We start from the raw sequence: 89,505 nt of genomic DNA on the forward strand, positions 1-89,505 counted from the left end.
TCCACCAGGTTCAGGTTCACCCAGCTGTCCAGCGCGGTGAAGAACGGCGTGCCGCTGCCCACCAGGACCGGATGGGCGGCGATCGCGTACTCGTCGATCAGCCCGGCGCGCATGGCCGCCCCGGCGAGCGTTGCGCCGCCGATGTTCATTGGGCCGCCGTCCTCGGCCTTGAGCCGGGTGATCTCGGCGATCGCGTCGCCGGTGACCAGGCGGGTGTTCCAGTCGACCTTGTCGATCGTCGAGGAGAACACCACCTTCGGCGTGTCCCGCCAGTTCCGCGCGAACTCGATCTCCGCCGGGGTGGCGTTGGGCTGCTGGTCGCCGGTTGGCCAGTAGGAGCTCATCGTCTCCCACAGCTTGCGCCCATACAGCGACAGGCCACTCGCCTGCTCGTGGCCGAGCCACCACTGGAACAGCTCGTCGCTCGGCGGTCCGCTCCAGCCGATGTCGTCGCCGGCCGCGGCGATGTAGCCGTCCAGGGTCAGGTTCATGCCGTAGATCAGTTTCCGCATGGCGCAGCCTTCCGTCCGTGGGTGTCCGGCGTATAGACCAGCGCGGCGCGGGAAACTCATCGGTGCGCGATCTGGGCTCGCCGGTAGTCCTCGTGCTCGGGGCTCAGCGTGGTGTACTCGGCCGACTCGGGCAAGCCGCCTGATCTCGACCTCGCCCTCGCGAGGAAATGCCACGGATTTGAGACTGATCATGGGTGACAAGGCCGTGAGACAGCCAAGAACGCCCAGGTCACGCAAGATCGACATGTTACGAGCGGCGAGACCCTATACCTGTGTAGACCGTATGAAGTGGCCGTCTTGAGCTGGGTGATGAGGGCGGCTGCCGCACCGAAGACCGATGCTTCGCAGGGAAGTTGACGCGGGTTGCCTACCGGGGGGCACGGTGGCGGGTAGTGCCGCAATTGTGGCGGGGGACGGGTCCGGTTACCGGGAGGCACCGGATCTTTTCCGAGCGTACTTCGGTCGGCCTGGATGTCCACGCCCGCACCACGACGGCCTGGGCCCTGGACGGCGAGACGGGCGAGGTTTTCAGCGAGCGTCTCGACGCCGAGACGCACAACGTGCTGGCGTGGGTGGCCACGCTGCCGCAGCCGGCCGCGGTCGCCTATGAGGCCGCGCCGACCGCGTTCGTGCCGGCCCGGGCCCTGGACGGGATCGGCATTCGGTGCGAGTGGCAGCGCCGTCGTTCGGCCTGGCCGTCGAGGTCGGAGACTGGCAGCGGTTTACCGGCGCGACCATCGGCGCCTACCTCGGCCTGGTGCCCAGCGAGCACTCCTCCGGCACCAACCGGACCCTGGGCCCGATCACCAAGACCGGCAACAGCCATGCCCGGCGCCTGCTGGTGGAGGCGTCTTGGCAGCACTACAAGCCCTAGCGCGGCCCCGGGGTGACCCTGCGTCGCCGCATGGAACTGGCTCCGCCGGCCGTGCGCCAGCGGGCCGAGCAGGCAACCGGCGCCTGCACCAACGCTGGGAAAGGCTTCCCGGCGAGGAAGAAGAACACGAACGTCGCCGCCGTCGTGGTGGCCCGCGAACTGGCGGGCTGGTGCTGGAGTTTGTCGGTCATGTGCAACTGACCCTCCGGGGTCCACAGAACGGCCGACGGGAGGCCGGGACGTGTTCAGCGCGAGGGACGATGCCCGCGGACCCTATGAGCACCCGCTCTGGCGGGCCACGCTCGGCTGTAGACCGGAGGCTCCGTCCCCGACGAACATCCGGTCATGCGGTACTCAACCCGCGGATTTCAGGCTGACCGCGCGTCGACGCACGACACGCCACCGGCCTCCGGTGGTCTCGTCTCACTGAATCTGGCAGCACCGCGGCCCAGCGGCGACGCCCTGCACCAGGTCGGATGCGAGAGGACACCCACCCTCGCCGAAGCAGCCCGAGACCTCGGCATCCAACAGTCGACCCTGGCGATCCAGATCAACCGCCTCGAAGCGGACCTCGGACAGCCCTCTTCGAGCGAGCCGAACGCGGCACGGCCATGAAACTGACCCGATTCGGGAAACGCGTCGCCTCAGCCGCCCAGAAGATCCCGGGCTGAGGAAATGACACGACGGTGAGACGAAACACCCCGGCAAAGCCGTGAGATAACTGGAAAACCCCTGGTCACGGCGTCGGGATATGCCACGGGCCGCGAGGTCCTACACCCGATCCGGGGCACGGCCTGCAGGTGCCTCGGGAAATGGCTCGACGTGCCGTGGCCGGGCGGGGTGGACTGGGGGCCATGACACCACTCCATGGAGAACTTCTGCCGGCCACGCGTCGCGCGCTGCTGCACCGTATCGCCACGGCTCAGGCGGAGGGGAGGACGCCCTCGCTGGTGGCAGCGGTCGTCCGCGGCGACGAGCTGGTGTGGAGCGGAGCCCGCTCCTGCGTGGACGGGCACGCCCCGGACGACAACGTCCAGTACCGCATCGGTTCGATCACCAAGACGTTCACCGCTGTGCTGGTCATGCGGTTGCGTGACGAGGGCGTGCTCGATCTCGGAGACCCGCTGGAGAAACATCTGCCGGGCACGGGCGCAGGGGAGGTCACGATCCGCGAACTGCTCGCGCACACGGGCGGGTTGGCGGCCGAGACCCCCGGGCCCTGGTGGGAGCGTACGCCCGGCTCCCTGCGGCCGGAGCTCGCCGATGTACTCGGCGATCAGCCCTTCAGACACCCGTCCGGACGTCGGCACCACTACTCCAACCCCGGGTATACGCTGCTCGGTTCGCTGGTCGAGGAGGTCCGCGGAGCGCCGTGGGAGGAGGTGCTGCGCCGGGAGGTCCTCCAGCCGCTCGGTCTGCACCGCACGAGCGGTCAGCCGGCGGCTCCCCACGCGGGTGGCTGGGCGGTGCACCCGTGGGCCGATGTGATGATGCCCGAGCCTGCGGAGGATCTGGGGCGCATGGCACCGGCCGGGCAACTCTGGTCGACAACCGGGGATCTGGCGCGTTTCGCTGTCTTTCTGGCCAAGGGCGATGAGCGGGTACTGAGCGCGGACTCCGTGCTGGAGATGCGTACGCCCGCGGCTCCGCCCGATACTGCCGAGGTTGCGGAGGGCCGTGCCTATGGCCTCGGTATGCAGATTCAGTACAGGGATGGACGGACGCTGGTGGGGCACTCCGGCTCCCTGCCCGGCTTTCTTGCGGGCCTCACCATCAGTGTGGACGACGACCTGGCGGCGATCGTGCTCGCCAACGCCACATCGGGGCCGCTCGTGACGATGGTCGCCGGCGATCTCGTACGGATAGTCGCCGAGGCTGAGCCGCGCATTCCCGAGCCCTGGCGGCCACTGGCCGAAGTTGACACCGCCCTCCTGGAGTTGGCGGGTCCCTGGTACTGGGGCACGCAGTCCGGGGTGCTGCGGCTGGCATCCGGCGGGGACCTTGAGCTCGGGCCCTTGTCTGGGCCGGGCCGACGCTCGCGGTTCCGGGCAAACGATGATGGGACCTGGACGGGGCTGGACGGCTATTACGCGGGAGAGGTCCTGCGGGCCGTGCGGCGGCCGGACGGCTCGGTGAGCCACTTGGACCTGGGGTCGTTCGTCTTTACGCGCGAGCCGTACGAGGAGGGCGCTTCAGTGCCGGGCGGAGTGGACCCGGAGGGTTGGCGCGCGTTGCCCCAGTAACCGACTCGCGACGAGAAGGAAGCCCGAAAGTCGAGAAGAGAGAAGAGCTGCCTGTTTCACGTGAAACAGGCAGCTCTCCTGCGTCTGAGCTGCCCGTGTGTGTTCAGAGCGGACGCTTGAAGCCCACGTGTGAGGCCGTGAAGCCGAGCCGCTCGTAGAAGCGGTGGGCGTCCGTGCGGGTTGCATCGGAGGTCAGTTGCACCAACTGGCAGTCTTGCCGCCTGGATTCGTCGACGGCCCACTCGATGAGCCGGCTGCCGAGACCGCTGCCGCGTTCGTCGGCATGGATTCGTACGCCTTCGATGATCGAGCGGGTGGAGCCCCGCCGGGACAGTCCGGGAATGATCGTGAGCTGCAGCGTGCCTACTACCCGGCCATCGCGCACGGCGACGACCAGGTGCTGATGCGGGTCTCCGGCCAGTCGCGCATACGCGGTCGTGTACGGCTGGAGATCGTCCGGCGACTCCCGCTGGGCGCCCAGGGGGTCGTCGGCCAGCATGCCCACGATGGCCGGGATGTCCTCGGCGGTGGCGGCCCGTATCTCGAGATCTGCCATGAATGGCAGCCTAGACCTGCAACTAGGCGGGCACGATCACTTGCTCGGCTCCTGCGTCCGACGATTCGTCCGGCCCGTGCGAGGGTTCGCCGGACGTGCCGGCCGACTCCACGGCCCTGACCAGCGGGGCCAGTTCCGGGTTCTTTGCCGCTTCGTCGAGGGCTTCACGGAGCGCGGTGTCGTTGGTGGGACGGGCCTCGGCGAGGAGCCGGGCTCCGGCTTCGCTGACGTCTGTGTAGATGCCGCGTCGATCCGTGGGGCACAGGTAGCGCTTGAGCAGACCGCGGTCCTCGAGCCGGGTGACCAGGCGGGTGGTCGCGCTCTGGCTGAGCACAACGGCATCGGCGACCTGCTTCATCTGCAGATGGCCGCCCTCACCGTCGTGCTGACGGCTGAGGGTGTTGAGCAGTGAGTACTCCCTGACGCTGAGGCCGTGCTTGGTCTGAAGGGCGCGCTCGATATGCGCCTCGATCCTTCCGTGGAGCAGCGAGAGCGCACACCAGCCCTGTGCGAGGGCGGTGAGTGCGGGGTCGGTAGCGGTCATGGCTCTTGGTCCTTCGTCCCGGAGCGGCTGCACCCAGGATAAGGCAGCCACGCAATAGTCCGCGTTTGCAGATATAGTGCGTCTGCAACTATTGTGGGCGCACGTTAAGTGCACCTGCAATCATCTGGAAGGTACATCCCATGCCTCTCGCGCTTCTGGCCCTCGCCATCGGGGCCTTCGGCATCGGAACCACGGAATTCGTGATCATGGGATTGCTCCCTGAGGTTGCGGGCGATTTCGGCGCCTCCATCCCCACGGCCGGTCTTCTTGTGACCGGCTATGCGCTCGGCGTCGTGATCGGGGCCCCGCTCATGACTGTGCTGGGCACCAAGATCACCCGTAAGCGCATGTTGATGCTGCTCATGGGGCTGTTCATCGCCGGGAACCTGCTGTCCGCCCTGGCTCCCGCCTTCGGTGTGATGCTCGCCGGACGCATCGTCGCTTCCCTGGCCCACGGCGCCTTCTTCGGCATCGGCTCCGTGGTGGCCGCGGACCTTGTAGCACCGGAGAAAAAGGCCGGAGCCATCGCCATGATGTTCACCGGACTGACCGTCGCCAATGTCGTCGGTGTCCCGCTCGGCACCCTCATAGGCCAGAACCTCGGCTGGCGGATCACCTTCGTCCTCGTCGCCGCCCTCGGCGTCATCGGTCTGACCGGCATCGCCAGGCTCGTCCCGGACATGCCGAAGCCGGAAGGGGTCCACCTGCGCCACGAACTGGCTGCCTTCCGCAACGTCCAGGTGCTCCTCGCCATGGCGATGACCGTTCTCGGCTTCGGTGGTGTCTTCGCCGCGATCACGTACATCGCGCCGATGATGACCCATGTCGCCGGTTTCGCCGACGGCTCCGTCACCTGGCTGCTGGTCCTGTTCGGCATCGGGATGGTCGTGGGCAACCTCGTCGGCGGCAAGTATGCCGACCGTGCCCTGATGCCGATGCTGTACGCGGCCCTGGGAGCGCTTGCGATCGTCCTCGTCCTCTTCACCGTCACGGCCCACGCCAAGGTACTTGCGGCCGTCACCATCGCACTTGTCGGTGCCCTGGGCTTCGCCACCGTGCCGCCGCTGCAGAAGCGCGTCCTGGACCAGGCGCATGGGGCGCCCACGCTGGCCTCGGCAGTGAACATCGGCGCCTTCAACCTGGGCAATGCGCTGGCTGCCTGGCTCGGCGGTCTCGTCATCGACGCCGGCCTTGGCTACACCGCACCGAACTGGGTTGGCGCCTTCCTGGCGACCGCAGCGCTCGTCCTAGCATTCCTGTCCGCTGCGCTGGAACGCCGGACGGACCAGCCCAGCCGTGTTGTCGCGGGTGCGACGCCCGCCGAACAGGCCAGTCCCGTCCACCACTGACCAACGGCTCTGCTCCGGCCAGACGCACAGTGAGGCCCGCGCCCCAAGGGGAGCGGGCCTCACGGCCTCTCCAAGGGGACCGCGCCTCAAGGCCTCTGTCAGCCTGCGGCGACCGTCAGGGGTGCAAAGCGCCGCGTCCAGTCGCCCGGCAGATCCGGGATGCCGTACGTCATCACGGAGTTGAGCCCCTGCTGCTCCACCCCTCGCTCCTTGATCCAGGCGAGCAGCTCTTCGTGGCGTACGTCGATGTCTGTGCGCAGGGGGCGGTCCGTGCTGGCGGCGAGTGAGGTGACGAGTGCCTTGGCCGTCTCCGTGTCGCGGGCGATCAGCGGGCCGACGACATGGGTGGCCATGTTGGGCCAGGCGGCCGCGTAGCCGACGATCTCGCCCCCCTCCTCCGCAACCCTCAACTGGTCGGCGAACGCGGGCAGTCGCGTGATCATGTGGGTGCGGTCCGGGCCGAACACCTCGCCGTCCAGCCGGAGTATGGCGGGCAGATCCTCGGCGGTGGCGCGGCGGGTGCGAACAGCGGGCGGGGAACCGCCGGGACGGAAGTGACCCCGAACCATCTCCGCCTGTCCCACGGCCTTGAATCCCAGCTCCTCGTAGAGAGGCCGACCGGCAGACGTTGCGTGCAGCGTGAGCGGGGTCGCACCGACTTCGGCGATGACGTGCCGCATCAGTCGGCGGCCGACCCCCTTGCGGGCGTGCCGCTCGGCGACCAGAACCATGCCGACCGCCGCCAGATCAGGGCAGTCCCGTGGCCCGTACTCGGTCACGACACAGGCGCTGACGAGGCCCCCGTCGGGGTCATCGATGCCATAGCCGGTACCGGCGGTCAGGAGAAGACTCCACTTGTGTTCTTCGCGTGGCCAGCCGCGGTCCTCGGACAGACCGGCGCAGGACTCGAGATCTCGCGGGGTGAGCCGACGGATCGGCAGGGCGGTGAGGGAAGGTGTCGACACGCAGGTCAGGCTGTCTGACGCAGAGCCATGGCGTCCACCGGTTTGTGAGCCGCTGCACACACCTTTCGGTCATATCGTGTGGCCCCCGCTGTGCCACGTTGAGTGCTCCCGCCTTGCCGCGTCGCATGGCACGGCCGCGTCGCATGGTCCAGCCCTGCGGGTGTTCACAGTTTCACGTGAAACACGAGGCCGGGCCAGGGGCGGTGACGCCGTCCGACTAGGGCGGGCAGTCGCGCGTACCGGCCTCAAGTACTCGGCATGACCGAGGAATTGGCGTGGGCGCCCGGCGAATTGGTGCCATTTCCCGGTGTAGTCCGCTGAATTCCTGGTGAAGGAAGGTGGGACTTGTGTGTGGGGGATCTGCCGGTATGGTCGACTCCGGTTCGGGCCCCGGTGCTCCTCAGGTATCCCGCGGGGCCGAGCGCAGTTCTTCGCAGCCTAATGGGACGGAGAGATCGAAGACCCGCACTTTCCGCTACACGGCCGGCGTCATGGCGCAGGGTGGGATGCTGCCGTCAGAAGGCTGCGGCCATTGTCACAATCCCGCCCTACTTGTCCCTGGGAGGCGGGAGTCCAAGGTTCAATGTGGATCGCATTGCATCCGGGCAGTGCAACAAAACGATCAAGCGGCAGCGGGAGAATCAAGCACCTTCCGACAGGGGAAGTGCGCAGACGACCGAAAGATGTTCGAGGCGAGGCACAGCATGGACGCTCCGACCACCAAGTCGGCCGACGACGGCACTTCCGGCGACAACAGCGGCGGCGGGGGCGGCTGGTTCACGCCGCGCAACCAGCCCGCGCGGCCCGCCGGCGAGGAGCCGGAGGCGGCTGAGGGCCGTCGCATATCGGCCATACGCCCCGTCGGCAGGCCCGGATCAGGCCCCGTGCCCACATCGGAACCATCCCCCGCGCCGACACCATCACATCGACCGACGCCTACCCCGGAAACCGCGACGCCGGCATCGGCCACCCCGACGCCGACATCGGCTGCGGCCGCGACATCGGCTCCGACGCCATCGTTCGGGCGCGGGGCCGAAACGGCAACCACCGAGACGGCCGTCACGTCGAAGCCGAGCCCAGGAACGGACGCGCGGACGGCCGCCGCACGCGCCGGAACGCTTCTCACCCGACCTGAGGCGGCAGCTGATCCAGCGGCCCCTGCCCCTCTCACGAGGCACCCCGAGCCGCCTGCTCCTGAAGCGACTGCACCAGGCCCCGCCTACGGCCATGAGCCTCTAGAAGCGCCCGCCCCCGACCGCGCCCCCGCGAGCCACCCCGCGTCGGACGGAGCATCGCCGGACGCCGTTCTCGTCCGGCGCACCATGGCCGAGGTCGGCCCTGTCGCCGACAAGGTGACGTCCTATTTCTATGCGCTGCTCTTCGTCCGCCACCCCGACCTGAGGCCCCTGTTTCCCGCGGCCATGGACACCCAGCGCGACCGTCTCCTCAAGGCGTTGCTGACCGCCGCGGAGCACATCGACAACACCGACGTCCTCGTCGCCTATCTGCAGAATCTCGGCCGCGGGCACCGTAAGTACGGCACCCGGCCCGAGCACTATCCGGCCGTCGGCGAGTGCCTGATCGCGGCGCTGACCAGGTACGCCACGAACACATGGGACGACGAGACCGAGGCTGCCTGGGTCCGTACTTACACGACGATCTCCCAGGTCATGATCGATGCCGCGGCGGAGGACGAGCTGCGCGCCCCCGCGTGGTGGTACGCCGAGGTCGTCTCGCACGATCTCAGGACGTCCGACATCGCTGTCATCACAGTGCGCCCGGACCAGCCGTATCCGTTTCTGGCCGGTCAGTACGCCAGTCTGGAGACGCCGTGGTGGCCGCGGATATGGCGGCACTACTCGTTCGCTTCCGCGCCACGGTCCGACGGGCTGCTGTCCTTTCACGTCAAAGCGGTGCCGGCCGGCTGGGTCTCCAACGCTCTCGTGCACCGCGCGCGCCCCGGCGATGTGATCCGGCTCGGTCCGCCCGCGGGCTCGATGACCGTCGACCACGGCAGCGACAGCGGTCTGCTCTGCCTCGGCGGGGGCACCGGCATCGCGCCCATCAAGGCGCTCATAGAGGATGTCGCCGAGCACGGTGAGCGACGCCCGGTCGAGGTCTTCTACGGCGCGCGTACCGATCACGACCTGTACGACATCGACACGATGCTGCGGCTGCAGCAGTCCCATCCCTGGCTGGAGGTGCGCCCGGTCGTCGATCAGCAGGCCCATCTCCAGTTGCCCGACGCCATACGCGCCTACGGCCCGTGGAACGAGTACGACGCGTATCTGTCGGGCCCTCCCGGCATGATCCGCCGTGGCGTGGATGCCCTGAGGGATATCGGTATTCCCTGGGACCGGATACGCCACGACGCGGTGGAGGAGCTCGTCGCGGTCGGGGACTGACCAGCTCGGTTCCGGGGATCAGCCCAGGTCAGGGGCATGCATCGCGCGTACGCCCTCGATGTTGCCGTCCAGGTAGTGCCGCAGCGACAGCGGGACGAGATGCACGGATGCGATGCCCACACGTGTGAAGGGCACGCGCACGATCTCGTACTCGCCGCACGGGTCCTCCACCTCCGGGCCATGCCGATGGGCCTCGTCCATGGATTCCAGTCGGCAGACGAAGAAGTGCTGCACTTTGACGCCCGTCGCGCCACCGTCCTCGCCGATGTGCTCCACGGTGTCCACAAAGCAGGGCACCACATCGATGATCTTGGCGCCGAGTTCCTCATGTACTTCGCGATGCAGGGCGTCGACGACGGTCGCGTCCTCGGGCTCGACCCCGCCACCGGGGGTGACCCAGTAGGGGTCGACCCCGGGCTTGGTCCGCTTGATCAGGATCAGGTCATCCCCGTCCAGAAGGACGGCACGTGCGGTGCGCTTGACCACGGGTCGGACGGTCATGGGAGAAATGTGGCCCGGTCTGTTCCACGTGAAACCTCGCTCATGCCCCGGAGCCGCCCGCACGGCTCCTCGAAGACTTCCTTAAGCCCAGTCGGCGGCAGCACGCAGCAGCCACTCGTGCGCCCGCGCGATATGGGGCATGGCGAGCGTGCCGGTGCGCACTGCGAGGAAATACGTACGCAGCGGGGGCACCGGGGGCTCGAGCAGCGCGACGATCTCTCCCCGTTCCAGGGCGGGGGCGCACAGATAGCGCGGCAGCACGGCCAGCCCCGCGCCCGCGGATGCGCAGGCCAAGACCGCGCGTAGATCGGGAACGATGACAGTGCCGGAGATCGCCGGACGGCAGTCGAAGACAGCGGCCCAATAGCGGGCCACGAACGGCAGCGACTCATGTACCTCGACGACCGGGAGGTTCTCCAGGGCCGGAGGATCCTTGTGGCGCAGATTGTCCGTACTGACATGTTCGGCCCAGCGGGGAGACGCCACGAGGACGTGCTCTTCGTCGCAGAGCGGAGTCGCGGTGAGCAGAGCGCCCCGCGGACGGGCCGTCGTAATGGCCAGATCGTGATGTCCGGCGGCAAGGCCTTCGAGCGTCTCCTCTGCGTTTCCGAACGAGGCACGGAGTGAGAAGGACTGGCCGTCCTGGCGGGTCAGTGCGGTGAGGGCCGGCAGAGCACGCTCGGCGGTGAACTCAGGCGGACCGGCGAGATGCAGGGTGCGTAAGGAGGAGCCCTCGTCGAGACCGGCCTCGGTGATCTCCACCAGGGCGTCGAGATGTGGGGCGGCCTTGTGGGCCAGCTCGTCGCCGATCGTGGTGGGAGTCACGCCACGCGCCTGACGCAGAAAGAGCGGGCGGCCCAGCTGCCGCTCCAGAGTGCGGATCTGAGACGTCACGGCGGGCTGCGAGAGACCGAGCAGTGCGGCGGCCCTCGTGAACGAACCGGCCCGGTGCACGGTCACAAAAGTGCGCAGCAGGGCCAGATCCATCGGTGGTTCCTCCCCTCTCAGAGCCCTCAGCCGCGCCCAACTATAAATAAGTCGATAGGTCTCTGTCGCTACTGTGATTGGACACTGACAGAGAGTCAACTAGCCTTGTTCCTGCGGTTCTTCGCGCGCAGAACCGGGACGGTCCGAGCCGCGAGGGGGGAGGCTCGGACCGTCCGCTGTACCCGGCGGAAGCCGTCAGTCCGCCGACTCGTCGAGGGCGCGCAGCACATCCGACACCAGATCGTCGGTGTCCTCGGCCCCGGCCGAGAAGCGAATGAAGCCCTCCGGAACCGCGTCCCCGCCCCACCGGCCGCGCCGCTCGGCCGTGGAACGCACACCGCCGAAGCTCGTCGCATCGTCCACGAGCCGCAGCGCTTCCAGAAAACGATCGGCACGCGCGCGCGTGGGCAGTGTGAACGAGACCACACACCCGAAGCGGCGCATCTGCTGGGAAGCGATCTTGTGCGAAGGGTCGTCGGGCAGCCCCGGATAGCGCAGCCCCGTCACCTCCTCCCGGCCGCGCAGTGCCTCGGCGACCGCCAGCGCGTTGGCGCTCTGCCGGTCGGCCCGCAGCTGGAGCGTGGCGATCGAGCGGTGGGCGAGCCAGGCCTCCATCGGACCGAGGATGGCGCCGACGATCTTGCGCCAGCGCCGTACGGAGGCCGTCAGTTCGGCGTCGCGGCAGGCGACGTACCCCAGCAGGAGATCGCCGTGTCCGGTGAGCTGCTTGGTGCCGCTGGCCACGGCGAAGTCGGCGCCGAGTTCGAGCGGCCGCTGGCCAAGCGGGGTGGCGAGGGTGTTGTCGACGGCGACCAGAGCGCCACGTGCGTGTGCGGCCTCGACGAGCCGCCGCACGTCGCACACGTCGAGCCCAGGGTTCGACGGCGTCTCGATCCACAGCAGCCGGGCCCCGTCCAGAACATCGAGCTGGGCGTCGCCGCCGGTCGGCGCGGTGCGCACCTCGATGCCGTACGCGGTCAGCTGCTCGCGCACCAACGGCAGGACCTGGTAGCCGTCGCTCGGCAGGACCACCGCGTCGCCGGCGCGCAGCTGCGAGAAGAGGACGGCCGAGATCGCGGCCATGCCGGACGCGAAGACGAGCGTCTCCACGTCCTGCCCCGGCGCCTCGAGCTCGCCGATGGCCCGCTCAAGGTGCGTCCAGGTCGGGTTCTCGTCACGGGCGTAGGTGTACGGCCCCGTGGGATCGCCGGGCAGATGGAAGTGCGCCGCGAAGACCGGCCCAGGCAGGCTCGGCTCGTACTTCACGGGCTCCGGCAGACCCGCCCGTACCGCGCGTGTGCCGTCGCCGGCTTCCACCGGGCGCGTGCCGTCCGCGGCCGGTGGCTTTGCCGCGCTGTGCGCCTGAGCCGAGGTGACCGCCTTCTCGGGGGCGTCCGCCTTGTTCGGTATACCCGCCGTCTCCGGGATGTCCGTCATGCCGCCTGTCCTTCCACTGCCTCACGCACGGCGGCGAGCAGGCCTTCGCTCGCCGCCTCCACCATGGCCAGGCATTCTTCGAACCCGTCCAAGCCCCCGTAGTAAGGATCAGGCACGTCCAGATCCACGTACGCGGAGGGGTCGAAAGAGCGCAGCAGCCGGACCTTCTCCGCATCCTCCGGAGTCGGCGCCAACCGGCGCAGAGCCCGCAGATGGCCGGAGTCCAACGCGATCACCAGATCGAGCCGGGAGAACCAGGAAGCCCGGAACTCCCGCGCCACGTGTTCGCCCGCGTATCCGTTGGCCTCGAGCACGGACACGGTACGGGGGTCCGCACAGTCGCCCTCGTGCCAGCCGCCGGTGCCCGCGCTGTCGATCTCGATGAGCCCGTCGAGACCCGCCTCACGGACGCGCGCCCTGAACACGGACTGGGCCATGGGCGACCGGCAGATGTTGCCGGTGCAGACGAAGCACACGCGATACGGCACAGAGGGCGCCGACGACCGGGGAGGGAGAGAAGTCATCGGATGCGTTCAGTCCTTGTCCGGCAGTACGACATTCAGGGCCCAGGACACGACCGAGATGATCAGGCCACCCAGCACGGCGGTCCAGAAGCCCTCGACGTGGAAGCTCACGTCGAGCTTGCCCGCGAGCCACGAGGTGAGCAGCAGCATCAGGGCGTTGACGACGAGCGTTATCAGGCCGAGGGTCAGGATGAACAGCGGAAAGGTGAGCACCTTCACCACCGGCTTGACCAGGAAGTTCACCAGGCCGAAGAGCAGGGCCACGATGATCAGCGTCAGCACCTTGCTGCCGGTGCTGTCACCGGTCAGGGTGATCTTGTCGAGCAGCCATACGGCCACGGCCAGAGCCCCGGCGTTGGCGAGTGTCTTGACTACGAAATTCATCATGTGTCTGATCGTGGCAGACCTGATCGGATCATGAGTACGGCCAAGGGGCGGAAGAAGCGATGAAGGCATTCCGGCTGGATGAACTGGAGGCGGAGCGCGCCGCCAATGATGGTGCGTATCTGCAGTTTCTGCGTGAGCGGAACATGTCGGTCGGCCTCTATGCGCTCAACGCGGGTGAGCACGACCCGCAGCAGCCGCACAACCAGGACGAGGTGTACTTCGTCGTCAGCGGGCGCGCCGCGATCACCGTCGGCATGGAGACCACCCAGGTGGCGCGGGGCAGCGTCGTCTATGTGCCGGCCGGCGTCGCGCACAAGTTCCACCACATCTCCGAGGACCTGCGCGTACTCGTGGTCTTCTCACCGCCGGAGCGCTGAGCCGCCGGGACCGCGCCGCAAGCCTTTTCGGGGTGAGCCGTCCGGGGAAGCCGTCTCGGGGTTCCCTAGGGGGACGATCAGGGAAGGACAGGGGGCCCGACGCCCCCACGGCCCCCCGCCTCGCCCCTAGCATCGAGGACACGGACTCAGGTAAGCGCGGAAAGAGGTAAGGACGATGACAGTGCGAGAGATCTTCGCGGGTATGCCCTGGTGGGTGAAGTGGATCGCGGTGCCGGTCATCGCCCTGGTGGTGTTCGGAGGGATGATTGCGAGCGTTGTCGGCTTTGTGATCGGTCTGCTGTTCAAGGTGCTGCTGTTCGTTGCGCTCGTCGGTGGACTCATCTACGTCGTACGCAAGTTCATGACGACCTCGTCCTCGCGCGACGGCGACTGGTAGACCGACTGGTGGACCGCGCAGCCGGTGGCCGGCAGATCTCGCAACAGCGGATGGTGGCCCCGTGACAACGACCGACACAGCGACCGACGGATCGTGCAGTAACGATCGACGCGTCGCAGAGTGACCGGAAATCAGCGTCGCAGGGCGCGGATTCCGGCGCGGTTCCCTCGGCAGGGGGAAGTTTCCCGGCGCGGCCGCCGGCAGCCGGCGGCCAAGGGCTAGAGTCCGGTAATCCGACGCGGGGCGGCCCCCGCGAGCGGGCTCTCAGCTCCTTCCCCGTGTCCCTCGGCACGGGCCGAACCCACGCGCTTCGGGAGCGACCCTTGGCCAAGGTTGACACCACACCCGCCGACAAGCCCCCCCACTGCCTTCCGGCCCCGCCCGGCCTTGCCCCAGGGGGTGCCCGTGCTCAGGCGCCGACTCTCATCGGCTCGGTCCAGCGGGCCATACGCCTGCTGGAGGCCGTCGCCGCACACGACCACGGCGCGCCTGCCAAGCAGTTGGCCCGCGAGACCGGGCTCGCGCTCCCCACCGCGTACCACCTGCTGCGCACCCTGGCGCATGAGGGTTATCTCCACCGGGAGGACGGTCTGTTCGTCCTCGGCGAGGCCACCGAACGGCTCGGCAGCAAGGGCGCTCAGCAGAAACGTCGCGGCATCATGGGCGATGCACTGGCGCACTGGCGTGACTCCCTCGGCGTACCTGTGTACTACGCGGTGTACCAGGAGGGTGAGATCGACGTCCTGGCCGTCGTGGACAGCCCGGCCGCCCCCGCCGTGCCGGAATGGGCGGACTTCCGCGAGACCGCGCACACCCATGCGATCGGCCAGTGCCTGCTCTCCCAGCTGGACGACGAAGCGCGCCGGGACCATCTGGACCGCTATCCGGTGCAGTCGATCACCGCGTACTCGGTCCGCGATGAAAGAACCTTCCTGCGGCGGCTCCAGGCCATACGCCGCATGCAGCCGGTCTTCGAACGGCAGGAGTACGCCCTGGGCACGGTGTGCGCCGCGATTCCCCTCACGTTCGGCACCACGGCCGCCGCGATTGCCGTGTCCCTCCCGGCCCATCAGGAGGAACGGCTGCTGCCGGTGGCGCGGCGCTTGCAGAGCGAGATAGGCAGGCTGTCAGGGACGCTCGGTCTCTATCAGCATCTGAAAAATCACTCCTTGTGATCTGTTGTGTACGTTGAGCAAGATTCCATATGCGTGTCAGGGGCTCATCCCTGGCCAGACGACGGCGAATTTGACGGGGCGGCGATGCGCGAGTCCGTACAGGCTGAGGTCATGATGAGCTTTCTCGTTTCCGAGGAGCTTTCTTTTCGTATCCCGGTGGAGCTGAGTTATGAGACCCGTGATCCCTATGCCGTGCGTTTGACCTTCCATCTTCCGGGCGATGCTCCCGTGACCTGGGCCTTCGGACGGGAACTCCTGGTCGATGGGGTGGTCGCGCCGTGCGGCGACGGGGACGTGCGCATCGCTCCCACCGGAGACAAGATGTTCGACGAGGTGCTCATCACGCTTCAAGTCAGCACGGACCAGGCGATGTTCAAGGCGGGGATCGCACCCCTGGTGGCCTTCCTCGACCGTACGGACAAGCTTGTGCCGCTTGGGCAGGAACGTGCCCTCGCCGACTTCGACGCCAACCTCGACGAGACCCTGGACCGGATCCTCGCCGAGGAGCAGAGCGCAGGCTGACAGAAAGCGAAGACGCTTGCACCAGCAGTAGCCGTAACGCTTCACCAGTCGCGTGCGAGGTCCGAGGCACCTAGGCGCCTACGAGGCCCCTGGCGCGTCTGGCGCCTGATTCTCCGGGGTCAGTGCTTGCGGCGCCGCCCTCGTCCGCCGCGTGGCGCCGGCGGCCGGGTGCCCGTTGCCGACCGGGCATCCGCCGCCCCCGCCGCGTCCGGAGCCTGCCCCGCACCCGTGGCCGGGCGGTCGGCCGAGACAACCAGCGCGGCGAGAGCGGTCGTCACCGGCACCGAGGCGACAAGGCCGATAGAGCCCACCAGGGTGCGCAGGATCTCCTCCGCCACCAGTTCGCTGTTGGCCACCGCCCCCACACTGCTCTGGGCGATCGAGAACAGCAGCAGCAACGGCAGGGCAGCGCCCGCGTACGCCAGGACCAGGGTGTTCACGACCGATGCGATGTGGTCGCGGCCGATCCTGATCCCCGCGCGGTACAGCCCCCGCCAGCCCACCGTGGGGTCGGCCTGGTGCAGCTCCCAGACCGCCGAGGTCTGCGTCACCGTGACGTCGTCGAGCACACCGAGCGAACCGATGATCACACCCGCAAGCAGCAGCCCGCTCATGTCGATTTCCGGGTAAAGGCCGTGAATCAGGCCGGTGTTGTCGTCCGTGTTGCCGGTCAGTGCGGCCCAGTCGATGAACAGCGAGCCCAACAGGCCGATGAGCAGCAGCGAGATGAGTGTGCCCAGCACCGCGACCGACGTACGGGCTGTGAGCCCGTGGCAGAGATAGAGCGCGATCAGCATGATGGCGCTTGCCCCGACGACGGCGACGACCAGCGGATTCGAGCCCTGAAGAATCGCGGGCAGGATGAACACCGTCAGCACCATGAAACTGATCGCCAGTGCGATCAGCGCCATGAGACCGCGCATCCGCCCCACCACGACCACGGCGAGCGCGAAGATCCCGGCGAGCAGCGCCATGGGCAGCCTGCGGTTCACATCGGTGACCGAGTACTGCAGTTCTCTGGGCGCATCGGGTGCGTACGCGACCACCACCTCCTGGCCCTCGTGCAGCTGCCGCGGTGCGTCCGGCTGCACGATCTCCGTGAACGTACGGCCCTTGTTCTCGCCGGTCGTGACCTCGACGGTCGCCTTGCCGCAGATCCCGTTCGCCTGCTGCTGGGCGGACTGACCCTCGGCGGTCGACGTGTCGCCCGTCGGGGTGTCCCCCGAGGCGTTCACGTCCTTGCAGTCCACCTTCTCGACCCTGACGACCCTGGCCTGCTCGGTCTGCCGGTCGAAGCCGACTCCGGTGCGCTCGTGCGGCGGCGCGCCGCCGGGCCAGAGCACGGCGAGACCCACGACGACCGCGGCTGCGAAGGGGATCAGCACCGCGGCGATCACCTTGCGCAGATGCTTCGAGACGGGCGCAGCGGGTCCGTGGGCGTGCGAGTGGCCATGCCCGGGGCCCTGACTGGGTTCGGGGCCAAAGCCAGGGGCGTTGCCGTTGCCGTTGCCGTTGCCGTTGCCGTGTCCGGAGCCGTGCCCCTGCCGGTGGCCGGCACCCTGCCCCTGCCCCTGCCCCTGCCCCTGCCCGTGGCCGGCACCCTGCCCCTGCCCATGTCCGGGCCCGTGTCCGCTCTCCGAGCCGGTGGGGCGGTCTCCGGGCGCGCCGGACGGGCCTTGGCCGTACGGAGGTCCGGGCGGGCCACCCCCGTACGGAGGCCCTGACGGAGGGCCCCCGTACGGAGGCCCTGGCCGGCCTCGTCCCTGCGGCGGTTCAGAGGGCGGCTGCGGGGGCTGCTGCATGGGGCTCACGTTCAGATCATCGCAAGAACGACGGAGGTCCTCTGTTCAGCTCGCCCGACATGACGCTAGCGTGGAGGCACTTTTGCAATCGCGGGAGCTCGGAGCACCGGGCTGAGAGGGCGCTGACCTCCGTCATCGCGATGTTTCACATGAACATCGGCAGACGGAAGCCGCTGCGTCGACCGCTGAACCTGTTACCGGGTAATGCCGGCGTAGGGAGTAGGTCTCATGACCATGAAGGACGCACGCACGCCTGCCTCCGGCCAGAGCGGCCAGCAGGACGAGTCCGGGAAGTCCATCGGCTGGCACAAGGCGCACGTCGAGGGTTCACGCCCCGACCTGCGCGTGCCGGTCCGTCAGGTGCACCTCACCAACGGGCAGTCCGTCACGCTGTACGACACATCCGGGCCGTACACCGATCCGTCCGCCACCACCGACGTCCGCAGGGGCCTTCCGCCCCTCCGCGAGAACTGGATCACCGCCCGCGGAGACACCGAAGAGTACGCGGGCCGCCCGGTCCGCCCCGAAGACGACGGAATCAAGCACACCTCGCCCCGCGGCGGACTGCGCAACCTGGACGCCGTCTTCCCCGGACGGCCGCGCCAGCCGCGCAGGAGCCGCACCGGCCAGGCCGTGACGCAACTCGCGTACGCACGCCGCGGTGAGATCACGCCCGAGATGGAGTTCGTGGCGATCCGCGAGAACGTCGACCCGGAGGTCGTACGCGAGGAGATCGCCGCCGGACGCGCGGTTCTGCCCGCCAACGTCAACCACCCGGAGATCGAGCCGATGATCATCGGCAAGCGGTTCCTGGTGAAGGTCAACGCCAACATCGGCAACTCCGCCGTGACCTCCTCGATCGAGGAGGAGGTGGAGAAGATGACCTGGGCGACCCGCTGGGGTGCGGACACGGTCATGGACCTCTCCACCGGCCGCAACATCCACACCACGCGCGAGTGGGTGCTCCGCAACTCCCCCGTCCCGATCGGCACGGTCCCCCTCTACCAGGCCCTCGAGAAGGTCGACGGCAAGGCCGAGGAGCTGACCTGGGAGATCTACAAGGACACGGTCATCGAGCAGGCCGAGCAGGGCGTGGACTACATGACCGTCCACGCGGGCGTGCGCCTGCCCTACGTACCGCTGACCGCCAACCGCAAGACCGGCATCGTCTCCCGCGGGGGCTCGATCATGGCCGCCTGGTGCCTCGCGCACCACAAGGAGAGCTTCCTCTATGAGAATTTCGAGGAGCTCTGCGAGATCCTCGCGGCCTACGACGTGACGTACTCGCTGGGCGACGGTCTGCGGCCCGGGTCGATCGCGGACGCCAACGACGAGGCGCAGTTCGCCGAGCTCAGGACCCTCGGGGAACTGAACCGGATCGCGAAGCGTTTCAACGTCCAGACCATGATCGAGGGCCCGGGACATGTCCCGATGCACAAGATCAAGGAGAACATCGACCTCCAGCAGGAGATCTGCGATGAAGCTCCGTTCTATACGCTCGGCCCGCTGACGACGGACGTCGCGCCGGCGTACGACCACATCACCTCCGGCATCGGTGCCGCGATGATCGCCTGGTGGGGTACGGCGATGCTCTGCTACGTCACACCTAAGGAGCACTTGGGCCTGCCCAACCGTGACGACGTCAAGACCGGTGTCATCACCTACAAGATCGCCGCACACGCAGCCGACCTCGCCAAGGGGCACCCGGGTGCCCAGGAGTGGGACGACGCCCTGTCGGACGCTCGCTTCGAGTTCCGCTGGGAGGACCAGTTCAACCTGGCCCTCGACCCGGACACGGCCCGGGAGTTCCACGACGAGACGCTCCCGGCCGAGCCGGCGAAGACCGCGCACTTCTGCTCGATGTGCGGCCCGAAGTTCTGCTCGATGAAGATCTCGCAGGACATCCGCCGCGAACACGGCAGTACGAAGAGCGAGATCGAGGCGGGCATGGAGCAGAAGTCCAAGGAGTTCGCGGCGGCCGGCAGTCGGGTTTATCTGCCGATTGCCGACTGAGCGGTGGCCGCTTGGGCCTCTCATTCGTACTTCGAGAGGCCCACGTGGCTCTGCCGTCATCGGTCCTGACGGGCGTCGGCGGACATGGCCGGCGCCCGGCCCCGCCGGCTCGGCTCGCTCCGGCCGGGCTCACTCCGGCTTGTGCTCCGGTCCTCCGAAGTCCGGGCTTGTGAAGTCCGGGCTGGAGTAGCTGGGGCGCGGGCCGGCTGCGGGGCCGCCCTCCGGGCTGCTGAAGCCAGGCCGGTTGTAGCCGAGTTGAGGGATCCGGCTGGTCGGCGTGGGGCGGCTCGGCGGTGTCGGGCCGGGGCCGGACAGGGCGTCCCTGAGGAACGGCAGTATGCCGCGCTCCAGAAGCGCCTCGTGCCAGGCTTCCCTGGCCTCGTCGACCGCCTCGCTGTGCTCGTTGTACTCGTCGGCCTGGAGTGACGTGGAGCCGTTGCGCAGGGCGGTGAGCAGCAGACCCACCGCGGCGACCAGGATGGCGGCCGCCGTGATCGCGGTGAACACCCATCCGGTCGTCAGAAGGGTGCCTGCGAACGCCTCCCGGGGGTCGAGCGCCTTCAGGACGTAGCCGACGAGCAGGAAGATCGCCGCTGCGGTTCCGGCGAGGACCGGGCTGAGCACGGCGACGACGGCGATCACACCGGCGCCGACGGGCTCGGTGACCTCGCCCGTGGTGGTGGCGAGCCCCACGGCGCCCGAGCCGGACTCCGTGCGGCTTGTCCCGTCGCGTACGGGCGTGCTGGGCCGCGCGGGCTCGCGGAGCTCGTCACGGACCTTCACATAGTGCTGGTACTCGGTTGCGGCGGCCGCCGTGATCAGCGCCGTGGCATTGAGCGCCATGGTGCGCAGCTGCTCGGCGTTGAGCTGACGGCCCATGGCGGCCAGATCAGGGCGGTGTGGTGCGGAGCGCAGCGCCTCATCGAGGATCCGCTCGTACTCCTGGCGGTCCTCATTCAGCAGGTGCGGAGCGCTGTTCATGTGCATCCCCCGATGCTCCGTAGGGCTTGGGAGCTCGCATGGGTGCGAGCCGTGGCAGAAACGGAGGGGAGCCTGCTACGGATAAACTGATGGTAGAGCGGCCACGGCTGGTGGTGACAGGGGGTTTCCGGAAATTGGGTCCGTGGCCAGAGCTGCCGTCGTTGCCGGACGCCTGCCCGGCAAACGGTCATTCATCCAGGGGAAGTTGGCAGACCAGCAGTTTTCCGGCCATGGTCACGCCGCCGTCCATGGCGATGGCCAGCCCGCCGGCGTAGACGTGCGGTCCCTCGACCAGGGGCCCCGTGCCGGTTTCGCCATCCTCCGAGCCCACCTCACCGAGGAGGTACGGAATGGGGCTGTGGCCGTGCACGATCCGGGTGCCGCCGTAGGTGCCGAGAAGTTCACGCACGGCGCCGGTGCCTGTTTCGTCGTCGCGGAAGGCGAAGCGCTTGGTGAACTTGCGGAAGAGGTCCCAGCATTCGTCGGCGTCGTTGCGGGTGAGGGTTTCGCGGACCGTGTCGTTGACCGCTTCGATGGAGTCTCCGTACTCGAGGTAGGCGGTGGTGTCGGAGTGCACCAGGAGATGGCCGTCCGCCTCTTCCATCGCGTCGAGGCGGGCCATCCACTGCAGATGGTGGTCCTGGAGGCGTTCCATGTCGGTCTTCTGGCCGCCGTTGAGCAGCCAGGCGGCCTGGAAAGTGGCGGTGCCCGCGCCGGAGTTGACCGGGGTGTCGCCGAAGCGTTTGGCACCGAGCAGCAGCAGTTCGTGGTTGCCCATGAGGGCCTTGCAGTAGCCGCCGGCGGCCGCGGCCTCGGCGGACAGCCGCATCACGAGGTCGATGACGCCGACACCGTCGGGCCCACGGTCGGTGAAGTCGCCGAGGAACCACAGCCGTGTGTTGCCGGCGGACCAGTTGCCCTCGGCGTCGATGAGGCCCTTGTCCTGGAGCGCCGCGACCAGCTGGTCGAGGTAGCCGTGGACGTCGCCCACGACGTAGAGAGGGCCGAGACCTTCGGGGGTGCTCGGGTCGGCCGCCTGCTCCGGTGCGAGCGGAACCTGGAGGGTGTCTCCCCGGTTGATCACCGGGAGGTCGCGCTGGGTCGGTGTGTAGCCCTCGGGCTCAGCGGTGCCTGTGGCCACGCCGGTGTGCTGCCCGGTCGGGGCGGCATTGTGCGCATACGGACCGGTCTCGTGGACGTACGCCGGAACGCGGAAGTCGCGCAGCGTCGCCGTCCGCACCTCGGGTCCCTGACCGGCCCCCTGAGTCATCGACCCCTCCACCACCATTGCGCCGCATCTGCACCGGTTCGGACTGCCTGGTCGCAGCGGCCCGCGGTGTCGTCCGCCCATCATAGGAATGCGGCTCGTTCTGTGTGATGACCCAGGGGTGGTGAATCGGCTTAGTACCCCGGTTCACCGAAGTTTTCTCCCGAATTGGGCAGGGGTTTCCCTGCAGGTCATGACAGACGAACGTTTCCCGTTCGCCTGCCCGTACCGTGCTCCGCCCTGATCTATCCCTGGCCGGGGGAGCGGGGTGGGCTGACGATGGGGCGTGCCTGCCGCCGCTGGGAGGAGGTCCGCACGATGAGTTCTGTCGGTATCACCTGTTCGACCGGTTGGTCCGACTCGACGCCTTCGATGGCGTCGATGAGGAGTTGCACCACTGCGGTGCCGATGCGGCGCGGCTTGAGGGAGAGCGTGGTGATGGGCGGTTCCGTGTTGGCGTAGACGGACGACTCGCTGCAGCACACCAGCAGCAGATCGTCGGGTACGCGCAGGCCGTACCGGCGCGCCGCCGCCAGCAGATCGGTTCCGTTGGGGTCGAAGAGCCCGTAGACGGCGTCCGGCCGGTCCGGGCGAGCGAGCAGCCGGTCGGCGGCGACCGCTCCGGCGCACGGGTCATGGGCGGGGTAGGCCTCGTACACGGGGTCCTGACCGACGCGCTCGCACCAGTTCAGGTATGCGGTCGTGGACAGGTTCGTGTACGTGTCGGTGCTGGTGCCGGTGAGCAGCCCGATGCGGCGGGCTCCGGCGGCGGCGAGATGGTCGAGGATGCCGAGGACCGCGGCCTCGTGGTCGTTGTCCACCCAGGCGGTCACCGGCAGGGAGCCGGCCGGGCGTCCGTCGGAGACGACGGGCAGACCCTGGCGCACCAGTTCGCTGACGACCGGGTCGTGGTCGGAGGGGTCGATGACGACGGTCCCGTCGAGCGCGACGTTCGACCAGACGTCGTGCCGGGAGGTGGCGGGGAGGATGACCAGCGCATAGCCACGGGCGAGCGCGGCTGAGGTCGCGGCTCTCGCCATCTCCGCGAAGTACGCGAACTCCGTGAAGGTGAACGGTTCGTCTCCGTACGTCGTCACCGTCAGGCCGATGAGGCCCGACTTTCCGGTACGGAGCGTGCGGGCCGCGGCGGAGGGGCGATAGCCCAGCCGGTCTGCGACCTCGCGGACATGGCGGCGTGTGGCGTCCGGTAGTCGGCCCTTGCCGTTCAGCGCGTCGGAGACGGTCGTGATGGAGACACCGGCGGCGGCGGCGACGTCCCTGATGCCCGCTCTGCTCGTCCGGCTGCCTCGACGGGGGGTCTCCGCGCGGCTCACCTGGTGCTTCCCTGCTGCTGTCATGGCGAGCCGATAGTAGGGCTCATTCGGTGGGGTAGCGCGGGAGCATATGCGCCGACCAACAGGCACGTTTCTGCATGGCGACGATGGGTCAGTTTCCTTAGAACAAAAGGAGGATGAACGATTCGACAGAAGTACATCATCTGCCAGGGCCATTAGACCTGCCAAATGATAGATGTTGCGATGCGGTCTCAACTCACCTTGACGGGGGATGCGCGCCACGGCGCGTACAGGGGGCGCGCGCTGTGTTGCGAGCGCTCCCGTCCCTCTCGCGAGCCCGATGACGCCCTGTCCGTACGCCCTTGACCGGGGGTTTGATCCGTACGGAAGGTCCACGACCGCGGGCTGTCGCCCACCATTCGCAAGGGCGCCGAATCCTCATAGGGTGAGGAGTATTCGAACCTGGGTGTGACGAGGAGGACTGCGGTGAGCGAGACGAGCCCGAGGCTGCGCGCCGAGCTGGAGGGTATCCCCACGTACAAGCCGGGCAAGCCCGCCGCGGTCGGCGGACCCGTGGCGTACAAGCTGTCCTCCAACGAGAACCCCTATCCGCCGCTGCCTGGCGTGATGGAGACGGCGATCGCCGCGGCCGGGTCCTTCAACCGCTACCCGGACATGGGGTGCACGGGCCTGATGAACGAACTGGCCGACCGGTTCGGCGTGCCCCTGTCGCATCTGGCCACCGGCACGGGTTCGGTCGGTGTCGCGCAGCAGCTGCTGCAGGCCACCTCCGGCCCCGGCGACGAGGTGATCTACGCCTGGCGGTCCTTCGAGGCGTACCCGATCATCACGCGGATCAGCGGTGCGACGCCGGTGCAGGTACCGCTGACGGAGGGCGAGGTGCACGACCTCGACGCGATGGCGGACGCCGTCACCGAGCGGACGCGGCTGATCTTCGTCTGCAACCCGAACAACCCGACCGGGACGGTGGTGCGCCGGGCCGAGCTCGAGCGCTTCCTCGACCGGGTGCCGAGCAACGTGCTGGTGGTGCTGGACGAGGCGTACCGCGAGTTCATCCGTGATCCCGAGGTGCCGGACGGCGTCGAGATCTACCGGCAGCGGCCGAACGTGTGCGTGCTGCGCACGTTCTCCAAGGCGTACGGTCTGGCCGGGCTGCGGGTCGGTTTCGCCATCGCGCACGAGCCTGTGGCGGACGCCCTGCGCAAGACGGCGGTCCCGTTCGGCGTGAGCCAGCTCGCACAGGAGGCGGCCGTGGCGAGTCTGCGCGCCGAGGACGAGCTGCTGGGCCGGGTGGGCTGCATCGTCTGCGAGCGCAATCGCGTGGTCGAGGCACTGCGGGCGCAGGACTGGGTGGTGCCCGAGACGCAGGCGAATTTCGTATGGCTGCGGCTGGGGGAGCGTACGGCCGACTTCGCGGCGGCGTGCGAGCAGGCCGGCGTGGTCGTGCGGCCGTTCCCCGGCGAGGGTGTGCGGGTCACGATCGGCGAGACCGAGGCGAACGACATCTTCGTGCACACGGCGGGGGCGTTCCGCAAGGATCACTGAGCGGCGTCCGCGTCCAGGTCAGCTGCGGGCCCTACCGGGCCGCGGCCGCGCCCCGATGCACGAGCGTCTTCTCTCTTGAGCCCCCTGCCTGCGTCCGCTGCTGGGGGCTCAAGGCCCCTTTCCCCGGTTTTCCCAGCTCGGAGGCAGTTCCCCGCAGTAAGGGCACCCCCCTGCCAGTGCCGTATGACAGTAGGCAATAATGCTTGTGAATGTGAACGCTTTCACAAGCCTGCCTGGTTGCTCCCGTTATGGGCGTGATCAAAGGGTCAGACTGCCGCTGTCACCACGGCACGTAAGGAGAAGTCGAGGTGGATCTCGCTCTGGCGCCGGAGACCCTGGCGCGATGGCAGTTCGGCATCACCACCGTCTACCACTTTCTCTTCGTCCCGCTGACGATCTCGCTCGCGGCGCTCACAGCGGGTCTGCAGACCGCTTGGGTGCGGACGGAGAAGGAGAAGTACCTCAGGGCCACCAAGTTCTGGGGCAAGCTCTTCCTGATCAATATCGCCATGGGTGTCGTGACCGGCATCGTGCAGGAGTTCCAGTTCGGCATGAACTGGTCCGACTACTCCCGCTTCGTCGGTGACGTCTTCGGCGCCCCGCTCGCCTTCGAGGCGCTCATCGCGTTCTTCTTCGAGTCGACCTTCATCGGGTTGTGGATCTTCGGCTGGGACAAGCTGCCGAAGAAGATCCATCTCGCCTGCATCTGGATGGTGTCGATCGGCACGATCCTGTCGGCGTACTTCATCCTCGCGGCCAACTCCTGGATGCAGCACCCGGTCGGATACAAGATCAACGAGTCCACCGGCCGTGCCGAGCTGACGGACTTCTGGGTCGTGCTCACCCAGAACACCGCCCTCACGCAGGTGTTCCACTCGCTGTCGGCGGCCTTCCTCACGGGCGGCGCCTTCATGGTCGGCATCGCGGCCTTCCATCTGCTGCGCAAGAAGCACATATCCGAGATGAAGACCTCGCTGCGCCTCGGCCTGGTCACCGTCGTCATCGGCGGAATGCTCACCGCCGTCAGCGGCGACTTCCTCGGCAAGGTCATGTACGAACAGCAGCCGATGAAGATGGCCGCGGCAGAGGCGCTCTGGGACGGCGAGGGCCCGGCGCCCTTCTCCGTGTTCGCGTACGGCGACGTGGACGAGGGCCACAACAAGGTCGCCATCGAGATCCCGGGACTGCTGTCCTTCCTGGCCAAGAGCGACTTCACCTCGTACGTCCCCGGCATCAACGACGTCAACAAGGCCGAACAGGAGAAGTACGGGCCCGGCGACTACCGGCCCAACATCCCCGTCGCCTACTGGGGCTTCCGGTGGATGATCGGCTTCGGTATGGCGTCGTTCGCCATCGGTCTGGCCGGGCTCTGGCTGAGCCGCAAGAAGTTCATGCTGCCGGGGCATCTGCGGGTGGGCGATGACGAAGTGCCGCATCTGGTGCCGTTCGCCAAGCCGCTCGGCCCGAAGCTCACCACCTGGTACTGGCGCATCGCGGTCTGGACGCTGGCCTTCCCGCTGATCGCCAACGCCTGGGGCTGGATCTTCACCGAGATGGGACGCCAGCCGTGGGTCGTGTACGGCCTGTTCCAGACACGGGACGCGGTCTCCCCTGGTGTGTCGCAGGGCGAGATTCTCACCTCGATGATCGTCTTCACGCTGCTCTACGCGGTGCTCGCCGTCGTCGAGGTCAAGCTGCTCGTGAAGTACGTCAAGGCCGGGCCGCCCGAGCTCACGGAGGCCGACCTCAACCCGCCCACAAGGATCGGCGGCGACAGCCGTGACGCCGACAAGCCGATGGCCTTTTCCTACTGAGGCCGAGGGAGCGCTCAAGGCATGGAACTCCACGACGTCTGGTTCGTACTGATCGCCGTCCTCTGGATCGGCTACTTCTTCCTCGAGGGCTTCGACTTCGGGGTGGGGATTCTGACGAAGCTGCTGGCCCGGAACCGGGTCGAGAAGCGGGTGCTGATCAACACCATCGGACCCGTCTGGGACGGCAACGAGGTATGGCTGATCTCGGCGGTCGGCGCGACCTTCGCCGCCTTCCCCGAGTGGTACGCGACGCTCCTCTCCGGCTTCTATCTGCCGGTGCTCGTCATCCTGGTCTGCCTGATCGTGCGCGGGGTCGCCTTCGAGTACCGGCACAAGCGGGACGAGGAGCAGTGGCAGCGCAACTGGGAGAACGCGATCTTCTGGACCTCTCTCGTACTGGCGGTGCTCTGGGGCGTGATCTTCGGCAACATCGTGCGCGGCCTGAAGATCGATGCGGACCTGGAGTACGCGGGCAGCCTCTGGGACCTCTTCAACCCGTACGCGGTTCTGGGGGGCCTGGTGACGCTGGCGCTGTTCACTTTCCACGGTGCGGTGTTCACGGGGCTGAAGACCGTCGGGGACATCCGGGAGCGGGCAGGGCAGCTTGCGCAGCGGCTCGGCCTTGTGACCGTCGCCCTCGTGACCGTCTTCCTGCTCTGGACCCAGGTCCACCGGGGCAACAGCGAAAGCCTCGTGGCGATGGTGGTGGCCGTGGCAGCGCTGGTCGGGGCGATCGGCGCGGTACGTGCCGGGCGCGAGGGCTGGTCGTTCGCGCTGTCGGGCGTCGCGATCGTCGCGGCCGTCGCGATGCTGTTCCTGGCGCTGTTCCCCAACGTCATGCCGTCCTCGCTCAACGCGGACTGGAGCCTCACGGTCACCAACGCCTCGTCGGCTCCGTACACCCTGAAGATCATCACCTGGTGTGCGGCGATCGCGACGCCACTGGTGCTGCTCTACCAAGGCTGGACCTACTGGGTGTTCCGCAAGCGGATCGGTACGCAGCACATCGCGGACGCGCACTGACCCCATGAAGGGTCGTCACACCAGGAGGGTGTGTTTCACGTGAAACCGATCGACCCGCGCCTGCTCAGGTACGCCCGGGCCACTCGCCTCTTCCTCGTCGCCGTGGTGCTCCTCGGGGTCATCGGCGCCGGGCTGGTCGTCGCCCAGGCGATGCTCATCGCCGAGGTGGTGGTCGGGGCCTTCCAACAGGGCCTGGGCGCCGCGGATCTGCGGATGCCGCTGCTGTTGCTGGCGGCGGTGGCGGTGGGGCGCGGGATCGTCGGCTGGCTCACCGAGCTGGCCGCGCACCGGGCGAGTGCGGCGGTCAAGTCGGAGCTGCGCGGCCGGTTGCTGGAGCGGGCGGGTGAGCTGGGACCGGGGTGGCTCAGCGGTCAGCGGACCGGATCCTTGGTCGCGCTCGCCACGCGGGGCGTGGATGCGCTCGACGACTACTTCTCGCGTTATCTGCCGCAGTTGGGGCTCGCTGTGGTGGTGCCGACCGCCGTGCTCGCGCGCATCGTGACCGAGGACTGGGTGTCGGCGGCGATCATCGTCGGCACGCTGCCGCTGATCCCGGTCTTCATGGTGCTCATCGGCTGGGCCACGCAGTCCCATATGGACCGTCAGTGGAGGCTGCTGTCCCGGCTGTCCGGTCACTTCCTTGATGTGGTCGCCGGGCTGCCCACGCTGAAGGTGTTCGGGCGGGCCAAGGCACAGGCCGAGTCGATCCGGCGCATCACGGACGAGTACCGGCGGGCGACGATGCGGACGCTGCGTATCGCCTTCCTGTCGTCCTTCGCCCTGGAGCTGCTTGCGACGATCTCCGTAGCGCTGGTGGCGGTGACCATCGGCATGCGGCTCGTGCACGGCGAGATGGATCTGTACATCGGTCTGGTGATCCTGGTGCTCGCTCCCGAGGCGTATCTCCCGGTACGGCAGGTGGGTGCGCAGTACCACGCGGCGGCAGAAGGGCTGTCCGCCGCCGAGGAGATCTTCGAGGTACTCGAGACGCCGGTGCCGGCCGCCGGATCGGGTGCCGTGCCGGAGGGGCCGATCAGCTTCGAGCGGGTGACGGTCCGGTACACGGGCCGGTCGTCTGCGGCGGTCGCCGATGCCTCGTTCTCGGTCGCGGGGGGCGAGACCGTGGCGCTCGTCGGGCCGAGCGGCGTGGGCAAGTCGACGCTGCTGAACGTGCTGCTGGGGTTCGTGAAGCCCACCGAGGGCCGGGTGCACGTCGGCGGCACGGACCTCTCGGAGATATCCCGGGAGGCATGGCACGAGCGGATCGCCTGGGTGCCGCAGCGTCCGCACCTGTACGCCGCATCGATCGCCGAGAACGTACGGCTGGCGCGGCCCGACGCCGACGACGAGGCGGTTGTGCGTGCCTTGCGCGATGCCGGGGCGTACGACTTCGTGGCCGCGCTGCCGGACGGGGTGGACACGGTGCTCGGCGAGGACGGTGCCGGGCTGTCGGCCGGACAGCGGCAGCGTCTCGCGCTGGCCCGCGCCTTCCTGGCCGACCGGCCGGTCCTGCTCCTTGACGAGCCGACCGCCTCGCTGGACGGGGCTACTGAGGCCGAAGTGGTGGACGCGGTACGGCGGTTGGCGGTCGGGCGGACGGTGCTGCTGGTGGTCCACCGGCCCGCGCTGCTCGCGGTCGCCGATCGGATCGTGCGACTGGAGGCCGCGGGAGGCGAGGACGGGATCCATGCTGCGGCGGCAGCCTCCGGTGCTCGTGGGATCCGCCCCGCGGGGGCGGCCTCCGGCGCTCTCCTGGTCTCCCCCGCCCGGACGGCCCGTACGGATGCCGACCTGCCCTCCGGGAGCGGCCCTGACGGCTCACGCGGCCCCACCGCGGTGGACGCTCACACGGGAGGAGCCGAGCCGTTGGGGGAGGCCGCGGCAGAAGGGCGCGTCGCCCGGTCCGGCCGGGCGCTTGCCCGCGTACGCGGCCTCGCCGGTGCCCGGCGCGGGCGGCTCGGACTCGCCCTGCTGCTCGGCAGTCTGGCGCTCGGGAGTGCCGTAGGGCTCATGGCCACCTCCGGGTGGCTGATCTCGCGAGCGTCGCAGCACCCACCCGTGCTGTACCTGATGGTCGCGGTGACGGCCACGCGCGCGTTCGGCATCGGGCGGGCTGTCTTCCGGTACGCCGAGCGGCTCGTGTCGCACGACGCCGTGCTGCGGATGCTGGCCGACACCCGGGTCGCGGTCTACCGCCGTCTGGAGCGGCTCGCGCCCGCGGGCCTGCGGAACGCGCGCCGCGGGGACCTGCTGTCACGGCTGGTCGCCGACGTGGACGCGCTGCAGGACTACTGGCTGCGGTGGCTGTTGCCGGCCGGTGCGGCGCTCGTCGTCGGCGCCCTCTCCGTCGGCTTCACCGCGTGGCTGCTGCCCGAGGCCGGCGGCGCCCTCGCGATCGGCCTGCTGGTGGCCGGGGTCGGCGTTCCCTTGGTGAGCGGGGCCGTCGCGCGGCGGGCGGAGCGCAGGCTCGCCCCCGCTCGCGGAGTGCTCGCGACACGGGTCACCGATCTGCTCGCCGGGACGGCCGAACTGACCGTCGCCGGTGCGCTGCCCGCCCGTACCGCCGAGGCGAAGCGGGCCGACACTGTGCTGACGCGGATCGCCTCCCGTGCGGCCACCGCCACTGCCCTCGGCAACGGCCTGTCCGCGCTGGCCTCCGGGCTGACCGTCACAGCCACCGCCCTCGCCGGCGTCCAGGCCGTCCACGAGGGGCGGCTCAGCGGAGTGGCGCTGGCGGTCGTCGTACTCACCCCGCTGGCGGCCTTCGAGGCCGTGCTGGGGCTTCCGCTGGCCGTGCAGTACCGGCAGCGGGTGCAGAAGAGCGCCGAGCGGGTGCACGAGGTGCTGGACGCCCCCGTGCCCGTACAGGAGCCGCAGCGGCCGCTGGAGGCGCCGGCGACGCCGTTCCCGTTGCGGGTCACCGGGTTGCGCGCCCGCTACCCCGGTCAGCACCGCGACGCGCTCGCGGGCCTCGACCTGACCCTGGAGCAGGGGCGCAGGATCGCCGTCGTCGGGCCGTCCGGATCCGGTAAGACGACGCTGGCGCAGGTGCTGCTGCGGTTCCTGGACGCGAGCGAGGGGACGTACACGCTCGGCGGTACGGACGCCTGCGCAATGGACGGTGACGCCGTGCGGCGCTTCGTCGGGCTGTGTGCGCAGGACGCGCATCTCTTCGACAGCTCGGTACGGGAGAACCTGCTGCTGGCCCGCAAGGACGCGACCGAGGCCGAGCTGCGCGAGGCCCTCGCGCGGGTCCGGCTGCTCGACTGGGCCGACGCGCTGCCCGACGGGCTGGACACCTTCGTCGGCGAGCACGGCGCCCGACTGTCCGGAGGGCAGCGGCAGCGGCTGGCGCTGGCCCGAGCGCTCCTCGCCGACTTCCCCGTCCTCGTACTCGACGAGCCCGCCGAACACCTCGACCTTCCGACGGCCGACGCGCTGACCGCCGATCTCCTCGCCGCGACGGAGGGCAGGACGACGCTGCTGATCACCCACCGGCTGGCCGGTCTGGAGGCGGTGGACGAAGTGATCGTGCTGGACCAGGGGCGTCCGGTGCAGCGCGGCGCGTCCGCGGCGCTGGCCGCGGTGGACGGCCCGCTGCGCCGGATGCGCGAGCGGGAGGCCGCGACGGACGGTCTGGTGACGGCGGGCCGCTGACGGCGGTCTGGTGACGGCGGTCTGGTGACCGCGGGCCGCTGACGGCGGGCTGGTGACGGCGTGCTGACTGACAGGCCGGCCGCTGCGGGCGCTGCCGACTTTCCGCCGCGAAAGGTACAAATTAGGCTCATGGCATGGCAGCAGCAGCCACGCCCGGCCCAGCGCCGGATCCTCACGGCGGGCCGACGCCGGGCGGGGGCGCCGCACCGTCGGCCCGGAGTCTGCAAGGGCTGTCACCGGAGCTGACCGCACGGTTGCCTCAGCTGCTGGAGGCGATGCGGTCCGTCGGCACAGGACTGGAGCTGCACAACACGCTGGACCGCATCTGCGAGACCGCCGCCCAACTGGCGGACGCCCGCTACGCCGCTCTCGGCGTCGTCGACGAGGACGGCAAGGGGCTGTCGGACTTCGTCTACTACGGCGTCGACGAGGCCACGGCCTCGCTGATCGGCCGGTTGCCCGACGGGCAGAGAGGGCTGCTCGGCGCGCTCATCCACCAGCCGGAGCCGGTGCTGCTGGCGGATCTCACGGCCGATCCGCGCTCCTACGGCTTTCCGCCCCACCATCCGCCGATGAGGTCCTTCCTCGGCGTTCCCGTCCGCGTCCAGGAGGAGATCTTCGGCAACCTCTATCTGGCCGAGAAGCGCGGCGGGCGCGAGTTCAGCGTCCACGACCGCGACATGGTCCGTGTGCTCGCCACCGAGGCGGGCATCGCCATCGGCAACGCCCGGCTCTACGACGCCGCCAAGCAGCGCGAGCGCTGGATCGACGGCTCTGTCGCCGTGACCACCGCGCTGCTGTCGGGCGGCGATGCCGAGGACGCGCTGCAGGTCGTCGCCGAACAGGCCCGCCGGCTGTCCGGCTCGGCGGCCGGGATCGTGTCGCTGCCCGCGGACGAGGGCGGACTGGAGATCGTCGCTGTCTCCTCGGAGCACGCATCGGGCCTCCTGGGGGCGGTCGTCCCGCCGGAGAGCAGAGCCGTCGCCGAACTCCTGGACGGCAAGGCCGTGTTCGTGGACGACGCGGCCACCGACCCGCGCTTGATCACCGATCTGTCCCGCGACTACGGGCCCATGATGATGCTGCCGCTGCAGAGTGGCGGCCGAGTCCTGGGCGGTCTCGTCACGCCACGCGCGCGTGGCGCCCGGCCGTTCACCGAGTCGGAGCGGACTCTGGCCACCCAGTTCGCCTCGCAGGCCGCCCTCGCGCTGATGATGGCGGAGGCGCAGCGCGACCGGGAGCGGCTCGCGGTGTACGAGGACCGGGACAGGATCGCCCGGGATCTGCACGACCTCGTGATCCAGCGGCTGTTCGCCACCGGGATGATGCTGGAGAGCGCCCAGCGCAAGTCCGTCGTGCCCGAGGTGCAGGACGGAGTCAGCAAGGCGGTCGACGAACTGGACGTCACGATCCAGGAGATCCGCACCGCGATCTTCGCCCTGCAGCAGGGCCCGGCCGAAGCTCCGTCGAGCCTGCGCACGCGCATGCTGCGCGAGATCAACATGGCGGCCGTGCCGCTCGGCTTCACACCCTCATACCGCTTCACCGGTCCCGTCGACGCGGTGGTCGGCGAGATGACCGGCAAGAATCTCATCGCGGCGCTGCGCGAGGCGCTCTCCAACGCGTTCCGGCACGCCGGGGCGTCGCGTATCGAGGTCGTCGTCGATGCCGGTGTGACGCTGCCGGACGGGCGGCAGGGCGTACGCCTGACCGTCTCGGACGACGGCGTCGGCATCCCGGAAGGCGGCCGCCGCAGCGGCCTGAAGAACCTCAAACGGCGGGCGCAGTCGCTGGGCGGGGACAGCTGGCACGGGCCGGGCATCGGCGAGGACGGGCGCGGTACGACGCTGGTGTGGCAGGCCGCCTGCTGAGCTGCCTTTCCGGGGCTTTGGGCCGAGTGGGTGGCCGGAGGCCTGTTCGGCGGAACAGGCCTGGTCCGTACGGGTCATCGGTCCCTCCTCGCGTACGCGTTGCACCAGTATGTCCTCGTATGTGCGGACAACGATCCGACGCATGCGCTCATCTTTCTGTCGCCCGCAACTCGTGCCCGTACTGCTGTGCGCCTCGCTCGCTCTCGCAGCCGTGCCCGCCACGGCATCGCCGGACCCCGGCGGCACGGGTGCCTTGGGAGGCCTGAGCACCGGGGCCGAGGTGGCACAGCTGTACGAGGACGCGTCCGTGGCCGCCCAGCAGTACGAGACGACCCGGCGCGCGGCGAAGGCGCAGGAGGCCAGGGTCCGCAAGCTCGAGAGGCTGCTCGCCCGGGAACGGCGGGACATCGCGGTCCTGCACGGAGACCTCGGCCGCATCGCACGCACCCAGTACCGCGAGGGTGGAGGGCTTCCGCGCACCGCGCAGCTGCTGCTCGCGGACAGCCCCGAGGATCTGATCCGTGGCCAGCAGGCCGTCTGGCAGGCGGATCTGGCTGTCAACAACGCGGTCTCGAAGAGCCAAAGAGCGGAGGCGCGGCTGTCGGCCGACGAGAAGAAGGCGGCCGAGGCCTGGCGCGTCCTCGCCGAACGGAACAGCAAGATGGGCGAGTTGAAGCGGAGCATCGCGCAGAAGCTCGAACGCGCGCTGTGGAAGCTTCAGGGTGAGGCCGACCGGTCGGCTGCGGCGGGCAAGTGCCCCAGAGCCGCACGGCTGAAGCAGCAGAAAACGAGCACCACGCGCGCGTGGGTCGCGCCGGTGACGTCGTACAGACTCTCCGCCGGCTTCGACAGCGTCGGTGCGCACTGGGCGCACCGGCACACCGGGCAGGACTTCGCCGTGCCCATCGGCACTCCGGTACGCGCGGCCGGGGCGGGCCGGGTGGTGAACGTGTCGTGCGGCGGCGCCTTCGGCATCGAGGTCGTCGTACAGCACTCCGGCGGCTACTTCACGCAGTACGCGCACCTTGCCGGCGTCACCGTCGCCGAGGGGCAGCGGGTGCGGGCGGGGCAGTGGGTCGGGCAGTCGGGCACGACCGGCAACTCGACCGGGCCGCACCTGCACTTCGAGGTGCGGCTCACCCCGGACTACGGCTCCGCGGTGGATCCGAGGCGGTGGCTGAAGGAGCGGGGAGTGCGCATCCGGCCGTAAGAGGTGCTCACAAAATGGGCGCCCGGCTCTACAGCCCGGCCAGGATCCCCTCGATGACGATCGCCACGCCGTCCTCGTTGTTGGCCACCGTGTGGCCGGATGCGACGGCGACCACGTCCGGATGAGCGTTCCCCATGGCGTACGAGGTGCCCGCCCAGGTGAGCATCTCCACGTCGTTCGGCATGTCGCCGAAGGCCACGACCTCCTGCGGTGTGATGCCGCGCTCCGCGCAGCACAGGGCCAGCGTGCTGGCCTTGGAGACCCCGGGGCCGCTGATCTCCAGCAGGGCGCTCGGGCTGGAGCGCGTGATCGCCGCCTTGTCGGCCGCGTGCGCACGGGCCAGCGTCAGGAACTCGTCCGGGACCATCGTCGGGTGGTACGCGAGCAGCTTCAGCACAGGCTGGTCCGCCACGTCGGAGTCCTCGGCCAGCAGCTTCTCGGCGGGGGCCACGCTCTCGCCGGGGTCCAGCTGCAGGGGCGGATACGTCGGTTCGTGGTGCAGACCGCCGGTCCGCTCGACGGCGAACGAGGTCCCGGGGGCGGCGGCGCGCAGCGTGTGCACCACGTCGAGGGCGCTCGCCGGCTCGAGAGCGCGGATCTTGACGAAGCGGTGGCTGCCGGGGCCACCGTGCAGATCGACCACCGCCGCGCCGTTGCCGCAGATGGCGAGGCCGTGACCGTGGACGTGGTCGCTGACGACGTCCATCCAGCGTGCGGGGCGGCCGGTGACGAAGAAGACCTCGATCCCGGCGGCCTCGGCGGCGGCGAGAGCGGCGATGGTGCGCTCGGATACGGATTTGTCGTCCCGCAGCAGGGTGCCGTCGAGGTCTGTGGCGATCAGCCGAGGCGGTACGGAGGAGGCCGGGGTCCGGGGCCGTGCGGTCGCTGAGGTCACGACCCCAGTGTCCCGCATATGCCAGCACGGCCGTGCGGTGGGGCGCACATCTGAGTACTTCTGGCCCCCGGCTGTCTCGTCTCCCTCAGCCGCGCCCGTCGAGCTGCTGGACGGCCTCGGTCGCGATCCGTTCGAAGACCTTCTGGTCGGCTGCGAAATCCGAGTCCGGAATGGGCCAGTGGATCACGATCTCGGTGAAGCCCAGTGCCGCATGGTTGCCCGCGAAGTCCACGAAGGCGTCGAAGGAGTCCAGCGGACGGTCCGGAGTGAACCCGGTGAGCAGGATCTTGTCGAGTTCCGCGACATCGCGGCCCAGCGTCTCGCAGGCCGCGCCGAGCTTCTCGACCTGGCCGCGAATGGCTTGAATCGACTGCTCGGGGGTGCCCGTTTCGAACAGCTTCGGGTCACCTGTCGTCACCCATGCCTGGCCGTGGCGCGCGGCGAGCTTCAGTCCGCGCGGGCCGGTGGCGGCCACCGCGAAGGGCAGCCGGGGCCGCTGGACGCAGCCCGGTATGTTGCGGGCCTCGGACGCGGAGTAGAAGTCCCCGTCGTACGACACGCCGTCCGTACCGTCCTCGGTGAGCAGCGTGTCCAGGAGCTGAACGAATTCGGCGAAACGGTCCGCCCGCTCGCGCGGCGACCACGGCTCCTGGCCCAGCGCGGTGGCGTCGAAGCCCGTGCCGCCCGCGCCGACCCCGAGCGTGATCCGGCCGTTCGACACGTCGTCGAGCGAGATCAGGTCCTTGGCGAGCGTCACCGGGTGCCGGAAGTTCGGGGATGTGACGAGCGTGCCCAGGCGCAGCCGCTCGGTGACGGCCGCGGCGGCGGTCAGCGTCGGCACCGCGCCGAACCACGGCCCGTCCCGGAAGGTGCGCCAGGAGAGGTGGTCGTAGGTGTACGCGGTGTGGAAGCCCAGCTCCTCCGCAAGCTGCCAGGTGGCGCGGGCGCCCTGGTGCCATCGGCGGTACGGAAGGATCACTGTGCTCAGACGCAGACTCATGCCTCAGAGCGTAAGCGGCCGCGGAGCGTGGGCGCTGCCCGCGTCGTGTGCGGGAGCAGGACGGCAGTCGAGGAGGCGGCCGGAGCCGGCAGGCAGCGATGCCGGTCGTCGGTCGTCGGTCGCCGGTCGGTTCGGCCGTCGGTTGTCGATGGTCGGTTCTCCGTCGTCAGTGCGGCGCCGGAAACCGCAGGTATTCCGGGGGTACCGCCGCGGTCAGCCACACGCCGTTGGCGCTCACGCGGAACACGTGTCCGTCGCGGTGCATGGCCCCCGCGTCGACGGAAAGCACGACGGGGTGGCCGCGGCGCGCACCGACCCGTGTCGCGGTCTCGCGGTCGGCGGAGAGGTGCACGTCGTGGCGGTTCATAGGCCGCAGGCCCTCGGCGCGGATCGCGGGCAGATGACGGGCGACGGTGCCGTGGAAGAGATACGCGGGCGGGGTCGCCTGGGGCAGCCCCAGGTCGACGTCCACGGAGTGCCCCTGGCTGGCGCGGATCCGGGTGCCCTCGATCGCGAAGCGTCGTTTGTCGTTGACGGCGACCACATGGTCGAGCTCGTCCCGAGTGAAGCGAAAGCCGTGCGCGGCGGCAGCGGTGATCAGGATGTCGATCTCGACCCAGCCGCCCTCGTCGAGAGTGAGCCCGATCCTCTCCGGCTGATGCCGCAGGTGCTTCGCCAGGTACTTCGACACCTTCACTGTGCGTCTTTCGTCCATCCGGCCAGCGTGCCCGTCGGGCGCGCCGGCGCGCACTCGGTTTTGGCCCGCCCTCTTCGGGTCGGATGTTTGATCCACAGACAACTGCGTTATCCACAGGGCAAATTGGAGACCCTGTGGACAACTGGACTGAGGAATCAGGTGATTTGATCAACTTGACGGCTGTTTGGGTATTTTGCCCACATGGGAGCACAAGATCCCGGAGGCATATGCTTTTTCGCATAGTCGGGGGTGTTGATGTCGGTCGACGCCAAGCCAATCAAGCACGGATCCAAGAGCGTTGGGCAACAAAACGGCTGGAGCGGCAAGTTCGGTTCGGCCGTCGTCGTAGAGGTTCAGCCGGTATAGTGACCGGTATAGTCTGAATTGTAAACTATGCATAGAATGAAAACGATATGCACAACTAATTCCTCAACCCACCTCGGTGAGACCTGAGGGGGACCCCTACGGGCCCGTAATACCGAAGTCGGACCACGGGACAACCCCCTGGTCTGACGCCCGATGTTGTGTGCGCCACTACCTTCGAGGCGTGACTGTGATCGTGACCGAAAGCCTGAGCAAGCGGTTCCCCAGGGTGACCGCGCTTGACCGGCTCTCCATGGATATCGGGCCTGGTGTGACCGGACTCGTCGGAGCCAATGGAGCCGGCAAGTCCACACTGATTAAGATCCTTTTGGGTCTTTCCCCCGCTACCGAGGGCCGCGCCGAGGTGCTCGGCCTCGACGTGGCGACCAAGGGAGCCGCCATCCGCGAGCGCGTCGGCTATATGCCGGAGCACGACTGCCTGCCGCCCGACGTCTCTGCCACCGAGTTCGTCGTCCACATGGCGCGCATGTCGGGGTTGCCGCCGACCGCAGCCCGCGAGCGAACGGCGGACACGCTGCGCCACGTCGGCCTGTACGAGGAGCGCTACCGCCCCATCGGGGGCTACTCGACCGGTATGAAACAGCGGGTCAAGCTCGCCCAAGCGCTCGTCCATGACCCGCAGTTGGTCTTCCTCGACGAGCCGACCAACGGTCTCGACCCGGTCGGCCGTGACGACATGCTCGGCCTGATCCGGCGTGTCCACACCGACTTCGGCATCTCGGTCCTTGTCACCTCGCATCTGCTGGGCGAGTTGGAACGCACCTGCGACCACGTCGTCGTCGTCGACGGCGGCAAGTTGCTGCGCTCCAGCTCCACCACGGACTTCACGCAGAACACGACGACACTCGCGATCGAGGTCACCGACACCGACGAACACCCGGACGGCACGCGCGCGTTGCGTGACGCGCTGCACGCGCGCGGGGTGACCACCGACGCCGGAGGCGGTCTGCCGGGCGCCGGGCACACGCTGCTGCTCACGGCCGAGGGCGAGGACACGTACGACCTCGTGCGCGACCTCGTCGCCGAGCTGGGCCTCGGCCTCGTCCGCATGGAACAGCGCAGGCACCACATCGCAGAGGTCTTCCGGCCGGACCAGGCCAGGCACCAGGACACGGACACTGACGGGCAGAGGAAGGAGGCGGTCCACCATGGCGGTTGAGCAGACCCTCACGGGCGCCGGTGAGCAGACCCGGATCCACAACATCGGCTACCGCAACTACGACGGCCCCCGCCTGGGCCGTGCCTACGCCCGCCGTTCGCTCTTCTCGCAGTCCCTGCGCGGCGCGTACGGACTCGGCCGCTCGGCCAAGTCCAAGGTGCTGCCCATGCTGCTCTTCGGGGTGATGTGCGCACCGGCGGCGATCATGGTCGCGGTCACGGTCACGACCAAGCTCAAGGACCTGCCGCTCGACTACACGCGCTACGCGATCGTGATGCAGGCCGTCATCGGCCTCTACATCGCCTCCCAGGGGCCGCAGTCCGTCTCGCGCGACCTGCGCTTCAAGACGGTGCCCCTCTACTTCTCGCGCCCCATCGAACGCGGCGACTACGTCCTCGCGAAGTACGGGGCGATGGCCTCCGCCATGTTCATCCTCACGGCGGCGCCGCTGTTCGTGCTCTACATCGGAGCGCTGCTCGCCAAACTTGACTTCTCGGACCAGACAGAGGGCTTCCTGCAGGGGTTGATCTCGGTGGCGCTGCTGTCGCTGCTCTTCGCCGGAATCGGTCTCGTCATCTCGGCGGTCACACCCCGCCGGGGCTTCGGCATCGCGGCCGTGATCGCCGTCCTGACCATCTCGTACGGCGCGGTCTCCACACTCCAGGCCATCGCGCACGCACAGGGCAGCGACGGTGCGGTGGTGAGCTGGCTCGGGCTCTTCTCGCCGGTCACGCTCATCGACGGCGTGCAGACGGCCTTCCTGGGCGCCACCTCCGCCTTCCCCGGAGGGGAAGGCCCCTCGACCGGCGCGGGCGTCGTCTACCTGCTCGTCGTCCTGGGACTCATCGCCGGCTGCTACGGGATCCTGATGCGCCGCTACCGAAAGGTCGGGCTGTAGTGACCACGATCGACATCGACCACGCCTCGCGCTGGTTCAGCAACGTGGTGGCCGTCAACGACATCACGATGACCGTCGGCCCCGGCGTCACCGGACTCCTCGGCCCCAACGGCGCCGGCAAGTCCACACTCATCAACATGATGGGCGGCTTCCTGGCCCCTTCCACCGGCTCCGTCACCCTCGACGGCCGGCCGATCTGGCGCAATGAGCAGATCTACCGGAAGATCGGCATCGTCCCCGAGCGGGAAGCCATGTACGACTTCCTCACGGGCCGCGAATTCGTCGTCGCCAACGCCGAGTTGCACGGCCTGGACGCACGGGCCGCCCAACGGGCGCTCGCCACAGTCGAGATGGAGTACGCGCAGGACCGCAAGATCTCCACGTACAGCAAGGGCATGCGGCAGCGCGTCAAGATGGCGTCCGCGCTCGTCCACGAGCCGTCCGTGCTGCTGCTGGACGAGCCCTTCAACGGCATGGACCCGCGCCAGCGCATGCAGCTGATGGACCTGCTGCGGCGCATGGGCGACGAGGGACGCACCGTCCTCTTCTCGTCCCACATCCTCGAGGAGGTCGAGCAACTCGCCTCCCACATCGAGGTGATCGTCGCCGGACGGCATGCGGCGAGCGGCGACTTCCGCAAGATCCGCCGCCTGATGACCGACCGCCCGCACCGCTATCTGGTGCGTTCCAGCGACGACCGCGCACTCGCGGCCGCGCTGATCGCCGATCCGTCGACCGCGGGCATCGAAGTGGACGTGACCGAGGGCGCGTTGCGTATCCAGGCCGTCGACTTCGGCCGGTTCACGGCACTGCTTCCGCGGGTGGCCAGGGACAACGGCATCCGGCTGCTCACGGTCTCGCCGTCCGACGAGTCCCTCGAGTCCGTCTTCTCGTATCTTGTCGCGGCGTAGGAGGCCGAAGATGTACGACCCCACTGTCGCCCGGCTCACCTACCGGGCCCTGCTCGGCCGCCGCCGCGCTCTCATCCTGTTCGCGCTGCCCGCCCTGCTGATCGTGATCGCCGGGGCGGTACGCGTCCTCACCGGCGCCGACGACCAGGTCGCCTCGGACGTACTCGGCGGGTTCGCGCTCGCCACGATGGTGCCGATCATCGGCGTCATCGCCGGCACCGGAGCGATCGGTCCCGAGATCGACGACGGCTCGGTGGTCTATCTTCTCGCCAAGCCCGTCAAGCGGCCCACGATCATCTTCACCAAGCTGATCGTCGCCATCGCCGTGACGATGGTCTTCTCCGCGATCCCCACGTTCGTCGCCGGGCTGATCCTCAACGGCAACGGTCAGCAGATCGCCGTCGCCTACACGGTCGCGGCGCTGGTCGCCTCCATCGCGTACGCCGCACTCTTCCTGCTGCTCGGCACGGTCACCCGCCACGCGGTGGTCTTCGGACTCGTCTACGCCCTCGTCTGGGAGGCCCTTTTCGGATCCCTGGTGGCCGGAGCACGCACGCTCAGCGTTCAGCAGTGGTCGCTCGCGGTGGCCCAGAAGGTCGCCGGCGGAGACCTGGTCACCTCGGACGTCGGGCTGCCGCTCGCGACGGTTCTGCTGGCGGGCGTCACCGTGGCGGCCACCTGGTACGCGGGGCAGAAGCTGCGGACGCTGACGCTGGCCGGGGAGGAGTGACGCGGCACGCGATGCCGGTTCCGCGATCTTGATGGCGCTTTCACCCTCCTGCCCGGACACTGGGCGGGAGGCGAGCGCTTCCGCCGTGGAGGAAGGAGTCACGATGGCATCGGAACCGAAGCCCGAGGCTGGTACGCCGGGCGAGGGGTGGGACGACATCGTCCTCGACGAGGAGTTCATACGGTCCGCCGAGACGGCCGAACCCTCCGCGCGTGCCCGGATGCTCGCCGCCCGCTGGCGCAAGCGGCCCCCTGAGCCGGAGCCCTGGCGCAGCGACGAGCCTCCGGCGGGCTGGTTCTGGAGCCGGGCGCGGCGTCGTAGGTGGCGCAAGGGGTAGGCGTCCCTCCGGAAATAATCGGTGGCGCCCAACTTCTCGTACCGGCAGAGTAGTTGTGTCCACGACGCCGCCAGCGGCGCCATCTTCTGGGAGAGGAGCGCGACGATGTCCATCAGTAGTCCGTCGAGCTCCCGACAGGGCAGCCCGCGGCGGGCTCCGGAGTAGTCACTGGACTCCGTGGAGCCGCCGCGTGGGAGCTGTCCGGGGCGGCCGCTTCGAGCGCGCGAACTCGTTCGCGCGGGCCGCCCACCCGGAGGATTGGCCGAGAGGTAAGGCACCGGCTTGCGCTGTGTTCGATCAGAAGCGAGTCGTGGTCGGGGTTGCCCCGCGCGCGTTCGATCCGCGCATCCTCCGCGAGACGCTTCGCTGTGATGGGGCGGGGTTCTCTGTTGTCCTGGTGGACCTTGTACGTCGGGTTGGCGTACGTCGTGGGCTGTGCCCACCCTCCCCCATTGCCTTAAGGGCATGGGAGGTACCCCCATCGCCCTGCGGAACGCCTGCCCACAGCGGGAGCCCCGCGCCCACAGCGGGAGCGGCTGCTGCTCGCCGACTACGCCAGCAAGCGCTCCAGGACTACGGCGATGCCGTCCGTCTCGTTCGACGTCGTTTCCTCGTCCGCTACTGCCTTCAGTTCCTCGTGGGCGTTCGCCATGGCTACGCCGTGGGAGGCCCAGGCGAACATCGGGATGTCGTTGGGCATGTCGCCGAAGGCGATGGTGTCCGCGGCCCTGGCACCGAGTCGGCGGGCTGCCAGGGAGAGGCCGGTTGCCTTCGTCAGGCCCAGGGGGAGCAGTTCGACGATGCCCTCGCCGGCCATCGTCACGCCCACCAGGTCGCCCGCGGTCCGCAGAGCCACCGAGGCGAGCTCGTCGTCGGTGAGCCCCGGGTGCTGGATGTACACCTTGTTCAGCGGCGCCGACCACACGTCGGCGACATCGGTGAACGGCACGTACGGCAGTGGTCCGTCGTGCACCTGGTAGCCGGGCCCGACGAGCACCTGCCCCTCGATGCCGTCGCGGCTCGCGGCCAGCGCCAGCGGGCCGACCTCTGCCTCGATCTTCGCCAGCGCCAGTCCTGCCAGCTGGCGGTCCAGGGTCACCGAGGTGAGCAGACGGTGCTCGCCCGCGTGGTAGACCTGCGCACCCTGGCCGCACACCGCGAGGCCCTCGTAGCCGAGGTCGTCGAGGATGTGCCGGGTCCAGGGCACGGCCCGGCCCGTGACGACGATGTGGGCGGCGCCCGCCGCGGTGACCGAGGTGAGCGCCTCACGCGTGCGCGCCGACACCGTCTCGTCGGAGCGCAGCAACGTTCCGTCGAGATCGGTGGCGACCAGCTTGTAGGGGAAGGGGGCGGCGGAAGGAGCAGTGGAATCGCTCACTTGGCGACCGGTTCCAGAATCTCTCGTCCTCCCAGATACGGGCGGAGCACCTCCGGGACCCGCACGGAGCCGTCGGCCTGCTGGTGGTTCTCCAGGATCGCGACGATCGTGCGCGGTACGGCGCACAGCGTGCCGTTGAGCGTGGCCAGCGGACGGATCTGCTTGCCGTCGCGTACGCGGATCGACAGGCGGCGGGACTGGAACTCCGTGCAGTCCGAGGTCGACGTCAACTCGCGGTACTTGCCCTGCGTCGGGATCCAGGCCTCGCAGTCGAACTTGCGGGCGGCCGAGGAGCCCAGGTCACCCGTGGCCACGTCGATCACGCGGAACGGCAGCTCCAGCGAGGTCAGCCACTGCTTCTCCCACTCGAGGAGACGCTGGTGCTCGGCCTCCGAGTCCTCCGGCGCGACGTACGAGAACATCTCGACCTTGTCGAACTGGTGGACGCGGAAGATGCCGCGGGTGTCCTTGCCGTGCGAGCCGGCCTCGCGGCGGAAGCAGGGCGAGAAGCCCGCGTAGCGCAGGGGCAGCCGGTCGGCGTCGATGATCTCGTCCATGTGGTACGCGGCGAGTGGCACCTCGGACGTGCCGACCAGGTAGAGGTCGTCGTCGTCCAGGTGGTAGACGTCCTGCGCGGCCTGGCCGAGGAAGCCGGTGCCGGCCATCGACTGCGGGCGGACCAGCGCCGGGGTGAGCATCGGCGTGAAGCCGGCCGCGGTGGCCTGGGCGATCGCCGCGTTCACCAGGGCGAGCTCGAGCAGCGCGCCGACACCGGTGAGGAAGTAGAAGCGCGAGCCGGAGACCTTGGCGCCGCGCTCCACGTCGATCGCGCCGAGCGTGGTGCCGAGCTCCAGGTGGTCCTTCGGCTCGAAGCCCTCGGCCGTGAAGTCGCGGATGGTGCCGAGCTCCTCCAGGACCCTGAAGTCCTCCTCGCCGCCGACGGGGACGTCGGGGTGCACGAGGTTGCCGAGCTTGAGCAGCAGCTCCTGGGTCTCGGCGGCGGCCTGGTCCCGCTCGGCGTCGGCCGCCTTGACGGCGGCGGCGAGCTCGCCCGCCTTCTTCAGCAGCTCCTGCTTCTCGTCGCCGGAGGCCTTGGGGATGAGCTTGCCGAGCGACTTCTGCTCGGAGCGCAGCTCGTCGAAGCGGACGCCGGACGACCTGCGCCGCTCGTCGGCGGAGAGCAGGGCGTCGACGAGCTCGACGTCCTCTCCACGGGCGCGCTGGGAGGCGCGAACACGGTCGGGGTCCTCACGAAGCAGGCGAAGGTCAATCACACCGCAAGGCTACCGGTGTGCGGTTCCCGCTCACGAACCGATATCTAAGTATGCGCGTTATGAGCGATATGCCGGAATGGGAATTCCGGCAGGGCCGGGCGGATGGGCGCCGCGGACGCGACATCGCAGCGTACCGTCAATAAAAGGGGCGCGATTCCCCGAATCGAGGCACAGGTGATGTGCCGTCTTGACTCGACTCCCTTGCCGTGAGCGGCAATTGGGGCTCGTTTTCCACAGGAGTCCGCGCGTGGAAAAGTTATCCACAGCCTGTGTGCAAGATCTGTGGATGGCGGAAGAGATCATTCCGAAAGCCGCAACTGAGGCGATGGATTCCCGTCTCAAACCGCCTCTGACCCCACTTTCGGGTGGAAATGGTTCGCCCCAAAGAGTTGATCAAGTGAAACGGGTGACCGAGGGGTGATGTGTCTGATGCTGGAGGGGCTTGGCGGCCAGGGGCCGATATGTCGACTGTGTCGTATGTATCGCGCTTCGTTGTCGACTTGTCCCCAGGTCGAGAAGCCAGCCTGTGGATAACTCCTGTGGATGAGGAAAATCTGCAGGTAGGACCGTAGGTGGTACCGGTGGATAACTCATCGGTAGCGGCCGTGGCGCAGAGCGCGAGGAGCCGCCACGGATGGGACGGCCGGATGCCACGGCCGGATGGGACGGCGGACGTGGCCGGACGCGACGGCGGATGCGAGCTCATGTGATGGCGGATGCGAGCTCACGTGATGGCGGATGCCACCGATGCAACCAACCCGTCAGAACCGCCCGTCGCGGCAGCGCGTCAGCCAGTCCGAGGCCTCCGCGAAGTCGCCGTCGGACGTCCCGGGCCGAAGCGCCCGCACGTCCTGGGGCGAGACGTCGGCCTGGGGATAAGAGCCGAGGAACCGCACCTTCAGGCAGATGCGCTTGAGCCCCATGAGGGCCTCGCCGACCCGTGGGTCCGAGACGTGCCCCTCGGCGTCGATCGCGAAGCAGTAACTTCCGATGCCCTCGCCGGTCGGACGGGACTGGAGCAGCACCAGGTTGACCCCGCGTACCGCGAACTCCTGGAGCAGTTCCAGCAGTGCACCGGGGTGGTCGTCGCGCTGCCAGATGACCACCGAGGTCTTGTCCGCGCCGGTCGGGGCAGCGGGCCGGGCGGGTCGGCCGACCAGCACGAAGCGGGTCTGCGCGTTGGCCGCGTCGTGGATCTCGGTGACCAGCGGCTCCAGGCCGTAGGTCGCCGCCGTGAACTCGCCCGCGAAGGCCGCGTCGTAGCGGCCCTCCTGCACCAGCCGCGCGCCGTCGGCGTTCGACGCGGACGACTCCCACACGGCGTCCGGAAGATTCGCCGCCAGCCAGTTGCGGACCTGCGTCTGCGCGGCCGGGTGCGCGGTCACCGTCTTGATGTCGGCCAACTGTGTGCCGGGCCTGACCAGCAGCGCGAAGGTGATCGGAAGCAGCACCTCGCGGTAGATCATCAGCGGCTCGCCCGCGATGAGCTCGTCGAGGGTCGTGGTGATGCCGCCCTCCACGGAGTTCTCGATCGGCACGAGCGCGGCTGCGGCCTCGCCTGCGCGTACGGCGTCGAGAGCCGCGGACACGCTCACCATGGGCACGAGCTCCCGCGTGGCGGCTTCCGGGAGCTTGCGGAGTGCGGCCTCGGTGAAGGTGCCGACCGGGCCGAGGTACGTGTAGCGGGTGGCGGACATACGGTCACCCTAATGCCCGCCGGCACTGCGGCTTCCTCGTGCCGCCCGGGTACCGGCACTGCCGCGTCCTAGCGCTGCCTGTCCGGGCCATTGCGGCTCGCGCGCCGCCTTGTCTCGGTACCGCCGCCGTGCACCGCCGCCGTCCTGGCGGTGCCCCTGCCTGGGCCACTGCGGCTGGCTCGCGCCGACCCTGTCTCGGCACGTCCGGGTCCTGGCGCCGGTCCTGCCCCGGCGATTGCCGCTCGCGCGCGCCGTCCCCATCCCGGCACGTCCGCGTCCTCGTGCAGCTCCGGTCTCGGCACCGCGGCGTCCTCGTGCAGCTCAGTCTCGGCACCGCGGCGTCTCGTACAGCTCCGGTCTCCGCACCGCCTCCGTCCCCGCCCGCTCACGCCTCTAGGCGTCTCCCCCGGAGCTTCCCCGGAGCCGCTCTCTCCCCGGGCTGCCGGTGTTTCAGCGGCCACCGCCGATCGCGGGGACCGCCCATGCCCCCAGGGCGTCTCCACCGGAGCCGCGCTGTCCCCGGCCGCTGGCCTCCGGAGCGGCGCGGTCGCTCTCTTGGGGACGGCTCACGCCTCCAGCAGCCGCTGCCCCACGTACTCGCCCTTGGCCGCGCCGCCCGGCACGGCGAAGAGGCCGCTCGACTCGTGGCGGATGAACCGCGACAGGGCGTCGCCGCGGTCGAGTTTGCGCTGCACGGGTACGAAGCCGCGCAGCGGGTCCGCCTGCCAGCAGATGAAGAGCAGGCCCGCGTCCGGTACCCCGTCCGCGTTGAAGCCGTCGTGGAAGGAGAACGGCCGGCGCAGCATCGCGGCCCCGCCGTTCTGGTCGGGCCGGGTGATGCGGGCGTGCGCATTGATCGGGATGACGAGATTGCCGTCGGCGTCGGCCTGCTCGAGTTTCGGTTCGGTCGCCTCCGTGCCGCCGGTGAGGGGCGCACCGTCGGACTTGCGCCGCCCTATGACGTTCTCCTGATCCTTGACGGAGAGCTTCTCCCAGTCGTCGAGGAGCATCCTGATGCGGCGTACGACGGCGTAGGAGCCGCCGGCCATCCAGGACGGATCGCCGGAAGCGGGCACGAAGATGCGCTGGTCGAAGTCGTCATCCGTCGGCTTCGGGTTGTTGGTGCCGTCGATCTGGCCCATCAGATTGCGGGCCGTCATGGGGCGGGCGGTCGCGCCGGGCGAGCGGTTGAAGCCGTTCATCTGCCAGCGGACGCGTGCGACGCCGGCGGCCTCCTTCTGCACGGCGCGCAGTGCATGAAAGGCGACCAGTGCGTCGTTCGCGCCGATCTGCACCCATAGATCGCCGTTGCTGCGCGCCTTGTCGAGACGGTCCGAGGAGAAGTCCGGCAGCGGATCGAGGGCCACCGGGCGCTGCTTCTCCAGGCCGGTACGGGAGAAGAGGCTGTAGCCGAAGCCGAAGGTGACGGTCAGAGACGAGGGCCCGGCATCGCGTGCGACGTCGGTGTCATTGCTTCCGGCGGCCTCGCCCGCCATCAGCCGCTCAGCAGTCGCCGACCAGCGGCGCAGCAGTGCGGCCGCCTCCTTGCGGCCCGCACTCGCCACCAGGTCGAACGCGATGAGATGACCGTGGGCCTGCATCGGCGTCGTGACGCCTGGCTGACGTTTCCCGTGAAACATCACCTCCTCCGCGCCGAGGGAGGTGAGAGACGCAGCGGCCGTGCCGCTCGAGCCCTCATGGGAACCGGAGGACGCGGCGGCGTACCCCGCGGCACCGCCCGCCGCGCCCAGGGCAAGCCCGGTGGCGCCGGCCGTGCCGAGGAGCCGTCGACGGGAAATGGACTGGTCAGGCATGGTGTTCAGCCGATCTTCACGTTCTTGTTGACGGTCACCTGGTCGATGTCCGAGGTACGCACGGTCACGGCGACCTTCCAGTCGCCTGCCATCGGGATCTGCACCCCGCTCGCGCTCCAATGCCCCGTGACGATGTGGTCGGGGACGACGGACAGCGGTCCGATGTCCTTGGACGTGAGCGTGAAGGAGACCTTCACCTCGGGAATGTCGAAGGGCCGGCCGTTAGGGCGCTTCACATAGAGATGCATCTCGTTGCTGCCGGTCCGGCCCGGCGCCAGATCGAGCGACACGGTGCCTTTGCCGTCCTGACCGCCCGTGTCGAACGGAATGTCCAGGGTGACGGGACCGCTCAACTCGGATGCGGCGGTGGTGGCACGGGCGGCCTGCTCTTCCGTACGGCCCGGCTCGGTGGACGTCAGCACCGTGGTGACGGCGAGCAGGACCACGGCGACGCCGGCTTCGGCGAACACGGAGCGGCGCAGGCCCGAGCGGTGCGGATCGGCGTCCCGGACGCGCTTCTTGCGGGCGGTGGCTATGGCGGCCCGCTGGCGGGCGAGTTGGGCGACGCGTGTGGCGTCGCGGCCTGCCGTTTCCACATGCTCGGCATGCGCGGCATCCGCTGCATGCGCCGCCTCCCCGGCATGCGCCGCATCCGCTGCATGCGCCGCCTCCCCGGCATGCGCCGCATCCGTGGCATGCGCCGCCTCCTCGGCATGCTCCGCGTCCGCGCCCTCGGTGTTCGCGTCCTCGGCGTCCGCGCCTCGTGCGTCCGTGAGCTGAGTGGTCCAGCGGCGAGAGATCCAGGCGATGCCCACCAGCACCGCGACCAGCCCGATCTTCACGAGCAGCAGCTGCCCGTACGCCGTACCGGTGAGCGCCGACCAGGAGCCGACCTGGCGCCAGGCCTGGTAGAGGCCGGTCGCCGCCAGCAGGCTGACGCTGCCGAGTGCGATCCGCGAGAAGCGGCGTACCGCGGAGGCCTCGATCGACGGCGCGCGGTACAGCGACACCAGCAGCGTCGTCAGACCGCCGAGCCAGGCCGCGACCGCCAGCAGATGCAGCACGTCGAGGGGCATCGCGAGCCCTGCCTGGATACCGGTCGAGGCGTGCTCGGCCATGGCCCACGTGGCAGCGAGGCCCGCCGCGACGACGGCGCCGCCGACGGCGAGGCCGAAAGCGAGGTCGCTTTTCTGACTGTCGGTCGCACGACCGTCGGTCTCGCTTTGACGGTTGGTCTCGCTTTGACGGTCGTAGCCGCCTTGCCCGGCCGCATCGCCGTCACTGGTGGCGCCGACCCGACCGGCCCCATCGCCCTCGTCGCTCGCCTCGCCCCCGTGGTCCCCCTCATGCCTGACGTACGCCCCGAACAGCACCGCGATGAACAGAGCGGCCGCGGCGAGCAACAGCAGGCGGGAGCTGAGTGCCGCGCCCGTCTTCGTCTGCAGCACCGTGCCGAGCTGCCCGAGGTCGAAGACGTCGGCGAGCTTTCCGGACCCGGTGTACGCGCCGCGCATGAGCAGCATTGCCAGGGTGGCCGCGGTCAGCGCGACCCAGCCGGAGACCACGACCCGCTGCACCGCCCGTACTCCGGCGCCGCGCGGCCAGCAGGCCAGTACGAAAGCGGCTCCGCCGACCATGACGATGAACCCGGCGTACGACACATAGCGTGCGACGCCGTAGAGCCCGCCCAGGACACCGCCGCCGGCCGTCTCGTCCCCCAGCGCGACCGAGGTCTTCGACGGCGCGCCCACGGAGAACGTGAAGGCGCCGGACACGGGGTGGCTGTCGGCCGACACCACCTGGTAGGCGACGGTGAAGGTGCCGTCGGGCAGGCCCGAGTGCAGCTTCACGCTGTAGACGTCCTCACCGAGGTCCTCCGGCTTGCCGGTGTCGACACGCTTGCCGGCCGGGTCGAGCACCCGGATCGAGCCGTCCGACAACGCCACGTCCTCCGAGAACGTGAGCGACACCTGCTTCGGCGCCGTCTCGACCACTGCCCCCTGCTTCGGGTCGCTCCCGAGCAGCGCGGCATGCGCGGAGGCGGGCGCGGCACCGGCGAGGAGCGCGCCCGTCACGGCGAGCAGCAGCATCAGAAGATGCCCGACGCGGGGAGCGATGGCCCTCATGAACTCTCCGTCCCTCTGACTGCGTCTCAGTGATGGCTTGACGGGTTGTACGTGGCGTCCTTCACCGGCAGCTCAACCGTGACCGTGCCCGACTTGGCGAAGTGCAGCTCAACGGACACCTTCTCGCCCAGCTTCGGCCTGTGCGTGAGCTTGTCGAACATGACGTGGTTGCCGCCCCGCGCGAAGTCGAGGCTGCCGCCTGCGGGTACGCCGAAGGACTTCTGCTCCTTCATCGCCCCGCCCTCGGAGGTGTGGAGGGTGACATCGGCGGCTATGTCGCTGCTCACGGAGGTGAGCTCGTCAGCGCCGCCCGAGTTGGTGACGGTGAAGTACCCCGCCGCCATGTCGGCCGTCGGCGGAACCGGCATATAGGCCCCGCTCACCTTCAGATCGGGCTTCTTCGCGGCCGCGGCCGCGGCTGTGGTCGCCTGCGCCGAGCCGTCGCCGGAGCCGCAGCCGGTGAGCACGAGCCCGGCGGCGACGACCAGCGCACCGCCGGTCACGAGTCCCCTCGCGCCGCGGCCGTTGCCGCCACCGCCACCGCCACCGCCGACGACGCCGACCCCGGTCCCGGTCCTCGTGCGAGTGCGGAACCGGCGCCTCACGGCGTCTCCCCCTTGATCAGCTTCGGCAGGTCCTTCGTGTAGTCGTCGACCGTGGCGTCCTCGCCGTACAGGACATAGCCCGCGTCGGTCTTCGGGGAGAAGGCGACGACCTGGGTGCCGTGCATCGAGACGACCTTGCCGTTCTTGTCCTTGGTCGGCGGCTCGATGGAGATGCCGAGCTGCCGGGCGCCGGCCTGGATGGTGGAGAAGTCCCCGGTCAGGCCGATGAAGTCGGTGTCCTGTGCCTTGAGCCAGCCGGCGAGCGCGGACGGGGTGTCCCGCTCCGGATCGGTCGTGACGAAGACGACGCGCAGCTCGTCCTGCTCGGCCTTGGGCAGCTGCTTCTTGGCGACCGCGATGTTGCTCATGGTCAGCGGGCAGACGTCGGGGCAGTGGGTGTAGCCGAAGTAGATCAGCGTCGGCCGGCCCTTGGTCTGCTCGACCAGGTCGTACTTCTTCCCGTGGGTGTCGGTGAGGACCAGGTCCGGCTTGGTGAACGGCTTGTCCAGCACGGTCGCGGCCTTGTCCGAACTGCCCGACTCCACGGAGACCTCGGCGACGGGCTTCTTGGCGTCGTCGCCGCTGCCGCACGCGGACAGGGTCAGCGTTGCGGCGGTCAGCACGGCGGCGGCGAGGAGAGTGTTCTTGCGCATAGGAAAATGTCCCAGATGTGAGGTGGCCGGTGGGCGCCGGGGTCGTCCGCAGTCGTCGGTACGACCCCGTGCCCACCGGAAGGTGGCTCAGCTGCCCGGCCGCTCGTCATGCGCTCGGCATGCGGTCGGCATGTGCAGCTGCCGGCCGGTGATCAGTTGCTGGTACGCCGGCGTCCGGCCAGCACACCGAACGCCACGCCGGCCGCACCCACGGCGATGCCGACGATGCCGAGGACGCGTGCGGTGGTGTCGCTGGAGTCGGCGGAGGCCGCCGCGGTCCCGGTGGCGCCCGAGGACGACTCGGACTTGGCGTTGTCCGAGGCGGCCGTGTCGTCCGAACCGCTTCCGTGGTGGTCGTCGGTGGCTGCCGACAGCTCGAGCACGGGCGCCGGGTTCTCCGGCTCCTCGTCGCCCTCCTGCACCTCGATCCAGCGCACGACCTCCTTGTTGGAGTACGTCTGGAGCGCCTTGAAGACGAGCTCGTCGGTGTCCTCGGGCAGCTGGCCGACGGAGAGCGGGAACTTCTGGAAGTAGCCCGGCTCGATGCCCTTGCCGTCGGCGGTCCAGGTGACCTTGGAGACGGCCTCGGTGATCTTCTCGCCGTGCAGCTCGAGCGGCTTGTCGAGCTTGGACTTGGTGACCTCCACCTTCCAGCCGTCGACGGGCTGGGGCATCACGGAGGCGAGCGGGTGGTCCGTCGGGAAGCTCACCTCGAGCTTGGTCGTCGAGGCGTTGTCGCGTTCGTTCGGCACCTTGAAATCGATGACGGCGTACCCGCCCTTGGCGGCCTCGCCCTCCGGCTGCACGCTGACGTGCGCGAAGGCCGGGGCGGAGAGCAGCAGCACGGCGGAACCGGCGGCGGCGCCGACGACGGACAGACGGGAAGCCTTCAGCCGCGCCGGTGCCTTCAGGGACGGCATGGACTGCTTGGGTGTGAGGGACTTCATGGAAGAGGACTCTCCACTCTCAGCGGTGGTTCGACGGTGAGGAGGACAGCGCGCCCGATGGGCACGCACGCGTGCCGCACGGCACCTCATCCGACTCCGACGAGTGGACTGGTGCGCGCGTCAGGCAGCGAGAAGGAACGCGGCCGTGGAGGGCGGCCCGCGCCTGATCACCGTGTGCTGAAGTGCGGAGATACGCGGCTTCGCGGGCAGAAGCAGCGCGGTACGCGGGGCACGCGGACCCGCGTCGGGTGCTGCCCGCAGCCCGGCGAGCAGGGCCCGTACGAGTGCGAATGCGCGGCGCAGCGACCGTACGCGCGACACCTCTGCGACTCCGTGCGCCGACAGCCGCAGCAGGTGCCCCAGTGCGATGTCGCCGCGGCGCAGCAGCCAGCCCGCGGCGACGGCCGCGAGCACGTGCCCGAGGAGCATGGGCAGGGACGGCAGCAGCGCGGACGCAGAGCCGGTGGGCGTGGACGCTGCTGCCGAGTGGTGGTGCAGGGAGTGCGCCGGTTCGAGGCCCGCGCTCGACAGGATCTGCTGGGCCTGGGCCGGGCTGATCGCCGCCACCCCGGCGCCGCACACCAGTCGCGCGGCCCGCTCCACCAGGGCGGAATCGCTGACTGCCGACGCTGACACCGCGCTCGCCGACGACGCGCCGACGACGCCCACGGCGGCCTCCGTACCGCCCTGCGCGAAACCGAACAGCGTGTGCAGCGCGGTCTGGCCCACGGCCAGCACCGCGGCGATACCGGGCAGTGCGCGCTCGCGCCCGGTGAACGGCACCGCGACGGCGAAGACGGAGAGGAACGCCACCCCGAGCGCCCACAGCGGGAGCACCTCGCAGGAGGCGAGCGCATGCCCCGCCGCGGACAACGCGACACAGACCGCGGTGAACACCGCGGCCCTGAGGATCCGGAGATCGACTCCGTCGCGCGCCCTGCGCTGGTCGGGGGCAGTCATGGCCGAGCCATCATCGCACTGGCCCTGACCGCTCCGTACGGCAGGTCCACAAGGTCACGGCACACCCGGAAGATCACGATATGAAACGAAGCGCCCGTTGCGTCGATGGCCATACACCTACTCGCTCAACCTACGCATCGGCCGTCTGAGCGGCATTGCGTCAACCCTGTGCTTACTTCTTGCGCTTGTGGCAATACGTATCGGTATGTCGAGCCGCAGCCAGGAGGCTGGAGCATGAGCATGTGGTGGTCCCTCCATTTGCGGCGCGAAGCTGCGAGCGTTCCGCTCGCCCGGCGCCTGCTCATCGGGACTATGGAGACCGCGGGCGTGGATCCCGACGTTTCCTTCGATCTCTCCGTTGCCCTGAGCGAGGCCTGCGCCAACGCCGTGGAGCACGGAGGGGGAGCGGCCCCCGGCGGATCCTCGGGCGCATACCGGGTGACGGCCTACCTCGACGGCGAGAAGTGCCGCATCGAAGTCGCCGACTCCGGGCCCGGATTCCCTGCGGGGCGGACCCGTCCGACGGCACGCCCCGCCCCCGGAGACGCCGAGCGCGGTCGGGGGCTGTGCCTCATCCAGGAGCTTGCCGATGATGTGCAGTTCGGCAACAAGCCGGGCAGAGACGGCGGAGCGGTGGTCAGCTTCGACAAGATCCTCAAGTGGAGGGAAGACGCGCCGCTGGTGACGGTGTAGGCGGGGAACGGCCGAACTCTCGACTTCTCCCCCAAGCTCTCGGCTTCGCTCGAGCAGGGGGGACCCCCACGAGCAGGGAGGGACCCCCACCCGTGTGACCGGCAGGGGCGTACCCGAGCCCTCCGGGCACGACAGTGGCCGGGCACCCCCACGGCGCCCGGCCACCTCATCCGAATGTGCTGCTCAGCCCTTGAGCTTCGCCATCCACAGCTCGACCTCGTCGGAGCGGCGCGGCAGCCCCACCGACAGGTTCCGGTTGCCGTTCTCCGTCACGAGGATGTCGTCCTCGATACGGACCCCGATGCCGCGGTACTCCTCCGGCACCGTCAGATCGTCCGCCTGGAAGTACAGGCCGGGCTCGACGGTCAGGCACATGCCCGGCTCCAGCGTGCCGTCCACGTACGTCTCGGTCCGCGCGACCGCGCAGTCGTGGACGTCCAGGCCGAGCATGTGACCGGTGCCGTGCAGGGTCCAGCGGCGCTGCAGCCCCAGCTCCAGGACCCGCTCGACCGGGCCCTCGACTAGACCCCACTCGACCAGCTTCTCGGTCAGCACGCGCTGCGCGGCGTCATGGAAGTCGCGGTACTTGGCGCCCGGCTTCACGGCCGCGATGCCGGCCTCCTGGGCCTCGTACACGGCGTCGTAGATCTTCCGCTGGATTTCGGTGTACGTGCCGTTGATCGGCAGGGTGCGCGTGACGTCGGCCGTGTAGAGGCTGTGGGTCTCCACGCCCGCGTCCAGCAGGAGCAGGTCGCCGGAGCGCACGGGACCGTCGTTGCGCACCCAGTGCAGGGTGCAGGCGTGCGGTCCTGCGGCGCAGATCGAGCCGTAGCCGATGTCGTTGCCCTCGACGCGGGCGCGCAGGAAGAACGTGCCCTCGATGTAGCGCTCGCTGGTCGCCTCGGCCTTGTCCAGGACCTTCACGACGTCCTCGAAGCCGCGCACGGTCGAGTCCACGGCCTTCTGCAGCTCGCCGACCTCGAACTCGTCCTTGACCAGCCGGGCCTCGGAGAGGAAGACGCGCAGCTCCTCGTCGCGCTCGCCCGTCACCTTGTCGGTGAGGGCGGCCTCGATCCCGGCGTCGTACCCGCGCACGACCCGGACAGGCCCCGTGGCCTCGCGCAACTTGCCGGTCAGCTCGCGCACGTCGGCGGCGGGGATGCCGTACAGCTGCTCGGCCTCCGCGAGGGAGTGGCGGCGGCCGACCCACAGCTCGCCCTGGCCGTCCAGCCAGAACTCGCCGTTCTCGCGGTCGGAGCGCGGCAGCAGATAGATCGTCGCCTGATGGCTGTTCGTCCCGTCCGGGAAGGTCGTCGGCTCCAGGACGAGGACGCCGTCCTCGGTCTGGTTCCCGGTGAGGTACGCGTACTCGACGGAGGCGCGGAAGGGGTACTCGGTGTCGTTCGAGCGGGTCTTCAGATTGCCCGCGGGAATGACGAGGCGCTCACCCGGGAAGCGCGCGGAGAGCGCGGCGCGGCGGCGCGCCGTGTGCTCGGCCTGGGGGATCGGCTGCAGGCCGCGCAGCTCGGTGTCGGCCCAGCCGGACTTCATGTTCTCGGCGAGCTCGTCGGACACGCCCGGGTACAGGCCGTTCTTGCGCTGCTTGATCGGCTCTTCGGCTTCGGTCTCCGGCCCCGCTGCGGTAGCAGCAGAGTCCAAAGCTTCCGGGAGCTCGTCGGCCACGGTCATCCTCCTCGATACGGCACTGGACCTTCCCCCGGGCTCTCGGTGGTGATCGAGCAGGGGGGACCTCCACCATCGTACGGGCGCAGGTAAGGGGGCCCAGGGCCCAAGGACCTGTCGCGAGGAGGTCTGACGCCAGATGGCCCGCTCACTCGAAGCGGGCCGCCAGCAGCACCACGTCCTCCTCGCTCTCGGCCTCGGCGAGCCCGTCCGGCAGCACCTGGCGCAGGACGTGGTCGGCGATGCCTTCGGGGTCCTGTCTCAGCACTCGCGGCACGCTCGCCGCCGCCGCGTGCAGCCGTGCGAAAGCCCGGTCCATGGGATCGCCGGTGCGGTGCAGCAGGCCGTCGGTGCACAGCAATACCGTTTCGCCAGGCTCCGGCCGGATTTCCACGCTCGGCGCCTCCCAGCACGTCAGCATTCCCAGCGGCGCGGACAGCGACGTCTCCACGAACTCCGTGCGCCGCTCGCCGACGATCAGCGGCGGGCTGTGCCCGGCTCCGGCCAGCGTGATCTTGCGCAGCAGGGGTTCGCAGTACGCGAACAGGGCGGTGGCGCTCCGCGCGGGCTCGGTCAGCCGCATCAGCAGTTCGAGATCGGACAGCACGGCGACCGGATCCTCGCCCTCCATCACCGCGTACGCCCGCAGGGACGCCCTCAGCCGCCCCATCGCGGCCACCGCGCTCGGTCCGCAGCCGGTGACGGAGCCGACGGCGAGTCCGAGCGCGCCCTCGGGCAGCGGCAGCGCGTCGTACCAGTCGCCTCCGCCGCGCGGGCCGGTGCGATGGCGGGCGGCGAGCTGCACCCCGGCGACCCGGGGCAGCCGTGCGGGCAGCAGCTCACCAGTGATGGTCGCGACGGTCGAGCGGGCCCGCTCCAGTTCGAGCAGCCGGGCCAGATGCTCGGTTGCGTAGCGCGCATAGAGGCCCACGAGGTGCCGCTGCCGTTCGACGGGCTCGGCCGGCTCGTCGTACAGCCAGACCGCCGCGCCGAGCCGGCCCGCCGCATCCGTGGCCAGCGCCAGCGTGTAGCTGGCGGCGAAACCGAGGCGCGCCGCGACCGCGCGATGGCGCGGATCCAGCTCCTCCTCGGCGAACAGGTCGGGGTGCGCGATCTCGGCGTCACCGCCCGGAAGCCCCTCCAGAATCCGCCCGTACGAGGTGGAGCTGCGCGGCACCGTCTCCATATGGCCGAGATCGGCGCGGCCCAGGCCGAGACCGATCGTGGTGTCCGGGCCGTCGCCGTCGGCAGGCTCCAGGATCACGAGACCGCGGCGGGCGCCGACGAGAGCGGCTCCGGCGTCCAGCAGTTCGTGCAGGGCGCCGTCCAAGGACGCCGTGCGGGCCAGCCGTTCGGTGAGTTCGTGCAGCGTGGTGAGGTCGGAGACCCAGCCGGCGAGCCGGTCCTGGAGCACGGCGCAGGTGGCGCTGGGGGAAACGGCCGACGGGGAACCCGATGCGGAGGATGCGGGCGCGACAGTGTGTGCGGGCGGTGGAACCGTTGAATCGATTCCAGCCACTTTCGGGAGGCGGGGGACGTTCATGGCGTCCGGCTTTCGGGACGGTGCGTATTGCCCAATAGCATCGCAAACCCCCATGTCAATCTGCACCGCTAGCAGTGTCTCCACATCTACACGCACTCGTCAGGGGATGTCCAGCATTGTCCTGCTGGGATTCCTGGTGTCCATGAGGTGCGTCTGATGATGTGAACTTGGCCAAAAATTGCCCCAGGTAACGGCATATTGCGGTCGACTGGTTTTGTTCGACGGAGCGTCATCGCGGTTGTGATGGGTACGTACTCGGTGAAGGCCAGGGGCAGTTGGGGATCATCCCGGAACCTGGCGCCGGACCCGGGCGTCTTAACCACCGACGACCGTGACCCCATCCTCCCGTGGCGGAGGCGGCGAGAACCACGCGCGACGGCAAACGCCAGGCGCCGCCACCCCCGCGCCATGCTTTTAATGGACGCAGCCGACGCTTGGCGCTGCGGCTCATCGGGGTTTCCCCCTGCCTCGGGCTGGGGTGTGATGCGCCTGCTTGTACGCACAGTAAGTGATGCACACAAGGTGTGACGTGACCCTCGGCGTTCAACGGAAAGGAACGAGCGCTCATGCGCGAGATCCCCGGAAGGCGACGCAGGATCCTCTCCAGGCGAAACAACGGGAGGCCTGAGTTGATCAGCGCGGCCCTGAACTTCGCGACCGCATGGCAGTGGCCCGTACTCCCGGGTGTGGGGCTCCGGACGCGAGGCGCCGACCTCTGCGCCTGCCCCGACCCGGAGTGCACGGTGCCCGGCGCTCATCCCTTCGACCCCGTGCTGCTTGCCGCCACCACCGACGAGCCCATGGTGCGCTGGTGGTGGACGAACCGGCCCGAGGCGCCGATCGTGCTCGCCACCGGAGGCCGCGCGCCGTGCGCGGTCAGCCTGCCGGCGCTCGCGGGCGCCCGCGCCCTAGCGGCGCTCGACCGCAGGGACGTGCGGCTGGGCCCGGTCGTCGCGAACCCGGACCGCTGGTTCCTGCTCGTCGCGCCCTACTCGCTGGAGCAGCTCGGCGAGCTGCTGTACGCCAAGGACCACGTGCCCGGTTCCCTCCGCTTCCACGGCGACGGCGGCTATCTGGCACTGCCCCCGTCGGTGACCGGCCAGGGCCAGGTCCGCTGGGAGCGCGCTCCGCTCCCCGGCTCCGCGGCCCCCTGGCTGCCCGACGTCGAAGCCGTCGTCGACACCGTGGTGGAAGCCCTCACTCGTACGGGTGTGAGCGCACCCGAGTTGTAGGGGCAACCGGCGCGCGGCGAACTGTGCGACTGCGAACCGCCGTTATCTTCAGGCCATGCTCTGTCTCCCCGGGGGGCGTTCCCCGGATCTCCGGATGCGTTCCCCCGGCCACCGGAGGCGCCCCCCGACCCCTCGTCTGATCGTGCTCTCCGTCCTTGTGGCGCTGACGGCTCTGCTGCCGTTGACCGGAGCATCGGCCGGACCGGCGCACGAGGACGTGACAGGCGGGTCGGGACCGGCGGCCCGTACCGCGGAGGCCGCTCGCACGGCTCCGGAACCGGGCGCGGATAGCGCCGCACCCGCTGGAGACCTCGCGAGCGGGAGTGACAGCACCGGGAGTGACAGCACCGGGGGTGAGAGCACCGGGGATGACAGCACGTCGTCGCCGTCGTCATCGTCCGAGGCGTCCGGCCCGGTCGCCGCCGCCCGGTGCGGTCCGGATCTCTCGTCGACCGACGGCATCGAGGCCCAGACCTGCGTGCTGACGCAGGGAGATCAGACCTGGGCGCGCACTTACTACCGCAACGAGACCGGCCGGGAACTCATTTCCGTACTGACGCTGATGGTCCCGGACGGGCAAACGGTGCAGATGCACTGCGCGGTGACTGCGGGGGACACCTCCGGGGCGTGCGAAACGCCGAGGGAGCGCACGACGGGGGATGCGGCGGCGTATGCGGCGGTGGCGGAGTTCGCGGCGACAGGCGCCGCCCCGGGCAGCCAGGAGGCCGAACCGCTGCTGCTGCGCTCGGGCAGCGATGAACCTGCCTGATCATGAGGCGGGTTGAGGCACGAGGCATCCGGGGGCGAAGTCGCGGCGTCCGGGGTGTGTCCGGCGGCTGGTGCCCGGACATGGAAGCGCCCGGTTGCTGGCGACGGGGGATGCACCAGCAACCGGGCTCGATTGAACGGTAACAAGAGATCGGCTGTTCGCAAATTCGATCTCGTGGATCCGGGCACCGAATAACCTGCATTTGCAGGGAGTTGTGACAGGAGTCACGGCTGATCTGAAGATCTCCGGTTGATTGCCCGGGCAGCTGTGCGTCAGCTGAGAGTCACCTGTCGATTGGTGAGGCCACCGCGCGCGCGGCGCTCGTCCGCCGTGAGCGGCGCGTCGGACGCGAGCGCCGCGGCGAGCCGCTCGGCGAACTCGGCCGCCGGCTTCTCGATGTCCTCGGCCGAGACGCCCGAGGGCAGATCCCAGACCGGAACCGTGAGCCCGTGCGCACGGAACGAGCCGACCAGGCGCGTGCCCTCACCGAGCCCCGACGCACCGGCCGCGTGCAGCCGCGCGAGCGCGTCGATGAGCTGCTCCTCGGGGTACGGCATGACCCAGCGCAGATGGTTCTTCTCCGGTGTCTCGCACCAGTACGCGGCGTCGACGCCGGAGAGCTTCACGGTGGGGATCGCCGCGGCGTTCGCCCGCTCCAGTGAGGCGGCGACCTCCGGCGATGCGTTCTCCGAGTCGGGGACCCAGAACTCGAACCCCGAGTGCACGACCGGCTCGAAGGGTGCCTTCGGGTCGAGGAGATCCTGCAGACGCGGGGCGTCCGAGGGAGCGCGGCGGCCCTGGACGGGCGTGCCCGGCTCGGCGGTCAGCGCGCGCTGCAGGGTGTCGGCGAGATCGCGGCTGATGTCGCCGGACGGGGTGTCGTTCTGCAGGCCGAGCAGCACGGAGCCGTCGTCGCGGCGCAGCGCCGGCCACGCCATGGGCAGCACGGTCGCGAGGGTCACCGACGGAACTCCCTCCGGAAGCCCGCCCTTCAGGGTCAGTTCGACGGTCGCGGCGGGCACCAACTCGCGCAGCGCGATCCAGTCCCCTTCGCCGGCCAGGCCCTCGAAGGGGCGGTGCACCAACTCGGTCACCGCGTGCGCGGCGGCCCTGCCATGGCATGCCTTGTAGCGACGGCCCGAACCGCACGGGCAGGCTTCGCGGGCTCCGACCACCGGCACGTCACCCTCGGCGCCTGCGGTGCGGGCGGTGCGGGCGCCATTGGTGATCTGCGCCTTCTTGGCCTTGGTCTGACTGCGCTTTTTGGCCATCTTGGGTGTCTCCCGCCAGCGGCTGGTCCTGTTACGGGCGCGAGCCTAGCCGCTCGTACGGACAGCGGCGGGGATCAGCCCGGCACGACGGCCGTGGCGGCGGCACAAGCGGGGCGAGTCGGTCCATGTCGCCGGTTCCGCCAGAGGCGGTGCCGGTTCAGTCCATGTCGTCGAACGCGTCCGCGAAGTCCAGGTCCGATATGTCCGGCATCGCGGACACCGGGGGCGCCGCGATGCGCGAAGCGAAGTCATCGCGCCGGTGGCCGTGCACATCGCCATGGACCACGACCCACACCGTGACCTCACCCTGGGCGTCGTCCCGGACACCCCAGTCGTCGGCCAGTGCCGTGATGATGTTGAGCCCGCGGCCGCCATGTGCGGTGACCGAGGGCGTGGCCGGAACCGGGCGGGTCGGACCACCGCCGTCCGTCACCTCGACCATGAGCCGGCCGCCGGCGTCCACGCTCCACGCGGCCCTGACGTCCCCATCACCGGCGAGGGCATCGCCCAGCGGTCTGCCGTGCCGGCAGGCATTGCTGAGCAGTTCGGAAAGGATCAGTACTGCATCGTCTATGACCGAGTCCGGTACGCCACCTATGCGCAACTGATCGCGCATCCGGTGTCTCGCTTCCCCCACGCCCGCAGGGCCATGGGGCACGGCCATGCTTGACGACGTGGGCACCTCCTGTGCCACCACCAACGCCACCCCCGAGACCTCCTTCGCCCCACGCCACGGTGTGGATGCCCCAATGGGTTCGACGGGAAACCGGCCAATACACGGCCTGTGACGCACTCGTCACGATCGAATACGGATCGAACGCGCCGGTGCACTCCCTGTAACGGGCGCTGAGGCTGCCGACAGGGGCTAATTACGGCCAAGTTGGGACAGAACCTGCCGGGGGCGATTGGTGATGATCGCGTCGACGCCCAGTTCGGCACAGAGCTCCACATCGGCGGGCTGGTCGACGGTCCAGACATGCACCTGGTGGCCCGCCTGCTTCAGCCTGGCGACGTATCCCGGGTGGCTGCGGACGATGCGGATGCCGGGCCCCGCGATGCCCACCCCCACCGGCAGCCGTCCGTCGCGCAGCCGCGGCGAGAGGAACTGCATCAGGTATACGGCGGGCAGGGTGGGCGACGCCGCCCGGATGCGGTGCAGCGAGCGCGCCGAGAAGCTCATGATCCGTACCGGCGAGGGCCCCTCGGCGGGCGGCGAGTCCAGCCCGAAGCGCTTGAGGAGGGCCAGCAGCCGCTCCTCCACCTGGCCGGCCCAGCGCGTGGGGTGCTTCGTCTCGATGGCCAGCCCGACCGGGCGGCCCGCGTCGGCCACGAGTTCGAGCAGCCGCTCCAGGGTGAGGACGGATGTGTCCTCCGGGTCCGGGTGCTCCTCCCAGTCGGGGCTCTCCTCCCAGCCGCGGTCCCCTGCGGGGGTCTGCTGCTTCTTCCAGGAGCCGAAGTCGAGCGCGGCGAGGTCGGCGAGCTCCAGGGCCGAGACGGCGCCGCGGCCGTTGGACGTACGGTTGACGCGTCGGTCGTGGACGCAGACGAGATGGCCGTCCGCGGTCAGCCGCACATCGCATTCCAGGGCGTCGGCCCCGTCCTCGATCGCCTTCTTGTATGCGGCCAGGGTGTGTTCGGGAGCGTCCTCGGAGGCTCCACGGTGGGCGACGACCTCGATCAGGTGCTGTCGTGCGTAGGTCACCGCGTCATGGTGCCACCGCTGCGGGGTAGACGTGGGAGAGAGGGTGCCGGAGAGGGCCCGGCGATGGGTGGCGCGAAATGGCCTGTCCGGCTGGAGGGCCCTCCCCGGATGCGTCCGTTTCGTCGGAGATAAAGGATGGCATCGGACGCACAGGAACGGCTTATGGTGCCCTGACGTCCCTTGGTAAAAGCTGACCGCATACAAATGCACAGCTGGACCGTGCCGGTTCGTGGCCGTAGGCGACCGAGTACGACCGAGAAGAACAGCCCTGGATCGAGGAGAAGAGCTGTGAGCACCGAGAACGAGGGCACTGTGGTACCCCCGGCCCCGTCTGCACCTCCTGTGCCGGTGGAAACTCCCGCCACATCCGCGACGCCCGGCAGCGCGGCGCCCGGAGCGCCGGGCCAGGGTTCCGCGGGCGCCACGGCACATCCGCAGGGTGACCACGTGACCGCTCAGCATGGGCAGGCCGCGCATGAGCAGAGTGCCCTTGGTCAGGCTGCGGGTGCGTACGGCGCGGCGTATCAGCACGCCGATGCCGCTCACGGCGGGACGCCAGGCCAGGGCGCCCCGGAGTCGCACGGTGGCGCGGCGTCGAACGGGGGCGCGGCGGGGCACGGGAGTGCATCCGCCGGTGAGTGGCCGCCTCCCCCGCCGCCGACCGTTCCCTCATACGCGGGAGGCGGCGGCGGATCCGGCTGGGGCTCCTCGTACCAGCCTCCTCAGCCGAAGCCCGGCGGGCGGCGCGGCGGACTCGTCGCCGCGGTGCTGGCGGCCGCGTTGCTGGCAGGAGGCGTCGGCGGCGGCGTCGGCTACTGGGCGGCGGAGCGCAACGACACCGCGAGCTCGACGACCGTCTCCGTCTCGGACACCCCCTCGGATCTGAAGCGCGATCCCGCCTCGGTCGCCGGGATCGCCGCCGCGGCGCTGCCCAGCGTCGTGACCATCGAGGCCACGGCCGGCGACGGAGAGGGCGGCACGGGCACCGGCTTCGTCTACGACACGCAGGGCCACATCCTCACCAACAACCATGTGGTGGCCTCGGCTGCCGACGGCGGCAAGCTCTCCGCCACCTTCTCCGACGGCAAGAAGTACAACGCCGAGGTGATCGGCCGCGCCCAGGGCTACGACGTCGCGGTCATCAAGCTGAAGAACGCCCCCGACGACCTGAAGCCGTTGCCGCTCGCCGACTCCGACAAGGTGGCCGTCGGCGACGCGACGATCGCCATCGGCGCGCCCTTCGGTCTCTCGAACACGGTGACCACGGGCATCGTCAGTGCCAAGAACCGCCCGGTGGCTTCCAGCGACGGCACGGGCACCAGCAAGGCGTCGTACATGAGCGCCCTGCAGACCGACGCCTCCATCAACCCGGGCAACTCCGGCGGTCCCCTCCTCAACGCGCGCGGCGCGGTCATCGGCGTCAACTCGGCCATCCAGTCCGCAAGCAACGGCCTGGACGGTGGCGGCCAGGCCGGCTCGATCGGCCTCGGCTTCGCGATCCCGATCAACCAGGCGAAGAACGTCGCCAACCAGCTGATCAAGGCGGGCGAGCCGGTCTACCCGGTCATCGGCGCCTCGGTCTCCCTCGAGGAGGACGGCGGGGGCGCGAAGATCACCGACGAGGGCGCCAACGGCGCCGACCCGGTCACCCCGGGCGGACCGGCCGACAAGGCGGGCCTCAAGCCCGGCGACGTCATCACCAAGCTCGACGACACGGTGATCGACAGCGGCCCGACCCTGATCGGCGAGATCTGGACCCACCAGCCCGGCGACACCGTCAAGATCACCTTCAAGCGGGACGGCAAGGAGCAGACGGTGGACGTGGTCCTGGGCGAGCGCAAGGGCGACAGCTGACGCGACGCGGCGGCGGGGCCGGCGGAACCGGCCTCGCATCCTGCGCAGGCGTTCCGGAGGGCGGGACGCTCCCGTTCCCATGTCCGTGACAGGTAGGCTGTAGCCGCTCTGCCCCAGGTGGCCGGGGCGAGGTGGGTTGCCCGAGCGGCCTAAGGGAACGGTCTTGAAAACCGTCGTGGCGCAAGCCACCGTGGGTTCAAATCCCACACCCACCGCTTGCAGGTCAGCGTAAGGGCTGGTCAGGAGGGGTGCTTCGGTCGTCGGAGCACCCCTTTCGCGTAGAGGCTGTCTCACCCCTTCTCGCCCGTATCCCACGGTTGACCAGTGCGTATGGGCCATCTGTGGGCCAGGATCAGGGCTGCTCGTCATCGTCGAGAGCGCGGGCGATCAGGTTGTTGGAGTGTTGCTGACCGCCCTTCAGGATCTTGGCGTAGAACCGGTACAGCACAGCGATGCTGTGGCCGGCGCGCGCGGCGACCTCCGCGGGGTCCACCCCCGATTTGATCCAGAGGGACACCCCGGCGTGCCGCAGGGAGTACGGTACCGCGGCCAAGGAAGATTCGACCTCAGCGGGGGTCAGAACGGCCTCCCGCGCTCTGTCCCAGAGGTCGCAGTACTCCGTGGATGCGACCCGACCACCCCGTGCCGCGCGGAACAGTCGGCCGTCGTCCGCGGTGCCATATCGGGCGATGTGCTCGCGGAGCAGGTGAACGAGAACGGGCGGGATCGGCACGGTGCGCGTGGCGCCGCTCTTTCGGCGCTTCAGCCCACGCTTCTCGTACGACGTGCCCTCGTCCGTCCAGCCCCCACCGACTTCCGGGCGGCTCTCGCCCAACAGCAGCTCGCCCCATTCCTTCACGCTGTCTGGGGAGCTGGGTGGCAGCGTGCAGTCCGACTCCTTGAGCGCGACGATCTCACCGGGCCGCATTGCCGCGTAGTAGAGGCACCCAAAGAACGCGTGAAGGTGTTCGCCGCGCGGGCCGGAGTCACGGACGGCCCCGAGAAGGGCGCGTGCCACGGCAGGCCCTGGCACGAACCGAAAGTCAATCTCGTCATCGCTCTCGGGTGCCGTCCAGTCGACGCGCAGGAGCGGGTTCGCGCTTAGGAGTCCCTTCTCGTCCACGGTGTAACGGAGCATGTTGCTCAGCACCATGCGCTTTCGCCGAACCGTGTTCTCGGCGGCCTTCTTCCCGTCCAATCGCAGCGCGAGGGCTTCGAGAGCGGGGCGTAGAAGGGCGGGGTCCTCCAAGTCCTTGACCTTGCGCGAGTTCGCCGCGATCCAGCCGAGCGCGGCGCGGATATCGGCTGGCGGCTCCTCGACAACGTGGCGCGGCGCCCAACTCCCTTCCGAGTTCCTGACCGCGCGGAAGGCCCACTGATACAGCGCCGCACGGAGCACGGTCGCGCGGGGCGCACCGCGCTTGGTGGTGACGAACAGCGGGGTCACCACGGCGAGCGATTCCGCAATGCTCGCCCGGTGCTTGGCGGCGGCGCGTGGCCACTTCATGAGCACGTACTCGGTGGCGTGCTCGAACCAGGACGGGGACGTACGCGCCATCAACTCGGCTGCCGGGAGGCCGGTCTCCTCGTCGAATTGCTGGTGGTCGCGGAGAGCTGCCATAAGCTCTGCCCGACGTCCGTCCGCTTGCGGCTTGAGCTTGAAGCTTCGGGAGTGAGGGCGCTCGCCGACCCGCCAGCGAAGTTCCCATGGCTTCGGGCGCCCGGCGCGCTTACGGATGGACCAGATATCGACGTCGTATCCACGGCTGACATCAACGACGCCGGACGGAGGCGTACCCCAGCGTCCCTGTCCGGCCGTCGTGTCAGCGAGCGGCGGCAGCCGAAGCAGGCCCTGATCGAACTCCGAATGCGGTGGTCAGGTCTCATCTTGGGCCGCCGGGGCTCCGAACGACCCTGGCGAGCACGAAGGGGGTGACTGGGCTGATCAGGCGCTGCGGGGAACCGCTTGGCCGAATCCATGCCGCGCCATCAGGGTGACAAGGAGGAGCTGGGGTGTGAGCGTCCCGGGTCGGCGCGCTGTCCTCCTGCAGTCTGCCCCGAGCGGGTGCGCGAGGCACCTGCGAGAAATGCCGTCACTGGCATGACCGCTGGATGCGGGCGCGTGGCGGCACGCACATGAAAGGCAGCTTGTATGGCCATGCCCACGGTCTTTTCTGATCTGCTCTTCGCGTTCAGACGACGTGCCAGACGTGCCACAGGCCGGCAGCGGTCGAGGAACAGCCGGGCCGGGGCGGTAGCGGTCCTGAGCGCGGTGCTCGTGCTCTTCTGCCCCGGTGTCGCGCTGGCCGCCCCGGGCGACCTGGATCCCACCTTCGACACCGACGGCAAGGTCACCACCGACTTCGCCGGCCGCTTCGACCAGGCTAACGGGGTGGTGGTGCAGCCCGACGGCAAGATCGTTACCGCCGGCCAGAGCAGCACGTTCGCCGGCGGCGACTTCGCGTTGGCCCGCTATAACACTGACGGCAGCCTGGACACCTCCTTCGACACCGACGGCAGGGTGACCACCGACTTCGGCGGCAATGACGGGGCTAACGGGGTGGTGGTGCAGCCCGACGGCAAGATCGTCGCCGCTGGCTTTGCTGCCACGGACGGCACCGACTTCGCGCTGGCCCGCTATAACACTGACGGCAGCCTGGACACCTCCTTCGACACCGACGGCAAGGTGACCACCGACTTCACCCTCAACGGCCCCGCCAACGACGTGGCTTTGGGTCTGGCGCTGCAGGACGACGGCAAGATTGTCGCCGCCGGCAATAGCAACTCGGGGGGCAGCATTGACTTCGCGTTGGCCCGCTACGACATCGACGGCAGTCTGGACACCGACTTCGACGTCGACGGCAAGGTGACCACCGACTTCGCCGGCGGCCAAGACCGTGCTAACGCGGTAGTGGTGCAGGCCGACGGCAGGATCGTTGCCGCCGGCCAGGGCGAATCGGGCGGCGACGGATTCGACTTCGCGTTGGCCCGCTACGACATCGACGGCAGCCTGGACACCGACTTCGACGCCGACGGCACGGTGACCACCGACTTCGGCGGCACCGACAACGGTCGCGGGGTGGCGCTGCAGACCGACGGCAAGATCGTCGCCGCCGGCACCAGCGACTCGGGCGGCAGCAGTGACTTCGCGTTGGCCCGCTACGACATCGACGGCAGCCTGGACACCGACTTCGACGCCGACGGCACGGTGACCACCGACTTCGGCGGCACCGACAACGCTCGCGGGGTAGTGGTGCAGACCGACGGCAAGATCGTCGCCGCCGGCACCAGCGACTCGGGCGACGGTGGCGACTTCGCGCTGGCCCGCTACAACAGCAACGGCAGCCTGGACACCTCTTTCGGCACCGGCGGCACGGTGACCACCGACTTCGGCGGCACCGACGAGGCTCACGCGGTGGCACTGCAGACCGACGGCAAGATCATCGCTGCTGGCCTTAGCGCCCCAGGCGAGGCCCTCGACTTCGCGCTGGCCCGTTACGAGGGCGGCGTTGCCCCTGTCGGCGTGGACGTGTCCGTCACCAAGACCGGGCCGGCCACCGTCGAGCTGGGCGATCAAGTCTCCTACACCGTGACGGTGACCAACAACAGCACCACCGACTCGGCCACCAACGTCACGCTGGCCGACACCGTCACCGGACCCGGTCAATTGGTGTCCGCCACGCCCAGTCAGGGCACCTGCACCACCACATCCACCAGCGCCTCCTGCGCCCTGGGCTCCCTCGGCCCCGGCGCCAGCGCCACGGTGACCGTCGTCGTCGAGCCCACGGCCACCGGCACCATCTCCGACACCGCCACGGCCCAGGCCACGGAACCCGACCCCGAGCCCGACAACAACACCGACACCGCGACCACCACCGTCGAGGACGCTCCCCCTGCCGGCGTGGACGTGTCCGTCACCAAGACCGGGCCAGCCACCGCCAAGCTGGGCCAAAACATCTCCTACACCGTGACGGTGACCAACAACAGCACCACCGACCCGGCCACCGACGTCACGCTGGACGACACCCTCACCGGCCCCGGTCGACTGGTGTCTGCCACGCCCAGCCAGGGCACCTGCACCACCACACCCACCAGCGCCTCATGCGCCCTGGGCATCCTCGACTCCGGTGCCAGCGCCACGGTGACCGTCGTCGTCGAACCCACGGCCAGGGGCACCATCTCCGACACCGCCACGGCCCAGGCCACGGAACCCGACCCCGAGCCGGACAACAACACCGACACCGCGACCACCACCGTGAAGAAAAAGAAGTGTCCGCCCTATGACCACAAGGGGTGCAAAAAGCCAGGTAAGCCCAAGCCATGGGATGCACTTGTGGGATGAACTTGAAGCGCTGAGCCCCGGGCGTTAGTTCCGGCGGCGACCCCGGCGGGCCGGGGTCGCCGCCACGGCTCCAGGGACCGTACGGACGTGTGCCGGAGCGGGCCGCCCCGCTGCCCTGCGCCACCCTCCGCGGGCCATGTGTGGGCCAGGAGGCGCAATTTCGGTTTGTTGTGCGCCATTCTCGCAGGTCACCGCGCATCCGCGCCCTACAGCCGCAACGCTCTTGAAAACCGTCGTGGCGCGAGTCACCGTGGGTTCAAATCCCACACCCACCGCCAGGTGATACGGCCCCTGACCAGGGAAAACGGTCAGGGGCCGTGCTGCTGCTCACTGCCCGCGCGTAACCGTTGGCACGCGATCCGTGAGCGGGTCCTCCCTGGGCGGCGCGCTGGAGTCCCTCGGACCGGGCCCGGTCCACCACCATCGCGATCAGCTGGCCATCCGAAACCACATCGGCCAGCCGACCGGCCGGGGCCTCGCCCTGGCTCGACTCGACGTCCTGCTTGGACACGTGACGTATCTCCCTTGATCGGCAGATCCGCCGTTGGTTTCACAGTCCCGCGGGTCGCTGGATGCCCTGGAAGGACAGAAGGGCGTTGAGTGGAACACTCGACCTCAGTGGGTCAGGCTGTAGACATGCGGTCGCTCTTCCGCTCATCTGGCCCATCAGGAGCGGTCGGTCATAGCCGGGTCCATTTCAGACTCGCGCAGTGTGTGCCGTTCATGATCGTACTTTTCGCGCTGGGAATCGAGCTCTCGCCCGCACACGCTGTGGTCACCGGCCCCATCCTCGCCGCTGTACCGGCTTTGGCTTCGCTGACAATGGGCCCGAAAGGCACCTTTTCCGCAGCGACTGGAGCTTTGGCTGTCACCGTGACCACGGCCACCCTCCACCAGAGCTGGGGTGGCCAGGTCTACAGCAACCTCCTGTCTCTACTCGTGGTGTCGGCAGCCAGTGTCACCATGAGTAAGGCCATGTGTGCGCGTAGGCAGATCGAGCTCGATCAAGTTCGCCGGGTCGCCGCGGCAGCACAACGGGTCCTCTTGCGACCTGTGCCGGCCCGGCTGGGTCCGGTGCGGGTGGCCAGCATGTACCTCGCGGCCGAGACGGGAGCGCAGATCGGCGGCGATCTGTACGAGGCGGCGCAAACCCGGTACGGGGTTCGGATGATCGTGGGTGACGTCCGTGGCAAGGGGCTGCCTGCCGTGCGCTTGGCCGCGGCCGTGCTGGGTGCGTTCCGGGAGGCCGTGCACTATGAGGATGAACTCGTGGAGGTGGTGAACCACTGCGCGGCTGCGCTGAAACGGGAGTGCGCCGTGCCAAGTGCGGTCGATCGGGACGACGAGGAAGATCAGGCCGAGGATTTCGTCACCGCGCTCGTGGCTCAGGTGTCCGATGGATTCGTGGTCCAGGTGGTCAACCGCGGCCATCCGCCCCCACTCGTACTGCGCCAGGGCAAGGTGGAGGCCTTGATGCCCACCTCACCACTGCCACCGCTGGGCCTGGAAGAGTTCATTACCGCTCGTCCTGGCGGGGCGGAGAGCTATCCGTTCATGCCCGGTGACCGTCTGCTGCTGCACACCGACGGCGTGATCGAAGCTCGGGGCCCTGACGACGAGTTCTTCGACCTGCCCGAGGCCATGGAAGCGGTGCACCCGTGTACCAGGTCGGAGTTCCTGGAACAACTGCACCAGGGATTGATCCGTCATACCGGGGGCTACCTCGCGGACGATGCGGCGATGCTCCTCGTTGAACGGCTCGACGAAGAAGGCAATGAGGTAGGCGAAGCTGCCGCCCGCCGTCGACTCACAGGCCTGCCGTCCCTGTCGGCTCGGCTGAATCGAGCTGCCTTACACCTCGCTGGTGGCCATCGGCAGCGCTGGCTCTGTCCACACGTCACAGCGGGTGGTCGACCGCGGGTGGTGGCCCGCGGGTGGTCGACCGGCCGTTTTTCGGAGCAGTGTGACCTTCGGGGAGGTGCCAAGCCCTGCCAAGCCCTGCCAAGCCCTGCCGGGCGGCTGCCTATGCCGATTCTGCCGATGGGAGTCGCGGGCTCAACCGATGAGTCCGGTCTTCTCGCATGCCGACCGGAATTTCGGGGTGCAGATCTGATCGATCGTGTACACGCCGTCCTTGACCACCGTCTCCTTGATGTTGTCGACGGTCACGGGGACGGGGTCGAGCACAACGGCGGGGACGTTCTTGGTGGTGGGGCTGTCGACCCGCCTCTCGGCGATCTCGTCGAGCTCTTCGCCTCGGCGCAAGGCGACGGCCATGGCGGCCGCGGCGTCCGCTTCGGGCTGGTAGGGCTTGTAGACGCTCATGTACTGCTCGCCGCTCACGATGCGCTGCACGGCCGCGAGCTCCGCGTTCTGGCCGGTGACGGGAGGCAGCGGCTCGATCTTTGCGGCCTTGAGGGCGGAGATGGCGCCGGTCGCGAGGTTGTCGCTGGCGGCATAGACGCCGTCGATGTTGTCGGCCCCCAGGGCGGCGACGGCACTGGACATGCTGGCGTGGGCCTCCTCCGACCGCCATCCGGGGGCGTCGTACGCCTTGCCGATCTTCACCTTGCCCTGGAGTACGGAGAGCGCGCCCCTTTTGAAGGTGGCCGCGTTCGGGTCGGTCGGGGAGCCGTTCAGCATGACGATCTGAGCGCCGTCCGCCTTGTCGCCCAGGGCTTCGAGAAGGGCCTCGCCCTGGAGCACGCCGACCCGCTCGTTGTCATAGGACACATAGCCCGAGATCGGCCCCTCCGCGAGGCGGTCATAGGCGACCACCGGGATACCCGCACGGTCCGCCTTCTCGACCGAGGACCGGAGCGACCTGGCGTCGACCGGGTCCAGGATCAGGACCTCGACCCCCTTGGTGATCATGACGTCCACCTGCTGCTGCTGAGCGGCCACGTCCAGCTGGGCGTTGGCGTACTCCACCGTGCAGTCGTCGCACAGCTCCTGGATCCGCTGCTCGATCAGCGGCCTGTCCCACGTCTCGTAACGGGAACTCTGGCTCGACGGGAGCAGCAAGCCGATCATGGAGCCGCCGTTGGTCGCAGTGATTCCCCCGGAATCGCTGGGCTCGCCGACCGTCCCGCAGGCGGCGAGGCCGACGGCCAGGGTCACGGTGGCCGCGGTGACGACAGCACGGCCCGGATGGGCGCGTACTCGGGGACCTCCCTGGCTCATGCGAGAGACCTTCCTGACTGTCCACGCCGGCCCTTCGCTGCCAGGTTAGTCGGGCGTGCTGGTGCGGCCCGCGATGCTCGTGGGCGGACCGGCCGAGCAGGTGTGGCGCCGCGCGGGGAGGTCCGGAACGGGCCTCACTCGCGGACGCCTGCGCGCGTGTCGTTCACGGGCGGCACGCGCGCGTGCCGCTCACGGACGGTGTGCCGTCAGCCGGGCCGCAGAGGCGATCGTGGCGCGAGCCTCGCGTTCCGAGAGGCCGGTGTGGATCGCGGCGTCGACGAGTGGGGCGGCGAGTTCCTCGCCGATGCCGTTCTCGTAGGCGCGGCAGGCGGCCCAGAACAGGCGTGTGTTGCGCTGCCCTTCGTGCGCGGCGAGTACGAACTGGACGAGGCCCTGCCCGTGTTGGCCGGCGGACGGGGGCGTCGGGTGGTGCGGGCGTGGTGGGGGAGTGATCAGCCGCAGCAGGGCGGGCGGGCAGGGAGCGGGTGCCAGGAGGGCGGTGCCCGGCACGGTGCTGTAGACGCCGTGATCGGTGCGTGAGCCCGGGCCGACGAGATATCCGCCGGCGCCGCGGATGTCGATGCCGGGGGCGAGCCGGCCGGCGGAGTTGGGGACGACGACGTCGGGCGGGCCCGAGAGCCACAGATGACGGCCGCCGCTGGGGGTGATCACGACGACCGTGTCCGGGATGGTGAAGAGGTGGCGCAGTGCGAGTTCGCGCAGGGCGGCCGGGGAGTCCGTACCGGACTTGGTGTCGAGGTCGACGCCGATCAGGTGGTGCGGGGGCAGCCCGCAGGCGATGCCGTAGCCGGTCGCCCAGGGGGCGGCGACGAAGAGCTCTCGGATGCGCCGAGGGTCGTTCGACGCGTCGTACACGCCGTGGCCGAGGCGTCCGCATTCGCCACGGCAGAGAGCGGGTTCGGGGTCCGTGCGGTGCGGTGAACGCAGCGCGGGGAGCTTGGTGCGGGACAGCGGTATGACGGCCAGTCCGCGTTCGGCTGCGGAGAGGGCATGGGCGAGGGCCAGGGTCGTGGCATGCCGGTCGGTGGTGGCCATGCCTCCTATGTTCGTACGCATGTTCGATAAAGGGAAGAGGGTATGGGGCGGTATCGGTCTCTGCGGCTGGTTTATCGCCTTGATCATCATGCTTGGGGGCGAATCACGGCTTCTGAGGTGATTTCGTCACGGAATGGGTGGGCAACTCTGCCCTCGCGACGTCGTGAACCCGTCCCGGGCGGTCGGCCAACTGCCCGGCGACACCGCGTGCTTCCGGTGCTCCACCGGTGTGTACGTCCGCTTCTGGTTGATCCGCTTCTGGATGATCTGGACGATTCTGGAGGAACAGACATGGCAAGCATCCGCACCGCCCGCGTCATCGCCGCCGTCGCGGCTCTGCCGCTCTCGGCCGCCCTCTTCGCGGGTGTCGCGTCGGCCGACAACGGCCCTCTCGCGGACGACGGATCGAACGCCGCCGCGGCCGCGGTCGGCGCCGGCGGCGTCGGCGGCGACAACTACGGCACCTCGTCGACCACCCAACAGCAGGCGGTCGGCTTCGGCGCCCTGAACCAGAGCCCCACCGCCCATGTGAACGGCTCCGAGGACACGGCGATCGACCAGTCGAGCGAGACGGTCCTGATCTACTTCGCCGACATGTGGTGACACGTCGCCGGCGGCGGTCTTGACACCGGCCACGTATCTGACGGACAGTCAGAAACTCTTGCCGGTACGAACCGAGAGGCCGCCGCCGTGCACCTCGCCCCCACCGTGCGCCAGCAGCAACTGCGTGCCGAACTGCGTACGTACTTCCGGGATCTGATGCCGGACGGACCGCCCGCCGCCGGGGACGCGGAAGGCCGGCGGCGGCTGCTGCGCCGCATGGGGCGCGACGGGCTGCTCGGGCTCGGCTGGCCCGTGGAGTACGGGGGGCAGGGCCGTGGTCCCGACGAGCAGTTCGTGTTCTTCGACGAGGCGTACCGCGCGGGCGCCCCGGTCTCGATGGTGACGCTGAACACCGTCGGACCGACCCTGATGAAGTACGGCACGCAGGAGCAGAAGGACCGCTTTCTGCCGGGCATCCTCAGCGGCGACATCGTCTTCGCGATCGGATACAGCGAGCCGTCGGCCGGGACGGATCTCGCCTCGCTGCGGACGCGCGCCGTGCGCGACGGAGCCGACGGCGGGGACTGGCTGATCGACGGGCAGAAGATCTTCACGTCGAACGCCCAGCACGCCGACTGGATCTGGCTGGCCTGCCGCACCGATCCCGACGCGCCCAAGCACCAGGGCATTTCGATCATTCTCGTCCCGACTGATGCGCCCGGCTTCTCCTGGACGCCGATCGAGACCGTGGGCGGCCTGACGACGACGGCGACCTACTACGACGGGATACGCGTCCCGGCCTCGAACCTCGTGGGCGACGAGAACGGCGGCTGGGGACTCATCACCAACCAGCTGAACCACGAACGGGTCGCGCTGGCCGCGCTCGGAATGCAGGCCGAGGACATGTACGAGGCGGTACTGGCTGCCGCTCGGGCACCCGATCCAGTGACGGGCGAGCGACGCATTGACGCGCCTTGGGTGCGGTCGCGACTGGCCGAGGTGCATGCCCGACTGGCGGCAACGCGCCTGCTCAACTGGCGTTTGGTGGGGGATGTGGGGGCGGGGCGGCTGGTTCCCGGCGATGCGAGCGGCGTGAAATTCGCGGGAACGGAATCGGCAGTCGAGGCGTATCGCATGTGTCAGGAGATCGCGGGGGAAGCGGGGCTGGCGCGGGCCGGATCGCCGGGGGCCTTCGGGGACGGCGAGCTGGAGCGGATGAACCGGGCGGCGCAGATCAACACCTTCGGGGGCGGGGTGAGCGAGGTGCAGCGGGAGATCGTCGCGACGATGCGGCTCGGGATGCACAGGGGGCGGCGGTGAGCACGGCGGGACGGGCGGATACCCGTGGTTCCACGGTGGACATGGCGGGCGGGGCGGATTCGAGAAGCATGTCGGGGGATACGGCGGACACGAATGGGCGGGCGAGTTCCGGCAGCTCCTCGACCGACACGGCGGGCGACATTTCGCTTTCGTACCAGCGGCTGAAGGCGTACGAGGGACGGCCGGCCGCCGTCGCGGGCGTGGGCAAGGACCCGGTCAACGAGCCGATGATCAGGCACTGGTGCGAGGCGATGGGGGACACCAACCCTGCCTACGCCGGCCCTGACGCCATAGCGCCGCCCACCATGCTCCAGGCCTGGACGATGGGCGGCCTCTCCGGCCACGAGGCGCGCAGTGGTGCGTACGACGAGTTGCTCACCCTGCTGGACGGCGCCGGGTACACGTCGGTGGTCGCCACCGACTGCGAGCAGGAGTATCTGCGGCCGCTGCGGCCGGGTGACGAGATCACCTTCGACGCGGTGATCGAATCGGTCTCGGAGCGCAAGACGACCAAGCTCGGGACGGGGCACTTCGTCACGACGCGGATGGACGTCAGGGCCGGTGCGGACGGTGAGCTCGCCGGGACGCACCGGTTCCGGATCCTCAAGTACGCTCCGGCGCCACGGTCGGCCGGGCATACCGGACAGCAGGTCCACGAGGCCCGGGAACCGAAGCCGCGACGGCCCCGACCGGTGATCAACCGGGACAACGCCGGGTTCTGGGAGGGCGTTGCGCGCCACCGGCTGCTCGTCCAGCGCTGCCGGGGGTGCGGCACACTGCGCTTCCCCTGGCTGCCGGGGTGCAACGCATGCGGCGGGCAGGAGTGGGATCCGGTCGAGGCGAGCGGCGAGGGCACGGTGTTCAGTTATGTCGTGATGCACCACCCGCCCTTCCCGGCCTTCGACCCTCCGTTCGCGGTGGGGCTGATCGAGCTGGCCGAGGGGGTGCGGATCGTCAGCAACGTGGTCGGCGTGGCGCCCGACAAGGTGCGGATCGGGATGCCGGTACGGCTCGAGATCCTGCGCGTGGACGATGAGTTGGAGCTGCCGGTCTTCCGCGCGACCGAGGGTGCGGCCGGGCCTGTCGCGGGAGGGAGGATCTGACATGGACTTCACTCCCACGCCGGAACAGGCGGCGGCCCACGGGCTCGCCGCGCAGATCTTCGGTGACCTGTCCACCCCGGAGCGGCTGGCCGCGACCGGCGGCGGCACCGACGCGGAGTTGTGGAAGGCGCTGTGCGAGGCGGGCCTGCCGGGCGCGGTCGAGGAGACCGGGCTGCTCGGGCTGGTGCTGATGCTGGAGGAACAGGGGCGGACGACGGCCCAGGTGCCGTTCGCCGCGAGCTGTGTGTACGGGGTGCTGGCGGTGGGCGCGCACGGCACGGAGGAGCAGCGGGAGCGGCTGCTGCCCGGGCTGTGTGACGGCACGGTGGTCGCCACGGGCGCGTTGGCGCCGCGCGGTGCGATACGGGCGGGGGCGGCGGCGGGTGGCGGACCGGGCCATGGGGCGGTTCAGGGCGAACGAGGCGCCCTGAGCGGGACGGTGCCCTGGGTGCCGTGGCTGCGCGATGCCACTCATGTCCTGGTCGTGGACGCCGACGACGGCCTGTGGCTCGTACGGACCGCCGACGCGCTGACGGAGCCGGTCGAGCTGACCGCGCCCTGGTCGGCGGGACGGCTGGTCCTGGACGGGACGCCGGCGGAGCGGCTCGGAGCCGGACGCCTTGGACCGGACACCCCTTCCCCGTACGCAGACGTGCTGGCCATCGCCCGCACCGCCTTCGCCGGGCTGCAGGCCGGGGTGTGCGCGGGCTCGCTCGCGCGCGCCGTGGCGCACACCAACGCCCGCGAGCAGTTCGGCAGACCTCTCGCCGCCAAGCAGGGCGTCCAACTCCGCGCCGCCGACGCGTACATGGACACCGAGGCGATACGGGTCACGGCGTACGAAGCGGCATGGCGGCGCGACCAAGCGCTCGACTACGGCACGCATGCCCTGACCGCCGCCTGGTGGGCGTCGGAGGCGGGCCAGCGCGTCGTCCACGCGGGTCAGCATCTGCACGGCGGTACGGGCGCCGACCTCGACCATCCTGTGCACCGGCACTTCCTGTGGGGCCGGCAACTGGACGCGTATCTGGGCCCCGGGAGCCAAGTACTGGAGGAACTGGGCGACGTGATCGCGAAGGGAGGGGGCCGGACATGAGCAACATGGGCAGCGCACCACCCGTTCGGGTGTTCAGCCGTGGCGACGAACTTCCGCCGCTGGAGATCCCGATCACCCGCACACTGATCGTCGCGGGAGCCATCGCCTCCCGCGACTACCAGGACGTGCATCACGACGCGGAGCTCGCCAGGGAGAAGGGTTCCCCCGACATCTTCATGAACATCCTCACCACCAACGGGCTCGTCGGGCGCTACATCACCGATCACTTCGGCCCCGCGGCCGTGCTCCGCAAGGTGGCGATACGGCTCGGAGCGCCCAACCACCCCGGCGACACCATGGTGCTGACCGGCACGGTCGAGGAGACCGACGGCGAGACCGCCGTGGTCCGGGTCGTCGGCGCCAACGGCATCGGCAGACATGTCACGGGCACGGTGACGGTGACGGTCCCCCGCGCGGCGGCCGCCGCACCCGCAGGCGGTCCGGCAGGGGCCGCGTCATGAGCGTACGCAACCGTGACTCCCTCGGCGGACGGGCCGCGATCGCCGGTATCGGTGCCACCGAGTTCTCGAAGGACTCGGGACGCAGCGAGCTGAAGCTGGCCGTCGAGGCCGTGCAGGCCGCGCTCGACGACGCCGGGCTCACCCCCGCCGACGTCGACGGCATGGTCACCTTCACCATGGACACAAGCCCCGAGATCACGGTCGCCCAGGCCGCGGGCATCGGCGAGCTGTCCTTCTTCTCCCGGATCCACTACGGAGGCGGCGCGGCCTGCGCCACCGTCCAGCAGGCGGCGCTCGCGGTGGCCACCGGGGTGGCCGAAGTCGTCGTCTGCTACAGGGCGTTCAACGAGCGCTCGGGCAGGCGGTTCGGCTCCGGCGTGCAGCACCGTGAGCCGTCCGCTGAGGGCGCGGCGCTCGGCTGGTCGCTGCCGTTCGGCCTGCTCACACCCGCGTCCTGGGTGGCGATGGCGGCACAGCGGTACCTGCACGCGTACGGACTGACACCGGAGGCGTTCGGCCATGTCGCCGTCATGGACCGTGCGTACGCGGCGACGAACCCGGCGGCCTACTTCCACGGGAAGCCGATCACGCTCGAGGACCATACGGCGTCGCGCTGGATCGTCGAGCCCCTGCGGCTCCTCGACTGCTGCCAGGAGACGGACGGCGGTCAGGCGATCGTGGTGACGTCCCTGGAGCGCGCTCGCGATCTGCCGCAGCCGCCGGCGGTGATCACGGCCGCGGCCCAGGGCGCCGGGCGCGGCCAGGAGCAGATGACCAGCTTCTACCGCGACGACCTCACGGGACTGCCCGAGATGGGCGTGGTGGCGCGCCAGTTGTGGCGCGGCTCCGGGCTGACGACCGGAGAAGTCGACGTGGGGATCTTGTACGACCACTTCACACCGTTCGTGCTCATGCAGCTGGAGGAGTTCGGCTTCTGCGGGCCCGGAGAGGCCGCGGACTTCGTCGCCGAACGCCGGCTGCCGCTGAACACACACGGCGGTCAGCTCGGCGAGGCGTATCTGCACGGGATGAACGGGATAGCGGAGGGCGCCCGGCAGCTGCGTGGCACATCGGTGAACCAGATACCGGGAGCCGCCCGGGTCCTGGTCACGGCGGGCACAGGTGTTCCCACATCAGGGCTGGTCCTGGGGGCGGACGACTGAGGGGAGCCGGTGTCCGTACTGCAAGGGGACTCGCCTCTCCGTAATCAACCCTGAGGACTGCGCTCGGTGTCCTCCAACCCCAGAAGGTGGGGACACGGTCGGCCCTACAACCTGAGGGGGACAGGTCTTCGGCACCTGCGGCCGATTCGTCGGTGGTGTGGTCGCTCCTAGCGTGGGAGCCATGACCACGCCTGTCTGCACCAGCGCATCGAAGGCCGCGGGAACGGCGCACGCGGCGTACCGGATACACCCCGCACGCTCGGCTCACCCGGCACATCCGGCGTACCCGTCGTTCGCCTCGTTCGTCCAGGCGCGCGGTCCCGTACTGCTGCGCACGGCACGTTCGTTGACGGGGAACCCGAGCGATGCCGAGGATCTGCTGCAGACGGCGCTCGCGAAGACGTATGTCGCATGGGACCGGATCGAGGACCACCGGGCCCTCGACGGCTATGTGCGGCGCGCGTTGGTGAACACGCGTACGTCACAGTGGCGCAAGCGTAAGGTCGACGAGTTGGCCTGCGACGAGCTTCCCGAGCCTGACCTGGTGCCGGTCGGCGACCCGGCCGAGCAGCAGGTGCTGCGCGACGCGATGTGGCGCGCGATCATGAAGCTGCCGGCCCGGCAGCGCGCGATGGTCGTCCTGCGGTACTACGAGGACCTCAGCGAGGTCCAGACGGCCGAGGTGCTCGGGGTGTCCGTCGGCACGGTCAAGAGCGCGGTGTCGAGGGCGCTCGGCAAGCTGCGGGAGGACCCGGAGCTCGCACCCGTGCGCTGAGCTGCAGCGCATGTGAACTGCGTCGCCCATGAGGCAGTGGAGGCAGTGGAGGCTGAGGACTGCGGCACGTGCGAAACCGAGGCGCGGGAGATGTGCCGCTCCTGCTCGACGACGGTGATCGATCATCCCCGGGACTAGTGACATACCACGCGGTATGTGCGCAGAATTTGCCGAACCCCTACTGCCGCGTAGGCAATGTCGCCCCGGGAGGATGCCGTGCTGAGCACCATGCAGGACGTACCGCTGTTGATCTCCAGGATCCTTGTCCACGGATCCACGATCCACGGCACCTCGCAGGTGACCACATGGACCGGCGAAGGCGAGCCGCAGCGCCGCAGCTTCGCCGAGATCGGTGCTCGATCCGCCCAGCTCGCGCACGCCCTGCGGGACGACCTCGGTGTCGCGGGCGACGACCGTGTCGCGACCCTCATGTGGAACAACGCCGAGCACGTCGAGGCGTACTTCGCCATCCCCTCCATGGGCGCCGTCCTGCACACGCTCAACCTGCGGCTGCCCGTCGAACAGCTCGCGTGGATCGTCAACCACGCCGCCGACCGCGTCGTCATCGTCAACGGCTCCCTGCTCCCGCTGCTCGCCCCGCTCCTCCCGCATCTGCCGACCGTCGAACACGTCGTCGTCTCCGGCCCCGGCGACCGCTCCGTCCTCGACGGCGCCACCGCGCAGGTGCACGAGTACGAGGAGCTGCTCGCGGGCAAGCCCACCGCGTTCGACTGGCCTGAGCTGGACGAACGCCAGGCCGCGGCCATGTGCTACACCTCCGGCACCACCGGCGACCCCAAGGGCGTCGTCTTCTCGCACCGTTCCGTCTATCTGCACTCCATGCAGGTCAACATGGCGCAGTCGATGGGCCTGACCGACCAGGACACGACACTCATCGTGGTCCCCCAGTTCCATGTCAACGCCTGGGGGCTGCCGCACGCCACCTTCATGACCGGCGTCAACATGCTGATGCCGGACCGCTTCCTGCAGCCCGCCCCGCTCGCCGAGATGATCGAGAGCGAGCGCCCGACGCACGCGGCCGCCGTGCCGACCATCTGGCAGGGCCTGCTCGGCGAGCTCCACGCGAAGCCGCGCGACGTCAGCTCGCTCGGGCAGGTCACCATCGGAGGCTCGGCCTGCCCGCCGTCCCTGATGGAGGCGTTCGACAAGCTGGGGATGCGGGTCTGCCACGCCTGGGGCATGACGGAGACCTCCCCGCTCGGCACGATCGCCCGTCCGCCCGCCCATGCCGTCGGCACCGACGAGGAGCTCGCGTACCGCCTCACGCAGGGCCGCTTCCCCACGAGCGTCGAGGCGCGGCTGAGGGGACCGGGCGGCGAACGGCTGCCGTGGGACGGCGAGTCGGCGGGCGAGCTGGAGGTCCGGGGCCCGTGGATCGCCGGTGCGTACTACGGAGGGGCGTCCGGTGAGCCGTTCCGTCCGGACGACAAGTTCAGCGAGGACGGCTGGCTGAAGACCGGCGACGTCGGCACGATCAGCCCCGACGGCTTCCTCACGCTCACCGACCGGGCGAAGGACGTCATCAAGTCCGGCGGCGAGTGGATCTCCTCGGTCGAGCTGGAGAACGCGCTGATGTCGCACCCGGACGTCGCGGAGGCCGCGGTCGTCGCCGTCCCGGACGACAAGTGGGGCGAACGCCCCCTCGCCACCGTGGTGCTGAAGGAGGGCGCGACCGCCGACTTCGAGACGCTGCGGTCCTTCCTCGCCGACGAGGCCCAGATCGCCAAGTGGCAGCTGCCCGAGCGCTGGACGATCATCGGCGCCGTGCCGAAGACGAGCGTGGGCAAGTTCGACAAGAAGGTGCTGCGCAGGCAGTACGCGGACGGCGAGCTGGACGTCACGCAGATCTGACCCGGAGTGATCGCGGCGGGCGGGCACCCAGTGCCCGCCCGCCGTGGTACGTCTGCCCTCAGCCCGTGGTCAGTTCGTGCCGATCTTCGCCAGCAGGTCCACGATGCGCGTCTGCACCTCGGCGCTGGTGGAGCGCTCCGCCAGGAACAGAACCGTCTCTCCGGCGGCGAGCCGCGGCAGTTCGGCCTGGTCGACGGCCGCGGTGTAGACGACGAGCGGCGTGCGGTTCAACTGGCCGTTCGCGCGCAGCCAGTCGACGATTCCGGCGCGTCGGCGGCGTACCTGCATCAGGTCCATCACGACCAGGTTCGGACGCATCTGCGCCGCCAGCGTCACCGCGTCCGCGTCGTCCTGCGCCCGCGCGACCTGCATGCCGCGCCGCTCCAGCGTCGCGGTGAGCGCGAGCGCGATCTCCGCGTGCTCCTCGATGAGGAGGACGCGCGGCGGATGCTGCTCGCTGTCGCGCGGCGCCAGGGCCTTCAGGAGTACGGCGGGGTCGGCGCCGTACGCCGCCTCGCGGGTCGCCTGGCCGAGTCCCGCCGTCACCAGCACCGGCACCTCGGCGGCGACGGCGGCCTGACGCAGCGACTGCAGCGCCGTACGCGTGATCGGACCGGTCAGCGGGTCCACGAAGAGGGCGGCCGGGAACGCCGCGATCTGTGCGTCGACCTCCTCGCGGGAGTGCACGATCACGGGCCGGTAGCCGCGGTCGCTCAGCGCCTGCTGCGTGGGGACGTCGGGCGCGGGCCAGACGAGGAGTCGGCGCGGGTTGTCCAGCGGCTCGGGCGGCAGTTCGTCGTCCATCGGCTGAGGCGTGGGCCGGTCGGCGACCTCGACGGCACCGCCGGGGCCGTCGAGCGGCTCCGGGCCCTCGTCGGCGTCCTCGTCGGGCGCCCCGATGGCGTACGAGCGGCCGCCGCCCTCCGTGGACGTGGCCAGCCTGGACTGCGGCTGGGCACCGGGCGCGGTGGCCTCCGGGTGCGGGCGGGCCGCCGTCTCCGGCCGGTCACCGCTCGGCTCGGGCGGTGTCGCGAGCTTGCGGCGGCGGCCCGAACCCGTGGGGTTGGCGGGCGGGGGCGTCGTCTGCGCCTGGTGTGCAGTCGTCTGTGCGGGTACCGCGGGTGCGGGCGCGGGTGCCTGTGCCTGCCGGGGTGCCTGGGCCCCCGGCAGCTGTGCGGCCGACAGGGGCTGCGGGGCACGAGGACCCGGTGCGTCCGGTGCGGGCCGGGCCGGACGGCCCGGCGAACGCTGCGGCTCGGCGATCTGGCGGCCGAACGGCACGCCCTGGCCCAGGGTGCGCACGCTGATCGCGCGCCCCTGCGTCGAGTTCGCGTCACCGGCCGGGGCCTCGGCGGGCAACGGCTGAGCGGCCCGCGGCCCGAGCTGCGGCGGGAGCGCGACGCCGCGCCCGTGGGTCGTCGGGCCGTTCGGCGGGGTGGCGGCCTGTGGCGGCGCGGGCTGTGCGGCGGGTGCGGGCTGCGCGGCAGGCGTGGGGTTCGCGACCGGTGTGGCTCGGGCGGCCGGCGCGGCTTGTCCCTGCTGCGGGTCAGGAGTGGCCTGTGCCGGTACGCCTGTGGCGGGGGTTCCGCTGTCCGGCCAGGGCTGAACGGCTGCCGGCGAGGGCTGGGCAGGCTGTTCCCCCGCGCCGGACGGGGTGGGCCGGCCGGGCTGGGCGGACGGGGCCGGCATCGGCTGCCCGTTGTGGGTGGCGTCGGGGGCCGGAACGGGCATGGCGGAAGCGGGCGTTGCGCCGTTCGTCCAGGGCTGAGCCGTGAATACGGGCTGAGCCGTCTGAACGAACTGGCCGTTCTGCGCTGTCTGTGCCGGTTGTGCAGTCTGCGTCGCCTGCCCGGCCTGCACGGACTGCCCGTTGAGCGCGGGACGCGCAGCCTCAGCAGTCTGTGCAGCGTGACTGTGCCGAGCGTCCTGCGGGTGAGGTGCCCGCTGAGGCTGCTGCGGCGCGGCCTGAGCATGCGGTGCGCTCTGCACGGGAACACCGGACGCCGTCGCAGGTACCGGTCCGGCTACGGCAGCCTCCGCAGGCGCCCCCGCCGCCGAAGCGGCCACGGGCGATGCAGCCGGCAGTGCCCCCGGCACCGGCGCCGCCATCGGTTCCTGCTGTCCGTGCGTGACGGCCTGCTGTTCCTGCGTCTGGAGTGCGTTCGGCTCCTGCTCGGCCGGAGCGGTGCGGCGGGCCCGGCGGCGACCCGTCGCTGCCGAGGTCGGGTGGGGCTGCGGCGGAGTGTGGTCGTCGGCGGGGTCGTGGAGCGCCGTCGCATGCTGTCCGGAATCGTCCCCGCCGCCCGGCGCCCGGTCCGCCTCGGCGGGCGGCAGCGCGAAGGCAGCCCGGGCGCTCGTCTCTTGCCCAGCGCCCCTGTCCGTGGCACTGGCCAGTGCGCGCCGGGCACGACGCCCTGCGGGCTGCCCGACGCCGGAACCCGAAGTGCCGCCTCCGCCGTTCCCGGCAACCCCGTTCGAGCCGGGGGCGCCGGGCAGCCCGGCGGGCGGGACAGCCCCCAGCGCCTCCCCGGCCCCGGACTCGGCGCCTGCCGACGATGCCGGCCCGTCGGGTCCCTCAGTCCCCTCTGCTCCCTGTGCCGTCGCCCCCGCCGATGCGGCAGGCAGAGCGGGCAGAGCGCGCTGTTCATCGGCGTCGCGCCGCGCACGCCGGCCCGTGGGAACCGGTACGCCCTGGGGCGGCACCGCCTCACCGAGCGCCGCCGATCCGGCCGCATGCTCGGCCGCGGTCACCACGGCACCCTCCGCGGGACTCGGCCGCCCGCGCCGCCGTCCCGTACCGCCGCCGGCCGGGCCCGAAGCCTGCGCCGGCAGCTGCGGCTGTACCGCGTCGCCGGCGCCCGCCGGCTCCTCCGCACGCCGCCGGCGACGCCGCCCGGTCGGAACGGCTCCGCCGTCCGCCGCCGCACCGGAACCATCCGCGTCGCGCCCCTGCGTACCGGATTCACCGGCCCCGCCGGGACCGTCAAGGAAGGCGTCCACCGAGGCCCGCCGAGCCCGCCGACGCCCGCCACCCGTGGCCTGCGCAGGGACCATCGCCGTTGCGCCCGCGTGCCCCGTCTCGGCGCCGGAGGCACCCGTACCGGCCGCGGCAGCACCAGAACCGTCGGTACCGGAACCGGCCCCGGTCGCATCGGCCGCCGGATGTACGAGAGCAGTGGTCGGAACGGTCCCTGCCCCGCCCCCGATCGGCACCTCGAGGACATACGCGCTGCCGCTCATGCCCGGCACCTCGTGCGTCTGCAGCACGCCGCCGTGCGCGCGCACGATGCCCTGCACGATCGGCTGGTGGACCGGGTCGCCGCCGGAGTAGGGACCGCGCACCTCGATGCGTACGACCTCGCCGCGCTGGGCCGCCGCGACGACGACCGTCGAGTCCATGTAACCGCCCGCCGAGACCGGCGCGTTGCCCGTGGCGTCGACGCCCGCGACATCCGCGACGAGATGCGCGAGTGCCGTCGCGAGCCGCTCCGGGTCCACCTCGGCCTCGAGCGGCGGGGCGTGCACGGCGAACTGCGCGCGCCCGGGGCCGATCAGCTCGATCGCCCCCTCGACGCCGGCCGCCACGACCCCGTCGAGCATGACCGCGCGCCTGGCGAGCTGCTCCACGCCCTCGTCGAGCCGCTGGTAGGCGAGCACGTTGTCGACGAGCGTGGTCATGCGCGCGTAGCCCGCGGCCAGGTGGTGCAGGACCTGGTTCGCCTCGGGCCACAACTGCCCCGCGTCGTCGGCGGCCAGCGTGGAGAGCTCGCGCCGCAGCTCATCGAGCGGCCCGCGCAGTGATCCGCCGAGCACCGCGAGCAGCTGCTCGTGCCGCGCTGTCAGCTCCTCGAATCGGTCCTTCTCACGCTCGGCCAGGGCCGCGTACCGCTCCTTCTCGGACGCGAGCTCCTCCGTGTGCCGCTCGGTGATCCCGGCGAGTTCCTCGGCGTGCTCCTCCTCGACCTGTGCGAGCTCCTCCGCGTGCCGCCGCGCCGCGGATTCCTGCTCTTCCGCGTGCTTCCGCTCCGCGGTTTCCTTCTCCGCGGCGAGGGCCTCGTACGGCCGGCGGTCGGTGAACGTCAACACCGCACCGACGAGCTGGTCACCGTCCCGCACCGGCGAGGTCGTCAGATCGACCGGCACCTTGTCGCCGCTCTTGGACCAGAGAACCTGCCCGCGCACCCGGTGCTTGCGACCGGACCGGAGCGTGTCGGCCAGCGGCGACTCCTCGTACGGGAAGGGCTCGCCGTCGCCCCGCGAGTGCAGCACCAGCGCGTGCAGGTCCTGTCCGCCCAGGTCACTGGCCCGGTACCCGAGGATCTGCGCGGCGGCGGGATTGACGAGGACGACCCGGCCCTCGGTGTCGGTCCCGACCACACCCTCGGCCGCGGCCCGCAGGATCATCTCGGTCTGCCGCTGGGAACGCGCCAGTTCGGCCTCGGTGTCGACGGTCCCGGTGAGATCGCGTACGACCAGCATCAGCAGCTCGTCGCCGGTGTAGGCGGGGCTGCTGTCGTACGCCTGCTGGCCGTTCTCCAGGTTCGCGCTGCTGACCTCGACGGGGAACTCGTTTCCGTCGGTGCGCCGCGCGATCATCCGGGTCGGCTTGGTACGTCCCTGTTCGTCCGTCGTGTCGGGCCGCCGCATCGATCCCGGGATCAGCCGTGAGTCGAACTCCGGCAGCAGATCGAGCAGTCCACGCCCGACGAGTGCCGTGCCGGGTGCCTCGAAGGTCTGGAGGGCGATGGTGTTGGCGTTGACGACGGTGCCGTTGGCGTTGACCAGGACGAGGGCGTCCGGCAGCGCGTCGAGTATGGCTGCGAGGCGAGCAGCGCCTCGGGATGGCCTGCTGCTCACGACGACGCTTCCTCCCTGTTACCGCACCTTGCCGACCGCCGAGGCCATCTTGCCCCGCGGCCCGCGGTGTGTCACGGGAGGGAGTCTAAGGGCAGTGGTTGCGCTCGCGGCGCCGGATGAGAGGGAGGTCGCACGCAGAACAGACGTAGATGCTGTGACCATGGCCCCGACCTGCCGACGCATCGGCTAGAAGCGGACGATTGCCTGACTCCCGAACGACTGAACTACGGCCGGACCACGCTCGAGGTGTCGGCCACCGGCTATGACCGGACCACGGTCAAGGTGCCGCCCACCGGCTATGACCGGACCACGGCGAGGCGCCGGTCACCGGCTACGGCCGGACCATGGTCTCGGCAGCCGGCTCCGGGCGGACCACGGCGAATCTAGGCCCGAACGGCCGGCAGCACCGGCACGATCGCGTCCCACCGCGCGACCTCGCAGCCGTCGCTCCTGCTGTACGTCGCGTCGACGGGCCGCCCGTGCCAGACGCCCGTGACGTGCGCCGTGGCAGGCCCGCCGTACTGCATGGTGCACATGGCGCCCTGCTGCCGGGGCGCGAACGGATCGCGGCCTTCCGCGGCCCGCTGCTCCAGGCGTCCACACGCTCCGGCCGGATTCGGATGCGTACCGCCCGCCGGTCCGCACTTGAGCTCATACGTTCCATCAGTGTCCCCTCCCGCGCCCTGGACCGTGATCGTCAGCTGGTCCGGCGCGGTGAACAACGAGGAAAGGGGCAGGGGCAGCGGGTCGGTGTCGGCGGCCGTCGCCGTGGGCGCTGCGGACAGCGCGGCGACGGAGGCGGCGGCGGTGAGAGCGAGACGGCGCAGCATGACGAGGCTCCACGGGGTGCGGGTGAGCGCCGCGTACGGCCTCTGTGCAGGTACGCGCGGCGCACGGCTCTGCCCCGTTCAACGTCCTACGCGCCGCGACGTTGCGGTGCGGCGGTGCTTTGCCCTGTGGCCTGCATGCCTAGTACCGTGGGAACCGATTGGTGACAGCCCGCTTGGCTGTGTCATCATCTGCACGCACCTACTCGCGCTCGCGCGAGCTGTTGCACTGGAGGCGTCGCCTAGTCCGGTCTATGGCGCCGCACTGCTAATGCGGTTTGGGCCTTAAAGCCCATCGAGGGTTCAAATCCCTCCGCCTCCGCTCCTTGATCCCGTAGCCCTGGTCGTCCCGACCGGGGCTTCGGTCGTTCTCCGGCTGATCTTCGGCTGGAGGTGGGCCCGGGCATCCGACGAAGACGGGCCCGGGCATGGGCCCGGGCATCCGAAGACAGGCCCGCACGTCCCGGCCGCGCTGGGACCGTTCGGTCGCAGTCTGATCGTTTCCCCAGGTCAGACGGGGTGCGGGATATGGATTTCGCCTCAGGCGGCCGTTCATGTAATGTTGTTCCCGCAACGCCGACCGGGCCGAAAAGCCCGGGAGGAAGAGCGCACAGCACAACAAAACACAGGCACTCGTAGCTTAACGGATAGAGCATCTGACTACGGATCAGAAGGTTGCAGGTTCGAATCCTGCCGAGTGCACACAGACAAGAGGCCCCGGAAGTGATCCGGGGCCTCTTGCGTTGGCGCCCGGTCGTGCAGCAGGGACCACGACCGTTCCACTGCTCGGCCTCACGACCGTTCCACTGCTCGCCCCCGGCCACCCCCGAACCCTTCACGGCGTGGCCACACAATCCAACTTTACTTGCTTAAGTCAATCAACTGACGTACCGTGATGTCCGGCGCGTACCCGATCGTCCACATGGAGGCTCGACCATGTCTCATGCCCTTCCCCGACCCGCCGATGACGGGGAGTCCGCAGCGCCGCGGGCGAATACCGTCGTGGCGGTCCTGGCCTTCGGCGGGATCGTGGTCTCGCTGATGCAGACCCTGGTAATCCCGATCGTTCCTGAGCTGCCGAAGCTCTTGAACGCCTCGTCGGCGGACACCGCCTGGGCCGTCACCGCCACGCTGCTCGCCGCCGCCATCGCCACCCCGATCATGGGGCGACTCGGAGACATGTACGGCAAGCGCCGCATGCTCCTGGTGAGCCTGGTCATGCTGGTGGCCGGATCCGTCACGGCCGCCCTCAGCGACTCCCTGACCCCGATGATCGTCGGGCGTGCCCTGCAGGGCCTGGCGGCCGGTGTCATCCCGCTCGGGATCAGCATCATGCGCGACGAGCTGCCCGCCGAACGGCTCGGCTCCGCCACCGCGATGATGAGCGCGTCCCTCGGCGTCGGCGGCGCCCTCGGCCTGCCCGCCGCGGCCTTCATCGCCGACAACTTCGACTGGCATGTGCTGTTCTGGACCTCGGCCGCCCTCGGCGTTGTCGCCTTCATACTCGTCCCGGTCCTCGTGCCCGAGTCCAAGGTGCGTTCCGGCGGGCGTTTCGACCTGATAGGCGGCATCGGTATGGCGGCCGGTCTGGTCTGCCTGCTGCTGGCGATCTCCAAGGGCGCCGACTGGGGCTGGGACAGCGGCACCACACTCGGACTGTTCGGCGCCGCGGTCGTCGTCCTGCTGATCTGGGGCTGGTGGGAGCTGCGTACCGCGCAGCCGCTGGTGGACCTGCGTACCACCGCGCGTCGTCAGGTGCTGTTCACCAACCTCGCCTCGGTGGCGCTCGGGTTCGGCATGTTCTCGATGTCCCTGGTCCTTCCTCAGCTCCTACAGTTGCCTGAGGCGACCGGCTACGGTCTGGGCAAGACGATGCTCACCGCCGGCCTGGTCATGGCGCCGTCCGGCCTGGTGATGATGGCCACGGCCCCGATCTCCGCCGCTCTCTCGAGGGCCAAGGGCCCGAAGGCGACCCTGATGGTCGGCGCCCTGATCGTGGCCGCGGGCTACGGCCTGAACATCGTGCTGATGGACGAGGTCTGGCACTTCGTGCTGGTCTCCTGCGTCATCGGCGCCGGTATCGGCTTCACGTACGGTGCGATGCCCGCGCTGATCATGGGCGCCGTGCCCGCGTCCCAGTCGGGCGCCGCCAACAGCCTCAACACCCTGATGCGGTCCATCGGCACCTCGGTCGCCAGTGCGGTCGCCGGCGTCATCCTGGCGCAGATGACCACCGACTTCGGCAGCGTCGCCCTGCCCTCCCAGGACGGCTTCCGTACCGTTCTGGCCGTCGGCGGCGGCGCGGCACTCCTCTCCTTCGCTCTCGCCGCGTTCATCCCGCGGCAGCGGCCGGCAGCCGCCGGGGCGGAGGTCGCCGCGTCGGCGACGCCGTCCGCCGGGGAGCCGGCCCTGACCGCCGCCGTGAAGACGGCGCCGAGCTGGTCGGTCGCTGCCTCGGAGTCCGGCGGTGCGTCGGCGGAGCGTGCTCGGCACACGGCCGTACTGGCCTCGGTCGCGACGGCTCAGGGCGACTCCGCGACCCGGTCCGCCGGGGGCGGGATTCCGGTGCGGGGCTTCGTCCGCGGTGCCGAGAGCGCGCCCGTGGCCGGAGCCGCGGTGACGCTGATCTCGCTCGGCGGGCGGCAGCTGGGCCGGTCGGTCGCGCACGGCGACGGGTCGTACGGTCTGGACGCGCCGAGCGCCGGTTCGTACGTCCTGATCGCGTCCGCGGACGGTTTCCAGCCGCAGGCCTCGACGATCGTCGTCAACGACGAGCCGGTCGCGTACGACATCCTGCTGAGCGGCACGAGCGGTCTGGCCGGTGTGGTGCGGTCCGCGGACAGCGGGGTCCCGGTCGCCGGGGCCGTGGTCATCGTGACCGACGTCCGCGGTGACGTCCTGGCCACCGGGCAGACCGATGCCCTGGGCGAGTTCACCATCACCGACCTGGTGCCGGGCACGGTCACCCTCGCGGTCAACTCGGCCAAGCACCGGCCGCTGGCCCTGCCCGTCGAGATCGGGGGTGCCGGCACCACGCGTATCGAGGTCGAGCTTCGGCCCGGGGCGGAGGTGCGGGGCACCGTGCGCGGCGCGGGCGCACCGCTGAGCGACGCGCGGGTGACCCTGGTGGACGCCGCGGGCAACGTGGTCGCCACGACGACCACGGGCCACGACGGGGCGTACGCCTTCTCCGACCTGGACAGCGGCGCGTACACGGTCATCGCGACCGGCTACCCGCCGCAGGCCGCCGGAGTGACCGTCGCCGGCAGCGGTGTCGACGACCACGACATCGAACTGGCGCACACCGGCGAGTAGTTCACCGGAACTCCGGCGACGGGACGGCCGTGTCCCGTCGCCGGGGACCCGCACCGTCGCCCCTCGGCGGGCAACGGGCAACGGGCAACGGCACGCACCACACAGCACGGAAGAGAGTGAAGCGCC

General features: G+C 69.8%; 72 protein-coding genes, 4 tRNA genes and 1 pseudogene (1 of these 77 cut by a window edge). 42 read left to right on the forward strand and 35 right to left on the reverse strand.

The genetic code is table 11. The annotated features are described in order from the left end of the window. On the reverse strand, window positions 1-512 hold the 5' portion of the coding sequence (locus tag H1D24_RS06095; RefSeq protein WP_181656316.1) for a dihydrofolate reductase family protein. The gene continues 55 nt to the left of window position 1, outside the view; 512 of the gene's 567 nt are visible here — the first part of the coding sequence; its start codon is at window positions 510-512; its stop codon lies off the left edge, out of view. A 670-nt stretch (window positions 513-1,182) separates the two neighbouring features. Here H1D24_RS06095 and H1D24_RS41690 point away from each other — a divergent pair. The 3 genes from H1D24_RS41690 to H1D24_RS06105 all read left to right on the forward strand — a co-directional run bounded on the left by H1D24_RS41690 (window position 1,183) and on the right by H1D24_RS06105 (window position 3,629). Beyond that, entirely contained in the window at window positions 1,183-1,386 is a 204-nt protein-coding gene (locus tag H1D24_RS41690; protein ID WP_220136386.1) for a transposase, read from the forward strand. A 30-nt stretch (window positions 1,387-1,416) separates the two neighbouring features. Then, a complete protein-coding gene (locus tag H1D24_RS41695) occupies window positions 1,417-1,587 on the forward strand; it encodes a hypothetical protein (protein ID WP_220136387.1) in 171 nt (56 codons plus the stop codon). A gap of 653 nt (window positions 1,588-2,240) precedes the next feature. Continuing rightward, the gene (locus H1D24_RS06105; RefSeq protein WP_181656317.1) at window positions 2,241-3,629 is read left to right on the forward strand and encodes a serine hydrolase domain-containing protein; all 1,389 of its coding nucleotides are present in this window, start codon (window positions 2,241-2,243) and stop codon (window positions 3,627-3,629) included. Window positions 3,630-3,732: 103 nt separating this feature from the next. Here H1D24_RS06105 and H1D24_RS06110 read toward each other — a convergent pair whose 3' ends face one another. Next, window positions 3,733-4,185, reverse strand: coding sequence for a GNAT family N-acetyltransferase (locus H1D24_RS06110; RefSeq protein ID WP_181656318.1), 453 nt, complete (start codon window positions 4,183-4,185; stop codon window positions 3,733-3,735). Window positions 4,186-4,207: 22 nt separating this feature from the next. Further along, on the reverse strand, window positions 4,208-4,729 hold the full coding sequence (locus H1D24_RS06115) for a MarR family winged helix-turn-helix transcriptional regulator (protein WP_258563843.1): 522 nt from the start codon (window positions 4,727-4,729) through the stop codon (window positions 4,208-4,210). A gap of 140 nt (window positions 4,730-4,869) precedes the next feature. Between H1D24_RS06115 and H1D24_RS06120 the strand changes: the two genes are divergently transcribed. Beyond that, window positions 4,870-6,078, forward strand: coding sequence for an MFS transporter (locus tag H1D24_RS06120; protein ID WP_181656319.1), 1,209 nt, complete (start codon window positions 4,870-4,872; stop codon window positions 6,076-6,078). 98 nt (window positions 6,079-6,176) lie between these two features. Here the strand turns inward: H1D24_RS06120 and H1D24_RS06125 are convergent, their stop codons facing one another. Next, window positions 6,177-7,043, reverse strand: a complete 867-nt coding sequence (locus tag H1D24_RS06125) for a GNAT family N-acetyltransferase (protein WP_181656320.1) — start codon at window positions 7,041-7,043, stop codon at window positions 6,177-6,179. A 704-nt stretch (window positions 7,044-7,747) separates the two neighbouring features. Between H1D24_RS06125 and H1D24_RS06130 the strand changes: the two genes are divergently transcribed. Then, window positions 7,748-9,448: a globin domain-containing protein gene (locus tag H1D24_RS06130; RefSeq protein ID WP_181656321.1), complete on the forward strand. Its 1,701-nt coding sequence runs from the start codon at window positions 7,748-7,750 to the stop codon at window positions 9,446-9,448. An 18-nt stretch (window positions 9,449-9,466) separates the two neighbouring features. Here H1D24_RS06130 and H1D24_RS06135 read toward each other — a convergent pair whose 3' ends face one another. The 5 genes from H1D24_RS06135 to H1D24_RS06155 form a co-directional block, all read right to left on the reverse strand. Further along, window positions 9,467-9,949: an NUDIX domain-containing protein gene (locus H1D24_RS06135; protein WP_181656322.1), complete on the reverse strand. Its 483-nt coding sequence runs from the start codon at window positions 9,947-9,949 to the stop codon at window positions 9,467-9,469. 81 nt (window positions 9,950-10,030) lie between these two features. After that, a complete protein-coding gene (locus tag H1D24_RS06140; RefSeq protein ID WP_181656323.1) occupies window positions 10,031-10,936 on the reverse strand; it encodes a LysR family transcriptional regulator in 906 nt (301 codons plus the stop codon). Window positions 10,937-11,131: 195 nt separating this feature from the next. Continuing rightward, window positions 11,132-12,373 (reverse strand): cystathionine gamma-lyase, encoded by a 1,242-nt coding sequence (locus tag H1D24_RS06145; RefSeq protein ID WP_258563844.1) that lies wholly within the window; start codon window positions 12,371-12,373, stop codon window positions 11,132-11,134. Next, the gene (locus H1D24_RS06150; RefSeq protein ID WP_309484222.1) at window positions 12,370-12,861 is read right to left on the reverse strand and encodes a low molecular weight protein-tyrosine-phosphatase; all 492 of its coding nucleotides are present in this window, start codon (window positions 12,859-12,861) and stop codon (window positions 12,370-12,372) included. Before H1D24_RS06150 ends, H1D24_RS06145 begins: the two co-directional genes overlap by 4 nt. 45 nt (window positions 12,862-12,906) lie before the next feature. Continuing rightward, window positions 12,907-13,284, reverse strand: coding sequence for a phage holin family protein (locus tag H1D24_RS06155; RefSeq protein ID WP_181656325.1), 378 nt, complete (start codon window positions 13,282-13,284; stop codon window positions 12,907-12,909). Window positions 13,285-13,343: 59 nt separating this feature from the next. Between H1D24_RS06155 and H1D24_RS06160 the strand changes: the two genes are divergently transcribed. From H1D24_RS06160 to H1D24_RS06175, 4 genes are all read left to right on the forward strand, one after another. Beyond that, the gene (locus tag H1D24_RS06160; RefSeq protein WP_181656326.1) at window positions 13,344-13,661 is read left to right on the forward strand and encodes a cupin domain-containing protein; all 318 of its coding nucleotides are present in this window, start codon (window positions 13,344-13,346) and stop codon (window positions 13,659-13,661) included. A 181-nt stretch (window positions 13,662-13,842) separates the two neighbouring features. Continuing rightward, window positions 13,843-14,058: a DUF5326 family protein gene (locus H1D24_RS06165; RefSeq protein WP_181656419.1), complete on the forward strand. Its 216-nt coding sequence runs from the start codon at window positions 13,843-13,845 to the stop codon at window positions 14,056-14,058. Window positions 14,059-14,483: 425 nt separating this feature from the next. Beyond that, on the forward strand, window positions 14,484-15,233 hold the full coding sequence (locus H1D24_RS06170; protein WP_309484223.1) for an IclR family transcriptional regulator: 750 nt from the start codon (window positions 14,484-14,486) through the stop codon (window positions 15,231-15,233). A gap of 84 nt (window positions 15,234-15,317) precedes the next feature. Continuing rightward, window positions 15,318-15,755, forward strand: a complete 438-nt coding sequence (locus H1D24_RS06175) for an SsgA family sporulation/cell division regulator (RefSeq protein WP_181656328.1) — start codon at window positions 15,318-15,320, stop codon at window positions 15,753-15,755. Between the two features lie 119 nt (window positions 15,756-15,874). On the opposite strand, the gene H1D24_RS06180 is transcribed toward H1D24_RS06175, so the two are convergent. Continuing rightward, complete coding sequence (locus H1D24_RS06180) at window positions 15,875-17,566, reverse strand: YibE/F family protein (RefSeq protein ID WP_309484213.1); 1,692 nt, start codon at window positions 17,564-17,566, stop codon at window positions 15,875-15,877. A 219-nt stretch (window positions 17,567-17,785) separates the two neighbouring features. On the opposite strand from H1D24_RS06180, the gene thiC reads away from it, so the two are divergent. Further along, window positions 17,786-19,570 carry a phosphomethylpyrimidine synthase ThiC gene (gene thiC, locus H1D24_RS06185; protein WP_309484214.1) on the forward strand — a complete coding sequence of 595 codons (1,785 nt, stop codon included), beginning with the start codon at window positions 17,786-17,788 and terminating at the stop codon, window positions 19,568-19,570. Window positions 19,571-19,699: 129 nt separating this feature from the next. On the opposite strand, the gene H1D24_RS06190 is transcribed toward thiC, so the two are convergent. The 3 genes from H1D24_RS06190 to H1D24_RS06200 all read right to left on the reverse strand — a co-directional run bounded on the left by H1D24_RS06190 (window position 19,700) and on the right by H1D24_RS06200 (window position 23,176). Then, the gene (locus H1D24_RS06190) at window positions 19,700-20,557 is read right to left on the reverse strand and encodes a hypothetical protein (protein ID WP_181656330.1); all 858 of its coding nucleotides are present in this window, start codon (window positions 20,555-20,557) and stop codon (window positions 19,700-19,702) included. Between the two features lie 181 nt (window positions 20,558-20,738). After that, window positions 20,739-21,821 (reverse strand): metallophosphoesterase, encoded by a 1,083-nt coding sequence (locus H1D24_RS06195; RefSeq protein ID WP_181656331.1) that lies wholly within the window; start codon window positions 21,819-21,821, stop codon window positions 20,739-20,741. 242 nt (window positions 21,822-22,063) lie between these two features. After that, complete coding sequence (locus H1D24_RS06200; RefSeq protein WP_181656332.1) at window positions 22,064-23,176, reverse strand: LacI family DNA-binding transcriptional regulator; 1,113 nt, start codon at window positions 23,174-23,176, stop codon at window positions 22,064-22,066. Window positions 23,177-23,599: 423 nt separating this feature from the next. Here H1D24_RS06200 and hisC point away from each other — a divergent pair, with 423 nt between their 5' ends. The 6 genes from hisC to H1D24_RS06230 all read left to right on the forward strand — a co-directional run bounded on the left by hisC (window position 23,600) and on the right by H1D24_RS06230 (window position 34,254). Then, on the forward strand, window positions 23,600-24,679 hold the full coding sequence (gene hisC, locus H1D24_RS06205) for a histidinol-phosphate transaminase (protein WP_181656333.1): 1,080 nt from the start codon (window positions 23,600-23,602) through the stop codon (window positions 24,677-24,679). A gap of 308 nt (window positions 24,680-24,987) precedes the next feature. Next, window positions 24,988-26,493: a cytochrome ubiquinol oxidase subunit I gene (locus H1D24_RS06210; RefSeq protein WP_181656334.1), complete on the forward strand. Its 1,506-nt coding sequence runs from the start codon at window positions 24,988-24,990 to the stop codon at window positions 26,491-26,493. A gap of 21 nt (window positions 26,494-26,514) precedes the next feature. Then, complete coding sequence (gene cydB, locus H1D24_RS06215) at window positions 26,515-27,516, forward strand: cytochrome d ubiquinol oxidase subunit II (protein ID WP_181656335.1); 1,002 nt, start codon at window positions 26,515-26,517, stop codon at window positions 27,514-27,516. Window positions 27,517-27,546: 30 nt separating this feature from the next. After that, window positions 27,547-31,173: a thiol reductant ABC exporter subunit CydD gene (gene cydD / locus H1D24_RS06220; protein ID WP_181656336.1), complete on the forward strand. Its 3,627-nt coding sequence runs from the start codon at window positions 27,547-27,549 to the stop codon at window positions 31,171-31,173. A gap of 134 nt (window positions 31,174-31,307) precedes the next feature. After that, on the forward strand, window positions 31,308-33,044 hold the full coding sequence (locus H1D24_RS06225; protein WP_181656337.1) for a sensor histidine kinase: 1,737 nt from the start codon (window positions 31,308-31,310) through the stop codon (window positions 33,042-33,044). A 142-nt stretch (window positions 33,045-33,186) separates the two neighbouring features. After that, the gene (locus H1D24_RS06230; RefSeq protein WP_181656338.1) at window positions 33,187-34,254 is read left to right on the forward strand and encodes a M23 family metallopeptidase; all 1,068 of its coding nucleotides are present in this window, start codon (window positions 33,187-33,189) and stop codon (window positions 34,252-34,254) included. Between the two features lie 28 nt (window positions 34,255-34,282). Here the strand turns inward: H1D24_RS06230 and H1D24_RS06235 are convergent, their stop codons facing one another. The 3 genes from H1D24_RS06235 to H1D24_RS06245 form a co-directional block, all read right to left on the reverse strand. Continuing rightward, window positions 34,283-35,149 (reverse strand): HAD-IIB family hydrolase, encoded by an 867-nt coding sequence (locus tag H1D24_RS06235; protein WP_374064163.1) that lies wholly within the window; start codon window positions 35,147-35,149, stop codon window positions 34,283-34,285. A gap of 85 nt (window positions 35,150-35,234) precedes the next feature. Further along, entirely contained in the window at window positions 35,235-36,149 is a 915-nt protein-coding gene (locus tag H1D24_RS06240; protein WP_181656340.1) for an LLM class flavin-dependent oxidoreductase, read from the reverse strand. Between the two features lie 166 nt (window positions 36,150-36,315). Then, complete coding sequence (locus H1D24_RS06245) at window positions 36,316-36,864, reverse strand: RNA 2'-phosphotransferase (protein WP_181656341.1); 549 nt, start codon at window positions 36,862-36,864, stop codon at window positions 36,316-36,318. 535 nt (window positions 36,865-37,399) lie between these two features. On the opposite strand from H1D24_RS06245, the gene H1D24_RS06250 reads away from it, so the two are divergent. The 6 genes from H1D24_RS06250 (at window position 37,400) to H1D24_RS06275 (ending at window position 41,619) form a co-directional block, all read left to right on the forward strand. Further along, on the forward strand, window positions 37,400-38,389 hold the full coding sequence (locus H1D24_RS06250) for an ABC transporter ATP-binding protein (protein WP_181656421.1): 990 nt from the start codon (window positions 37,400-37,402) through the stop codon (window positions 38,387-38,389). After that, the gene (locus tag H1D24_RS06255; RefSeq protein WP_181656342.1) at window positions 38,379-39,287 is read left to right on the forward strand and encodes an ABC transporter permease; all 909 of its coding nucleotides are present in this window, start codon (window positions 38,379-38,381) and stop codon (window positions 39,285-39,287) included. The genes H1D24_RS06250 and H1D24_RS06255 overlap by 11 nt, the downstream gene beginning before the upstream one ends. Beyond that, window positions 39,287-40,198, forward strand: a complete 912-nt coding sequence (locus H1D24_RS06260) for an ABC transporter ATP-binding protein (RefSeq protein WP_181656343.1) — start codon at window positions 39,287-39,289, stop codon at window positions 40,196-40,198. The genes H1D24_RS06255 and H1D24_RS06260 overlap by 1 nt, the downstream gene beginning before the upstream one ends. A 10-nt stretch (window positions 40,199-40,208) precedes the next feature. Then, the gene (locus H1D24_RS06265; protein WP_181656344.1) at window positions 40,209-40,928 is read left to right on the forward strand and encodes an ABC transporter permease; all 720 of its coding nucleotides are present in this window, start codon (window positions 40,209-40,211) and stop codon (window positions 40,926-40,928) included. A 103-nt stretch (window positions 40,929-41,031) separates the two neighbouring features. Then, complete coding sequence (locus tag H1D24_RS06270; RefSeq protein WP_181656345.1) at window positions 41,032-41,265, forward strand: SGM_3592 family protein; 234 nt, start codon at window positions 41,032-41,034, stop codon at window positions 41,263-41,265. A 252-nt stretch (window positions 41,266-41,517) separates the two neighbouring features. Next, window positions 41,518-41,619: transfer RNA gene (locus H1D24_RS06275), tRNA-OTHER, on the forward strand. Between the two features lie 196 nt (window positions 41,620-41,815). On the opposite strand, the gene H1D24_RS06280 is transcribed toward H1D24_RS06275, so the two are convergent. Both H1D24_RS06280 and serS read right to left on the reverse strand, forming a co-directional pair. Then, window positions 41,816-42,643, reverse strand: a complete 828-nt coding sequence (locus H1D24_RS06280; protein WP_181656346.1) for an HAD family hydrolase — start codon at window positions 42,641-42,643, stop codon at window positions 41,816-41,818. After that, window positions 42,640-43,917, reverse strand: a complete 1,278-nt coding sequence (gene serS, locus H1D24_RS06285; protein ID WP_181656347.1) for a serine--tRNA ligase — start codon at window positions 43,915-43,917, stop codon at window positions 42,640-42,642. Before serS ends, H1D24_RS06280 begins: the two co-directional genes overlap by 4 nt. Window positions 43,918-44,164: 247 nt before the next feature. Between serS and H1D24_RS06290 the strand changes: the two genes are divergently transcribed. Further along, complete coding sequence (locus H1D24_RS06290) at window positions 44,165-44,338, forward strand: hypothetical protein (RefSeq protein WP_181656348.1); 174 nt, start codon at window positions 44,165-44,167, stop codon at window positions 44,336-44,338. 340 nt (window positions 44,339-44,678) lie between these two features. On the opposite strand, the gene pheA is transcribed toward H1D24_RS06290, so the two are convergent. The 7 genes from pheA to H1D24_RS06325 form a co-directional block, all read right to left on the reverse strand. Beyond that, window positions 44,679-45,614 carry a prephenate dehydratase gene (gene pheA / locus H1D24_RS06295; RefSeq protein ID WP_181656349.1) on the reverse strand — a complete coding sequence of 312 codons (936 nt, stop codon included), beginning with the start codon at window positions 45,612-45,614 and terminating at the stop codon, window positions 44,679-44,681. A 566-nt stretch (window positions 45,615-46,180) separates the two neighbouring features. Next, a complete protein-coding gene (gene efeB / locus H1D24_RS06300; RefSeq protein WP_181656350.1) occupies window positions 46,181-47,428 on the reverse strand; it encodes an iron uptake transporter deferrochelatase/peroxidase subunit in 1,248 nt (415 codons plus the stop codon). A 5-nt stretch (window positions 47,429-47,433) separates the two neighbouring features. Further along, window positions 47,434-49,554, reverse strand: coding sequence for a copper resistance CopC/CopD family protein (locus H1D24_RS06305; RefSeq protein WP_181656351.1), 2,121 nt, complete (start codon window positions 49,552-49,554; stop codon window positions 47,434-47,436). A 26-nt stretch (window positions 49,555-49,580) separates the two neighbouring features. Beyond that, window positions 49,581-50,057: a copper chaperone PCu(A)C gene (locus tag H1D24_RS06310; protein ID WP_181656422.1), complete on the reverse strand. Its 477-nt coding sequence runs from the start codon at window positions 50,055-50,057 to the stop codon at window positions 49,581-49,583. Window positions 50,058-50,155: 98 nt separating this feature from the next. Beyond that, entirely contained in the window at window positions 50,156-50,812 is a 657-nt protein-coding gene (locus H1D24_RS06315) for an SCO family protein (protein WP_181656352.1), read from the reverse strand. 152 nt (window positions 50,813-50,964) lie between these two features. Beyond that, window positions 50,965-51,705 carry a YcnI family copper-binding membrane protein gene (locus tag H1D24_RS06320; RefSeq protein WP_181656423.1) on the reverse strand — a complete coding sequence of 247 codons (741 nt, stop codon included), beginning with the start codon at window positions 51,703-51,705 and terminating at the stop codon, window positions 50,965-50,967. A 174-nt stretch (window positions 51,706-51,879) separates the two neighbouring features. Then, on the reverse strand, window positions 51,880-52,719 hold the full coding sequence (locus tag H1D24_RS06325) for a hypothetical protein (RefSeq protein WP_181656353.1): 840 nt from the start codon (window positions 52,717-52,719) through the stop codon (window positions 51,880-51,882). A gap of 234 nt (window positions 52,720-52,953) precedes the next feature. On the opposite strand from H1D24_RS06325, the gene H1D24_RS06330 reads away from it, so the two are divergent. Next, window positions 52,954-53,412, forward strand: coding sequence for an ATP-binding protein (locus tag H1D24_RS06330; RefSeq protein WP_181656354.1), 459 nt, complete (start codon window positions 52,954-52,956; stop codon window positions 53,410-53,412). Window positions 53,413-53,595: 183 nt separating this feature from the next. On the opposite strand, the gene H1D24_RS06335 is transcribed toward H1D24_RS06330, so the two are convergent. Beyond that, window positions 53,596-55,101 (reverse strand): aminopeptidase P family protein, encoded by a 1,506-nt coding sequence (locus H1D24_RS06335; protein WP_181656355.1) that lies wholly within the window; start codon window positions 55,099-55,101, stop codon window positions 53,596-53,598. A gap of 142 nt (window positions 55,102-55,243) precedes the next feature. Further along, window positions 55,244-56,638 (reverse strand): PP2C family protein-serine/threonine phosphatase, encoded by a 1,395-nt coding sequence (locus H1D24_RS06340; protein ID WP_258563846.1) that lies wholly within the window; start codon window positions 56,636-56,638, stop codon window positions 55,244-55,246. A 566-nt stretch (window positions 56,639-57,204) separates the two neighbouring features. Here H1D24_RS06340 and H1D24_RS06345 point away from each other — a divergent pair. Both H1D24_RS06345 and H1D24_RS06350 read left to right on the forward strand, forming a co-directional pair. Further along, window positions 57,205-57,870, forward strand: coding sequence for a bifunctional DNA primase/polymerase (locus H1D24_RS06345; protein WP_181656357.1), 666 nt, complete (start codon window positions 57,205-57,207; stop codon window positions 57,868-57,870). A 142-nt stretch (window positions 57,871-58,012) separates the two neighbouring features. Beyond that, a complete protein-coding gene (locus tag H1D24_RS06350; RefSeq protein WP_309484215.1) occupies window positions 58,013-58,639 on the forward strand; it encodes a hypothetical protein in 627 nt (208 codons plus the stop codon). A 272-nt stretch (window positions 58,640-58,911) separates the two neighbouring features. On the opposite strand, the gene H1D24_RS06355 is transcribed toward H1D24_RS06350, so the two are convergent. From H1D24_RS06355 to H1D24_RS06365, 3 genes are all read right to left on the reverse strand, one after another. Beyond that, window positions 58,912-59,910, reverse strand: coding sequence for a DUF5926 family protein (locus tag H1D24_RS06355; RefSeq protein ID WP_181656358.1), 999 nt, complete (start codon window positions 59,908-59,910; stop codon window positions 58,912-58,914). Window positions 59,911-60,067: 157 nt separating this feature from the next. Continuing rightward, the gene (locus tag H1D24_RS06360; RefSeq protein ID WP_181656359.1) at window positions 60,068-60,703 is read right to left on the reverse strand and encodes an ATP-binding protein; all 636 of its coding nucleotides are present in this window, start codon (window positions 60,701-60,703) and stop codon (window positions 60,068-60,070) included. 72 nt (window positions 60,704-60,775) lie between these two features. Then, a complete protein-coding gene (locus H1D24_RS06365) occupies window positions 60,776-61,612 on the reverse strand; it encodes a glycerophosphodiester phosphodiesterase (RefSeq protein ID WP_181656360.1) in 837 nt (278 codons plus the stop codon). Window positions 61,613-61,900: 288 nt separating this feature from the next. On the opposite strand from H1D24_RS06365, the gene H1D24_RS06370 reads away from it, so the two are divergent. Next, on the forward strand, window positions 61,901-63,466 hold the full coding sequence (locus tag H1D24_RS06370; RefSeq protein WP_181656361.1) for a S1C family serine protease: 1,566 nt from the start codon (window positions 61,901-61,903) through the stop codon (window positions 63,464-63,466). 130 nt (window positions 63,467-63,596) lie between these two features. Further along, a tRNA-Ser gene (locus H1D24_RS06375) sits at window positions 63,597-63,681 on the forward strand. Window positions 63,682-63,818: 137 nt separating this feature from the next. On the opposite strand, the gene H1D24_RS06380 is transcribed toward H1D24_RS06375, so the two are convergent. Continuing rightward, window positions 63,819-65,087: a tyrosine-type recombinase/integrase gene (locus H1D24_RS06380; RefSeq protein WP_258563847.1), complete on the reverse strand. Its 1,269-nt coding sequence runs from the start codon at window positions 65,085-65,087 to the stop codon at window positions 63,819-63,821. A gap of 531 nt (window positions 65,088-65,618) precedes the next feature. Between H1D24_RS06380 and H1D24_RS06385 the strand changes: the two genes are divergently transcribed. The 3 genes and pseudogenes from H1D24_RS06385 to H1D24_RS43500 form a co-directional block, all read left to right on the forward strand. Further along, on the forward strand, window positions 65,619-67,808 hold the full coding sequence (locus H1D24_RS06385) for a DUF11 domain-containing protein (protein ID WP_181656362.1): 2,190 nt from the start codon (window positions 65,619-65,621) through the stop codon (window positions 67,806-67,808). Between the two features lie 361 nt (window positions 67,809-68,169). After that, the gene (locus H1D24_RS06390; protein ID WP_181656363.1) at window positions 68,170-68,337 is read left to right on the forward strand and encodes a sulfotransferase family protein; all 168 of its coding nucleotides are present in this window, start codon (window positions 68,170-68,172) and stop codon (window positions 68,335-68,337) included. A 638-nt stretch (window positions 68,338-68,975) separates the two neighbouring features. Further along, a pseudogene (locus H1D24_RS43500) lies at window positions 68,976-69,506 on the forward strand (PP2C family protein-serine/threonine phosphatase); the annotation flags it as partial. 357 nt (window positions 69,507-69,863) lie between these two features. Here the strand turns inward: H1D24_RS43500 and H1D24_RS06400 are convergent. Continuing rightward, a complete protein-coding gene (locus H1D24_RS06400; protein ID WP_181656364.1) occupies window positions 69,864-70,991 on the reverse strand; it encodes a sugar ABC transporter substrate-binding protein in 1,128 nt (375 codons plus the stop codon). 189 nt (window positions 70,992-71,180) lie between these two features. Further along, a complete protein-coding gene (locus H1D24_RS06405; protein ID WP_181656365.1) occupies window positions 71,181-72,047 on the reverse strand; it encodes a bifunctional DNA primase/polymerase in 867 nt (288 codons plus the stop codon). A gap of 291 nt (window positions 72,048-72,338) precedes the next feature. Here H1D24_RS06405 and H1D24_RS06410 point away from each other — a divergent pair, with 291 nt between their 5' ends. The 8 genes from H1D24_RS06410 (at window position 72,339) to H1D24_RS06450 (ending at window position 80,380) form a co-directional block, all read left to right on the forward strand. After that, window positions 72,339-72,650, forward strand: a complete 312-nt coding sequence (locus H1D24_RS06410; protein WP_181656366.1) for a hypothetical protein — start codon at window positions 72,339-72,341, stop codon at window positions 72,648-72,650. A gap of 87 nt (window positions 72,651-72,737) precedes the next feature. Next, the gene (locus tag H1D24_RS06415; protein ID WP_181656367.1) at window positions 72,738-73,910 is read left to right on the forward strand and encodes an acyl-CoA dehydrogenase family protein; all 1,173 of its coding nucleotides are present in this window, start codon (window positions 72,738-72,740) and stop codon (window positions 73,908-73,910) included. A gap of 68 nt (window positions 73,911-73,978) precedes the next feature. Continuing rightward, entirely contained in the window at window positions 73,979-75,013 is a 1,035-nt protein-coding gene (locus tag H1D24_RS06425; protein ID WP_181656368.1) for a bifunctional MaoC family dehydratase N-terminal/OB-fold nucleic acid binding domain-containing protein, read from the forward strand. Window position 75,014: 1 nt separating this feature from the next. Further along, complete coding sequence (locus H1D24_RS06430; RefSeq protein ID WP_181656369.1) at window positions 75,015-76,109, forward strand: acyl-CoA dehydrogenase family protein; 1,095 nt, start codon at window positions 75,015-75,017, stop codon at window positions 76,107-76,109. A gap of 5 nt (window positions 76,110-76,114) precedes the next feature. After that, window positions 76,115-76,570 (forward strand): MaoC family dehydratase, encoded by a 456-nt coding sequence (locus tag H1D24_RS06435; RefSeq protein ID WP_181656426.1) that lies wholly within the window; start codon window positions 76,115-76,117, stop codon window positions 76,568-76,570. Continuing rightward, window positions 76,567-77,733 (forward strand): lipid-transfer protein, encoded by a 1,167-nt coding sequence (locus H1D24_RS06440; protein WP_181656370.1) that lies wholly within the window; start codon window positions 76,567-76,569, stop codon window positions 77,731-77,733. Before H1D24_RS06435 ends, H1D24_RS06440 begins: the two co-directional genes overlap by 4 nt. Window positions 77,734-77,914: 181 nt before the next feature. Then, on the forward strand, window positions 77,915-78,508 hold the full coding sequence (locus tag H1D24_RS06445) for a SigE family RNA polymerase sigma factor (protein ID WP_181656371.1): 594 nt from the start codon (window positions 77,915-77,917) through the stop codon (window positions 78,506-78,508). A gap of 195 nt (window positions 78,509-78,703) precedes the next feature. Next, entirely contained in the window at window positions 78,704-80,380 is a 1,677-nt protein-coding gene (locus H1D24_RS06450; RefSeq protein ID WP_181656372.1) for a long-chain fatty acid--CoA ligase, read from the forward strand. Window positions 80,381-80,449: 69 nt separating this feature from the next. Here the strand turns inward: H1D24_RS06450 and H1D24_RS06455 are convergent, their stop codons facing one another. Next, window positions 80,450-85,237 (reverse strand): response regulator, encoded by a 4,788-nt coding sequence (locus tag H1D24_RS06455; RefSeq protein ID WP_181656373.1) that lies wholly within the window; start codon window positions 85,235-85,237, stop codon window positions 80,450-80,452. 383 nt (window positions 85,238-85,620) lie between these two features. Next, window positions 85,621-86,067, reverse strand: coding sequence for an SSI family serine proteinase inhibitor (locus H1D24_RS06460; RefSeq protein WP_181656374.1), 447 nt, complete (start codon window positions 86,065-86,067; stop codon window positions 85,621-85,623). 228 nt (window positions 86,068-86,295) lie between these two features. Here H1D24_RS06460 and H1D24_RS06465 point away from each other — a divergent pair. From H1D24_RS06465 to H1D24_RS06475, 3 genes are all read left to right on the forward strand, one after another. Further along, a tRNA-Ser gene (locus H1D24_RS06465) sits at window positions 86,296-86,386 on the forward strand. Window positions 86,387-86,693: 307 nt separating this feature from the next. After that, window positions 86,694-86,766, forward strand: a tRNA-Arg gene (locus tag H1D24_RS06470). Window positions 86,767-87,000: 234 nt separating this feature from the next. Beyond that, window positions 87,001-89,379, forward strand: a complete 2,379-nt coding sequence (locus H1D24_RS06475; protein WP_181656375.1) for an MFS transporter — start codon at window positions 87,001-87,003, stop codon at window positions 89,377-89,379. The last annotated feature ends 126 nt before the right edge of the window (window positions 89,380-89,505 follow it).

The organism is Streptomyces himalayensis subsp. himalayensis, assembly GCF_013778455.1.
GTDB classification, from domain to species: domain Bacteria; phylum Actinomycetota; class Actinomycetes; order Streptomycetales; family Streptomycetaceae; genus Streptomyces; species Streptomyces himalayensis.

Coding starts and splice junctions, on each gene's coding strand:
- H1D24_RS41695 (WP_220136387.1), top strand. CDS start 1,417: ATGGAACTGGCTCCGCCGGCCGTGCGCCAGCGGGCCGAGCAGGCAACC.
- H1D24_RS06105 (WP_181656317.1), top strand. CDS start 2,241: ATGACACCACTCCATGGAGAACTTCTGCCGGCCACGCGTCGCGCGCTG.
- H1D24_RS06110 (WP_181656318.1), bottom strand. CDS start 4,185: ATGGCAGATCTCGAGATACGGGCCGCCACCGCCGAGGACATCCCGGCC.
- H1D24_RS06115 (WP_258563843.1), bottom strand. CDS start 4,729: ATGACCGCTACCGACCCCGCACTCACCGCCCTCGCACAGGGCTGGTGT.
- H1D24_RS06120 (WP_181656319.1), top strand. CDS start 4,870: ATGCCTCTCGCGCTTCTGGCCCTCGCCATCGGGGCCTTCGGCATCGGA.
- H1D24_RS06130 (WP_181656321.1), top strand. CDS start 7,748: ATGGACGCTCCGACCACCAAGTCGGCCGACGACGGCACTTCCGGCGAC.
- H1D24_RS06135 (WP_181656322.1), bottom strand. CDS start 9,949: ATGACCGTCCGACCCGTGGTCAAGCGCACCGCACGTGCCGTCCTTCTG.
- H1D24_RS06140 (WP_181656323.1), bottom strand. CDS start 10,936: ATGGATCTGGCCCTGCTGCGCACTTTTGTGACCGTGCACCGGGCCGGT.
- H1D24_RS06145 (WP_258563844.1), bottom strand. CDS start 12,373: ATGACGGACATCCCGGAGACGGCGGGTATACCGAACAAGGCGGACGCC.
- H1D24_RS06155 (WP_181656325.1), bottom strand. CDS start 13,284: ATGATGAATTTCGTAGTCAAGACACTCGCCAACGCCGGGGCTCTGGCC.
- H1D24_RS06160 (WP_181656326.1), top strand. CDS start 13,344: ATGAAGGCATTCCGGCTGGATGAACTGGAGGCGGAGCGCGCCGCCAAT.
- H1D24_RS06175 (WP_181656328.1), top strand. CDS start 15,318: ATGCGCGAGTCCGTACAGGCTGAGGTCATGATGAGCTTTCTCGTTTCC.
- thiC (WP_309484214.1), top strand. CDS start 17,786: ATGACCATGAAGGACGCACGCACGCCTGCCTCCGGCCAGAGCGGCCAG.
- H1D24_RS06190 (WP_181656330.1), bottom strand. CDS start 20,557: ATGCACATGAACAGCGCTCCGCACCTGCTGAATGAGGACCGCCAGGAG.
- H1D24_RS06195 (WP_181656331.1), bottom strand. CDS start 21,821: ATGACTCAGGGGGCCGGTCAGGGACCCGAGGTGCGGACGGCGACGCTG.
- H1D24_RS06200 (WP_181656332.1), bottom strand. CDS start 23,176: ATGACAGCAGCAGGGAAGCACCAGGTGAGCCGCGCGGAGACCCCCCGT.
- cydB (WP_181656335.1), top strand. CDS start 26,515: ATGGAACTCCACGACGTCTGGTTCGTACTGATCGCCGTCCTCTGGATC.
- H1D24_RS06225 (WP_181656337.1), top strand. CDS start 31,308: ATGGCAGCAGCAGCCACGCCCGGCCCAGCGCCGGATCCTCACGGCGGG.
- H1D24_RS06230 (WP_181656338.1), top strand. CDS start 33,187: ATGCGCTCATCTTTCTGTCGCCCGCAACTCGTGCCCGTACTGCTGTGC.
- H1D24_RS06240 (WP_181656340.1), bottom strand. CDS start 36,149: ATGAGTCTGCGTCTGAGCACAGTGATCCTTCCGTACCGCCGATGGCAC.
- H1D24_RS06245 (WP_181656341.1), bottom strand. CDS start 36,864: ATGGACGAAAGACGCACAGTGAAGGTGTCGAAGTACCTGGCGAAGCAC.
- H1D24_RS06255 (WP_181656342.1), top strand. CDS start 38,379: ATGGCGGTTGAGCAGACCCTCACGGGCGCCGGTGAGCAGACCCGGATC.
- H1D24_RS06265 (WP_181656344.1), top strand. CDS start 40,209: ATGTACGACCCCACTGTCGCCCGGCTCACCTACCGGGCCCTGCTCGGC.
- H1D24_RS06270 (WP_181656345.1), top strand. CDS start 41,032: ATGGCATCGGAACCGAAGCCCGAGGCTGGTACGCCGGGCGAGGGGTGG.
- pheA (WP_181656349.1), bottom strand. CDS start 45,614: ATGTCCGCCACCCGCTACACGTACCTCGGCCCGGTCGGCACCTTCACC.
- efeB (WP_181656350.1), bottom strand. CDS start 47,428: ATGCCTGACCAGTCCATTTCCCGTCGACGGCTCCTCGGCACGGCCGGC.
- H1D24_RS06305 (WP_181656351.1), bottom strand. CDS start 49,554: ATGAGGGCCATCGCTCCCCGCGTCGGGCATCTTCTGATGCTGCTGCTC.
- H1D24_RS06315 (WP_181656352.1), bottom strand. CDS start 50,812: ATGCGCAAGAACACTCTCCTCGCCGCCGCCGTGCTGACCGCCGCAACG.
- H1D24_RS06325 (WP_181656353.1), bottom strand. CDS start 52,719: ATGACTGCCCCCGACCAGCGCAGGGCGCGCGACGGAGTCGATCTCCGG.
- H1D24_RS06330 (WP_181656354.1), top strand. CDS start 52,954: ATGAGCATGTGGTGGTCCCTCCATTTGCGGCGCGAAGCTGCGAGCGTT.
- H1D24_RS06335 (WP_181656355.1), bottom strand. CDS start 55,101: ATGACCGTGGCCGACGAGCTCCCGGAAGCTTTGGACTCTGCTGCTACC.
- H1D24_RS06340 (WP_258563846.1), bottom strand. CDS start 56,638: ATGAACGTCCCCCGCCTCCCGAAAGTGGCTGGAATCGATTCAACGGTT.
- H1D24_RS06345 (WP_181656357.1), top strand. CDS start 57,205: ATGCGCGAGATCCCCGGAAGGCGACGCAGGATCCTCTCCAGGCGAAAC.
- H1D24_RS06355 (WP_181656358.1), bottom strand. CDS start 59,910: ATGGCCAAAAAGCGCAGTCAGACCAAGGCCAAGAAGGCGCAGATCACC.
- H1D24_RS06380 (WP_258563847.1), bottom strand. CDS start 65,087: ATGGCAGCTCTCCGCGACCACCAGCAATTCGACGAGGAGACCGGCCTC.
- H1D24_RS06385 (WP_181656362.1), top strand. CDS start 65,619: ATGGCCATGCCCACGGTCTTTTCTGATCTGCTCTTCGCGTTCAGACGA.
- H1D24_RS06400 (WP_181656364.1), bottom strand. CDS start 70,991: ATGAGCCAGGGAGGTCCCCGAGTACGCGCCCATCCGGGCCGTGCTGTC.
- H1D24_RS06405 (WP_181656365.1), bottom strand. CDS start 72,047: ATGGCCACCACCGACCGGCATGCCACGACCCTGGCCCTCGCCCATGCC.
- H1D24_RS06410 (WP_181656366.1), top strand. CDS start 72,339: ATGGCAAGCATCCGCACCGCCCGCGTCATCGCCGCCGTCGCGGCTCTG.
- H1D24_RS06425 (WP_181656368.1), top strand. CDS start 73,979: ATGTCGGGGGATACGGCGGACACGAATGGGCGGGCGAGTTCCGGCAGC.
- H1D24_RS06430 (WP_181656369.1), top strand. CDS start 75,015: ATGGACTTCACTCCCACGCCGGAACAGGCGGCGGCCCACGGGCTCGCC.
- H1D24_RS06435 (WP_181656426.1), top strand. CDS start 76,115: ATGGGCAGCGCACCACCCGTTCGGGTGTTCAGCCGTGGCGACGAACTT.
- H1D24_RS06440 (WP_181656370.1), top strand. CDS start 76,567: ATGAGCGTACGCAACCGTGACTCCCTCGGCGGACGGGCCGCGATCGCC.
- H1D24_RS06445 (WP_181656371.1), top strand. CDS start 77,915: ATGACCACGCCTGTCTGCACCAGCGCATCGAAGGCCGCGGGAACGGCG.
- H1D24_RS06450 (WP_181656372.1), top strand. CDS start 78,704: ATGTCGCCCCGGGAGGATGCCGTGCTGAGCACCATGCAGGACGTACCG.
- H1D24_RS06460 (WP_181656374.1), bottom strand. CDS start 86,067: ATGCTGCGCCGTCTCGCTCTCACCGCCGCCGCCTCCGTCGCCGCGCTG.
- H1D24_RS06475 (WP_181656375.1), top strand. CDS start 87,001: ATGTCTCATGCCCTTCCCCGACCCGCCGATGACGGGGAGTCCGCAGCG.